This is a genomic window from Thioclava sp. NS-SX20 (genome assembly GCF_057380695.1).
This window is the reverse complement of sequence record NZ_CM170816.1, coordinates 2,274,560-2,384,990: the sequence shown is the minus strand read 5'-3', so window position 1 is coordinate 2,384,990 and position 110,431 is coordinate 2,274,560. Positions and strand designations below refer to the sequence as shown.

Genomic DNA, 110,431 nt, shown 5'->3' with positions numbered 1-110,431 from the left:
TCAGCTGCGGCGCATCGCGCCGCGCGATTGGCAGATAAGATTATGGGCAAGGGCCATGATGATTGCGGCAAGGCTGGCGGCCATCATGGTGCCGTCGCTCTGTGTAAGCGCGAATTCCGCCCATAGAAGCTTGAGGGTCAGCGCCGCGCAGATCACGGTGGTGCGCAGGCAGTCCGCGCGTAATGGGGGCTGGCAGCCTTCGCGCAGATTGGCGATGAAGCCGCGCAGCGCGCAGGCACCGGCGGCTGACAGGAGCAGAAGCTCGGGCGGGGCCAGGGTGCCCGCACCGCGTGCGGCCTGAAAAATGATCATCGCGAATATGGCCGTGAACAGGCCAAGCGCGAGTTCGCGGGCTTGAGGGATATACTGCATTTTGCTGCTCATTGGGCTGTGGAGCCCCTTTCCTAGCAGAAAGTGCTTTCCAAATAAACAACATCAGATGGGGCGGCTCTTCACAAAGTCCAGATATTTCTTTCCGCGAAGATGGTCCCATAATCTGGTATGATAGCGGGGTAAGTGGTGCGGCGGGTAAATGAAAGACGATTCGGCATTGAGAACTCAGAGCGTCGATGACCATGTGCCAGAGCAGCTTTTGGCCTTTGCTCTGGAGGCTCTGCTGACCCGCGAGACAGGGTGGGTCGATCTTGTTCCAGCGCTGGCGCGGCGTTTTCCCCATGCCGAGGCGGTGGATATCGCGATTGCACTGACCTCTGCTGCGGCGGAAATCGAACATAGTTTTGTGCCCAGCAGTCCGTCGATGGATGCGGCGCGGCACGGCTACAAGCTTGCCGCCGTCCTGATGCTGGAGATGCATGCCCAGCGGTTGCAGGGCAGGCCGGTGCGTATGGCGGGCGATCTGCTGGAAATGTGGCACGAAAGGCCGTTTCTCGATCTGGGATGACCGATACGGGGCAATCGGGCCGGGGCAATCGGGCAGGCGTGCGGGCGTGAAAAAACCCCGCCTGAGGCGGGGCTTTTGTCGGGCAGGACGGGATCTCAGGCGTTGGCCGCGCGGATCTGCTCTGCCGCTTCCTTGTTGAACTCGATCCCTTTGTCGCTGAACAGCTGGTCAAGCTCGCCCGACAGGGTCATTTCGGTCACGATATCGCAGCCGCCGACAAATTCGCCTTTGACATAAAGCTGCGGGATGGTCGGCCAGTCGGAGAAATCCTTGATGCCCTGACGGATCTCGGCATCGGCAAGGACGTTGATATCCTTATAGGCGACCCCCATGAAATTGAGCACACCCGCCACACGGCTGGAGAAGCCGCATTGGGGCATTTCTTTGGTGCCTTTCATGAAAAGCACGACATCGTTTTCAGAGACGTCTTTCTGGATCTGGTCTTGCGCGCTCATGGCGAAGTTCCTTTGTTTGGCGCATGCGCAATGCATACAGGCCGTATGTGAGTGAGGGCCGATCCGCCCGACGGGGGTGTCGGTATGGCCAGCGGTCTTTGTCCGGACGCTGGTCGCCCGCGATGGACGACTCGGCGCGGCGGTAGGATTTTCGGTCGGGCATGACAGGAGGGCACGATGCCGCGCCTCCTGCCGGTCTGTTCTTGTTACTCGGGCGCCTTTGTCGTGAGCGCCAGCGCGTGGAGGGCGCCGCTCGGGCCGTCCATCGCGCCTTTGAGGGCAGCATAGACTGCGCGCTGCTGCTGGACGCGGTTCTGTCCGCGGAAGGATTCGTCGATGACCTCGGCGGCCCAGTGATTGCCATCTCCGGCGAGGTCGGTGATGGTGATTTTTGCCTCGGGGAACGAGTCTCGGATCAGGTTTTCGATATCCTGGGCTTCCATTGGCATGAAATAGGCACTCCTGCAGCTTCTTGTCTAAATTAGGGCCTGGACGCAGGCGCTGCAAGGGCTGTCCCCTGTCAGCTGGCGGCTTGCGTTCTTTCGCGGTCTCGTAAGGAGGCGATGAAATGCAGCGGTCCGGCCACCAGAAGCGTGCCGCATACCATGCCGCACGCCCCCAAGGCCGTCAGCTCGAAGGAATGACCGACCGCGCCTGCCTCGCCCGCCAGCAGGAAGCACATGTTGCAATCAAGGGCGGGGGCGGCGGTTTTCGGATGGGCGCGCAGCAGGGCCCCCGCAGCCACAAAAAGAATCGCAAGAATATAGATCTGCGGCTGGTTGAGGCCGAGGCTGTCGATGATGGAGCGGTAGACCACCGCCGCACAGACGCCCATGATTACGCCGGGCACCAGCCAGCGGATGATCGGGCGCGGATCGGTCATGGAGCCGATCACGGCGCTGAAAACGGTCATCGCAAGAGCGCCCGACATGATGGCGAAATTCATGGTCAGTCCGGTGGCCGCCGTGCCGATGGTGCAGGCGGTGGCGGCAAAGGCCATCCGCAGGATCAACTGCTGGGTTGAAGGGGGCATGGGGCGCGGCGGGATGGGGCCGTGCCGGCTGGGGGTGAATGACCACGAGACCAGCGTGATGCAGGCGACACCGATCAGGGTGCACCAGATCCGTTCAAGCGCCAGCGCAATGTCGTTTGCGCCAAGTCCCAGCGAGGGCATGACCACCACACCGCAACTGAAAGCCATCAGGGTAAAGCCATAGCTATAGGTCGTGCCGATCCTGTAGGCGAGGCCGGTGCCGATGGCCGCGGTCACCCCGACGGCCAGACCGATCGCGACGGGATTGCCGAGATAGATCAGCGCCAGCAGGCCGATACCGGCCCCCGCCAGCGTGCCGATGACGCGTAAGATACCACGGACCACCATATCCTCACGCATGGGTTGGGCGATGACGAAAACCGGCATGGCCGCCCAATAGGTATTATGAAAGCCCAACAGCTCGGCGATGCTCAGGGCGATGATCGCGGCGAGAAACAATCGCAGGGCTTTTGCAGGGACGCTATCGGCAGCGAAGCGGGTCATTGGATACCTGAAAGCGGTGGTAAAAGGGTGATGCCGATCATAGGCGCTGTGGCAACCTTCGGAAAGGCGCGGCAGTCGCTTTCTCTGTGCGGATATCGTGGGGAAGGCCTTGGCAGATGCGCAGGGCGCAACGTGCCGCGCATGAAAAAGGCCGCTTTGCAGCGGCCTTTCGGGAAGCAGGGGAAGCGGGTTAGCCGTTGATGGCTGCCGCAAAGGCTCCACGGTAGAGCTTGGCCAGATCCGCCAGAGGGGCGCTGTCGCCGCCGAAGCTGACCGACGCGCCGCCGAAGGTGCCGACGCGGGCGATGGTGACGCCTGCGCTTGCGGCGGCGGCTTCCAGCGCGCTTGCGCCCGCCTCGGTTGCGGTGACCAGATAGCGGGCCTGATCCTCACCGAAGAGCTGACCGATATCGGCGCTGTCCAGCGTCACGCCGACGGCTGCGCTTTCCGCCAGTTCGAAGGCTGCCAGAGCCACACCACCATCCGACAGGTCGGTGGCCGAGGTCACCGACTTGCGGTTCTCGCGCAGGAAGGTGCCGTTTTTCAGCTCTGCGTCCAGATCGACTTCGGGGGCCTGACCTGCCTCGATACCGAAGGCTTCAAACGCCAGCGCGGATTGATCCAGATGGCCCTTGGTCGCCCCGATCACCAGCGCGATGTCGCCTTCCGACGGCAGACCTGCGATCAGCTCGTCTTCAAGGTTTTCCAGAAGACCCACGGCGCAGATCGTCGGCGTCGGCAGGATGCCCTGACCATCGGTCTCGTTATAAAGCGAGACGTTGCCCGAAACGATCGGCATATCCAGCGCCTTCACAGCGGCATCGATCCCTTTGATCGCGCCCACGAATTGGCCCATGATTTCGGGCTTTTCGGGGTTGCCGAAGTTCAGGTTGTCGGTGGTGGCCAGCGGCTTTGCGCCAACGGCACAGAGGTTGCGGAAGTTCTCGGCAACCGCCTGTTTGCCACCCTCGAAGGGGTCGGCCTTGACATAGCGCGGCGTCACATCGGCGGTGAAGGCCACGGCTTTCGAGGTGCCGTGGATGCGCACAACGCCTGCACCCATGCCGGGGCGGCGGACGGTATCGCCCATGACTTGGGTGTCATATTGCTCGAAGACCCAATCCTTGGCCGCGTAGTTCGGCGAACCGATCAGCGCCTTCAGCGCCTCCATCGCGCCAATCGCGGGCAGGGCATCAGCCGGAGCGGGCTTCGGCGTTTCGACCCACGGACGATCATATTCGGGCGCGGTCGAGGAGAGCTTCGACAGCGGCAGATCGGCTTTGATCGCGCCATTATGCTCGATCAGGAAGCGGTCTTCCGCGATGGTTTCGCCCACGATGGCAAAGTCCAGATCCCATTTCTCGAAGATGGCGCGGGCCTCGGCCTCTTTCTCGGGTTTGAGAACCATGAGCATACGCTCCTGGCTTTCCGAGAGCATCATCTCATAGGCGGTCATATTGGTCTCGCGCTGGGGAACATTCTCCAGCTTGAGGTGGATACCAAGGCCGCCCTTATCGCCCATCTCCACAGCCGAGCAGGTCAGGCCAGCAGCACCCATATCCTGAATCGAGATCACAGACCCCGATGCCATCAGTTCAAGGCAGGCTTCCATCAGGCATTTCTCGGTGAAGGGGTCGCCGACTTGGACGGTCGGGCGCTTGTCCTCGATGGTGTCATCGAATTCGGCCGACGCCATCGTCGCGCCGCCCACACCGTCACGGCCGGTTTTCGCGCCAAGATAGACGACCGGCATGCCGATGCCGGATGCGGCCGAGTAGAAGATCTTATCGGCATCCGCGAGGCCCGCCGCGAAGGCGTTCACAAGGCAGTTGCCGTTATAGGAGGGGTGGAAACGGACTTCGCCGCCCACATTCGGCACGCCGAAGCAGTTGCCATAAGAACCCACGCCTTCGACCACGCCTTTGACGACATGGTTGGTTTTGGGATGCGAGGGCATGCCGAAGGACAGGCTGTCCATCGCGGCAATCGGGCGGGCGCCCATGGTGAAGACATCGCGCAGAATGCCGCCCACACCGGTCGCAGCCCCTTGGTGCGGCTCGATATAGGAGGGGTGGTTGTGGCTTTCCATCTTGAAGACGATCGCCTGACCGTCACCAATATCCACAACGCCTGCGTTCTCCCCCGGACCACAGATGACCTGCGGGCCTTTGGTGTGCAGCGTACGCAGCCATTTCTTGGATGATTTATACGAGCAGTGCTCGTTCCACATGGCCGAGAAAATGCCAAGTTCGGTGAAGCTCGGTTCACGCCCAATGATTTCCAGAATACGCTCGTATTCGTCGGGCTTGAGCCCGTGAGCGGCGATCAGGTCGGGGGTGAGTGCGGGTTCGGTCATAAATGTCCTCCGGCGGGCGCATCGGTTGCGCATGCCTTAGAACATTGAGCGCGTTGGGGGAAGGCCCCTTGTGCCGCAGGGCGGGATGGAATGGCGGATAGGTGCAAAAATAGGAAAGGACCAGCGCGTGGCTGGCCCTTTCTTGGGGGGAATCACATAAGGATTATGCGTCCTGCTGCTTCTTGAGCGTGTCCAGAAGGCCCGAAAGGGTCCACGGCAGCGACACGACGCCATCATCAAGGTCCGAGGCCGGGACGGTTACCTTGAACATCGACACCGGTGTATCGAGTTTTTCGGAAACGCGGATATACACGGTATCGGTGTCGCCATTCTTCTCGACGCGTTCGATATTGCCGATATCCTGACCATCCTTCGACTTGGCCGAGCCGAGATCCTGTGCTGCGGTCTTGCTTTCGGCAATCCCGAGGCCGCCCTTGTAATTGTATTCGGCAGGGACTGCGGCTTGGGTGTTGTTGCCGTCCATCTTGCCCATCGTGCCCGCATCAGCTTCGGTCACGCCAGCATTGGCTTCGGTTTTCATCTGCACCAGACCTTTCCGGCCATCGGGACCGCCGGTCACATTGGCGCTGGCGGTCGCGGCAGCGGCGGCGTCCTTGGAGCTTTCATCTTGCATCTGAACGATGCCCATCTTATAGTCGACAAGGCCCGCAGGATCGTCCTGATACAGAGAATCCGCGGCGTCAGTGCTCGGTTGCGCGAATGCCGTCATCGGCATGGCAAAGGTTGCGGTAAGCAGCGTGCCGGTCAGAAGTTTATGTGCGGTTTTCATATCTTGGCTCCTCTCGGATGTCATGTTTTAACCGTTGCGGTTCATGCTCCCTCAACCCTGAAATCCGCGCGCCAGTTCCGAAAAACTTTGCCCTTTTGGGCAATTTATGCCGCTTATCGAGGCTAATTCTCTGCGAAATATGCGATTTTTACCGGCGGTGTCCGGTGCTTGGCAAGGCGTGCCTGCGGGAAGCTTTCGTGAGGAGGAGCCAAAAAAAAGGCCGAGCAAAGCTCGGCCATAGTCCAACAGGGAGGTAGAAGCTGATGAGCGTTTCCGCATGCCATCTGCTTCTGCGCCTGAAATATGTGCAGTTTATGAATCGTTCAAGGGTTTTCTGGAAAGGTTTTTGCAGAGCCGCTATGCGTTGGCGGCATGTATGGCCCGCCGCGCCTCCTTGCGCGTTTGTTGCGGGCCGGATGCCGGAGCCTGTCAGCTTTGGTTTTCGCTTGCCTGAACACGGCGATAGGCCTGGATCTCTTCCTGAATGAAGTCGCGGAACGCGGTGACACGCCGCGATTGGCGCAGCTCTTCCGGATAGGCCAGAAACACCGGGACTTCATTTGAATCGATGTCGTGCAGGACCCGTTCGATCTTGTTGTCGACGGTGAGATAATCGGGGAGGATGCCGATGCCCACATGGTTCAGGACAGCCTGAAGGATGCCGAAATAATTGTTCACGGTCAGTGTGCTGGGCATTTCATAGGCCAGCGCGCGCTGTGCAAGCGCGGCGCCCGCCGCCACTTGCGGCACCGAGGGGCTTTGGCAGATCAGGCGGTGTTTCTTGAGATCTTCAAGCGTTTCCGGACGCCCGTGCTGTTCGAGATATTGCGGGGTCGCGTAGAAGCGCATCCGGATATTCAGAAGCCGTTTGCGCACCAGATCGGCCTGTGCGGGCTCTTTCATGCGGATCGCCACATCGGCTTCGCGCATCGGCAGGTCCAGCACGCGCTCTTCCAGCATTAGGTCGATCTTCAGCTCGGGATATTTCTCGTAAAGCTTGTTGAGACGCGGAGCCAGCCACATGGTCCCAAAGCCGGTGGTCGCGGTTACCCGCAGGTCGCCATAGACCTCTTCCTCCGAATCGCGGATGCGGGCCGAGGCGGCATCGAGCTTTTTGGCCATCGTCGAGGTGGCGTCAAACAGCAGTTCGCCCTGCTCGGTCAGGATCAGGCCGCGCGCATGACGGTGGAACAGGGTCGTGCCCAGCATTTCTTCGAGCGAGCGGATCTGACGGCTGACCGCCGATTGTGACAAGTGCAGCGCGTCGCCTGCATGGGTCAAAGACCCCGCATCGGCCACCGCGTGAAAGATTCGCAGCTTGTCCCAGTCCATCACGCCCTCTATTTCCTTAGCCAGTCTTACGATATCTGCATAACAGCTATGCTTTTATAGACGAAGCCCCTAGATCACAAAGAGAAACCGTGCCGCAGGTGCAAACAATCGCGGAACGTGTCCTTTCCGTCCTGATTTGAGGCGCTTGCTCACATTATTACGTCTTTCCATCCGGGATCATGCAGGCGTAAAACACTTGCAAAACGATGGGCGACAATCCGGAAGGAGTATCCAATGGCGGTCGGCATTTTCGATAGCGGTCTTGGCGGGCTGACGGTTTTGGATGCGGTGTCCCGGCGGTTGCCGGAGGTGCCTTTTGTCTATCTGGGCGATAACGCGAATGCGCCTTACGGGGTGCGCGATGCCGAGGATATCTACAACCTGACCACGCGGGCCGTCGAGCGCTTGTGGGAGGAGGGCTGCGATCTGGTCATTCTGGCCTGCAATACGGCCTCGGCTGCGGCGCTCAAGCGGATGCAGGAAACGTGGCTGCCCAAAGACAAGCGCGTCTTGGGGGTTTTTGTGCCGCTGATCGAGGCGCTGACCGAGCGCCAATGGGGCGATAACTCGCCGCCCCGCGAGGTCGAGGTCAAGCATGTGGCGCTTTTTGCGACCCCTGCCACTGTCGCGAGCCGTGCGTTCCAGCGTGAACTGGCGTTTCGTGCGATCGGTGTGGATGTCGAGGCGCAACCCTGTGGTGGCGTGGTTGATGCGATCGAGGAGGGCGATGACATTCTGGCGGAGGCGCTGGTGAAATCACATGTCGAGGCGCTGCGCCGTCGTATGCCCCGCCCCGATGCGGCGATCCTTGGCTGTACCCATTACCCGATCATGCAGCAGGCCTTCCAAGAAGGTCTTGGCCCTGATGTGAAGGTTTACAGTCAGGCCAATCTGGTTGCGGAAAGTCTGGCGGACTATCTGGAGCGTCGTCCCGAATTTATCGGCGCCGGAACGCAGACGAAGTTCCTGACGACGGGGGATCCCGGCCATGTTGCCAATCATGCAACCCGTTTCCTGCGTCGCAAGGTTGTCTTCGAGCAGGCTTGATCTGTCGCAAGGTCGGTAAAAATCCTGCGTGATAACTTGACGGGCGCGGGCACAACGCGGAAAACAGCGTCAAACTGGGTGGTCTGGCCAAAAGGGGCGGGCCAGTCCGGCTTTGTCGTGGCTTACAAACAGGTTTGGTCCGCGCCGGATCGCCTGCGAAAGGATCGCATATGACCCAGAAAATCGCCATTCTCGGGGCGTCCGGCTATACCGGTGCCGAGCTTGTCCGCTTGATTGCAACCCATCCCACGATGGACATCGTCGCTTTGTCCGGCGAGCGTAAGGCCGGTATGGCGATGGGGGATGTGTTCCCGCATTTGCGACATCTCAATCTTCCGAACCTTGTGAAAATTGAGGAAATCGATTTTTCCGGCGTGGATCTGGCTTTCTGTGCCCTGCCGCATGCGACCTCGCAGGAGGTTATTCGCGAACTTCCGAAAGATCTGAAGGTCGTTGATCTGTCGGCTGATTTCCGTCTGCGCGATCCGGCGGAATACGAGAAATGGTATGGCAAGCCGCATTGCGCCGTCGAGATGCAGAAAGAGGCGGTCTACGGGCTGACCGAATTCTACCGTGACGACATCCGTAATGCGCGGCTTTGCGCGGGCACCGGCTGTAACGCGGCGGCGGGGCAATATGCGATCCGCCCGCTGATCGAGGCGGGGGTGATCGATCTGGATGACATCCTGCTGGATCTCAAGAACGGGGTCTCGGGGGCAGGGCGCTCGCTGAAGGAAAACCTTCTGCATGCCGAGCTTTCGGGCGGCACCTATCCCTATTCGGCGGGCGGCAAACACCGCCATCTGGGCGAGTTCGATCAGGAATTCTCGAAGATTGCGGGGCGTCCGGTGCTGGTGCAGTTCACGCCGCATCTGGCCCCGATGAACCGTGGCATTCTGGCCTCGGCCTATGTGAAGGGCGATCCGGAGGCGGTCTATAAGGCCTTGGCGGACCGTTACGCGGCCGAGACCTTTATCGAGGTGCTACCTTTTGGCGGCTTGCCTTCAACGCGGTCTGTGGCAGGGTCCAATTTCGTGCATGTGGGCGTAAGTGCGGATCGTATTCCGGGCCGTGCGCTGGTTGTTGTGGCGCTTGATAACCTATGCAAGGGCTCTTCGGGTCAGGCGCTGCAAAACGCCAACCTGATGCTGGGCAATGAGGAAACCGCAGGGCTGATGCTGGCCCCCGTGTTCCCGTAAGATCTGATCATCAAGGCCAGACCGCCCATCCGGTGGTCTGGCATCATGGGGAAGCGATGAAAAGTCTCAAGAAGAAACGCCGTATTCAGGTTCTGGTGGCCGCGGCTGTTGCGCTTGTCGTGGCGGTTGCGATGATCGGCTATGCGTTCCGCGACGGGATCAACTATTTCCGCGCTCCCTCACAACTGGCCACAGAGCCGGTCCGGCCCAATGAAGTGTTCCGTCTGGGTGGGCTGGTCGCCCAAGGATCGATCAAACGTGACCCCGATGGCACGATCCATTTTGCTGTGACCGATGGCGGTGCCACTGTGCCTGCCCGTTTTAATGGTGTGCTGCCCGATTTGTTCAAGGAAGGGCAGGGCATGGTGGGCACGGGGAAGATGGAAGATGGCGTCTTTGTCGCCAGCGAAATTCTTGCCAAGCATGACGAAAATTATATGCCCAAAGAAGTTGTGGACGCGCTCAAGGAACAGGGTGTTTACGAGCCGCCTAAAAGCTGAGGCGGCAACGCGCGGACGTTGCGGCTTCCGCTGTTTAACCTTTGCCTGTGAGGATTTTTCCCGTGAGATCAATCGGGAGAACAGGCATGCCAAGCGTGAGAGAGATTGCCGAAGGGATCGTGGCCCGTGAGGGAGGGTTTGTAAATGACGCCTCCGATCCGGGAGGCGCGACCAATTATGGTGTGACCATCCATACGATGCGGAAGCTCGGATTGGACCTTGATCATGACGGAAAGATCACGGAAGCCGATGTGCGTCGGCTGACCCGTGCACAGGCGGTCGATATCTTTGTCCGGCATTATTTCGATGAGCCTGGGTTGGGGCAACTGCCCGAGATGTTGCAGGCCTCGGTTTTCGACATGTATGTCAATGCCGGCCGGAATGCCGTGAAAATCCTGCAGCGTCTTCTGAACGACATGGGGCAATCGGTTGGGGTCGACGGTCTTCTGGGGCCACAGACGGTTTCTGCGGCGCAGGCGGCGGCACGGGCCGCCCCCGCGCATATTGCCGATGCCTATGGGATTGCGCGCCGGAACTATTACTACGCGCTGGCCGATAGCCGTCCTGCCAGCCGCAAATACGCCACCACCCGCAAGGGGCGCAAGGGGGGCTGGATTACCCGCTCGGAAGAATTCATCTCGCCGCGCTTTCATCTGAGCGATGCCGAGCATCAGGCACGGGTGGCAGCATGGGGTTGATCGGCAGGCTCTTCGGGAGCGCGGGCGGGGCGGCGGCAATCGGCAGTGCCGCCAGTCAGGTTGCAGAGATATTCACGGTGAATGCGACGAAGAAGATGGAAACGTCGCATGATGCGTTCATGGCCACCCAGCGTGCCTATGGCGAGGAATTCTCCCAGCCGCGCGCATGCTGGTTTGACGGTTTCGTCAACGGCCTGAACCGCTTGCCACGACCGCTTCTTGCGTTGGGGACGCTGGCTTTGTTCATCTATGCGATGGTCAATCCGGCCTCTTTTGCACAGCGCATGGTTGGTCTTTCCTATGTGCCCGAGCCGCTTTGGTGGCTGCTGGCGGCGATTGTCGGGTTCTATTTCGGTGCGAGAGAGGCGCATTACTTTCGTACCCCGAAACCAACGACCCCCGCGTCCACCGCGCCCAGCACCACCCCGTCCAGCACCACCACGCCGCTCGCGACAAACCCCGCGCTGGAGGAATGGAAACAAAAGGGCGGTTGAAGAGTAATCGCTTCATACCGGATGAGATGGCGGGTTTCTTCGTGTAGCTGCCTATGGCGCACCGAATGTGGCGAATAGGGTTCTGTTACGTGTTTGCTTGCGAGGGCAAATGCTTCCGTTACTGCTCGGGCGCTGTGCATGGGGTGCAGCGGCATGGCAGATGGCGAAGACCTGATCGGGCGCGTCCGAGCCGTCTATCAGCGCGAAGACGCGGTAGGTGTCGAATGAGATTGGCCTTTGTCCGCTCTGATCGCCAGCTACTATCAGACGAGTGACTTCACGAGGCTTGCTTCCGCTCCTGTGCCCGCAGGAGATCATGCGCATCGAGATCCGTAATTGCCCAGCGGGTCGTGCCGGACCCAAACCGGTAGGGCTGCGGAAATTTATCGATTTTGAGCCAGCGCCAGATGGTCGGCACGGAAACCGAATAGCGCTGGGCAACTTCTCCCACAGAAATGAAGCGCGGGCTCGGCTCGGCCTCTAGGGGAGGAGGGTTGTTGTGCTGCTGGGCTTCTCGCGGCGCAGAAGGCGTGGCGCGGCGCGATTTCGTGCCCACTTCCGCGAGGGGCTTAGGCGTAGCGCGAGACGGCTCATTCGTACGAGCTTCAGAAGGGAAAAAACTAAATTGTTCGGTGTCATAAGACATGACGACGCCCCTATTAAGGTAGGCGCTCGGTCACTTCTTATGTCCAAGCTGGAGTTTCGATGTGGAAAACTCAGTCACATCTTGTGCCCAAGGGATTGGCCGATTCGGAGGGCATCGTGCCACATGAATTCGACTGATCCCCATTAAAACGATCTGAGACGATATGACCAGTGGAAATTTATCGCAAAGCTTGTGTGGGGCTGGCGGGAGGGGCTTCGTATTTAGTTTAAATAAATCAGGTTGTTGCGTCGATTTATTGGCGGATGGGGTGGGATTCGAACCCACGGTACGGTTCCCCGCACGCTAGTTTTCAAGACTAGAGCCTTAAACCACTCGGCCACCCATCCATGCGCCTCGGCGTCATACGCCTTGGCGTTTGACGGGTCTAATCGCTTGTGGGGCCGCTGGCAAGAGACCGGCCTTCTCGGAAGGGCGCAATTTACAGCAGTTTGTTGCCGGGAAGGCGCAAATTGGAATAACTCGCGCGCCGATACCTTCCATCTGCCGATGTGGCGGGCCTAATATCGCGAAAATCCGGAGCATAGTTACAGGAAGGTTCCGCCCATGGCCCGTTTCGCTTTGTTGTCTTCTGCCGCGCTTATGGCGCTGGCTTTGCCGGTTTCGGCCCAGACCAATCTGACTGTGGCCAACTGGCTTCCGCCCTCGCATCCGCTGGTCGCGGACCTGATCGTGCCGATGACCAAGGCCATTGAGGAGGCCACTCACGGCGAGGTCAAGGCAACCCTGCTTCCGGCTCCGCTTGGCCCGCCCGCCGCACATTTCGATTTTGCCGTCAATGGGGTGGCCGATATTACCTTCGGGGTGCAGGGCTATAATCCGGGCCGGTTCAAAACCACCAATATTGTCGAACTGCCGTTTCTGGGCAATTCGGCGGAGGCGGTCTCGGTGGCCTATTGGCGCACCTTCCAGACGATGCTGCAGGACGCGGGCGAATATAAAGACGTGCATGTTCTGGCCGTTTTCAGCCACGGTCCGGGGGAAGTTTTCCTGAAGGATGGCGATGTGTCGGATATCGACGTGCTCAAGGGGCGCAAGATCCGTGTCGGGGGCGGGATCGTGCATGAAATCGTCTCGAAGCTCGGGGCGGTGCCTGTGGAGGGGCCGTCGTCGAAATCCTACGAACTGCTGAGCCAAGGTGTGGCCGATGGCATTACCTTCCCCTATGAATCGGTGAATTTCTTCAAGCTGATCCCCCAGTTGAACAAGGCGATTGCCGTGGATGGCGGGCTGTATAACACGTCCTTCTTCATTGTGATGAACAAGGCGAAATGGGATAGCCTCTCGCCCGAGGTGCAGGAGGAGATCAACTCGGTCACGGGGGAGGTTCTTGCGCGCAAGGCGGGGCAGATGTGGGATCGGGCCGATGCCGCAGGCCGCGAGGCGATGAAGGGCAAGATCGAGATTACGCCTGCGACCGATGCGCAAATGGCGGCGTGGAAGACCGCGCTGCAGCCGCTTGTCGATGCCAAGATCGAAGAAGCCTCAAGCGCGGGGATCGACGGGCAGGAAGCCTATGATTTCCTCAAATCCGAAATCGCCAAAGCCTCTGCCGAGTAACCTGTGACACACGAGAACTTTCCGCGCGTGCCCGAGACGGATCCGTCTTCGGGCCGCGATAGGGCACCGGTGCCCCGAAACTGGCCGCGGCTTGCGCTGGGGGTCGTCTGTGGCGCAATGCTTCTGGCGATGATGGCGCTGACGGTGGTGGATGTCATCGGGCGCTATGTGTTTGTCGCGCCGCTGCAAGGGGCCACCGAGCTGACCGAAATGCTGCTATGCGCGGTGATCTTTCTGGGGCTGCCTGCCGTCTGCTTCGACCGTGACCATGTGACGGTCGATCTGGTGATCGACCGCTTGCCGGCCTGCGTGCAGCCGTGGCGGGAGCTGGCCACTTCGTTGCTGTCTGCTGTGGTTCTGGGGATCGTATCATGGCGGATCTGGGTCTATGCGGGGCAGAAGGCCAGCTATGGCGAGGCCACCAATTCCCTGCGTCTTCCCATCGCGCCACTGGGCTATCTCTGCGCGCTCTGTTGTGCGCTTGGCGTTGTGCTGACCGTGGTGGCGGCGCTGCGGCAGTTGACCTTTCAGCTTTGGAGGCGGTGATGGAGCATTGGCCTGTAGGTCTGGCGATCCTGATCGTCCTGTTGCTGGCAGGGGTGCCGATCGCTTTTGCTTTGGCCGGTGTCGGCCTTGTGGGCGTGGCGATGATCATCGGCTGGACGCCAGCCCTTTCTCTGATCGGGTCGGCATTTTTCGACAACGGGCGGGAATATTCGCTGTCGGTGCTGCCGCTTTTTCTGATGATGGGCAATTTTGTGGTGCAGTCGGGGATCGCCTCCGAGCTGTATAACTCGGCCTATGCATGGCTGCGCCATCGCAAGGGCGGGCTGGCGATGGCCACTGTGGTGGCCTGCGGGGCGTTTTCCTCGGTCTGTGGTTCGTCAATGGCAACTGCGGCCACGATGACGCGGATCTCGCTGCCCTCCATGCGGCGCTTCGGCTATCCCGACAGGCTGTCGACGGCCTCGATTGCGGCGGGGGGAACGCTGGGCATCCTGATCCCGCCCTCGGTCATTCTGGTGTTTTACGGCATCATGACGCAGCAGGATATCGGCAAGCTGTTTCTGGCGGGGATCATCCCCGGCCTGATCGGGATTGTCGGTTATGCGCTGGCGGTGAAGATTTCCATCGGGATGCGCGGGATTGACCTGCCCGTCGAAGCGAAACTGCCGCTGATCGAACGGTTTCGGGCGCTCAAGGGCACGGCGGGCGCTTTGGTGCTGTTTGTTTTCGTGATGGGCGGGATCTATCTGGGGGTTTTTACCCCCACCGAGAGCGCAGGCATGGGGGCAGCGGGCGCGCTGTTGCTGGTGGTCGTGTCGGGCAAGTTCACATGGGGCGGCTTGCTGAATGTGCTCTATGATACGATGAAGACCACCGCGATGATGTTTTTCATCCTTTTCGGCGCGCTGAGTTTCACCAATTACGTCAATATGTCCGGCATGACGGGCGATATCCAGAACTGGCTGTCGGTGTTCGGAGGCAGTCCCGTAGCGATGATACTGGCCATTCTGGTGATCTATCTGGTGCTGGGATGCATGCTGGAAGGTCTGTCGATGATCATGCTGACCGTGCCGGTCTTCTATCCCATCGTGGCGGCTCAGGGCTTCGATCTGATCTGGTTCGGCATTTTCGTCGTTGTGATCACCGAAATCAGCTATATCACCCCGCCGGTCGGGATGAATGCCTTTGTGTTGCGGTCGGTCGTGCCGGATGTACGGCTGGGCACCATCTTCCGCGGGCTGCTGCCTTTTGTGGCGATGGACATCGTCCGCATCGGCCTGATTATCGCCTTCCCGTCGCTGGTGCTCTTGCTGACCTGACCCATGCGCCGGAGCCGTTGGTTTGGTGGAGCGCTCAGGCGGCGAGGGTGCCGGTGACGGCCCAATAGCCGACGCCGCCCGCCAGTCCGATAAAGCATAGCCCGAACAATGCGATCAACCCGTCGCGCACCAGAAGTGACAGGGCCAGAAGGGTGACCGCCGCGCCAAGGATGGACGAGCTGAACGGCACCAGCTCCAGAAAGGGCATGGCGGCTCCGCATAAAAGGCAGGCGCCCTGTGTGACCCAGCGAAAGGGGCGATGCGTGAAAAGGCGCAGCCGTTCCTTGGTGTGCAGGTCCATCCACCGCGCAATACCCTGCAACTTGCCCGTCGCTTTGCGCAGCTTGTCGCCCGCGATATGGCGGCGCGTCAGCAGGCGCGGCAGCCAGAGATGGTCTCGCCCCAGCAGCATCTGTGCCGAGATCAGCGCGATCAGGATGCCGCAGGCACTCGAGAAGAGTGGGATGCCCGAGAGCGGGCTGACCACGAAAAGGGCAGGCACCAGTAGCACGGGCACGAAAGAGGCGCCGCCCAAAGAGCCAAGCACATCCTCGATGCGGATCTCGTCTTCGTCTCTCGCGCGCGCATCAATGGCGGCGACAATATCGCGGACGGCGCGTCTGGTCTGGGTCTGGTTTTGCATAAAAATACCTCTGCGGGGAAACCCCGCAGAGGTCATCTGGTTCCGGTGCGAAACGGCTTCAGGTCAGACCTTCATCGAGCCGGTTTCGATGAAGCGCTGGTGCCAGCTTAGCGATTCATTCAGCAGATGCGGGCTCTGCTGGGCATAGCTGCCCTTTTTCGCACGTTCGAAATAATCGCGCAGCATCGGACGATAATAGGGATGGGCGCAGTTTTCGATGATCTTCTCGGCGCGCTGTTTGGGCGAGAGCCCGCGCAGATCGGCCAGACCCTGTTCGGTCACGATCACTTGCACGTCCTGATTGATGTGATCGACATGGCTTGCCATCGGCACGATGGCCGAAATGGCGCCGCCTTTGGCGGTCGAGGGGGTCATGAAGATCGAGACATAGGAGTTGCGCGCGAAATCACCCGAGCCGCCAATGCCGTTTTGCATTTTCGAGCCCATGATCTGGGTCGAGTTGACGTTGCCGTAGATATCCGCCTCGATCAGGCCGTTCATGGCGATACAGCCCAAGCGGCGCACCAGTTCGGGATTGTTCGAGATATCTTGCGGACGCAGCAGCAGCTTGTCGCGGAAGAAGGCCGCATTCTGGTTGAAATACTCGGCTTTTTCCGGCGAGAGCGAGAAGGCCGTGGCCGAAGCCATGCGCAGGGTGCCCGCTTCAAGCATATCCAGCATGCCGTCCTGAATCACCTCGGTGAAGGCGGTCATGTCCTCGAACGGCGTATCGATCAGCCCCGCCATCACGGCATTGGGCACGTTGCCGACACCCGATTGCAGCGGCAGAAGCGAATTGGGCAGGCCGGCGCGCTTGGCTTCCCATTTCAGGAAGTCCAGAATATGGCCTGCAATCGCATTGGCCGTATCATCGGGCGGCGAGAAGGGGGCGTTCCGGTCGGGGCTGTCGGTGACGACCACGGCCACGACCTTCGACGGGTCCACGTTGAAATAGGGCTGACCGATGCGGTCATCCGATTTCAGGATCGGGATCGGTTTGCGATGCGGCGGCAGCGCGGTGCCGTAATAGATGTCATGCATCCCGTCCAGCAACTCGGTCTGCCAGCTATTCACCTCAAGGATGATCTTATCCGCCAGATCCAGCCATGTCTTGTTATTGCCAACCGAGGAGGACGGGATCAGTTGACCGTCTTCGGTAATGCCCGAGATCTCGACCACGGCGGTGTCAAGCTTGCCCAGAAACCCTTCCCACGCCATCGGTGCAACCTGGCTGAGATGGATGTCGAAATAGGACATTTCGCCATTGTTGATCTGCTGGCGCGCGATCGGGTCCGAGTTGAAGGGCAGGCGGAAATCGATGCCATTGGCTTTGGCCAATGCGCCATCCAGTTCGGGGCCGGTAGAGGCGCCGGTCCAGATCGAGACCTTGAATTTCTCACCGCGGGCATGGGCCTCTTCGATTCGCTTGGCCAGCGCCTGCGGAACGGCTTTGGGATAGCCCGAGCCGGTAAACCCCGACATGCCGATAATGGCGCCGGGGTTGATCAGGGCGGCAGCATCCTCTGCCGACATGATTTTACGTTTAAAAACATCACTACGAATGCGTGAACTACTCACTTTGACATCAAAGCTCATGGGGTCCTCCTCAGGTGCTACCTCGGGGCCAAATAGCAGCGGGGCTCCTCAAGCACCCGCTATGACCAATGCTCAGTGGTAGCGTATTGTCGCCAGACTTCCTTTACGCATCGTGATTGTCCATAGTCTGGCAGCTATGCACTGTATGCATATGTATACGATAAGCAGGGTAAGGCTTGAAAACTTCTGTGTTTTCCATGTTTCCGCAGGATCGTTATATTTTTAGAAAATCAAAATTGCCGGAGTGTTGCCGGTCCTTGCCATCCGGTGACCGCCAATTTGCCCAGATCATGGCCTCCTTTGCCCGAGCTGAAGGTTCGAAATTTATCTAATCTATTTTTCGCGTTTAAGGCGAATCGGATTACATTGAGCTTGCTTATAGTGTCGGGAGGATATTATGCACCCAGTCTTCACCCTGTCCGGCGTCCTGTCGTTTCTGTCAGTGCGCCGTGATCCGAAAATCGATGCGCGGCTGACCGATCTGGGGCTGCGCAAGGCGCGCAGACATAGCTGCCCCATCTCGCCTTTCAGGCCGGTTTCGCCGTTCAGAGTGGTCCACCATGCCCTGTGACGCGGGGCAAAGGCGGCCTGATGCGGCGTTCAGAAATCGACCTCGACCCCCGGCAGGTTCAACTCTTTCATCAGATCGCGCAATTCCTGCCGGGCGGCGATATTTGACATGTTCAGGTTCTCGACGCCCAGATCCTTCAGATCCAGCAATGTGATGCCGCGCGGAAAGAGTTCGCGGAAGATGACCCGCTCGGAGAAGCCCGGCGCAACACGGAACCCGATTCGCTTCGATAGCTGTTCAAGCGCGGCTCCGACCTTGCGTTTGTTATGCATCTGTTGGGCACCCAGACGGTTGCGCAGCACGATCCAGTCAATGGGCTTCATCCCCGCACGGGCGCGCAACTGACGTGCCGACCAGACCATCTCCGAATAGATCGATGGCCCTGTGACCTTTGATGTATTCGGGTCAATCCGTGCCAGAAGGTCGAAATCGATAAAGCTGTCATTGAGCGGCGTGATCAGCGTGTCGGCCAGAGAATGCGCGACCTGACTGAGCCGCGTATGCGAACCGGGACAGTCGATCATGATGAAGTCGCAGCTTGTCTCCAGCTCGGTCACCGCTGCGGACAGGCGGTAGTCATAGGGGTTCTCGCCCGGAGGCAGGCTGGCGGCGTCGATCTCGGGCAATGTGCGATAATCGGGGCAGGGCAGGGTAACGTCCTCGCGCTCCATAAAGGCGCGACGGTTTTCGACATAGCGCCCCATTGAGCGTTGGCGCAGGTCAAGATCCAGCGCGCCCACGCGCCACCCCATGCGCACCAGCGCCGTTGCTACATGCATGGAGGTGGTCGATTTGCCCGACCCGCCCTTTTCATTGCCAGTCACGATGATATGCGCCAACTCTGCCGTCCTCACGTCATCTTGCGGGTGATCTTTATGACGTGACTATAGGGGGGAAGGCACAGCGGGGAAAGCGGAGTTGCACAAGAGTTTCCGCTTTGTCACATGTGGGTAAGATATTGATGTCGTGTTACATCATCTGACGGGCCAGAATGGCTTCGGGGCCTTTCAGGCTGGCGCGCGCGGCGGGATAGGCCTGCTCGGGGGTGCCGTCTTCCAGAGCCCCTTCCAAGGCCGGAAACAGCGTCAGGATTTCGGTGCGCTGCGCCGTCTCCATCGCGCCCATCACCTGGCAGCCGGGCTGGAAGCTCTCGCTCCAGACGCCATTGGCCAGAACCACCTCGTGGTGGTCGAACATCATGTGGATATAGGTCACGCTGTCGGGTCGGATCGCATGGATGCCGCGCGCCCCACAAAGATGGGTCGCCGCAATCAGCATTTCGTCTTCCGAAAAAGCCAGTTGCAGTTCCGGCCCGCGCAGAAGCATCCGGTGCTGCGGGCTGACCAGCAGATCAATGGCGGGCAGACCATCGCCCAGACTGCCTGCCGGAATGCGGATGGGGCGCAAGGCGGGGGCGTCCAGCGCCTCTGCCCCCAGGCTCCTGGCCCCCAGCCAGCGGATCGCCTGTAGCCCGTTGTCGCGGGTCACGACCTGATCGCCCAACCGGAGTTCCTCGATCCTGCGCGGCCCCTGCGCCGTCATGATCTGCGCACCGGGGGTGAAGCAGGGCACCCCGTTATGGTTGTCATCGGACCCGTTGCAGTCATCCTCGTGGTGGTTGCCCCCATTTCCATCGGGAGGAAACGTGCCAGAGCCGGAATTGCCCTGACCACCGGTGTTGCAGGTGTCGTCATGCCCTTGGGGAGAGGATGGCTGGCTATTGCACGCGTCCTGATGGTCGTTGGACTGGCTGTTGCAATTATCCTGCTGCCCCGAAGCGCCCTGCGCATTTCCCTGCGTGGTGCCGTTTGAAGCGTTGTTATTGCTCTGGGTCATGCCGGTCTCCTGTCTGGGGGCAGCCACATGCGCGAGGCGAGAACCCATCTGTTCAACGTGTCAGGGACGGTGATCCGGCGTATATTTGTTCTTATGGAGATTGGCGGTTAGCCAAGGAAACCCTTCCTGCGCGATCGAACGGGCGCAATGAAAAATGGGGCGCAACGAAAAAGGGCGCGCCAGTGGCACGCCCTTCATCATAACGGCAGGTCGGATCAGAAGCCCAGACCGGCATATTTGTTTTTGAACTTCGACACGCGGCCACCGGTGTCCATCAGGCGCGAGCTTGCACCGGTCCATGCCGGGTGCGAGGTCGGGTCGATGTCGAGGGTCATGGTGTCGCCATCTTTGCCCCAGGTCGAGCGCGTTTCGTAGGAGGAACCATCGGTCATCTTGATGGTGATGGTGTGGTAATCGGGATGAATTTCCGCTTTCATCGATCCGCTCCTCAAGCTTCGGTTTTGGGTTTGTAGGTGGTGTCTTCGGCGATACGTGCCGATTTACCGCGACGCGAACGCAGGTAGTAGAGTTTCGCACGGCGCACACGGCCACGACGCACGACTTCGATCGAGTCGATGTTGGTCGAGTACAGCGGGAACACACGCTCCACGCCTTCGCCGAAGGAGATCTTGCGAACGGTGAACGAGGCAGCAAGGGTCGAACCGCCTTTGCGCGAGATGCAGACGCCTTCATACATCTGAACGCGCGAGCGGGTGCCTTCGGTCACTTTATAGCCAACGCGAACGGTGTCGCCGGCTTTGAAATCCGGAATGGTTTTGCCGAGGCTGGCGATTTGTTCCGCCTCGAGTTGTGCGATCAGGTTCATCGCATGTCCTTTCATCTACTCACGGTATTGCCGTGAAGGTGGTTTCACGCCTCAGAGCTCCGGGTCTTCGCGGGTCCGCCATACTGCGCCCACCGGAGGATTCAGGTCATCCTTTAGCTGCTTTTTTCAGGCCGCAATGTGGCGGTGAAGGCGCCGCCGCGTGGTTACAGAAAAAAGGTCCGGTCACCGATTCCGGTACGGACCTGCGCGCTATACGGCCAAATGCGGTTTCGATCAAGCATAGAAGCACCGCGCCGTCCGAATTTCGGCCCGGTCGCCTGGATCGGACTATCAGTCTTTTAACCCCGATCTGCCACCCTGCGCCGGTACGAGTGTCAGTCGGGGTGCCATGAATGTCCAAGCCGGAAACCAAACGCTTGCCCGCTTTGCAGATTTTGCGGGCAATCGCGGCATTGGCCGTGGTGGGGCACCATATTCTTGACCAGCTTTGGGGAAATCTCGGAGTGGCCAGTCTGGCACAATCGCTGGATCTGGGCGCGCGCGGCGTGGGGCTGTTTTTTGTGCTGAGCGGTTTTATCCTCTGGCAGGTCCATCACCACGAGGCAGGCCAGCGCGCAGCCTTGGGGCGCTTTGCCTATAAACGTGTCAGCCGCATCCTGCCCTTCACGCTGATCGCGGCGACGGCGTGGGTGGGCATCGTGGCAGTGGCGGGCCGTTTCGGTGCGGACGCCAGTGGCGGCGGTTTTACCTCATGGCTGTCCTCCGCCTTCCTTCTGCCGCTGGAAAAACCCTATCCCGGCGTGCTCTGGTCCTTGCGCCACGAGGCGCTGTTCTATCTGGTCTTCCTTGTCCTTTTCCTCTCGCCGCGCGGTTTTGCATGGCTGTTCGGCGGGTGGATGCTGGCATCGGCGCTTGTGCCTGCGGGGGTGCCATCCCCGATGCGGCACGCGCCCGATATTCTGTGGGTGACCGCGTTCTCCAGCGCCAATCTTCTTTTCCTGCTGGGAATCCTTGCCGCGATCGCCCATCAGAAGCTGCCCGCATTCCGGATCGGGGGGCGCGGCACGGTGCTTGCCTTTGCGGGCGTCGTGGTGATGGCGCTTTGGGCGGGGCAGGGGAAATATGACCTTGGAACGGTGGCGGGTTTCGGCACGGCCTGCGCCGTGCTTACGCTGGTGGCCGCCCGCAGCACGTTCCGCCTGCGCTGGCTGGAATATTGCGGCGATGCCAGTTTTTCGATCTATCTCGCCCATCACCTGGCCCTGCCGCTGGTCTATGTCGGGCTGACGCGCTGGACCACGGATGCGGGGCTGATTTTTGTGGCCGAAGCCGTGCTGCTGGTCGGGGTCGGTCTGCTTGGCTATCGCTGGATCGAGACGCCGGTCCTGTCTTGGCTCAATGCCCGCGCTCCCGTGCGGGCGCGCCTGCGGCCTAGCGCTTGGACTGATGCGCGTCCCACATATCAGGGCGACGCTCGGCGGTGATCTTTTCGCTCATCTCGCGGCGCCATTTCTCGATCTTGCCGTGATGGCCGGACATCAGCACCTCGGGGATGGCGCGGCCCTCCCATTCGGCGGGGCGGGTATATTGCGGATGTTCCAGAAGCCCGTTGGAATGGCTTTCCTCCACCGCCGAGTCGGCATTGCCCAGCACACCGGGCAAAAGGCGCACGGTGGCGTCGATCATCGCCTGCGCGGGCAACTCGCCCCCTGTCAGGACGAAATCCCCCATCGAGACTTCCTCGATGCCGAAATGCTCCAGCACGCGCTCGTCCACGCCTTCAAAGCGCCCACACAGGATGGTCATCCCGTCGGCCGCCGCGAAACGCCGCGCCATCGCCTGATCAAACCGCTTGCCGCGCGGGGACATATAGACCACCGGCCAGTCGGCCTGCGGGTCCACGCCGCGCGCCGCCTCTTTTAGCGCCGCGCCCACCACATCGGGGCGCAGCACCATGCCCGCGCCACCGCCTGCGGGGGTATCATCCACATTGCGATGCTTGCCCACGCCAAAGCTGCGCAGGTTGATGGTCTCCAGTGCCCAAAGCCCCTGATCGCGGGCCTTGCCGGTCAGCGACAGCCCCAGAACCCCCGGAAAAGCCTCGGGAAACAGCGTGACAATCTTGGCCTTCCACGCGCGGGAAAGCTGCACGGGCTCGTCCATCAAGGACCGGACCTGATGGCTGGCGCTGATCGACACCCGCCCATGCGAACGGCTTGCCTTCGGCGGGACCGCTTCGGCCTGCGCCGCATTGCCCATCAGATTGCCAAGGCGCATCGCGCCCTTTTTCGGGGGGTCTTCGGGAGTGTCGGTCATGTCTTATACGTCTTCGGGCGGATCCGCCACGATCCGGCCTGCGGTCAGATCGACGGTCGGCACAACGGCCATAGTGAAGGGCAAGAGCAGGGGCTGGCTCTCGCCTGCTGTGGTGATTTCCAGAAAATCGCCCGCGCCATAATTCTGCACGGCGCGCACCGACCCGAGCACCGCGCCGCCGGTATCCACAACCGTCAGTCCGATCAGATCGGCGTGATAGAATTCGTCATCGGGGAGATGGGGCAGCATATCGCGATCCACCCAGAGCGAGACGCCCTTCAGCGCATCGGCCTCTTCCTTGGTCTCGACGCCGCTCAGATAGGCGCCGATGCCGCCCTTGATCGCGCGCAGATCGGTCAGATCAAAGGCGCGCTTGCCGTCTTCGGTGTAAAGCGGCGCGTAATCGGCAATGGCCAGCGGGTCGGCGCAGAAGCTCTTCAGCCGCACCTCGCCCTTGACCCCGAAAGCGCCCGCAATGGCTCCGACACAGGTCCGTTCTGTCATGGCTTATCTCCGCTCTAGTTTGGGCAGCCCGTCGCGGGTTTCCCAGCCAAGCTGCTCCAGCTCGGGGGTCGGCTGCGACCGTTCCGGCCAGCCGATACACAAATAGCCGATCAATTTCCAGCTCTCAGGCACATCCAGTGATTTTGCCAGTGCCTCGGGGTCCAGAATAGACACCCAGCCCATCCCCACCCCCTCGGCGCGAAGGGCAAGCCACATCATCGTCATGGCGGCCACGACCGAATAGGCACGCATTTCGGGCATGGATCTGGCCCCCAGACCGGCCCCTTTGACCGTGCCGGTATCGCAAAACACCGCCAGCTGGACAGGGGCTTTCTGCATGCCCGAAAGTTTCAGCCCCGCATAGAGCGTCGCGCGATCAATGTCGCCACCGGCCTGATAGGCGGCCAGCGCTTCGGCATTGGCGGTCTGGAAATTGGAAAGCGCCGCAGCACGGGCCGCGGCGCTTTCGACATTGATCACGCGCCACGGTTCGGACAGGCCGACCGATGGTGCGCGGGAAAATGCGTCCAGCCCCCGTGCAAGGATCTCTTCGGGCACAGGATCGGTGCGGAAGCGGCGCACATCACGCCGCCACAGCATCAACCGGTGCAGATCCTCGCGGAACTCGGGGGAGAACGCGTCCAAGATCAGGCCTCGGAGGCCTCAGCAGCCGCAGCGGCTTTCTCGGCTTTTTCTTTTGCGCGCTCTTGGGCTTTCTTGCCCGGCTCTGCTTTCTTCATGTTCTTACGCTCGGTTTTCGGCAGAGCACCGGCGTTTTCAAGGAAGCGTGCCACACGGTCGGTCGGCTGTGCGCCTTTGCTCAGCCAGTACTGAACGCGCTCCATGTTCATTTTCACGCGCTCTTCGCTGTCTTTTGCGAGAAGCGGGTTATAGGTGCCCAGCTTCTCGAGGAAGCGGCCGTCACGCGGCATGCGCGAGTCGGAAGCAACGATTGCGTAGAAGGGGCGCTTTTTGGAACCACCGCGTGCGAGACGGATTTTCATAGCCATGGGTTGATCTCCTTTGAATGGCTGGTGTCGGACCTGTTTCGGGGTCCGTTACTTTTGGAACTGTTCGTGATGCCGGATAACTTCCGAGATCACGAAATTCAGGAATTTCTTTGCAAATTCCGGGTCGAGACCGCTGTCGTCGGCCAGTTTTTCCAGACGTGCGATCTGGGTCTTCTCCCGGTCGGGATCCGAGGGAGGAAGGTCGTGCTCTGCTTTCAGCTTGCCCACCGCTTGGGTCTGGGCAAAGCGCTCGGCGAGCGTATAGATCATCACCGCATCCAGACGGTCGATACTGTCGCGGTGCTCCTTGAGAAGCTCTGCGGCGCGGCTGGTTGCATCACTCATGCAAGGTCCTCCGGCTTGGGATGGCGGTAAACAAGGCAGGGCTTGCCAAGCGGCGTGGCGGCCTGCGGATCAAGGCGGCAGCCCAGACGCTCGGCCAGCGCGGCAGAGCGGCTATTGGCGGCATCGACATAGCTGACAACGCTGTCCCAGCCCAGATCGGTGTAAAGATGGGCGCGCGCCATTGCGGCAGCTTCGGCCATGAGGCCACGGCCCTCATTGGCGCCATCCCACAGATTCCACAGGATTTCCGCCTCGGGCCAGCCATGCGGTTGCCACGGGCCGACAAGGCCCAGACCACGGTCGCTGTCTTGGGTGGTCACCACGAAAGGCCCCCAACCATGCATGACCCAATGGCCGATCACCGCAGACCAGCCACGCCAGACAAGCCCTTCGTCAAACTCGGGGGCAGGGCGGATAAAGACAGACCGATCAGAGGCCTGAAAGTCGCGCCAATGCGGATAGTCATGGGCGGCAGGCGCTCGCAGAACCAGCGCCTTGCTATGCAGAACAGGGGTAGGGGACAGCGCGATCATGGCTGACCTCCCATCGGGTGGCGATAGACCAGCTGGCCCTTCACCGCAGGCAGCGCATCACGGTCCAGCTTGGCCCCGATGCGTTCGGCCAGCGCGACCGAACGCGCATTGCCCGGCATGATATAGCTGACCAGCGGGCGCTTCCAGTTCAGGTCGGTGGCCGCGAAATCGCGCATCTTGCGTGCCGCTTCGGTCATATAGCCCTGACCTTCGAAGCCGGTGAAAGCGATCCAACCCAACTCGCGTTCAGGAAAATGCGGCAGATCGTTCAGCGTCACCTGACCCACCAGCTGGCGGTCGGATTTGCGCACCACGGCCAGCGCACCGCAGCCCTTCAGCGCCCATTGCGCCACGTCGGACGCAAAATGGAACCACGCCGCCTTCACATCATGCGGCCCGCCCAGATAGCGCGCCCGCGCAGACTTCATCACCTCCGCAAAAGCGGGGAAATCCGACATGTCATGCGGACGCAGCGTCAGGCGCTCGGTATGAAGGACGGGCGCGACCATTACTTCTTCTTGCCAAAGCCCCCAAGGCCACCCAAGCCCCCAAGACCGCCCATGCCACCCAGTCCGGGCATGTTCTTCGGCAGGGTCTGGCCCAGCATCTTGGTGGCTTCTTCCATTTTGGCGGGGTCCATCTCGCCCGCATTGGGCAGACCGCCGAATTTGCCAGTCATCGCGGCCATCGCGCGTTTCAGGGCGCCGCCCTTCATCTTGCCCAGCTTCTTCATGGTGTCGCCCATCTGGCGCTGCATCTTCAGAAGCTTGTTCAGCTCGGCCACATCCATGCCCGCACCTTTGGCGATACGCTCCTTGCGCGAGGCTTTCAGCATCTCGGGCTTGGCGCGCTCTTCTTTGGTCATCGACTGGATCAGCGCGATCTGGCGGCGGATCATCTTGTCGTCGAAACCGGCGGACTCGGCCTGTTTGGCCATTTTGCCCATGCCCGGCATCATCGACATCACGCCCTGCATGCCGCCCATCTTCTGCATCTGCTCAAGCTGGGACTTCAGGTCGTTCATGTTGAAGAGGCCCTTCTGGAACCGCTTCATCATACGCTCGGCGGCCTCTTTCTCGAAGACCTCCTGCGCCTTTTCCACGAGAGCGACGATATCGCCCATGCCAAGAATACGGCCCGCGATACGCTCGGCCTCGAAGGTTTCAAGCGCCTCCATCTTCTCGCCCAGACCCACAAAGCGGATCGGCTTGCCGGTGGTCGCGCGCATCGACAGCGCCGCACCGCCACGGCCATCGCCGTCCATACGGGTCAGGACAACGCCGGAGATGCCGACTTTTTCCTCGAATTCCTGTGCAACCTCAACGGCGACCTGACCGGTCAGCCCGTCAACCACTAGCAGCGTCTCGCGCGGGTTGGCAACATCGCGGACCTGCTGGACCTCGGACATCAGCACCTGATCGATATGCAGGCGGCCCGCGGTATCGAGGATATAGACGTCATAGCCGCCCAGAGTGGCCTGCTGCTTTGCACGTTTGGCAATCTGCACGGCGGATTCGCCCTGCACGATGGGCAGGGTGTCGACGCCGATCTGGTTGCCCAGAATGGCCAGCTGCTCCATTGCCGCCGGACGGTAGATATCCAAAGACGCCATCAGCACGCGCTTCTTCTCGCGCTCTTTCAGGCGGCGGGCAAGCTTTGCGGTGGTGGTGGTTTTACCCGAGCCTTGCAGACCGACCATCAGGATCGGCGCGGGCGGGTTGTCGATCTTCAGCGCTCCGGCGTCATCATCGCCCGCAAGCATGGCGATCAGCTCGTCATGGACGATCTTCACGACCTGCTGGCCGGGGGTGATGGATTTGGTCACGGCAGCGCCGGTCGCCTTGGCCTCGACGGCCTTCACGAAGGACCGCACCACCGGCAGCGAGACATCGGCCTCAAGGAGCGCGGTGCGCACCTCGCGCAGCGCGGTCTTTACGTCATCAGCGGACAATGCCCCCTGCTTGGTCAGCCGGTCGAACACACCGCCAAGGCGATCTGAAAGGCTCTCGAACATGGCTCCCTCCTTGCATAAGGGCATCAGACAAACGACAAGCGCACCAGTGGGCGCAACGCGCTGACTGGTGGCGATCCCCGCCTCATGCGGGGACCGGAGGGCTCGTCCTCCGGGGAATCTCGGGACACTTAGTCAAAAAGGGCTGCGGAGTCAACCGCGCAAGGCGATTGCGGGGCGTTACCGTCCGTCGGGGCCCTCATACTGGCGTTCGATGCAGGCCACGCGCAGGGTATAATGATCATACCAGCGGGTCTTGCCCAGTTTCTGCGCCATCAGGTGGGTCGAGACCTGCTTCCAGCCGCGCACCGCTTCGGCATCGCGCCAATAGCTGATCGTAATGCCATAGCCGTGGCTGTCGCGCAGCGACTCGGCCCCGATATAGCCCGGCTGCTTGGCGGCCAGATCGGCCAGAAGATCCGCCATTTCGCCATAGCCCGCCTGGTCCGGCCCAAGCTGCGACGAAAAGATGACCGCGTGATAGGGCGGGTCCGGCAGGGGCGCGAAACGGGACATTGGTGGCGCTCCATGAAAAAGGCCCGCAACGCCATGTCGCGGGCCATACTCGTACACTACAACCGGCAGAACTCAGGCGGCAAGGCCCTTGATCTGCTCTTGTGCTTTGGCGATGGCTTCCGCCTCGCCCATAGCCACGCCCTCGGCAGAGACGAAGGTCACATCGGTCAGGCCGATAAAGGCCAGAACCTGCTTGATGTAGCTCGACGCGATGTCATAGCCCGACCCTTGCGGCACGCCGCCCGAGGCATAGGCCACGAAGACGCGCTTGGGCGATACCAGACCTTCGGGGCCGGATTCGGTGTAACGGAAGGTCTCGCCGACGCGGCAGATCATGTCGATCCATGCTTTCAGCGGGCCGGTCACGCCAAAATTGTAAAGCGGCATGCCGATGACGATCTCGTCGGCGGCTTTGAGCTCGGCAATCAGCGCGTCGGATTGTTTCAGCAGCTCTTTTTGCTCGGCGGTGCGGTTCTCGGCGGGGGTGTAGGCCGCGCCCAGCCATACGCCATCAATCAGCGGCAGGCCGGTGGTGTCGCGGGTGACGACGTCGCCGCCGAGTTTCTCGCAGATCATGCCCGTCAGTTTGCGGGTCACGGAAGCATCGCCCTTGATCGAGCTATCGATGCGCAGAATGGTCATTGGAATCTCCAATAGCGAAGAATGGGGAGGATTTTTTAGTCTGGCGCAAGATTGCCTCTTGCTACCTTGAACTCAACTGGCATGATCGCACGGAATTTGTTCGCGGGTGCACAGCATGAGTTTCGATAATTGGGATGAAATCAGAACGGCCTATCAAGTGGCGCGGGTCGGCACGGTTTCGGGGGCAGCCGAGGTGCTTGGTGTCCACCATGCGACCGTGATCCGCCATGTCGACGCGCTGGAGGCGCGGTTGGGGACGAAGCTGTTCCAGCGGCATCCGCGCGGCTATACGCCGACCGAAGCGGGGCATCAGCTTCTGGCCGTAGGGCAGGCGACCGAAGACCAGTTCAGCCAGCTGGCGGCCCGGATTGCCGGGGCAGGAGAGGAAGTGTCGGGCGAGCTGATCGTGACGTCCCTGCCGACAATCTCGACCCTGATCCTGCCGGCGCTGGAACAGATGCTGGTAGACCATCCCAAGCTGCAACTGCGCTATCTGACCGATCAGCGCGTGTTCCGGCTGGAATATGGCGAGGCGCATGTGGCCATTCGTGCCGGTAACCGCCCGACCGAACCCGATAACGTGGTGCAGCAGCTTTGCGCCAACCGCACCGGCCTTTATGCGGGCAAGAGCTATGTCGAGCGTTATGGCATGCCGACCGAAGAGACGCTGGACCAGCACCGTTTCATCGGGCCGGAGCAACGGGACAGCCGCGCGCCTTTCTGGCGCTGGATGAGCAATGCCGTGCCCGATGAATGCGTTGTTTTCCGTGCCAATGACCATGAGAGCCAGCTGGCGGCTGTGCGGCAGGGGCTTGGTCTGGGCTTCGTACCTTATAACGAAGGCCGCTCCGACAGCCGGATGGTCGAGGTTCTGCCGCCGCGACCGGAATGGGAATCCTCGCTCTGGCTGGTGACCCATGTCGATCTGCATCGCACGGCAAAGGTGCAGGCGGTGCTGAAAGTGCTGAAGGATCTGATCGGCAGCCCGCGCCCGAACTGAGGCCCGAACTGGGGTCTGAACTGGGGTCTGAATTGGGTCCCGAACCCGAAGATTATGCGCTTTGGGCCGCGGGCTCCGGATAGCCCCTCGAAATGGATAAAGGCCACGGAGCGTTCCGTGGCCTTTTTTTTAATGTTCGGCGCGGCGTGGCACTTCGGGCTGGACGACCGGAATCGACGAGGGCAGCGACAGCCGCGGCAGCGCAAGGGCGGGCGCACCGGGCCGCAGGAGGTCGCCGGGCATGTCCTCGCGCGGCATGGTACGGGCCGCAGGCACGTCCCGCGCGACGGGTTTGGCACGCATCCATTCCGAGATACGGGCAATCGCGTAAAGGATGGCCAGCCCGCCCCAGACAAGAACCGTATCTTGCAGCAGCCCGCCCGGATGCACCACTTTCACCGCTTGGGCGAAGATGGCCAGAACGGTGCCGAAGGCAAAGACTTTCAGGCCGTGGCGGCCCAGCATACGCAGGGGCGCTGCCGCTTTGGAGGCGGCAATCTGCGGCACGAGATAGGGCATCGACAGAATATAGACCAGCGCCAGCACATGCAGGAAGCGCGGCAGCGACAGGAATGTTTTGTCGAAGGTCACAAGGAAGAAGGGCACGCCATGATCTTTGAGGCTGCCAAGCGCCGGACCCCAAGTGCGCAGCATCCATGCGTTATTGACCCAGATCGCCGCCATGACCAGCCATAGCCCCGCAAGGATCACCAAGGGCTTGTGCACCCCCAGAAACCGCTTGCCGCCACGCATTGCCGTGCCGGTCAGGATACCGATGCAGAAGATCAGCTGCCACGAGAGCGGGTTGAAGAACCAGCCGCCCTCATAGGGGAAATTCGGGAAGTTCAGCCGGAAGGTGCCCGCCAGCGCCCATAGGCTCAGCGAGACCGCCAGCAGCTTCATCGGGGCCACCTGCGAGAAGCGGATCATGAAGGGCGCGGCGATCATCAGCGCGGCATACATCGGCAGGATATTCACATATCCCAGTTGATGGCTCAGCGTGGCAAGGCCGATCAACCATTCCAGCGGCTGCTTTGCCAGCGGGCCGAAAGCGTTCATCGTCAACAGCTTGTCGCCGCCGAAAAAGAGCGCACCACCGGCGAAGATCGCGATGACCCAGAAGGTGATCACAAGATGCGTCATATAGAGCGTCCAGGACCGGCCCCAGATCTTGCCGAAGCTCTGCCGGTTGAAACCCTCTGCCAGTTTCGGACCATAGGCCAGAGCGGCGGCCAGACCGGACATGAACACGAACCCCTCGGCGGCATCGGAATGCCCGAAATTGCGCGAGGTGAAGTTTTCATAGATCTGATGCGGGATATGATTGACGAATATCATCGCCAAGGCGATGCCGCGGAAGAAATCCAGCCGCGGATCGCGCGCGGACCGAGCTTCAGGCATGGTGTTTTTCCTCTATGGTCGAAGCCTCCGGTTCAGCCGACCAATTGTTGAGAATCCGGTCATGCAGCACCATGATCGGGGCTGCGTGATATTCCGTGGGGGTTCCGAACAGGTTTCCTTTGGCTGTGCGCGAGGTCATCGAAATGATGAAAGGCGCCAGAATCATCGGAATGCCGACGGGTGAAAGCCACCAGAACAGACCCGGTGCATACACCCAAGTGGCCCATAAGCCAAGCGCGCCGATAAACACAATCCACCACGAGGCCTTGAACCCATCACGAAAACCAAGAGTGCCGTCCCCGCGGTTATTGGTGGGCCAGCCACCATCGGCGCCGAACAGGACCTGAAGCACGGAGCGGGTCGAGAACATCAGCAGGATCGGTGCGTTGACCGAGCTGATCAGCAGTTCGCAGACCGTGCCTGCAAGGGCATTCGCCCCACCGCCGAAGCCGCGGGCGGTGCCATCCAGCCATGCCCGCGCGGCAATCAGCATCTTCGGCAGAAGCAGCAGGCCGATGATCCCGATGAACAGACCGATGGCCTTGGAGGCTTCGGAGGGCGGGAAATAGGGGAAGGGCCAGTTGGGCTCGGGGAAGTAGTTGGGCGGCGCGACAAAGGCCATCGCGCCGATCGAGGCCAGAATGAATGCCAGCCAGAACAGGGGGGCGATATAGGCCATGATGCCCTGCGCGAAAACAAAGCGCGACCACATGCGCAGGCCGGGGGCGTTGATGACGCGGCTATGTTGCAGGTTCCCCTGACACCAGCGGCGGTCGCGTTTGGCGTGATCGACGATATTCTCGGGGCCTTCCTCGAAGGAGCCTTCCAGATCGTCATCCAGCCGCACGATCCAGCCACCACGCGCCAGAAGTGCGGCTTCGACATAGTCATGGCTCATCACATGGCCGCCAAAGGGCGGGTTGCCCCGCAGCGTGGGCAGGCCGCAGCACTCGGCAAAGGCGCGGGTGCGTACCATCGCGTTATGACCCCAGAACGGGCCGGTGCGGCCCTGCATCATGGCCAGACCCCGCGCGAAAACGGGGGAGAAGAACGCGGCCGAAAACTGCATGGCCCGTCCGAAATGCGACCGCGCCCGAATGACTTTCGGCAGCGTCTGCAACAGGCCCAGACGCGGCTCGGCTTCCATGCGGCGGGCCATCTGCAAGATGGTCTCGCCTTCCATCAGGCTATCGGCATCAAGGATCAGCGCAAAATCATAGGCACCACCGGAGCGGGTGATGAAATCCTCGATATTACCGGCCTTTTTGCCGGTATTGTTCTCGCGGCGGCGGTAGTAGTACCGGCCCATCCCGTTGCGCTCCGCCACCAGCTTGGCAAAAAGCTGCTCTTCGCGGCGCGCGGTCAGATCGTTGCGCGTGTCGGAGAGAATGGCGAAATGCACCTCGGCAGAGGTGCCGGCCCTGGCCTGCGCGTCTTGAAGCGAAGCGTCCATCGCCGCCAGACGGGTGAAGGTGTAAAGCGGGTCTTCATTATAGACCGGCATCAGGATGACGGTCCGCCCCTCGATCGGGGCGTTCGCGTCATATTTCGGGGGCTTGGCGCGGGTTGTCAGCCCGATGAGGGCCTGAACGGCCCCCCATGCCAGCCAGAGTGTTGAGATAAGGATAAGAACGGCGCGCACGACGTCGAACACATCCAGCCCATCTGCAGAGCCGAATTGCAGAAACAATACGAATGCACCGCCGCCTGCCACCAGGCTCAGTGCAATCGCAAAACTACGCAAAGCCCAGAGGAACAGGCGTCCGACGGTCATGATATTTCGCTCCTATTCGGTGCGATCAGCTGCGCCCATGTGCACGCATCGGCTGCGGAAGAACCGCAAGCAGCGCATGCCAGAATCCGGCGCCTTCACGTTCGAGAACCTGCACAGGCATCGCCATCGGCGCGTCCGGCAGGGCGCAGGGACCCGAGATCAGGTCCTGCGGTTCAAGTTTGACGGTGTCCACCGCCGCGGGGGAGGTAATTACGGTCATGCTTTGATCCATTGGTAAGCCCAAGTTTCAGATTGCTTAGCACCATAACCCTGAAGGTAGGCTGTGAGTTCCACAGTCGAACCGTCTTCGGCGTCTACATCCATCACAAGTCGCCATATGTCGTGATCTGGGATTTTTGAGAAGCTCTGGTTGGTGATAGTGCCCCCGCTGATCGTGTTGACGACTTTCAGATCGGCAACCGCGTCAGAGGGAAGGTTTGCGATACGCCCGCCTGCGAAGTCCACAACGAACTTCCGGGTCTTATCATTGCTGCCCGCAACTCCGCCGGCGCCGGCGAAGGTCTCTTTTACATGGGCGATACCCTCGTTCGGATCAAGGGGAAGATCCCCCCAACTGAGCCGATAGGAGAATTCTCGCTCTTGTCCCGCCTTGGCCCCGTCTTTGGGGACCCAGAACGCGACGATATTATCATTGGCCTCGGCCTCGGAGGGGATCTCGACAAGGCGCACCATGCCATCGCCCCAATCACTGGTCGGCTCGACTTTCAGCGACGGGCGGCGCTCGTAGCGGGCCCATGCATCCTGATATTGCTCGAACTCGCGATCACGCTGGTAAAGGCCGAAGCTTTTCGGAGTCGATTCGCTGAAATAGCTGGAGGCCAGACGCTCGGGATTGGCCAGCGGGCGCCAGACGCGCTCGCCACTGGCTTTCTCGATCATGAGGCCGTCGCTGTCATGCACCTGCGGGCGGAAATCGTCGAAACGGTCGCGCGAGCGGTCGGCATAGAGGAACATCGAGGTAAGCGGTGCCACGCCAAGTTGCTGCACATCGGCGCGCAGGAACAGGCGGGCGGTCACGTCCATCACCGTCGCTTCACCGGGCGTGATCACAAACCGGTAGGCTCCTGTCAGCGAGGCGCTGTCCATCGCGGCATAGACGGTCACCGTCTTGGCATTTTCTGCCGGACGCTCGACCCAGAAACGGCGGAAGCGCGGGAATTCCTCGGCAACCGACAGGCCGGTATTCACGGCCAGACCGCGGGCCGAAAGCCCGTATTGCGAATTGCGGCCAAGCGCGCGGAAATAGGATGCGCCCTGAAAGGCCACAAGCTCGTCCAGCACATCGGGGCGGTTGAGCGGATGATGCAGACGGAAGCCCGCCACGCCGGGCAGGGGGGCATGTTCGGGGACGATCTCGCGGGCTTTACGCTCGTAGACGAAGTCATCGGTCGAGAAGCTCATCGCCTGCGCCTGACCGTCCTTGACCTCGTAAATCAGCACCGGTTCGCGGAACAGCCAGCCCATATGGAAGGCCTGCAGGGTGAATTGCGGGTGGTCGCCATCGGCAAAGCGCGCATGCTCTGGATTGAAACGGATCATGCGATAGGCGTCATAATCGAGCTTCGACAGGAAGCCGTCGACCTTTTGCGGTGCGGTTGCGGGCTGCTTTGCCGCCTCGCGCATCTCGATGGTCAGGCTGTCAAAACTGAAGGGCTGGGTTTCGGCTGCGGGGGGCAGGGCCGGTTGCGCGGCATCTGCGGCGGGTGTGTCCTCTGCCGCGTCCTGCGCCCAAAGCGGAGCCCCTGCCAAGACGCCACCCAGCATCGTGCCTGCGGCAAGATGGGCCATCACTTGACGGCGGGTCGGGACGGTGCGGGCATTCTTGGCAGTTTTAATCATGTATTATCCAGTAATCTCAGGAAGTTCCCTATCACGTGAACCTCTGCCGCTGAGGCATACTCTTGAAGCGTCACGATGTGCAATAGAGGTTGATATTCAATGTGCAGAACAGCAACCTACTGTGGTTTGTTCCGCATAATTGCGCTTGTTTGGGGAGAGAGCAGGCAAAAACCCGCCCAAATCTCGGGCGAAATTTGGGTCTTTTGTTGTTAACCACGCGCTTTGGGGGCATTTCTGTCGGTTTTCGATTTGACGGTTCCGTGAATATGCCGTGTTCGATTCGCCCCAGTTTCCCTTGACACGGGGGAGGGGAATTCGCAGTTAAAGGTGGATTGATCAGCCACTTTGCGACATCTCGCGCGGTCCAGCGCGGGTGGGCGTGAAACAGCTATGCCCTTGAACGGACCGGAGAGCAATGTCACCTGCCATAATTGCCGTCTTGCCATTTCTGGGGGCGCTGCTCCCTGGTGTTCTGATCCGCACCGGCCGGAATACAACAGCGATTTCGGTGGCGATCTGTTCCGGCCTCGCGCTTCTGGGGCTGCTTCTGCATCTGCCCGACGTCATGGCGGGCGAAGTGATCCGCACCAGAATCGACTGGATGCCTTGGCTGGGGCTGAATGTCGAATTCATGATCGACGGGCTCGGCATGCTGTTTGCGACGCTGATTCTCGGGATCGGCCTTCTGGTGATCCTTTATGCGCGCTATTACCTGTCATCGAAAGATCCGGTGGGGCAGTTCTACACCTATCTAATGCTGTTCCAAGGCGCGATGGTGGGGATTGTCCTTTCCAATAACATCCTGCTTTTGTTGATCTTCTGGGAGTTGACCTCGCTGTCGTCCTTCCTGCTGATCGGCTATTGGAAACACCTCCCCGAAGGACGTCAGGGCGCGCGCATGGCGCTGACCGTGACGGGGGCAGGGGGCTTGGCGATGATTGCGGGGATGATGATCCTTGGCCATATCGCGGGCAGCTATACGATCTCCGATATTCTTGCGGCGAGGGAGGCGATCCAGTCGTCGGACCTCTATCTTCCGGCGCTGATCCTGATCCTGCTGGGGGCCTTCACGAAATCGGCGCAGTTTCCGTTCCACTTCTGGCTGCCGCATGCAATGGCAGCCCCCACGCCGGTCTCGAGCTACCTGCATTCGGCCACGATGGTGAAGGCGGGTCTGTTCCTGATGGCGCGGCTCTGGCCTGCGCTGTCGGGCACGCCGGAATGGTTCTATATCGTGGTCAGTGTCGGGTTGTTCACCATGCTGATCGCGGCCAAGATCGCGATCTTCAAGGATGACATGAAGGGGCTGCTGGCCTTCTCGACCGTTTCGCATCTGGGGCTGATCACCTTCTGTTTTGGGCTTGGCACGCAAGCGGGCGTTGTGGCCGGGGTCTTCCACATCATTAACCATGCAACCTTCAAGGCCGCGCTTTTCATGACCGCGGGTATCGTGGACCATGAAGCCCATACCCGCGATCTGAAACGTCTGGGCGGGTTGCGCAAACTGATGCCGGTGACCTTCACGATCGCCACGATCGCGACCCTGTCGATGGCGGGGATTCCCTTCTTCAACGGGTTCCTGTCGAAAGAGCTGATGCTGGAGGAGGCCTCGCATACCGTTTGGGCCGGTACGCCGTGGCTCATTCCGGTTTTGGCGACCATTGCGGCGCTTCTGTCGGCGGCCTATTCCTTCCGCTTTATCTGGCACGGTTTCATGGGGCCGGTGCGCGACGACTATCCGCATAAACCGCATGATCCGGGCTTTGGCATGTGGGCCAGCCCTGCCTTTCTTGCCGCCCTTGTGCTGCTGATCGGCTGTTTCCCCTTCCTGATGGATCCTTTCGTCACCACCGTGGCGCAGGCCGTGATCGGTGCGCCGCTGGGCGCGCATCTGCACCTGGCCATCTGGCACGGCATCACGCCTGCCCTGATGATGTCGGGCCTCGCGGTTGCAGGCGGTCTTCTGGTGCTGGCGGCCTTCAACCCGCTGCGCGCGATCTGGGATGCCATGCCGCGTCCCGAGGCCAAGTCGATCTTCGACTGGGTGGTGGAGCGCTGCGCCTGCGCGGCGCGGTTGTTCACCTCGGGGCTGCATAACGGGTCGATGGCGCGCTATCTGATGATTTTCGCCTTTACCGCGCTGGCCATCGGGTTCTGGGCATGGACCACGGGCGATCAGGGGCCGCAAACCCGCCAGATGCTGCCGATCAGCCCCGTGGCACTGGTGGGCTGGATCATGCTGGTCACCGCGACCTTCTGTGTGGCCGCCTATCACCGCAACCGTTTCCTTGCGCTGGTGCTGGTGGGGATTGTCGGGCTGATCGTGTCGATCTGCTTCATCTATCTCTCGGCCCCCGACCTTGCGCTGACGCAAATCTCGGTCGAGGTGGTGACGGCGGTGCTGATGCTTCTGGCGCTGAACTTCCTGCCCAAGGTCACCGCCCCCGAGACCAGCAACCTCAAACGCCATTTCGACAAGATCTTCTCGGCGGTGGTGGGGCTGGGCACCGGCTCGTTGATCTACGCGCTGATGATGCGCGATTTCGCCTTCCCGTCGATGTCGGAATACCATCTGGCCAATAGCTATAACCTTGCGGGCGGCGATAACGTGGTGAACGTGATCCTCGTCGATTTCCGTGGCTATGATACCTATGGCGAGGTCACCGTTCTGGGGATCGCGGCGCTGGTGATCTTTGCGCTGACCGAGGCGCTGCTGAACGGCACCGGCTCGCGCAAGCTGATCGCATGGCGTCCTGATATGATCCGTGCGGGCGACAAGCACCCGCTGATGATGCTGATCGTGACCCGTGTCATGATGCCCATCGCGCTGGTCTTCGGGGTGTTCATCTTCCTGCGCGGCCACAACCTGCCGGGCGGGGGCTTTATCGCCGGTCTGATCGTCGCGATCGCGCTGGTCATGCAGTATATCTCGTCGGGCTTCGCGTGGACGCAGGCGCGGCAGAAGATCTATTACCACCAGCTGATCGGGCTGGGGGTGCTGGCCGCGGGGATCACGGGCGTTGGTGCGTGGTTCAACGGCAAGCCCTTCCTGACCTCGGATTTCGGCTATTTCAAGCTGCCCTTCCTCGATAAATTCGAGCTGGCCACCGCGATGGGGTTCGATCTCGGCGTGTTCCTCGGGGTGGTGGGCTCGGTCCTGCTGGCGCTGGGGGGGCTGTCGCGTCTGGCACGGCGGGCCGCCATGCCCACCGAAGAGCGCGCGGCCCATATTCTGGCAGAGCGCCCCGAGGCCCGCACTGTGGCCGAGGTCGGTATCCAGAACTTCCCCGAAGGCACCGTGGTGCCGCGGCGCTGGCTGGCGCAGCGCGAGGATGGCGGTTTCGAGGAGCGTTATCTGATGGAACGCTACGAGGACCAAGCCAGAAAAGACGATAGCAAAGACGGCGACAAGAACGGGGGAGCCCACTGATGGAAGCCTTGGTTGCAAGCGCAATCGGCGTGATGACAGCGGCGGGGATCTATCTGATCCTGCGGCTGAGGGTCTTTCCGGTGGTTCTGGGCATGACGATGCTGTCCTATGCGGTGAACCTGTTCCTCTTTGCGACGGGGCGTCTGGCGGTGAATATGCCGCCGATCCTGCAGGACGGTGTGACAAACTACACCGACCCCATCCCGCAGGCTCTGGTGCTGACCGCCATCGTGATCAGCTTCGGGATGACCTCGGTGACTGTGATGCTGGCGCTTGGCGCCTTCATCGAGGCGGGCGATGACTATATCGACCTCGATGACGAGAAGGAAAAATAAGACAGATGTTGGGCTTCTTTGATCATCTCGTTATCGCGCCCGTGGTGTTGCCGGCCTTTCTGGCGCCGCTGATCGTTCTGTGGATGCGCTTCGACCGCACGGCGCAGCGCGTCTTCTCGGTGGTGGGAATGCTGCTGCTGGTGGCCATTTCGGTGACACTGGCGGTGCGGGCCTCCAGCGGGGTGCCGGAAGTCTACCGGCTGGGCGACTGGGAAGCGCCTTTCGGCATCGTCCTGGTGCTGGACCAGCTTTCGGCGCTGATGCTGGTGCTGACCTCGGTGCTGGGTCTGGCGATCGCGCTTTATGCGATCGGCTCGGGCTGGGACAAGCGTGGCTGGCACTTCCATTCGCTGCTGCAATTCCAGATGATGGGGCTTAACGGGGCCTTCCTGACGGGCGATGCGTTCAACCTCTTCGTCTTCTTCGAGGTGCTGCTGATTGCCTCCTATGGCCTGATGATCCATGCGGGCGGGCGCAACCGTCTGAAGGCGGGCGTGCAATATGTGGTCTATAACCTTGCCGGTTCGACCCTGTTCCTGTTTGCGCTTGGCACGATCTATGCCACGACCGGCACGCTGAACATGGCCGATCTGGCACAGAAAGTGGCCGAGATGCCCGAAAGCGACGCGGCCCTTCTGCGGGTCGGTGCGGCGCTGATGATCCTTGTCTTCGCTGTGAAAGGCGCGATCGTGCCTTTCCAGTTCTGGCTGCCGGGCACCTATAGCAACGCGCCGGGGCCGGTGGCGGCACTGTTTGCCATCATGACCAAGGTGGGGGTCTATTCCATCATCCGTATCTATACGCTGGTGTTCACGCCGCAAAGCGCGGTGGGGTCACTGGCGCATGATGTGCTTCTGCCCGCCGCGGCGCTGACACTGATTGTCGGGATGGTCGGTATTCTGGGCGCGCGTGATCTGGGGCGGGTCGTGGCCTTTTCGGTGATCGGCTCGGTCGGGACCATGTTGATGGCCTTCTCGCAATTCCATCAGGATGCGACGGCGGCAGGCCTTTACTATATGGTGCATTCGACGATGGTGGCCGCCGCGCTGTTCCTTGTGGCCGATCTTGTCAAAGAGCGCCGTCGCATCGGCTTGGCTCTGACAGCCCAGCCACTGATTGCGCAGAACGGGCTTCTGGCGGGGATGTTCTTCATGGCGGCCATCGGCATGGCCGGTATGCCGCCGCTTTCGGGCTTTCTTGGCAAGCTGATGATCTTGCACGCAACCTATGGCCAGTGGTGGATCTGGGCCGTTATCCTTGGCACATCACTGATTGCCATCGTGGGCTTTTCGCGGGCGGGGACAACGGTCTTCTGGAAGGCCTATGCCGTGACAGAGGACGAACAAGACGAGACCCCGCCGCCGCTTGGTGTGACAGATAGCAGCTCGCCCGCTTTGGCCATTACTGCCGCAGGCGGCCTGCTGGCGGGGCTTGTGGCATGGACCGTCTTCGCAGGGCCTGCCAGCACCTATGTGCAGGGGATCTCGGCACAGCTTTATGACAGTCAGGGCTATATCTCGGCGGTGATGGAGGGCTCTGCCGCCCGCGCGCAGGCCGCCGCCGAAGCCGGAGCCCATCCGCACGGAGAGGACCATGACGTGCAAGACAGCGCCCATGAAGAAGATCACACCGTGATCGACGGGCATTGAGGGAGGGCAGGATATGATTAGACGCATCCTTCCGCATCCGCATCTGACCGTGCTTCTGACGGTGGTGTGGCTGCTGCTGGCCAATGCCTATACGCTCAACTCGCTGGTCTTCGGGCTGATCCTCGGGATCGTGATCCCGTGGATCACCGCCCCCTACTGGCCGGACCGGCCGATGGTGCGCAATATTCCCAAGATGGTCGAATATGCGCTGATCGTGCTGTGGGATATTCTGGTGTCGAATGTCGTGGTGGCGAAGATCGTGCTGTTCACGCCGAATGCGAAATTGCAGCCCGTATGGATTTCCATTCCGCTCGATCTGCATACCCCCGAGGCGATCACCGTCTTTGCCGGCACGATCACCATGACGCCCGGAACGGTGGCGGCAGAACTCTCGGCGGACGGGCATTCGCTTCTGGTCCACTGCCTGCACGAGACCGACCCCGAGGGCGCGCGCGACGGCATGAAATCCCGCTATGAGGCCCGTCTGAAGGAGATCTTCGAATGATCACCTATGCTTTGATGTTTGCCATCGGCTGCTATGCGCTGGCGCTTCTGTTCAACCTCTACAGGGTGGTGAAATCGCCGGGCGTCACCGACCGGATTCTGGCGCTGGACACGATGGCGGTGAATGCCATCGGGCTGTTCGTGTGTTTCGGTATCTGGGAAGGCACGGCGATCTTTTTCGAGGCCTCGATCCTTTATGCGATGGTGGGCTTCGTCTCGACGGTGGCCTATGCCAAATTCCTTCTGCGTGGCGATCTGATCGAGTGAGGTAAGAGATGGAACTGTTCTGGGAAATTCTCATTTCGGCGCTTCTGGTGATCGGTGGCTTCTTCGGGCTGGTGGGGTCGTTCGGGTTGGTCAAGCTGCCCGATTCCATGACCCGCCTGCATGCGCCGACCAAGACCACGACGCTGGGGGTTGGGGCCTGTCTGATCGCCTCGATGATCTGGTTCGCGGTCAAGAAGGGGGATCTGTCGCTGCACGAGCTGATGATCACGCTGTTCCTGTTCATGACGGCGCCGATCACCGCGCATTTCCTGTCCAAGACGATCCTTCTGCGCAATATCCCGCGCGAGACCCTGCCGCCGCCCGCCGATGGTGACTGGGCCGTTTACACGCCCCTTTCCGATACGGCGGCACATCAGTTGGAAGAGGCGGTGGAGATCCAGAAAGCCCGCGAGGAAAAAGCCCGCCGCAAAGCGGCAGACGAGGATGATTACGAAGGCGAGGTTGACGGTCATGGCACGGTGGAAGCCGCCGATGCCGATCAGCGGTCGTGATTCATATTAAATAAAGATCGGTATGGTCTATGGGAGGTACAACCCTGAGGGGGTGTGCCACTCGTTGGATACTGAAATGGACATAACCGATCTCGATCATGATGAGGATGTCTCCCTTGCACTTGCGGTTCTTGATGGCGATCATCGTGCCGCATTGAAGCGAATAGAGACACTCTGGTCACAGAATGGACCGAGTTCACACCTGATGATGCAGGCGATCCGCAGTTCTTGGGCGCTTGGTCAGGACGGCGAAGCCCGTAAACTTTCGGAAGAAGCGGTGACTCTGTGGCCCGAGGTTTCGGTGCTATGGGGGATGCATGCCGCGATCCTGACCGCCTTTGGCGATGTCGAGGGGGCGGTAGCCGCCTATGATCGTGCGCTGTCGTTCCGTCCGGATGACGTGCAACTTCTTTCGGGGCGCAACCGCTTGCGGCGGTTTTCCGCGACGGGGCCGGAATGGCGCAGGCTGGCGCAGGCCAGTCGGGATGAGGCCACAAGCCTTGGCCAGAAGGTGATGTCCGAATTCGCCTTGGGCGCGATCGAGGATGCCGCCGGAGAGTACGCGGCGGCCTTCGCCCATTTCCAGCGTGGCAATGACCTGAAGGCGCGCGGCTATGATCCGCACCTGATCGAGCGACGCCTGCACGATCAGCTCGCGCAGTGTCCCGATTTGCGCAGCCTGCCGGAACGGGTCGGTATGGCGGGGGAGCCGCGGATGGTGTTTATCGGTGGTTTGCCGCGGTCGGGCACCACCCTGACCGAACAGATCCTGATCCGTCATGACAAGGTGTCGACCCTTGGCGAGGCCTGTGATTTCCGCCTGTCGATGATCGAGCTGATGCATGCCGAAATCGGCGCGGGCACGGCACCGCTGGATTATTGGCGCTGGTTCAGCCAGCCCGGTCGGCCACTGATCCACAAGCTGGGCCAGATCTATCGCCGCCGGATTGCCGCGCGGGGCCAGACGACGCCCTATATTCTCTCGAAAATGCCGCTGGATCTCAGCCATGCTGCCGTGCTGCGCGCGATGCTGCCGGAGGCGCGCTTCATTTGTGTGAACCGGCACCCGCTGGATGTGGGGCTGTCGCTGTTCATGACGGATTTTGCGGACGGGCACGGGTTTAGCGAAAAGCTGGAATGGATCGCGCATATGGTCAGGGCCACCGACCGGTCGATGCGTGATTATGCGCAAAAGCTGGGGCCGGCGTTCCGGATGCAGTCCCTGCGGGCGCTGGTCGAGCAGCCTGCGCAGGAAATTCCGCGCTTGCTGGATCATCTGGGCTTGGCCATGCAGCCGGCCTGTCTGGAGCCGAAAGCGGCGCAGGGGGCGGTCCGCACGGCCTCGGATGTGCGGGTCCGGCGCAAGATCAACCGTGAGGGGGTCGGCTATTGGCGGCGCTACGAGGCACAGCTTCAGCCTTTGATCGAGGCTTTGGGGCGTGACTGGATCGCCGCATGGGAAGAACGCGATGCCGATCGTCCCCGGCAGTGGGAGAAAGCGTCCTGATCCTGCGTCATAGGCAACCAAAAAGGCGCCCGAGCGGGCGCCTTTCGTCTTTTGCACTTCCGGCGTGGCCGCAGCACAGGCGCGCGGGCATTGCGTCATCCCCTGACAGGCCCCCCGATCTGGCTATCCTTGAGGGGGGCTGTCCTTGGGCGGCTTGCCCCGTGAAAGGTCGGGCCACTCAGGGGAGGCCCGCAGGGGCTCTGGGCCTAGATCAGCCCTGCAAATTCCAGCGCGGCATCAATGCGCGCCTTCACGTTATCGCTTAGCCCGACCAGCGGCAGGCGCACCTCGTCCGAGCACAGGCCAAGGCGCGACATCGCATATTTCGCACCGCAGACGCCGGGTTCGAGGAAGATGGCCACATGCAGCGGCATCAGCTTGTCCGAGATGTCCAGCGCGCGGGCCCAGTCGCCTGCCAGTGTGGCGTTCTGGAATTCGGCGCAGAGCTTCGGCGCGACATTGGCCGTGACCGAGATACAGCCGACGCCGCCCATCGCGTTGAAGCCCAATGCGGTGGCATCCTCGCCCGAAAGCTGGATGAAGTCCTTGCCGCAGCTCATACGCTGTTTGGCCACGCGGGCCAGATCGCCGGTGGCGTCTTTCACACCGACGATGCGCGGCAGCTTGGCCAGTTCGCCCATCGTTTCGGGCGTCATATCCACAACCGAACGGCCCGGAATGTTATAGATGATGATCGGCAGATCCGAGGCATCATGCATCGCGGTGAAATGCGCGATCATACCGGCCTGCGTGGGCTTGTTGTAATAGGGCGTCACCACAAGCGCGCCATCGGCACCGGCGGCCTGCGCGTGCTGGATCAGCTCGATCCCCTCGCGGGTGTAGTTCGAGCCTGCACCGGCGATGATTTTCATCCGTCCGGCGGCGGCTTTGACCACTTCGGCCACAACGGTGTTATGCTCGCTATGGCTCAGCGTGGGGGATTCGCCGGTGGTGCCCACAGGGACCAGACCGTGGCTGCCCTGATCGGCATGCCAGTCGACGATCTTCTTGAGCGCGTCCAGATCCAGCTCGCCGTCCTTGAACGGCGTGATGAGGGCGGGGTAGGACCCTTTGAACATGACACGCTCCTTTGCAGTGTTGGGTATCCGACATGGATTCGTCGGGTTAAAATCGGGCGGACATTATGCGAGCTTGGCGCTCTTGCCAACTTGTGAATTGCACTCCGGCGTCACTATGGCACACAGGGGCCAATCAAAGAGGATCTCATGCATCGAAAGACCCTTTTCGCCGGGCTGACTGTCGTGGTTTTGGGCTGTGGCGCCGGTTTGCGGGCCGAAGAGGCCACGCAAGTGGTCAGGCCAAGCCCCGATCAGGCTCTGGCGCAGGCCTTGGCACTGGCCGATCAGCAGGACTGGCCGGGGGCCGAAGAGGCCGCCCGTTCCGCTGGCGCTGTTGCATTCGATATCATCGAATGGGAGCGTCTGCGCGCTGGCGAGGGCAGCTTTCGCGATTACGCCGATTTCTCGGCACGGCGGCATAACTGGCCGGGACTGCCCCTGCTGCGCCGCAAGGGGGAGGACAAGCTGGACGCGGCCAGCCCCGAACAGGTGATCGCCTATTTCGCCAAGGATAAACCCCTGACCGGCAAAGGGGCCCTGGCCCTGATCGCCGCCTATCAGGCCAAGGGGCAATCCCATGCCGCCGCGACCGAGGCGGATCGGGCATGGCGGCATCTGGATCTCAGCCCCGAGGAGCAGCAGGCCTTTCAGGACCGCTACGGTGTTCTGATCAGCCCCGCCAATGGCGGGCGTATGCAGTCCATGCTGGATCGTGGCGATCTGGCGCAGGCCAGAAGGATGCTGGATCTGGTCACGCCGGGCACCCGCGCGGTGGCGGCGGCGCGGATCGCCTTGCAGGGGCGCAAGGCCGGTGTCGATGCGCTGGTCGAGGCGGTGCCGGAATATATGCGCGGTTCCTACGGTCTGGCCCGTGACCGTGCGGTCTGGCGCTGGCGCGAAAGCTACGAGGACGGCGCGGCGGATCTGATCCTCGACTGGTCGGGCTCGGCCAAGAAGCTGGGCGATCCCGCGCTTTGGGCGGATGTGCGCCGCCGCATGGCGCGTTGGGACATGCGGCGCGGCGATTACCGGCGCGCCTATCGCGAGGCGGCCAACCATCACCTGCCGCCCGGCGGGTCCGATTATGCCGAGCTGGAATGGCTGGCGGGCTATGCGGCGCTCAAGCTTGGGGATGCGCCCACCGCGCTGCGTCATTTCGAGGCGCTTTCGGTCAATGTCGGCAGCCCGATCTCGCAATCGCGGGCCGATTACTGGCGTGGGCGGGCGCTTGAGGCGATGGGCCGCAAGGAGGCGGCAGATCAGGCCTATCAGGCGGGCGCGCGCTACCAGACCGCCTATTACGGGCTGCTTTCGGCGGAAAAGGTGGGCAAGGCGCTTGACTCCTCGCTGATCCAGCCCGAGGCGCTGCCCGACTGGCGGGCAGGCGGCTATACGGACAGTTCGGTGTTTCAGGCGGCGCTGTTGCTGCATGCGGCAGGCGATGCGGCGCTCGCCGAACGTTTCGTGCTGCATTACGAGGAAAGCCTGCCCGACAGCCGCATCGCGGGGCTGGTCGATCTGGCGCTGGAATGGCGCGATCCGCATCTGGCCTTGCAGCTTTCCAAGCGGGCGGCGCTGAATGGCGAGATTCTCGTGGCGGGCTATTTCCCCTTCCCCGAGCTTAAAACCCATGATCTGGCGGTGCCGGAGGAATTGGCGCTCTCGATTGCCCGACGCGAAAGCGAGTTCGACCATACGGTCATCTCCTATGTCGGGGCGCGCGGGCTGATGCAGTTGATGCCGGGCACGGCCAAGATGATGGCCGCCAGACTGGGCGTCGAGTATACGCCTGCGGCACTGACCACCGATCCCACCTATAACATCCGGCTCGGTTCGGAATATCTCAAGCAGTTGCGCGACGAATTCGGCAATTCGCCGCTTCTGGTGGCGGCGGGGTATAATGCGGGGCCGGGGCGGTCGCGCCAGTGGATCAAGGATATGGGCGACCCGCGTGCTCCCGGGGCCGATGTGTTGGACTGGGTCGAGATGATCCCCTTTGACGAGACGCGCAATTATGTCATGCGCGTCGCCGAAAGCCTGCCGATCTATCGCGCAAGACTTGGCGAGCCGGCTGTGCCCTTCAGCGAGGAACTGCGCGGGAACGGGCCCTGATCAGGGCTTGACCGCCGGTCCGGGCGGCACGGGGTCGATGTTGTTCTGCGCCTGACGCCAAAGGGTGAACAGCCCCGCCAGCACCACGAAACAGGCTCCGATGGCGACATTGGTACGCAGCACATCGCCAAAGACCGTCATGCCGATCATCGCCCCCCAGACAAGCTGCAGATAGCTGAAGGGCTGGATGGCGGAGGCCTCCGCGATTTCATAGGCGCGGATCATCAGCCCGTGGCCGACCACGGCGGTGACGCAGAGGATCGACATCCAGATCCAGTCTGTCCCGCTCATCGGTTCCCAGAACCAGACGCCGACCACGGTCGACACGATCGCGCCGCCAATTCCCGTCCAGAAAATCGAGGTGTTGGAGCTGTCCTTATCCGCGACCTTGCGTGTCAGCAGCCCGTAGACGGCAAACATGACGGCGCAGAGGAAGGGAATGGCCGCAAGAGGCGAGAACACCCCGCCCGAGGGCTTGAGGATGATCAGCACTCCGATGAAGCCGATCCCGATCGCGACCCAGCGTCGCCAGCCGACCTTCTCGCCCAGAACAGGGCCGGACAGCGCGGCCACAAGCAGCGGATAGCAGATGAAGACGGCATGTGTCTCGATCAGACCCAGCAGTACGAAAGCGGCGATCATCACATAGATCTCGAGCACCAGGAGAATGGCGCGGGTCGCCTGCATCCACGGGTGATGGGCGCGCACGGCCCGTGCCAGCCCGCCTTTCTGCCGCCCGACCAGCCAGAAGGAAAAGGCCGCAAAGAACCAGAACCGGATCATGACGACCATATAGGTGTTATAGGTTTCTGCCAGATGGCGCGAAATCGCGTCCTGTGCGGCAAACACGATGGTGACGATGATGATCAGGATCGCCCCGAGTTTATTATTCGTCTGAAGGGCCATTATGGTGGGTCCTGCTGGGGGCGAACCGCCCGCGACTCATATGACGTTTATGTCCGAAGCCCGAAACACGCTCGACCTCGAAGCCCGCATCCTGTAGCGCGCGGCGCACGAAGCCTGCGGCGGTATAGGTGGCAAAGCTGCCCTGCGGCGCCGTGTGGCGGCCCACCTCGGCCATCAGCTCCGGCCCCCAAAGCTCGGGGTTCTTGGCGGGCGAGAAGCCGTCAAGATACCACGCATCGGCCCGACCTTTCCATTGTGGCAGGGCCAGACGAGCATCTTCCATGATCACCTGCACCTCGATACGCCCGAGCGTGAAACGGTCCAGACCCTGCCCCCATGCCACGATCAGCGGGTCGGCAATGGCACGCGCTTCGGGAAAGCCCTCCAGCGCGCGGGCCATTTCCTGAGCCGACATCGGAAAGGCTTCGAAGCTGGTATAGTGCAGGGCAACATCCGGACAAGCCAGTGCGGTGGCCAGCAGGTTCAGCCCCGTGCCGAAGCCCAGCTCGGCAATCACAAAGCCGTCCCGCGCCCGCGCGGGCAGATCATTGCCGCGCAGAAACACATGGCGGGTCTCCTCCAGCCCGTTCCCGAGCGAGAAATAGGGGTCGTCGAAGCGCGAGGACACGGGAATTGCCTCATCGCGCCAGGTTAGGGCAGCTTCACTCTGGTCAGTGCGGGTCATGCGGGGTAGGGCCTTGGATAACACCTTGCGGAACAGGGCGCGTGGCGCCCGAGGGCGACAATGCAGAAAGGCGAAGGCAATGACAAGCGGGCTTAGGATCAATCGGGTCGGGGCTCTGGGCGATCAGGTCACCGTGCGCGGCGCGGGCGTCTTCGGCCTTGCCTGTGCCTTCGAGATGGCGCGACGCGGTGCCTCTGTGCGGGTCATCGACATCAAGGGGATCGGGGCAGGGGCCTCGGGCGGTACGGTCGGGGCTTTGGCCCCCCATGTGCCCGAGAACTGGAACCCCAAAAAGCAGTTCCAGCTGGAAAGCCTGCTGATGGCCGCAGATTTCTGGGCCGATGTGGCGCGGATCGGCGGCGGGGATGCAGGCTATGGCCGGATCGGTCGGGTGCAGCCGCTGCAGGATGCGGCACAGATCGCCCGCGCCCAAACGCGCGGCGAGAACGCGAAAACCCTTTGGCAGGGCCAAGCCGTCTGGGAGGTGGTCCCCGCGCGCAGGTTCGGGCCGCTCGGGTTCCACAGTCCCAGCGGCTATGTCGTGCAAGACACGCTCAGCGCCCGCGCCTGCCCGCGGGCTGCAGGCGATGCCCTGGCCCGCGCGATCCGTGCCTTGGGCGGCGAGATCCTTATCGGTGCGGCAGACGAAACGGGTCCGGTGCTGCATGCCACCGGCACGGCGGGCCTGTCGGAACTGGGAGCGGCCTTGGGCAAAAGCCTTGGCGCGGGGATAAAGGGACAGGCGGCGGTCTTTGCCTTCGACGCCGGAGATATGCCGCAGATCTATGCCGAGAGCCTGCATATCATTCCGCATTCCAATGGCACTGTGGCCATCGGCTCGACCTCCGAACGAGACTATTCCGACCCCGAAAGCACGGATGCGCAACTTGAGACGCTGATCGAGAAAACACGCCGCATCTGTCCGGAACTTGCCGCTGCTCCGGTCATCGACCGCTGGGCCGGATTGCGTCCTCGCGCCAAAAGCCGTGCGCCGATGCTTGGCCCATGGCCGGATAGGGCTGGGCATTTCATTGCAAATGGCGGTTTCAAGATTGGTTTCGGTATGGCCCCCAAGGTCGCGCAGGTCATGGCGGATATGATTTTGGAAGGTCGGGCGGATATTCCGCAGGGCTTTCACGTGGAAGACAGTTTCTAGCGCAAGGCAAAGGGGCTTTGCCCCTCTTCGACTGCGTCGAATTCACCCCAGGATATTTAGGGCAGCTGGAATGAGTGTCGCTTTCCAGCTGCAAAAAATATCCCGGGGGAGGCGGGCCTTGGCCCGACGGGGGCGGAGCCCCCTGCGATTGTGGAAAAAGGTAGTCGCTATGGAAGAGGCTTTGCGGGTGAGGTCACAGTGCCTTACCAGCGGGATAACGCGTCTTCGTCATTTTGCTTGGCGGAAACCCATTTGCTATGGTCGGAAAAATGCTCTTTTTTCCAGAAGGGAGCGCGGGATTTGAGAAAATCCATCAAATACTCCGCTGCCTCGAAAGCCGCCTTGCGGTGGGGGCTGGCGGTTGCGACCATCATGATGGGCTCGCCGGGCGCAAGACGCCCTACGCGGTGGATGATTGTGAGATCGGTCAGGTGCCAACGGCGCTGTGCCGTTTCGGCGATCTGGGCCAAGGCGCGTTCGGTCATGCCCGGATAATGTTCCAGTTCAAGCGCCTCGAGCGTGCCGGTGTCATCGCGCACGCGGCCTGTAAAGCTGACCACGGCCCCCGTCAGGCTATCCTGTCCGAAGGTTTCAAGTTCGGCGGCCAGATCGAAAGGGGTGTCCTGCACGATCAGCCGCATATCAGCCGCCCGTCATCGGTGGAAAAAACGCCACTTCGCGGCTATGGCCCAGAGGCGTGTCGAAATCCGCCAGTTCCTGATCGATGGCGACCCTTAGGGCGGCAAGATCAGCAAAGGCCGCCGCGTAATGATCATTGCGGTTGCGCAGTTCCGCCACCAGTTCGGCAGGCGTCTGGGCGTCGCTCTCGATGATATCGCGAGGATGACCTATCCGCTCGCGCACCCAAGCGAAATAGACCAGCTCGCGTTTCATTTCGGGCCTCGCAGGTAGGGCAGCGCCTTGCGGAAGTAATCCCAGCCGGTGATCGCGGTGAGAACCGCCGCGATCCAGATCAGTGCGATCCCCGCATGGGTGGCCAGATCGGCAGGCGTCAGGCCGGTGGGCAGGTCGCCTTCGCCCACGCGCGGCGGGCGTCCGGTTTCGACATAGGTCAGTCCCGTACCAAGGAAGAGGATGGCAATCGCCACCATCTGTGCCGTGGTCTTCCATTTGGCCAGTTTCGTCACCTTCAGCTTGCCCGAATCCGTGCCGAGAAATTCGCGCAGGCCCGCCACAAAGGTTTCGCGGAACAGGATCACCGTCACCGGCAGGATGAGCCACGGGTTCATCCCCGAATAGCCGGTCAGGATCACCAATGCGATCACCACCATCGCCTTATCGGCAATCGGGTCCAGCATTGCGCCGAATTTGCTTTCCTGTTTCCATGCGCGGGCAAGGTAGCCGTCGAACCAATCGGTGACAGCGGCGATGATAAACAGCGCGAGTGCGAAGAAATCAGCCATAGGGCGGCTGAAATACAGAAACATTACCGCCACGCCGGGGGCAGCAACGAGCCTCAATACAGTGAGGATATTGGGTAGGGTCCACGTCATGGGGGCAAGTTAACCGCGTCAATCTGAAAGGGGAAGGGGCTTCACCTTTTGGGGTCAAGATAGTCGTGAATTCTGCCTTGCCAATCGGTGACTTTCCAATGGCCTGTCGATTGTTGCGCAAAATACTCGGCAGAGATAGGCACCTTGCCGTGACCACCGGGGATATCCAGCACATAGGTCGGCAGGCAATGCCCCGAAATCCGCCCGCGCAGCGCGCGCATCAGGGCGCGGCCTTCGTCGATTGTCGTGCGGAAATGCGAGGTGCCGCGGGCCAGATCGCAGTGATGCAGGTAATAGGGTTTCACCCGCAGGGCCGAAAGCGTGGTGAAAAGCTCTGCCAGCGCCTCTGCGCTATCATTCACCCCGCGTAGGAGAACCGATTGCGAGATCACGGGGATGCCCGCATCCACCAGCCGCGCAAGGGCCGTGCGGGCGTTTGGGGTCAGCTCGGCTGCGTGGTTGGTATGGAGCACCATCCAGGGCGCCAAGCGCAGATCTGCGATCAGCCGGGTCAGCTCGGGGGTGATGCGTTCGGGCGCCACCACAGGCACGCGGGTATGAAAGCGCACCATGGCCAGATGCGGGAGGACATCGAGGCGGGTCAGCACGTCACGCAAGCGGCGCGGCGATAGGGTCAGCGGGTCGCCCCCTGTTAGCACCACTTCGCGGATGGCTTGGGTGGCGGCGATATACTCCAGCGCCGCGTCCAGATCTGGCGCGGGCAGAGGGCCGGTTTCGCCCACGGTCTCGCGGCGGAAACAGAAGCGGCAGTAGACATCGCAGGTCTTGGTAATGTGCAGGATCACGCGGTCGGGGTAGCGATGGGTCAGCCCTTTTACCGGCGAATGGGCGTCATCGCCAATCGGATCGGCCAGCTCCTCGGGGAGGGTGGTGAGTTCGGCCGCGCTGGGGACAAATTGCGCGGTGATGGGCCCCGCGCCAATCTGCATCTCGGGGGTGATGCGGATGCGGAACTCCTGCGCCACCCGCGTCAGCAGGGCGGGGTCTTCGGTGCTTAGTCCGGCGGTTACCAGATCATCGGGGGTGGTCAGCGCATGGGTCATGGGCTGCGCGCTACGCCGCGGCGGCCAATCGGTCAACCCTTCTCGTTGAAGAAGTTATAGACGGTTTCGGCGGTGGCCTCGGAAATGCCCGGCACCTCCATCAGATCGGTGAGCCCCGCGCGGCTGACCGCCTTGGCCGAGCCGAAATGCGTCAGCAGAGCGCGCTTGCGGGTCGCCCCGATGCCGGGGATCTCGTCGAGCGGATTGGCAAGCGTCGCCTTGGCGCGTTTGGCGCGGTGGGTGCCGATGGCCCAGCGGTGGGCCTCGTCGCGCAGGCGCTGGATGTAATAAAGCACCGGATCCTGCCGCGGCAGCGCCATCACGGGGCGGCCCGTGCGGTAGAATTCTTCCTTGCCCTGATCGCGGTCGATGCCCTTGGCGACGCCCACCATCGGCACATCGGCCACGCCCAGATCATCCATGATCTCCTGCACCGCCGAGACCTGCCCCGCGCCGCCGTCGATCAGAAGAAGGTCGGGCCAAGCATCGGTCTTGCGCTCGGGGTCTTCTTTCAGCAGGCGCTGGAAGCGGCGGGTCAGCACCTCTTTCATCATGCCGAAGTCATCGCCCGGCGTGACCTCATTATCCTTGATGTTATATTTGCGGTACTGGCTTTTCAGAAAGCCCTCGGGCCCCGCAACAATCATCCCGCCTACCGCATGGGCGCCCTGGATATGGGAGTTGTCATAGACCTCGATCCGTTCTGGCGCTTTCGGCAGACCGAAGGCCTCGGCCACGCCTTTCAGGAGCTTCGCCTGAGCCTGACTTTCCGACATCTTCCGCCCCAAGCTCTCGCGGGCATTGCGATGGGCGTTTTCCACCAGCTCGGCTTTCTCGCCGCGCTTGGGGATAAGGATCTCGACCTTACGCTCGGCCTTTTGGCTAAGCGCCTCGACCATCAGGTCCTCATCCTCGATCGGATGCGAGAGCAGGATCAGACGGGGCGGCAGGCGGTTGTCGTAGAATTGCGCCAGAAAGGCCTCCAGCACTTCGGCCTCATCGGCGCCGGAGCCGGTCTTGGGGTAGAAATCGTGGTTGCCCCAGCTTTGATTGGCGCGGATGAAGAAGACCTGCACGCAGGCCTGACCGCCCTCCATATGCAGCGCGACCACATCCGCCTCGGCCACGCCGCGCGGGTTGATACCCTGAGACTGCTGCACATTGGTCAGCGCCTTGATCCGGTCGCGCAGGGCTGCGGCGCGTTCGAATTCCATCGCCTCGGAGGCGGCCTGCATCTGCTCGGCCAACTCGCGCTGGATCGAGGTCGTCTTGCCCTCAAGGAAGCGCTTCGCATCCTCGACAAGCTGGGCGTAATCGGCCTCGGAGATCTTGCCGACACAGGGCGCGGCACAGCGCTTGATCTGATATTGCAGGCAGGGCCGCGTGCGCCCCGAGAACTGGCTGTCGGAACAGTTGCGCAGCAAAAACACCCGTTCCAGATGGTTCAGCGTGCGGTTCACCGCCCCTGCCGAGGCGAAGGGGCCGAAGTAATAGCCCTTCTGTTTTCGCGCGCCGCGATGTTTGGTGATCATCGGAAACGGGTGGTCCGTGGGGATCAGGATGTTGGGAAAGCTTTTATCGTCGCGCAAAAGTACGTTGTAGCGCGGCTTGAGCTGTTTGATGAGGTTCTGTTCCAGCAAAAGCGCCTCGGTCTCGGTGCGCGTGGTCAAAAACATCATATAGCGCGTTTCCGAGATCATCCGCGCGATCCGCGCCGAATGGCCGGAAGGACGCGCGTAATTCGACACCCGCGCCTTCAGGTTGCGCGCCTTGCCGACATAAAGCACCTCGTTCTGGGCGTTCAGCATCCGATACACGCCGGGGGAGGAATCCAGACGTTTCACATAGTCAGCGATCAGATCATGACCGCGCAACGGGGTAGGCTGTGCATTGTCGTCCAAGATGACCTCGTTCCGGTTGCCGGAGGTGGAGTTAATCATTCCCCCCAGTTTTGTTAACCATCCGATTCTGTTGATCTCTTTCTCTCCCTTTCGGGAAAAGCAAGATGGAAGAGTTTCCACGACTCTTGGGGATAACTATGTGAGTAAGCGCGGGGAAAGGGCATTTTAGCCTTGTAACACTGGCATGTCATCACTTTGCCCATTTTTTGTGCAAAAAACCAGAGCTTTGATTCCAAAGACTAATTTATTTTTCCTTTGTAACATTTTGAAAACGTTAGCTCTTTGGTAACCTCTGTTCCACAGGGTTGAGGCATGTCTTAACGGCACATCTCCGGCGCTTATTCTGTTCCCAATATGTCCGGCGTCTGCCAGCCCAGATGCTGGCCACCATCGGTGCAGATCAACTGCCCTGTCACCGATTTCGCCTCCATCAGATAGGTCAATGCGGCGCAGATATCCTCCGGGTCCGAGCCGCGTTCGAGAATGGTGGACTGGCGCTGAGTGGTGAAATGCTCGAGCGTCTGCCGCCCGCCCTGCAGCGTTGGCCCCGGTCCGATGGCATTCACGCGGATATCGGGCGCAAGCCCCATTGCCGCCGTCCGCGTCAGCGCCCAAAGCCCCATCTTGGCCAGCGTATAGGTGGAGAATTCCGGCGTCAGCTTGCGCACGCGCTGGTCGATCATATTGACCACCATCGCCTGTGCGCGCGGCTCGCCTGCGCTGCGATCGGCTTTAGGGGCCTGTTCGGCAAAGGCCTGCGTCAGCACATAGGGCGCGCGCAGGTTCGATTCCATATGGCGGTCCCAACTGCGGCGGGTGGCAGTATGGATATTGTCATATTCGAACACGGAGGCATTGTTGATTAGCAGATCGATCGGCGCGCCCAATGCCTCGGCTGCGGCGGGCAGAAGCGGGGTCACCTGCGCTTCCTCCAGCAGATCGGCCTGCAAGATCACAGCGCGCGCACCATAGGCACGGCAGGCCGCCGCCGTGTCTTCGGCTTCGGCCTGTGACCCGTGGTAATGGATGGCGATATTGCAGCCGCGCTGGGCCAGGGTCAGCGCCATGGCGCGCCCCAGCCGTTTCGCGCCGCCGGTGATCAGGGCATTCTGCATCATAGTCTCCTCCTCGCGGGCCGTTCGGGATGCGCCGGCTCAGGCCGCCACAATCGCCCAGATATAGGCGATATAGGCCAGCGTGAAGGCAAGGCCCGTGACGCGTCCCATCGGTTGCCTGAGCAGAATAAATGGCCCCAGAACCAGCGCCGCTGCAAGCATAACCCAGAGGTCGATCCGCAACATTTCCGGTGGCACGGGCATTTGGCCGAAGAGCCCCGCGATGCCCAGAATGAAGAGCAGGTTGAAAATATTCGAGCCGATCACATTGCCCAGGGCCACATCGGCCCGTCCGCGCAGCGCCGCCGAGACCGAGGTGGCCAGCTCGGGCAGGGAGGTGCCCACCGCCACCAGTGTCAGGCCGATCACCGCATCCGAAATACCGATGGCGCTGGCGATATCCGACGCGCCGGTGACCAGAAGATTGGCCCCGACGGGCAGACCGACGAGCCCCAGCAGCAGATAAAGGGCAATCGCGCGGGCATGGAGACCGTCTTCGGCCCCTTCCACGTCCTCGCGGCTGTCATGGCTGTCATGGCGGGCATGGCGGTGCTGCAAGGCCTGACGGATCTGCCGCGTCAGGATCGCGGCCATCGCCAGCAGCAGCACGATGGCCTTTGCCCATGTGATCGGTCCGCTCAGGGCCAGCACGATGAACAGCACGGTGCCTGCGAGCATCATCAGATAGCTCTCGCGGGTGTCATGGGTGTTGGTGCGGATCACCGAGATCAGCGCGGGAAGGCCCAGCACCAGCAGGATATTGGCGGTGTTCGAGCCGATGACATTGCCAAGCGCGATGGCGGGGGAGTGGTCCAGAACCGCTGTCACCGAGACCAGAAGCTCGGGGGCCGATGTGCCGAAGGCCACAACGGTCAGGCTGACGACAAGGGCCGGAATGCCCAGCCGGAGCGACAGGTTGACCGCCCCCTTGACCAGCCAGTCGCCAGCGACCACCAGCAGGACCAGCCCCGCAACAACCATCGCGATATCAATCAGCACAAGGGCACCTCAGCCTTTCCGTTTTCCATGACCACAGGGGCAGGACCCCGATCCGATTTGCGGGCGACCGCAGCGCGGGCAGCGTTTGGCCCCCGACCGCTTTTGTCCCGGCCGCTTTGTTCCGGAAAGCCCCTTGGGCAGGCGGAGCTTGCCGAACATGGCCAGCACCGCCATACCTGCCAGAAACAGGGCCATCAGCTTCAGCAGCATGTCACAGCCCGTATCGCGCACGCAGGCTGCGCTCTTCGGCCTCGGCCAGCGCCACCTGCATGGCTTCCTGCGCGATCTCGCCGCCAAAGGCCGCACCGAAACGCCGGAACAGCGGCTTTTTCTGCGCGAAGGGCATCAGGCGCACTTTCTCGCCATACAGCTCTTTGAGTTTGGGCACGACATGGGCAATCCCGTCAATCAGGCCGGTTTCTTCGCTCAGGGCCTGACGTCCGGTCCAGATATCGCCCGTGAACAGGTCGCGCGTGGTGGTCAGGCGCGTGCCGCGGCGGTGGCGGACGTAGTCTTTGAAGCTGTCATGCATATCGTCCAGCAGGCGTTTGAGCCGCGCGATATCCTCGGGTTTCTCGGCGCGGAACGGGTCCATGAAGCTTTTCGACCCCCCTGCCGTGTGTACGCGGCGTTCTACCCCGTGTTTGTGGATGAACTGGTCGAAGCCGAAGCCCGAGGAAATGACCCCGATAGACCCCACCACAGAGGTCGGGTCGGTCCAGATGTCATCGGCGGCGCAGGCCAGCCAGTATCCGCCCGAGGCGGCGACATCCTCGACAAAAGCATGGACGGGGGTGCCGGTCTCGTCGGCCAGCCGCCGGATCCGCGCGGCGATCAGGGCGCTTTGCACCGGAGAACCGCCGGGGGAATTGATGACCAGCGCCACGGCGGTGGGTTTGGCCTTGCGGAACGCGCGTTCGATCAGAGGCCCTAATGCGGCATCCGAAAGACCGGCAGAACCGGGGCGGGAGATGCCGATCGCTCCTTGCAGGCGGATCAGCGCGACGCGCGGCTCTTTGCGCCGCAGGGGGAGAAGGGCTTTGAAATCCATGTCCGGCATGTAAGTCCTTGGTCATGCCCCTACAAGCAAGGCGGGGTGCTTTTCGTGAAGTTTTCACGGAAATGATGCGCCTATCCAAGGCCTGAGGGTTTTGGCATAAGGGGCGGGTGCGGTGCGGGAGGCCAATGATGATGCAAGCGGTCCGGCGGGTCGGTCTGATGCAGGGCGTAAGCGAGCCCCTGATCGAAGAGGTGCCGGTGGCGCTTGTCTATGACGGGGTCACGCAGGCGGTCATGATGGCCACCCCCGTGGATCTGGAGGATTTCCTGCGCGGCTTTGCCCTGACCGAGGGCATCGTGCCGGCCACGGAGGCGCTGTCCGATATCGAAATCCTGTCGCGCCCGCGCGGTCTCGAGGTGCGGGCATGGCTGCCTGCCGCCGCCAGCGGCGCGTTTCGTGACCGCCGGCGCGCGATGGCCGGGCCTGTGGGCTGCGGGCTTTGCGGCATCGACAGCCTGTCGCAGGCGCTGCGCGAGGTGCCAAACCGTCCGCTCCGGCCCGTGATGACGCTGCAGGCTGCGGCCAAGGCGCTGGATGTGCTGCGCGAGGGGCAGGTCTTGCAGGATGAAACCCGCGCCTGTCATGCGGCGGGGCTGTGGAAGGCGGGCGCGCTTGTCCTGCTGCGCGAGGATGTCGGGCGGCATAACGCCGTTGATAAGCTGGTCGGGGCGGCACTGGCTGCGGGTCATGCGCCCGAGGGCTGCGCCATTGTCATGACCTCACGGATTTCGGTCGATCTGGTGCAGAAAGCGGCGATGTTCGGGGCGGCGGCGCTGGTCTCGCCCTCGGCGCCTACGGGGCTGGCGGTCGAGGAGGCCCGTCGGGCGGGGGTGCAGCTTATCGCGCGGGCGCGCCATGCGCCGGAAGGTCGCGCCGATTATACCGCCCTCTGATCGCTTGGAAACACACGCCCGCCAGATCTGGCCGTGCCTGGTCTCGGGGTCGCGATGGTGCCCGCCTTCTGCGTCCCGTCTGCCGTAGCGTGAGGCTTCGTAAGGGAGCATAGGGGGCGCAAGGCGGGCAGCAGAGTGCCCGCCGGTCGGTTCTAGCTGTCCAGCTTGGCGCGCAGTTCCTCGGCCTCGCGGCGGGCGTCGCGCAGCCCCTCCATTGCCGCGCGCAGCTCGGCTTCGGACTGATGTAGCTGGTTTGTCAGTTCGGCCTCGCGATGTTCGATGTAGGCCAGCGCACGGTCGCGCGTGTCCTCGGCCTCATGCAGCGCATGGGCCATCTGTTCCAGCTCGCCCATATCCGCTTTGCTTACACGGGTCAGGCGGTGCAGAAGCCAGCAGGCAAACCACCCCAGGCAGAAAGCCAGAAACAGGATGATGGCGGTCGCAAAGACGAATTCGGTTCTGTTCATGTGATATGTTCCCGCAGGCTCTTGCCCAGTCAGTTCTTTGAAGTCTTGAGGTCGGCCGGACGCAATTTGGGTTTGCCCGGGGATTTCGCCGCCGGAGCGACAGGGATCGTGATCTGCGGATCCTGAGCCGCATCGCTGGAGGTGTCGGCGGTGCCGCCCACCTGATCGGCCTGTGCCTCACCCTTGCTGGCCTCCTCGACAATCGGCGTGGTGGCGCTGGCCGTGGCTTCGGGCAGCGGCTCGCCGGTTTCCAGAGGCTGCTCATCCAGCAGGACGAACTCGATGCGGCGGTTGGCTTCGCGTCCGGCTTCGGTGCCGTTATCGGCAATCGGCTGGGTCTCGCCATAGCCTTTCGCCGTGAGATTGCGCACCGGGACCCCGCGCGCGGCCAAGGCTTCCAGCACGGCATTCGCACGGTCGCGCGACAGGGCCATGTTCATTTCGTCGCGGCCCTGACTGTCGGTATGGCCGTCGATTTCCAGCTTGTAATCCTCGCAGTTATGATAGGCCTTGGCGAGCGCTTCCACAGGGGTTTCGCCTGCCGCATCGATTTTGGCCGAACCCGGCTCGAAGGTGATCTTCTGCGCCGACAGCACATTGTTGAGCCGCGTCACGCATTCCTGCCCCGAGGGCAGGCCCAGCACCGGATCAAGACGCCGGTCATAGCGCACCGACAGATCGATCCGTGCCGCTTCCCCCAGCCGCTTGGACAGCAGCCGCGAAATCTCGTCGCTGGCCTGTGCATTGCCCGAAATCCCCGACACCCGCAGGATATCAGGCCGCACGGTGATCTGCCCGCTATTGAGCTGGTCCAGCGCGGCAAGCCCCGCCATCATCCGCACGCCCCAATCTGCGGGCAGGCTGTCATCGACGCGGGTCGCCCCCGACACATCCTTCGAGCCGAATTGCGCACGGGCATAGTTCTCGACCATGTCGCGCTGCATCGCATTGGTCACCCGTCCGCGCAGCACCACCTTGCCCGAGGCATCGCGTGCGGCCGAAAACTGGGCAATCTGGGCCTGCACCTGTTTGGGCTGTTCATGGATCGAATGCAGCGAGAACACGTCGGGCAGGTTGGTTTCCAGATCGGCCACCGCCTGATCGAAGGCATCGTTGCCGACGCTTGCAGGGACATCCAGCGCGATATCGGTATCGGAATAGGTAATGGTGCCCGCGCCCATCTGACCAATGGCGGCAATCCCCATCGCGGCGGCATCGGCCCATTCGGTCGAGGGCACGCCCATGCCCACGGTGCAGCCCAGATCGCCTTCGGCCCCCGCTTTGCGCGCGGCGGCAAGGATTGTGGTTTTGGCGCGGTCGGTATCGGCCGAGCAGGCATCGAAACGGGCCCCCTCGTCATCCTTGATGAAGCGCAGTGTGAACGGGGTGATCACCGGACGCGGGGCCGAGATGTTATAGCTTAGATCCAGCCCGTCGGGTTTGCGACGGTTCAGCGCGGTTTCGATGTCGGATTTCTCGCGCTTGGAGGCGGTGATGGCGGTCACCGAGACCTTGCCGGCCTCGACCGAGATCTTCGAATGCGGCAGGGTGCGCAGCGTCTCGACGGCGAAGTTATAGGCGGTGTTCCAGCCCTTCGGCACGGGGTAATCGGCCACATCCAGCATATCGACCACCTCGCCGCCCTGCGTGAACGAGGCCACGGTGGACATCAGGGCCTTGCGGTCGGTGGTGCTGGGCACCAGCCCGATCAGCGAGACGCCATCATCATTGCGCAGGATTTCAAGCGAGAAATCCGGCGCGGTCAGGTCTTCGGTCTGCACCACATCGGTATTGTCGCGGATGCGCGAGGCTTCCACGACGGAGCTGATCACGGTCATGGTGCGCAGGCGCTCGGCTTCCGAAGGGGCGGTGCCGCTGACCAGAACCTGCAACCCGTCGGTGTCGATTTTCGCCCAGCCATGCCCCGAGGTCTCGAGGGCGATACGGATATCGGACTTGGTGCGTTTCTCGATCACTGTGGCCGAGCCGCCCGCAACAAGGGCCGAACAGAGGAGTGCGGCGCCAAAGGCGGTGGCGGTCAGGATCTTGCTTCGCATGCGGTCAGCTCTCCGAGGTCAGAAAAGGGATGCCGGTTCCTTACGGTGTGGGCGGGGTTCTCGCAATCCGTAGGGACGCGCGCAAGCTTACACAATCGCGCCAACGGCGAAAAACAGCGCAGCAAACAGCCCCGCCTTCTGGGCACGGCGGAAAAGTTTCAGGCACAGGTCGGGGTTGTCGATATCAAGCTGCCACAGCTGCCATCCCATATGCGCGGCAAAGACCAGCGGTCCGCACAGGCAAAGCAGAAGCTGTCGGCCCGAGGCCCCATTGGGCAGAAGGGCTGCCAGAACCGCCAGCACCATCAGCGTGGTGGCAATCACAAGAAAGCCCAGCAGATATTGCGGCGTCTTCTCGGCAAAGAGGCGGGCGGTGGATTTTACCCCGATCAGAACGTCGTCTTCCTTGTCCTGATGGGCGTAGATCGTATCGTAGAACAGTGTCCAGCTGATCCCGCCGACATAAAGAAGCACGGCAGGCAGCCCGAGGCTGCCGGTATGCGCGGTCCATGCCAGCAGCGCGCCCCAGTTGAAGGCCAGCCCCAGAAAGACCTGCGGCCACCATGTGAAGCGTTTGGCAAAAGGGTAGACCGCCACGGGCGCCAGCGACAGCACGCCCAGCCAGATGGCGGCGGCGTTGAAGGTCAGCAGGATCAGGAGCGAGATCAGGCATTGCACCACGGCCCAGACCAGCGCGCCCTTGGCCGAGATCTGCCCCGAGGGGATCGGGCGCGAGCGGGTGCGCGCCACGGCTGCGTCGAATTTGCGGTCGGTGATGTCGTTCCACGTGCAGCCCGCGCCGCGCATCAGGAACGACCCGATGGTGCAGCCGATGACCAGCCAGAGGTCCCACCAGACAAAGCCTCCCGTCGCATTGGCGGCCAGAGCGATGCCCCAGAAGCAGGGCATCAGCAAAAGCCATGTGCCGATCGGGCGGTCGGCGCGGCTTAGCCGCAACAGAGGGCGCAGGCGGGCAGGGGCGCGGTGATCGACCCAGTTGCCATCATAGGCGTCATAGACGATACCGTCTGCCTCTGGAGTTTTCCGCCCACCGATCATAGATTTGCCTCATGCAACGCGCCAAGATACGTCTTCATGTAGATCATCCGCTGGGTCAGGGGCAAGTCATCGCCCTGACCGATAAACAATCACACTATCTCTTCGGGGTCATGCGCGAAGGGGAGGGCAGTGCTGTGGCGCTGTTCAACGGCCGCGATGGCGAATGGACGGCCACCGTCACCCGCGCCCATAAAAAGGCCGGAGAGCTGACCTGCGTTGAACAGGCCGCGCCCCAGCTGGATCCGCCCGACCTGTGGCTGCTTTTTGCGCCAATCAAGAAAGAGCGCACCGATTTCATCGTGGAAAAGGCGACGGAACTGGGCTGTGCCCGCATCCTTCCCGTGCAGACCGAATTCACCAATGCGGGCCGGATCAAACAGGACCGCGCGCAGGCCCATGCGATGGAAGCCGCCGAGCAATGCCTTGGTACCTATGTGCCCGAAGTCACCGAGATGCAGAGCCTGATGCAGCTTCTGCGGGGCTGGGACGATACGCGGCGTATCCTGTTTTGCGATGAAAGCCTTGTCGGCCCCGCCCAGACATTGGCCCAACTGACCCCCGGCCCCTGGGCGATCCTGATCGGGCCGGAGGGCGGCTTTTCTCCGGTCGAGCGAGATATGCTGCGCAGCCTCGATTATGTCACGCCGGTCAGCCTCGGGCCGCGCATCCTGCGTGCCGATACCGCCGTTTGCGCGGCGATCACGCTATGGCAATCCGCGCTGGGGGATTGGGGCTGATTACCCACCGTTCGAGCGGGCCGCGAAGTCTTTCCGTGCCCGCTCGATCGTGTCGTAATTCGCCTCTGCCCAAAGCCAGACGCCGCAGAAGGCCTTCGACAACCCCAGCCCCAGCTCGGTCAGCCGGTATTCCACCTTGGGCGGCACCACCGGATAGACTTTGCGATTGACCAGCCCGTCGCGTTCCATCGCGCGCAGGGTCTGGGTCAGCATCTTCTGGCTGATGCCGGTGCAGGCGCGCGACAGCTCGCCAAAACGGGCGCAGTCACGCTCGGTCAGGATCTCGATCAGGAGCATCGTCCATTTGTCCGCCACCCGCCCGATGATCTCTTCCACCAGCCGGTCCACCGCCGGATCGCAGGGCAGGGCGTTGAGGTCTTTGCGCAGATCATCGGCGGACATGGGCCATACTCTCTTTCGGGTAAGTATAAATCTTTCCGGTGCCTTCTTTCCCGAAGATAGCAGAGGCCGCATCTTGTTGCCAGCAAGGGAAAGGACAGACCATGAGCTTCATCAATCGCACCATCCTTATCACCGGTGGCAATTCCGGCATCGGTCAGGCGCTGGCCGAGGCATTGCAGGCGGCTGGCAACCGGATCATCATCACGGGGCGCAAAGCGGACAGCCTGCAGGCCACTCTGGCGCGCAATCCCGATATGGCGGGCTATCACCTCGATATCACCGACGTGCAGGCGGTCGCGGCATTCGCGCCCCGACTGCTGGCCGAGCATCCCGATCTGGACACGGTGATCGTGAATGCGGGCATCATGGAACCCGAGGACTATACCGCCGATCCGGTCCGCCTTGATGTGGCCCATCGCACCATCGCCACCAATCTGACCGCGCCGATCCAGCTTGCGGCCCTGCTGCTGCCGCATCTGCGCACGCAGCCGCATTCCGCGCTGGTCACCGTGTCATCGGGGCTGGCCTTTGTGCCAAAGGCGGCGACGCCGGTCTATTCGGCCAGCAAAGCCGCGATCCATTCGTGGTCGCAATCGCTGCGTCACCAGTTGCGCGATAGCCCGGTGCGCGTGCACGAGATCGCGCCGCCTCTGGTGGCCACCGAACTGACGCCGGGCCAGTCGCAGGTTGCCGCAGCGCTGCCGCTTGCACAGTTCATTCAGGAGGTGGTTGCCCAGATGACCGCAGCAGAGGTGCCAGACGAGATCTTGGTCGAGCGGGTGCATTTCCAGCGATTTGCAGAGGCCGAAGGCCGCTATGAGGCGGCTTTTGCCACGATCAACGGCTGATCACCCCTCAAGGTAGCGGCGGAAATTCTCCAAGATCGCCTGCCAGCTCATCTGCTGCATGGCGACGGGGTTTTGCGTCTCGGGGTCAAAGCAGGTGGTCACGGTGGTGCGGCCTTGCATCGCTTCGAAGCGGGTGACCGCCTCGCGCCCGTCATCCATGCGGATGGCCAGCCGATGGGGCGGGGTGACCTCGGTATAGGTTGCGCCGAACGCGAAGGACAGGCTGCCGTCCTTTGCGGCCATCTGCGACACGACGCGCCCGCCGACGCGCAGATCGACCTCGGCCTCGGGGCAGTGCCAGTCGGGTGTGGCGAAGTTCCAGTGTGGAATCCGGGTGGCGTCGGTATAGGCGGCCCAGACGGTCCCGACAGGGGCGTTGATTGTGGTGGTGACGGTGATCTTGTCCATTCATGCCTCCGCGAACAGGGGGCTGCGCGCCATCGGGCGGGCAGGAGCCTGCGCAAATGGTTGCATTCCGGCAGGACCCAAGCAAGAGTTCCGTGACTATCTCTCAGCAGGCCCCTGCCATGATCCGTCCCGAACTCCGTCACGCGCTGGCGCGCCATTCCGAAGTGCTGCTGGCGCTTGTGCCTCTGGGCTTGGGGCTATGGCTGTGCCGGCTGGGCGGCTGGGTGTTGCTGCCTGCGGGGCTGGCGCTGGTGGCGGCGGCCCTGGCCTGGGCGGTGGTGGCCTGGCGCAGGCTGCGCTTTGCCCGCGATGTGGGCGCGCCGGGCGTGGTGGAGATCGACGAGGGCCAAATCGGCTATTTCGGCGCGGGGCGTCTGCTGGGCGGGCAGGTGGCGCTGCGGGATCTGGCCGAGATCCGGCTGTTGCATCTGAACGGTCGCCATCTGTGGCGGCTGAAGACCGCGGACGGGCAGGCGCTTCTGATTCCCGTCGATGCCGCGGGCGCGGCGCAATTATACGACGCCTATGCCAGCTTGCCCGGAACCGACATGCGGGCGATTTCCGCGGCCTTGGATCAGCGCGTGACCGCACAGGTTTTATGGAAACGTGCATCAGGATAGACTGTCATTGCGCTTGACTTGATCGCGTAATCGTCACACCTCTTGCCCTTCCAAGGGCCACAATGAATTAGGAGCGTCCATGTCCATTCCGCAGCAGGGCGGTGGCCCGATCGAAGATTTCGCGCAGCTTGCCGCCTATATGGCCGAGGGTGAAAAGCCCAAGGATGCATGGCGTATCGGCACCGAGCACGAGAAATTCGGCTATTGCGAAAAGGCCCAGAAGCCGCTGCCCTATGAGGGCCCCTGTTCGATCAGGGCGATGCTGGAAGGGCTGCGCGATACCTATGGCTGGACGCCTGTCGAAGAGCAGGGCAATATCATCGGCCTGACTCATAATGGTGCCAATGTCAGCCTTGAGCCGGGTGGCCAGCTGGAACTGTCGGGCGCACCTTTGGAGACCATCCACCAGACCTGCGACGAGGTGAACCAGCACCTGCGCGAAGTGCAGAGCATCGCCGATAAGATCGGCGCGCGGTTCATCGGGCTGGGTGCTGCGCCGCAATGGTCCGAGGCCGAGATGCCGATGATGCCCAAGGGCCGCTACCGGCTGATGACCGACTATATGGACAGCGTCGGCACCATGGGCAAAACCATGATGTACCGGACCTGCACGGTTCAGGTGAACCTCGATTTCGCCTCCGAGGCCGATATGGTGCAGAAGATGCGCGTGGCGCTGTCGCTGCAGCCGGTGGCCACGGCGCTGTTTGCCAATTCGCCCTTCCTTGATGGCAAGCCCAACGGGTTCAAATCATGGCGCGCCAATGTCTGGCAGAACCTCGATGAGGCGCGCACCGGCATGCTGCCCTTCGTGTTTGAAGAGGGCTTCGGCTATCAGGCTTGGGTGGATTACGTCCTCGATGTGCCGATGTATTTCGTCTATCGCGACGGCAAATATATCAACGCGCTTGGCCAGTCCTTCCGCGACTTCCTGAAGGGCGAGCTGCCCGCGCTGCCGGGCGAGAAGCCGACGCTTTCGGATTGGGCGGACCATATGACCACCGTCTTCCCCGAGGCGCGGGTGAAGAAATTCATCGAGATGCGCGGGGCCGATGGTGGCCCGTGGCGCCGTCTTTGCGCTTTGCCTGCCTTCTGGGTGGGGCTGACCTATGACCAGTCGGCGCTGGATGCGGCATGGGATCTGGTGAAGGGCTGGGATCACGAGACCCGCGAAGGGCTGCGCCGTGCGGCGGCGAAAGATGCGCTTCAGGGCGAATATAACGGTATCAAGCTGCATGATCTGGCGCGTGAAGCGGTTGCGATCTCGCGCTCGGGGCTGAAATCCCGTGCCAAGCCCGGCTCGGGCGGGTTGGTGCCCGACGAGACCCACTTCCTGAACGCGCTGGAAGAAAGCGTGGATTCGGGCCGCGTACCTGCCGATGAGCTGCTGGAGAAATACCACGGCGAATGGCAGGGCGATCTGTCCAAGATCTACAGCGAGTATAGCTACTGATTTTCGGTTGAACTCTCTGTGATAATCCGATCAAAGGGCGCGGGGTATTTTCCCCGCGTTTTTTTGTCGGAGTTTGACATGCAGAATTTCATGATTTCCTCTTACCGGAAACTGGTTGCGCTTATTATCGTTCTGGGAATGATCGGCGTTGTCATCTCGGCGGTCGCGCAGGCCTATCTGCTGTCGGCAAACCCTTATGGCGGTGGCGGTGGCGCTGGCATGGCGATTCTGGCCTTTATCGGCATCCTGATTGGCGGCGCGCTCTATGTCATCCTGATTGGCGGTGCGCTTTATGTGGGTCTCGGGATCTATGACAACACCAAGAAAATGGCCGAGCTTCTGGAAAAGCAGCTCGAGAAAACCTCGGCCTGAGAGACAGGCTCGGGAACAGGGCGCAGGCTTTCAGGCCTGCGTTTCCATTTGAACTGTCGAGGTCCGGAAGGAAAACCCATGCAGAACCTTGTCATGCGCGCCTATGCGGTGGCGCTCCTCCTGCTGGCGGTGCTCGGCTTTGCGATGATCGTCTTCTCGGCGGTGGATCTGTTGATGCGCGGATACCTGCCGCTGGTCTTTGTCGAAAGCCGGTTGATCGTTTCGACGATGACCGCCACCATCATTACGACGGTGCTGTATCTTGTGCTGTGGGTGATGGTCTGCGGCGCGCTCTATCTGGGGCTGGGGATATATGCCAACCTGCGTCGCTGTGCCAAGCTGTTAGAGGCTCTGGAGGCCCGCACGCCCTCCTGAGTGTCACGGCCCCAGGCGTTACTGTTGCGGTTCGGGGCCGAAACGGTTTGGCCCCGGACGGGTGCGGCCCAGCATGAACACGAACAGGATGATCTGTCCGACCGGCGGCAGGACATGCAGCAGAAGCCACCACCCGCTGCGGTCGATATCATGCAGGCGGCGCACCGAGACCGCCAGAAGCGGGATCACCACGCAGAGCGAGAAGAGGAACTCCAGCGGGCCACCGTTCGAGATGAACCATGCGCGCCCATTGCCCGCGCCCATCGACAGCCCGCCGAAGATCAGGCCGTCAAGAAGGCTCAGGACAATGTTGGCCAAGAGGAAGAACAGGATGAACAGCCAGAATTCGCTGCGCGTGGCGCGCCCCGAGAAATTGGCATAGTCCCGTGTCAGGCAGGTTCGGATGATGGTCTGGAAGCGCATGGGGAGCCTTCGGTGTTTTCCGCATAACGGCGGGACGAGGGGGCGGGTTCCCTGTTCCCTAGCCCTTCTTGCCGATCTTGGGTTCTGCGCCTTGGGCAAGGCGCGAGATATTCGCGCGGTGACGCCAGAAGATCAGCACCGCCAGCAGAGCCAGCAGCAGCATCAGTTGACGTTCGCCCATCACAAGGGCCAAAGGCACACTGAGCGCCGCCGAGACCAGCGCCGAAAGCGACGAGATACGGGTGACGATGGCTGTCAGCAGCCATATGCCGCAGGCGGCAAGGCCCAGCGGCCAGCACAGCGCCAGAACCGTGCCAAGGAAGGTCGCAACCCCTTTACCGCCACGGAATTTCAGCCAGACAGGGTAAAGGTGGCCAAGGAAGGCAAAGCCCCCCGCAAGCTGCTCGGCCAGCGGGTCGTTCAGGAAATAGCGCGCCAGCAGCACGGCAATCGCCCCCTTGCCCGAATCCAGCAGCAGGGTCGCCAGCGCGGCGGGCTTGTTGCCGGTGCGCAGCACATTGGTCGCGCCGATATTGCCCGACCCGATCTGGCGCAGATCTCCCAGACCGAAGGCGCGTGTGATCACGATACCGAAGGGGATCGACCCCAGAAGGTAGCCCAGCAAGGACACGAGGGCCAGAACGGCCGGAAGATGTTCGGTCACCGGAGGGCTCCTTCTTCGGAAAAGATGTGGCGTCAGGGGCGGCCTGACAGGGGGGGGAGGCCTGACAGGGGGTCAGGCGCTTTGGGCTGTGCGGTCGAAAACTTTGCGGCCCGCCACGAAGGTTGCAAGCACTTTGCCCTCCATGCGCTGACCGTCAAAGGGGGTATTCTTCGATTTCGACTGCAATGTCCACCGGTCCAGTACGAAAGGTGCGTTGGGATCGAAAAGAACGAGGTCGGCAGGCGCGCCTTCCTGCATCCGCCCCTGTGCCAGCCCCAACCGTTTGGCGGGGTTGAGCGACATCGCGCGGAACAGTTGGGGCAGCGACACCGCCCCCGCGTGATAAAGCCGCATTGCGGCGGGAATGAAGGTCTCGAGCGCGACAGCACCAGAGGCGGCCTCTTCATAGGGCAGGCGTTTGGATTCCTCATCCGCCGGCGTGTGCATCGAGCAGATGATGTCGATCACCCCGTCTGCAACAGCCTGCGCCATTGCCAGACGGTCTTCCTCCGAGCGCAGCGGCGGGGTGAGTTTGAAGAAGGTGCGGTAATCGCCCACATCCAGCTCGTTCAGCGTGAGGTGGTGGATCGAGATGCCCGCCGTAACATCAAGGCCCGCCGCCTTGGCGCGGGCAAGGGAGGGCAGGGAACGGGCGGTGGTGATCTGGTCGGCGTGGTAGCGCACGCCGGTCATCTCGACCAGGGCCAGATCGCGTTCCAGCCCCATCCGCTCGGCCATCGGGGAGACGCCGGGCAGCCCGCGCAGCGAGGCGAATTTGCCCGAGGTCACCGACGCGCCTCTGGACAGGCCCGGATCTTGCGGATGGCACACCACCAATGCGCCCAGCGAGCGGGCATAGGTGAAGGCGCGCGACAGAACCTTGGTGTCGGTGGTGACATGGGTCACATCGCCAAAGGCCAGCGCGCCCGCATCCATGAGAAAGCCCAGCTCGGTCATCTCGCGGCCTTCGCGGCCCTTGGTCAGCGCCGCCATATGGTGGATGCGCACAGGGGCCTGCGCGGCGCGGCGGGTCACGAATTCCAGCGTCTCGGGGGTGTCGATGGCGGGGGTCGTGTCGGGGCGGGCGATGATCGTGGTCACGCCGCCTGCCGCCGCCGCAAGCCCTGCGGTGCGGAAACTCTCGCGGTGGCGCTCGCCCGGCTCGCCGATCTTCACGCCCAGATCCACGATGCCCGGCGCCAGATATTTACCGCCGCAGTCGATCACTTCGGCATCTTTGGGTGCCGACATCTGGCCGATCGCCGCGATCTTGCCATCGTCAATGATGACATTGCCGGTGGTTTCGGTCAGCGCCTCGGGATCGATCAGGCGGGCATTTTCAAGAAACAGGGTCATGGGGTCACCTCACTGGCTGTGGCCTGCCCGGATCTGGCGGATCAGGTCGGAGACTTTTTCAGCGTCTGTAATATCGTGGAAATAGGCGGGAACGGCATCATGGACGGGCGTGTCATCCAGACGCAGGGTTTGCGGGCGGCGCTGGCGCGTGCCGATCTGCACCGAACTGGGATCGGCCTCGTCCAGACGTCCGGCGGCGTCATCGACAAAAAGCGAGAAGCGCGAGAGCTTGGCATTGGTGGCGGGGCCGGTGGCGATATAGGCGGCACGGTCGGTCAGCAGATAACGCTCGGCATGCGGGTTGCGGCGGATCGCGATGATCTGCCCCACCAGCCAGACCAGCGCGAGCAGGCCGAACACCACGGGCACTTCCAGATCCCGCCGGGCGGTGGCGAAAAAGGCGGTCCAGAGCACGGCGATGGCCAGCAAAAGGGCAGGCCCCCGTGCCTTGTTATGCAGCACCGACCCCATCCGCATACCCTGCCAGAGCACGGTTTCCTCGGCGGGGATGCGACCGCTCCACGGGGCGCCAAGGTGGCGATGCGGCAAGGAAGGGGTCAGGCGCGCCATCGTGGTCATGGCTGCGTGCTGGCCCGGCTTGCGCGGGCGGCCTCGATACGGGCGATGGTTTCCTGCGCATCGGCCATATGCTCGATGCGGAAGCGCCGCCCCTCGGTATTGATGATCTGCACATCGCCCAGAAACGGCACCATTTTCTGGATGTCGAGCAGCAGGATCGAACGTCCGCGCGGCCCGATCAGCCGCCGGTCGGTGAGACACCAGATGGTCGAGAAGACCCGACGATAGGCCATCATCATCCCGAAAAGCTGCGCCATCACGATCATGCCCAAGAGGGCCATCAGGTTCTGCCCCGAGGTGATCAGATTGCCGACAAACAGCGCCACGGCGAAGCTGGCCGTGATCCAGAATGCCTGAACCGAGAAGAACCGCCGCCGGTCCGCACGGAACACGGCCAGCCGTTGCTCCTGTGGGGCAAGATCGATGGCAGGGTCAGGCAGGGGGGCGGTCTCAGGCATAGGTGCCTTCATGACCTTCGCTGAGCGCACGGCCACGCTCGGCGCGCAGGTTGCGGGCCAGAAGGTCCATGCAGGCCTGACGCACGGCCACGCCCATCTCGACCTGCTCCTGAATGACCGAACGGTTGATATCGTCGGCGATGGTGCCGTCAATCTCCACGCCGCGGTTCATCGGCCCCGGATGCATGACGATGGCATCGGGCTTGGCGTAAGACAGTTTTTCGGCATCCAGCCCGTAACGGTGGAAATATTCGCGTTCCGACGGGATGAACCCGCCATCCATCCGCTCTTTCTGCAACCGCAGCATCATCACCACATCGGCATCCTGCAGGCCTTGGCGCATGTCCTCGCAGACCTCCACGCCCAGATCGGCCACGCCCGAGGGCATCAGCGTCGGCGGCCCGACCAGACGCACACGGTTTTCCATCTTGCCCAGCAGGATCATGTTGGAGCGCGCCACGCGGCTATGGGTGACATCGCCACAGATCGCCACTGTCAGGCGCGAGATCCGGCCCTTCTCGCGGCGGATGGTCAGCGCATCCAGAAGCGCCTGAGTCGGGTGCTCGTGCTTGCCGTCACCGGCATTGAGCACCGCGCATTCCACTTTCTGCGCCAGCAGATCCACCGCGCCCGAATTCTGGTGGCGCACCACCAGCAGGTCGGGATGCATCGCATTGAGCGTCAGCGCCGTGTCGATCAGCGTCTCGCCCTTTTTCACCGAGGAGGTCTGCATCGACATGTTCATCACATCCGCGCCCAAGCGCTTTCCGGCCAGCTCGAAGCTCGACTGCGTGCGGGTGGAATTTTCGAAGAACATGTTGATCTGGGTCATGCCCGCCAGCGCATCGGTTTTCTTGACCGTGCGGCGGTTCAGGTCGACATATTGCTCGGCCAGATCGAGAACGGCGAGAATATCTTCCTGAGAGAGATGCTCTATCCCCAGAAGGTGCCTTTGCCGAAACGCCATTGCAGCCACTCCTTATCCCGCGATGTTGGCGGGCTTATCGCAAATCAGAAGGGCTGCGTCCAGAGCGGATGGGTTATTCGGCGGCATCGATTTGTTGGTCTTTCCATGCGCCATAGGTTAGCGAGCTGCCTTCCAGGAGCCAATCGGTTCGACCATTCCGGCTTGTACCGAAAAGAAAAACAGCCGCCGCACTCGGGCTGGTAAAAGCGATATCGGCGTCGAGACGGAAGGTCTCCGCGTTCACTCGAATGGCCTGACCGCTCTCGAAGGCTTTCTCGCGCAGGGCCTGATAGCGTTCGGTGAAGGATACACTTTCGTTCAGGCTGCCCGTGCTGCCAGACAGGACAACGAATTCGCCCTCGGTTTCAACCGCGCGGGCTCTGATACCTTTCTTGCCATTCGACGTGACGAAATGGGGGAGCGGGGCTTCGGCCCGAAGAGATGGGGCCGTTTCGGTTTTGGGACGGCGGAAGAAATCGACGCCGATGACCGGAAGGACCAGCTGTAGTTCTTCGAGAAACGTGTCCATGTCGGAAATATCGGCACGGGGCAGGCGGGTGAAATCAGGCTCTGTCCTGTTGTGGCTGACGGCTTTCTTGGCCTCGCGCAAAAGCGTGATCAGGCGGCCCTCAAGGTATTTCACATGGGCCTTGGTGAGGTTCATGTCCTTGCTGGTCACGGCAACGAACCTTTCCCAGAATTCCTTTTCTGGATCTTTGGCATGCTGGCGCAGGCGTAACGAGATGTCGTCTCCTTCGCCAATGTAAACGCGGGGCAGGTCGCTTTCCCCATCATCGCCAAAAATAATATAGACGCCGGTGCGTTTGAGCTCTTCTTCCTTGAGCGCCGCTTCAAGCCGTGTGCGCGGCCCTGCCAGAACATGGCCTGTCCAGTTCATGATTTCGGCGGTCATCAGGCCGGTGGGCGTGCCCTCGAGCAGGAACAGGCGGATAGAACGGCCCTTGGACATATGAAAACCTCCGCAAATCAATGCGGAGGTTTGTGGCATGGTTCGTAAAACCCGTAAAGCTCAGCGGGTGAACTTCTTGTATTTCACGCGCTTGGGCTCCACGGCATCGGGGCCGAGGCGGCGGATCTTGTCCTGCTCGTAATCCTCGAAATTGCCCTCGAAGAATTCGACATGGCCCTCGCCCTCGAAGGCAAGGATATGCGTGCACAGGCGGTCAAGGAAGAAGCGGTCGTGCGAGATGATCACGGCAGACCCCGCGAAATCCTCGATGGCCGCTTCCAGAGCTTGCAGCGTTTCCACGTCAAGGTCGTTGGTCGGTTCGTCGAGCAGCAGCACGTTGCCGCCCGATTTCAAGAGCTTGGCCATGTGGACGCGGTTACGTTCCCCACCCGACAACAGGCCCACTTTCTTCTGCTGGTCGGCGCCCTTGAAGTTGAAGGCCCCGCAATAGGCGCGGGATGCGATCTGAGCGTCACCCAGCACGATCATCTCTGCGCCTTCCGAGATCTCTTCCCAGACGTTCTTGTTGGGGTCGAGCGCGTCTCGCGACTGGTCGACATAGGACAGTTTCACCGTCTCACCGACCTTGATCGTGCCCGCATCGGGGGTCTCGTTGCCGGTCAGCATCTTGATCAGCGTGGATTTCCCCGCGCCGTTCGGACCGATGACGCCCATGATGCCGCCCGGCGGCAGCGAGAAGGACAGGTTCTCGATCAGAAGCTTGTCGCCCATGGCTTTGTTCAGGCCCTCGACCTCGAAGACCTTGCCGCCCAGACGCGGGCCGTTCGGGATGACGATCTGCGCCTTGCCCACACGGTCCTTGACGCCCTCATCGGCCATCTTCTCATAGGCGGCGATACGCGCCTTGGATTTGGCCTGACGGGCCTTGGCACCGGCACGGATCCATTCGAGTTCTTTCTCAAGGACCTTCTGCTTGGCCTTGTCCTCGCGGGCTTCCTGTTCCATGCGCTTGGCTTTCTGTTCCAGCCAGCTGGAATAGTTGCCTTCCCACGGAATACCGCGACCGCGCTCCAGTTCGAGGATCCACGAGGTGATATCGTCAAGGAAGTAACGGTCGTGGGTCACACAAAGGATGGTGCCTTTGTATTCGATCAGGTGCTTTTGCAGCCAAGCGATGGTTTCGGCATCAAGGTGGTTGGTCGGTTCGTCCAGAAGCAGCATGTCGGGCGCTTCAAGCAGCAGCTTGCACAGCGCGACACGGCGACGCTCGCCGCCCGAGAGGGTGGCCACATTGGCATCATCGGGCGGGCAGCGCAGGGCTTCCAGCGCGATATCCACCTGACTGTCGATATCCCACAGGTTCTCGGCGTCGATCTCGTCTTGCAGGCGCGCCATTTCATCGGCGGTCTCGTCGGAATAGTTCATCGCCAGCTCGTTATAGCGCTCGAGCTTGGCGGTTTTGGCGGCGACGCCTTCCATCACGTTCTCGCGCACGGTCTTGGTGTCGTCGAGTTCGGGCTCCTGCGCGAGATAGCCGACCTTGGCGCCTTTGGCGGCCCAGGCCTCGCCCTGGAAGTCCTTATCCATGCCCGCCATGATCTTCAAAAGCGTGGATTTACCGGCGCCGTTCACGCCGACAACCCCGATTTTCACGCCGGGCAGGAAGTTGAGACGGATGTTTTCAAAGCATTTCTTGCCACCGGGATAGGTCTTCGAGACACCATCCATATGGTAGACGAATTGGTAGGACGCCATGCGAATTCCCTTTGTTTCGAGGCAGGATTGGCGCCCCTTCTAGTCGGAATCGGCTCTTTATAAAAGAGGGCAAGCGCATTGAGTTAGTAAGCTTGCTTATATCTGTCAATGTGCATTCATACACATTAGCATGCTAACTAACTGCCTTTTATTCGGATCATAAACCTACATATTTGTTTCATACAACGAACGAGACCCCGGCTGGCTCAGCTACCGACCGAGATCTCTAGGAAAACTGGAGAAATGAAATGAAACTTACGAAATTTGCCGCCGCCGCAATCCTTGGTCTGACCGCTTCTGCAACTGTTGCCGCCGCTGCGCCGCTGAACTACCCGATGCTGGCACGCAATGGTGTCGACGTGACGCAATATAGCGATGCGGAAGCCCGCCAGATCAACACCGCCCTGCGCGACGGGGATGTCTCGACGGCGCGGTACTATATCAACCATGAGGATCGGGCGGTGGAACATACGGCCGACGTCAATCCGGGTACGGCACAACTGGCCGCACAGCTTGGCCTGAATCCGGGCAACTATACCACGGCCGAGCTCGAGAAAGTCAGCACCTCGCTGCGCAATGACAACATGGAAGCTGTGGCTTTCGTCGTGAAACATGAAGATCGTGCGGTGCCCGGTGCCAAAGGTGTCGTCACCCCTGGCAAAGCCCAGATTGCGGCCCAGCTTGGCGTGAACCCCGCCGACTATACCGATGCCCAGCTTGATAAAATGCTGATGGATCACGTTGGTAGCGGCAATGACGGGATGATCACCGCTAAATATATCAACAAATAATCTCTGCGATCTCCGTTGATCACAGGCTGGCCCGCCGCAAGCGGGCCAGTTTTTTGCAAGGTGAAGAAATACGCGGTTTTCACACGCCCTTGCCAGTTAAATGGCCCAAATATGGAGGCGCGCAGAAAGTCTGTGCTGCGCCGCACATATCTTCCAAGCAAGCTTTTGTTTCTTTTCGCTGCTGCGCAGAATATATCAATTTCATGACGGATCGAACCGATTGGTTCACCTTGGATCCATGTTTAAAAAGATTACGCTATGAAACGAATAGTCCTCTCCCTCTGTTTGGCCCTTTCGGGCGTGACTTTTGGCGCGTCCATGTCTGTGGCACAGGATGCGGCGCGCAATGCAAAAATCGCCGAGATTTTGCGCGCGAATGGGATGGAATTCGTGACAACCGATTTGAAGACGCTGAAGTTTGCCGAGGACACCCCTGTGGCACAGCAAGACCAGCCAGCGCCCGCTGCGGCGCAAGACTCCGACGGAAATTCGTGACCTTCCGGCCCGCCTTGACAGAAGGCTTGGGGCCAAAGGCAAAAATGCTTTAAATTCCCGTGGCCTGTGGCATATCAAAGGATATGTCCCAACCGATAGGCCATTGACCATGATCGAGTTCCTGCGCGCCCTTTACGAGGGCGAGACCGACCGCGCGCATCGTTTTCGCTACGGGCTTCTGGCATTTGATATCGTGACGGTCGTGTTTGTCGTGGTCACGTCGTTTGTTCCGCATGATGTGGTGATTACGGTGATTGATGCGGTGATCGGTCTGGCGATCGTGGCCGATTTTCTGGCGCGTCTGCTGATCGTGTCGCGCCGGTTCCGGTTCTGGTTCCAGCCCGCCACCTTGGCCGACCTTATCGCGATGGTTTCGTTTCTCCTGCCGCTGGCAGGCGAGGGGCTGGGCTTTCTGCGGGTCTTGCGGACGCTGCGCTTGCTGCATGCCTATCAGACGCTATCCCGCCTGCGTCAGGACTGGCCGTTTTTCCGCAAGCATCAGGATGTGCTTCTGGCGGCGATCAATCTGGCGGTGTTCCTGTTCGTAATGACGGGGCTGATCTATGTCACGCAGGAAGGCGTGAACGACCAGATCAACAATTACGCCGACGCGCTCTATTTTACCGTCACCACGCTGACGACGACCGGATTTGGCGATATCACCCCCAAGGGCGAATGGGGGCGGATGATTTCCGTGGCGATCATGATCTTTGGCGTCACGCTGTTCTTGCGGCTGGCACAGGTGCTGTTCCGGCCCACCAAGGTGCGCTACGAATGCAAGACCTGCGGGCTAAGCCTGCATGACGCCGATGCCGTGCATTGCAAACATTGCGGAGCAACGGTGCATATCGACACCGAAGGGCAGCTTTAAACCAGCCGCCCCCAGAGGTCGTAATCCGAGGCCTCATCCACCTCGACAGTGACCATATCGCCCACGCTGAGGGTTTCGAAACCCTCGTCGATGAACAGGTTGCCGTCGATTTCCGGTGCATCGGCGCGGGTGCGGCAAGTGGCGCCTTCCTCGTCGATCTCGTCCACGATGACCTGTTGCAGCGAACCAACCTTGGCCTGAAGCTTGGCCTCGGAGATCTCCTGCGCCTTTTCCATGAAGCGGTTCCAGCGGTCCTGTTTGACCTCGGGGTCCACGTGGTCGGGCAGGTCGTTCGAGCGCGCCCCATCCACATTTTCATACTGGAAGCAGCCGACACGGTCGAGTTGCGCCTCATCCATCCAGTCCAGCAGATATTGGAACTCTTCTTCCGTCTCACCGGGATAGCCCACGATGAAGGTGGATCGCAGGACGATCTCGGGGCAATCCGCCCGCCATGCGGCGATCTCATCCAGCGTCTTGGCCGAAGCCGCAGGCCGCGCCATGCGTTTGAGCACATCGGGATGCGCATGCTGGAAGGGGATATCCAGATAGGGCAGGGCCAGACCTTCCGCCATCAGCGGGATCAGGTCGCGCACATGCGGATAGGGGTAGACATAATGCAGCCGCAGCCAAGCCTCGGCATCCTTCACCATCTTGCCCATCTCGCGGGTCAGATCGGTGATATGGGCGCGCACCTCGCCGCCCTTCCAAGGGCTCAGGTCATGCTTGCGGTCCAGACCATAGGCCGAGGTGTCCTGAGAGATCATCAGGATCTCGCGCACACCGGCCTCCAAGAGCTTCTCGGTCTCGCGCAGAATCGCATGCGCGGGGCGCGAGGCCAGTTTGCCCCGCATATCGGGGATGATGCAGAATTTGCACTTGTGGTTACAGCCTTCCGAGATTTTCAGATAGCTGTAATGGCGCGGCGTCAGTTTCACGCCCTGTGCCGGCAGCAGGTCCACAAAGGGGTCGGGCGCGGGCGGCACAGCGCCATGCACGGCATCCAGAACCTGCTCGAATTGCTGCGGGCCGGTCACCGCCAGCACCTTGGGATGCACGCCCGTAATGTATTCGGGCTCGGCCCCCAGACAGCCGGTCACGATGACCTTGCCGTTTTCCTTCAGCGCCTCGCCAATCGCCTCAAGGCTTTCCGCCTTGGCCGAATCCAGAAAGCCGCAGGTATTCACGATGACCGCTTCCGCGCCGGTATAGTCGGGGCTGATCGCATAGCCCTCGGCGCGCAGGCGGGTCAGGATGCGCTCGCTATCCACCAGAGCCTTGGGGCAGCCAAGGCTGACCATGCCGATCTTCGGCTGACCCTCGCGGACGGGTTCGTCCACACGGATGCGGGGCGCAAGGTCGGGGCGCAGGTTCGGAGGGTTCTGGCTCATGTCGCTTCCCATGCATAAGGTGGCTAAGGCGAAGGGCGAGCCAAGGCCCGCCCTTTTCAGGTGCAGATACTCCCTCAAGGGGGCATGCTGCAAGTCATTTGCCCGAATGCTGGTTTATTTGCCCAAGCAGTAGCGCATCACGGCCTTCTGCGCATGCAGGCGGTTCTCGGCCTCGTCAAAGATCACCGAATGCGGGCCATCCATGATCTCGCTGGTGGCTTCGTCATTACGATGCGCGGGCAGGCAATGCATGAACAGCGCATCGGGATTGGCGTGTTTCATCAGCTCGGCGTTGACCTGATAGGGGCGCAGCTGGTTATGGCGACGCTCCTTGGCCGATTCGGGGTCATGCATCGACACCCAAGTGTCGGTGACAATCAGATCGGCCCCTTCGACGGCCTTCACCGGATCGCGCTCGATCTCGCATTTCACGCCCATATTGCGCGCGAAATCGATCCATTCGCGCTCGGGGTCGAGGGGCTGCGGGCCGGTAAAGGTGAAATCGAAGCCGAACTGCCCTGCTGCATGCATGAAAGAGGCGCAGACATTGTTGCCATCGCCCGACCAGACCACTTTCTTGCCCTTGATCGGGCCGCGATGTTCCTCGAAGGTCATGATATCGGCCATGATCTGGCAGGGGTGGGTGCGGTTGGTCAGGCCGTTGATCACCGGAACGCTGGCATATTCCGCCATCTCCAGAAGGGTCTCTTCCTCGAAGGTGCGGATCATGATCAGGTCGACATAGCGCGACAGCACACGGGCGGTATCGGCAATCGTCTCGCCGTGACCAAGCTGCATATCGGACCCCGACAGCACCATCGTCTGCCCGCCCATCTGGCGCACGCCCACATCAAAGCTGACGCGGGTACGGGTCGAGGGCTTCTCGAAGATCAGCGCAACCATATGACCGTCCAGCGGTTTTTCCGCATCGGGGGTGCCTTTGGGCTGGCCCTTGCGCGCATCCTTCATGGCGCGCGCCTGATCGATCATGGCCCGTAGGTCGGCCTGCGAGGTGGTATGGATATCAAGGAAATGGTTCATCGGTCTTGCTTTCTGTCTCCCGAAAGGTTCGGGCTTTCGGGTCAGTTTGCCTTGGCCTCAAGGCTCTGGGCTTCAAGGCTCTGGGCGGCTTTATCAAGGCGGGTCACGGCCTCGGCCAGATCGTCCTCGGAAATATTCAGCGCGGGCAGCAGGCGCAGCACATTATCGCCTGCGGGCACGGTCAGCAGGTGCTGCGCATAGGCCGCCTGCACCACATCACCGCAGGGCACCTTGCATTTCAGGCCCAGCATCAGCCCCATGCCGCGCACCTCCTCGAAGACGTCGGGATGGGTGGCCACAAGGCCTTCCAGCTTCTGCCGCATAAAGCCCGCCTTGGCGTTCACGGCCTCAAGGAAGGCCGGATCATTGACGATCTCGATGACTTTCGCGCCGATCGCACAGCCCAGCGGGTTGCCGCCATAGGTGGAGCCATGCGTGCCCGCGACCATGCCCGATGCCGCCTCTTCGGTGGCCAGCACGCCGCCCAGCGGGAAGCCGCCGCCAATGCCCTTGGCCATCATCATGATGTCCGGCGTCACCCCTGACCATTCATGCGCGAAGAGCTTGCCGGTACGGGCGACACCGCATTGCACCTCGTCAAAGATCAACAGGATGCCGGTCTCGTCACACAAAGCGCGCAGAGCCTTCATCTCGGCTTCGGGCAGCGGGCGGATGCCACCTTCACCCTGCACGGGCTCGATCCAGATGGCGGCGGTCTTGTCGGTGATGGTGGATTTCAGAAGATCCATATCGCCCCAGGCGATCTGGTGGAAACCGGGCAGCAGAGGGCCAAAGCCCTTCACCATCTTCTCGGCATGGGGCACAGCCGAAATCGCACCGGTCGAGCGGCCGTGGAAGGCGCCATCGAAGGTGATGATCTCGGTCCGGTCCACGCCTTTCGAATACCAGTATTTCCGCGCCATCTTGATGGCGAGCTCGGCGGCCTCGGTGCCCGAATTGGTGAAGAAAACCGTATCGGCAAAGGTGTTCTCGACCAGCATATCCGCCAGCTTCTGCTGCAGCGGGATCTGGTAGAGGTTCGACACATGCCACAGCTTCTGCGCCTGATCGGTCAGCGCCTCGACCAGTTCGGGGGCGGCATGGCCCAGCACATTCACCGCGATACCGGCTCCCATATCCAGATATCGGCTGCCATCCTCCGTCTCGAGCCAGCTTCCCGACCCGCGGGTAAAGGCCAGCGGTGCGCGGTTATAGGTGGGCAGGACGGACGGTATCATGGCATGAACTCCATAAGGGAAGGCCCATTTGGTGCGACGAACCCCGCAGGGTGTCAATGTCTCGGGCCGGACTGATGCTGTTTTAGGAAGGGATGTGGCAATTGGCCACGTCTGATCACCCGCCGCAGGGCGGATCGGCGCGCATTAGCGACGTCGGATAGGCGAAATATGGTCAAAGCCCGTAATCATGCTGCATTCCTTAGCCGCCGGCCCGTATGTTGTAAATCGGATTCGCACGCTTTCTGCCGCGCTGGCCCGAAGGCGCGCGCCCCTCAGGCTTTCAGACGGAAACCGATGCGGAACCAGTACCATGCCAAGCCCAGAACGATCACGAGCCACAGCGCGATCACTCCCAGCCCTTGCACCGGCGAGGCATCCGACGTGCCGATAAAGCCGTAGCGGGCCCCGTCGATCAGGAAAAAGACCGGATTCCAATGCGAGAGCGCCTGAAAGAACGGGGGCAGGGCCTCGACCGAGTAGAAGGTGCCCGACAGGAAGGACAGCGGTGTGATCACGAAATTGGTGAAGGCCGCCATCTGGTCGAATTTATTGGCCATGATGGCAGCCAGCATCCCCAGACCGCCCATCAGCATCGCGCCCAGGATCACGAAGGCCAGCGCCCAGAGCGGATGGGCGATGCCCTGTCCGATGGTCACAAACAGCCCCGCCGCAATCACGACCGCCACCAGAAGCGAGCGCCCGATGGCTCCGGCCAGATAGCCCATCAACAGCTCCCACGGGGCCAGTGGGGGCATCAGCGTATCGATGATATTGCCCTGCACCTTGGCGACCACGATGGAAGACGAGGTATTGGCAAAGGCGTTCTGGATTACGGTCATCATAAGAATGCCGGGGGCGAGGAATTCCAGAAACGGCACGCCCATCATATCGGCACGCCCTTTGCCGAAGGCCAGCGCGAAGACCACCAGAAACAGCCCTGCGGTGATCAGCGGCGCCAGCACGGTCTGTTGCCATACGGCCAGAAAACGGCGGTTCTCGCGCCAGCCGAGGCTATAGAGGCCCAGCCAGTTCACCCGGCCAAAGCGCCGTATTCCCATTTCGCGATTTGCGTGTCTGTCCATCAGTCGTCTCGTTTCCCGCTTGGTCCGGTTCCGGCGGAGCTCGGGGCCGCCAGAGCGCGTGGTCTGTGCCTCTCTACCTAGTGGGCGCAACGCAATCGGGCAACTAAGGCACAGTGCGTCCGAACTCTGCACAAGAACACAGCTTCTCGTGCTCAGACATCTTGAAAAGCAGGGCATGGCGGGGTAAATCCATAGCTCTTGATATTCCGGAGCCGGAAATCCCGTGGGAAGCTATGGGCCCGTCCGGACCGGAACAGTGAAAGGAAACCCATGTCCTGGACCGATGAACGCGTCGAAATTCTGAAAAAGATGTGGTCCGAGGGCCAGTCTGCCAGCCAGATCGCAAAGGAACTGGGTGGGGTGACCCGTAATGCCGTCATCGGCAAAGTGCACCGTCTGGGTCTGTCCAACCGGACCGCAACCACCGCCGAGGCCGCAGCGCCCGCCTCTGCGCCCAAGCCTGCGGCCGAGGCCAAGCCCGTGGTCGAGCCCAAACCCGCGCCCGCTGCGCCGCGTGCAGAGCCGAAAGCCGCGCCCGCCAGTGCGGCCGTGCGTCCGGCTCCTGCGCCGAAACCCGCCGCTGCCAAGCCCGAGCCGGTCGAGACGACGGAAGTGGCCGAGGCCGCACCGGCGCCCATGCGCCGTCAGATCATTCCCGCAGGCCAGCCGCTGCCGCCGCAGCCTTCGGCCAACGAGATCAGCCCCGAGGCACTGGCCCGTGTGGGCGAGATCGAGAAACACGCCAAGAAGCTCACCCTGATGGAGCTGACCGAGCGCACCTGCAAATGGCCGATCGGGGATCCTGCTACGGATGATTTCTGGTTCTGCGGCCTGCCGACCCAATCGGGCAAACCCTATTGCGAGGCGCATGTCGGCGTTGCCTTCCAGCCGATGAGCTCGCGCCGCGACCGTCGCCGGTAACGCCCGCGCCGTTCTCCGGCACACCGTTGGAATAGCCAAAAACCCGCAGCCGGATGGTTGCGGGTTTTTCGGTTTCGGGCATCCGGCTCGGGCATTTGTCGCGGGCGTCCGGCTTTGGCCCCCGTTGGGACGCTCGGCCTTCGGGCCGGATCGGCGGATGGGTGATCAGTGAGCGGTTGCCGCACCGACCGTGCCGCCAACCACAGCCCCTGCAGGCCCTGCCACAAGCGCGCCGCCAAGGCCGCCGGTTGCGGCCCGCTCGGTCGCGTTATGGCCGCAGGCCGCCAGCAGGGCGAGAACAGCAAGAGCGGGGGTCAGTTTCACGAGTTTCATCGAAATCTCCTGTTTCCTAATTCAGGAGTATGACGCCCGAAGCCCCGAAAGGTTCCCCCGCCTCTGTTACATATTGCGCACCGTCTCGATCATCAGTGCCACATTGTCGGGATCGGCATCTGGGGTGATCCCGTGACCGAGGTTGAAGATATGCGGCCCCTTGCGGAAGGCCTCGACCACGCGGCGGGTCTCTTCGACCAGTGCCTGCCCGCCTGTGACCATATGTCGCGAGGCCAGATTGCCCTGCACACAGCCCGACACCTGCACATGCTCGGCGGCCCATTCGGGGGTCACCGAATTGTCGATGGCCACACAATCCGCGCCGGTTTTCTGGTGGAAGCCGATATAGCCATCGCCCGCCTCGCGCGGGAAGGCGATCACCGGCAGACCGGGGAAGCGGGCCTTCATTTCCTTGGTGATACGGGCGGCCGGCTTGACGGCGAAATCCTCGAAATCCTGCCCTTTCAGCGAGCCGGCCCAGCTATCGAAGAGTTTCACGACCTCGGCACCGGCTTCCACCTGTTTCGAAAGATATTCGATGGTCGCATCGCTCAGCAGGTCGATCAAGGCGCTGAATGTCGCGCGATCTTCGTCTTTCAGCTTATGCGCGGGGCCTTGGTCGGGCGTGCCACGACCGGCCACCATATAGGTCGCCACCGTCCAGGGCGCACCGGCAAAGCCGATCAGCGTGGTCTCTTCCGGCAGGCTTTCGGACAGAATCCGCACCGTCTCGTAGACCGGAGAAAGCACCTCGTGGATGTCGTCACGGGTCTTCAGCCCGCGCAGCCCCTCTGCCGAGGTGATGGTGGACAGCCGCGGGCCTTCGCCCGTGACAAACCACAGATCCGCCCCAAGGGCTTGCGGCAGAAGAAGAATATCGGCGAACAGGATCGCTGCATCAAAGCCGTAGCGGCGGATCGGCTGCAGCGTGACCTCGGCGGCCAGTTCGGGGTTGTAGCACAGCGACAGGAAGTCGCCCGCCTTGGCCCGCGTGGCGCGATATTCCGGCAGGTAACGTCCGGCTTGCCGCATCATCCAGATCGGGGGCGTGGGCAGGCGTTCGCCGCGTAGGGCGCGCAGGATCGTTTTGTCGGCCATCTGGGTACTCTCCTTGGGTTGGTCTCTCTAGAACAAGGCGGGGCCCGTGCTGTCAAGCTTTCCCGCACCACAATGGCCGACAGGGCTTCTTGCATGGGGCCGCGCGCAAGGCTAAGGCTATGGCTATGACACAGATGCCCACACCCGATCAGCCCCTGAAGCTTGGCACCCGCGGCAGCCCTCTGGCGCTTGCGCAGGCCCATGAAACCCGTGCCCGCCTGATGGCGGCGCATGATCTGCCCGAAGCCGCCTTCGAGGTGGTCGTTATCAAGACCACCGGCGATGACCGTGCGATGATCGCCTCGGACAAGCCGCTCAAGGAAATCGGCAATAAGGGACTGTTCACCAAAGAGATCGAAGAGGCGATGCTGGACGGGCGGATCGATATCGCGATCCACTCGATGAAGGACATGCCGACGGTCCAGCCCGAGGGGCTGGTCCTTGATACCTATCTGCCGCGCGAGGATGTGCGCGACGCCTTTGTATCGCTGAAGGCGACGACGATCCATGATCTGCCCGAAGGGGCCGTGGTGGGCACCTCCAGCCTGCGCCGCCGTGCGCAGCTTCTGTCTCGCCGTCCCGACCTGAAACTGGTGGAATTCCGTGGCAATGTGCAGACGCGGCGCCAGAAGCTGGCCGATGGTGTGGCCGAGGCCACTTTCCTTGCGATGGCGGGGCTCAACCGCCTTGGCATGACGGAACTGGCCGCAGGGGCGATTGCCCCCGAGGATATGCTGCCTGCTGTGGCGCAAGGTGCCATCGGGATCGAACGTCGTGTGGATGACGCGCGCGCGGCGCAGTTGTTGTCGCCCATCCATGACATTCCGACCGAGCAGCGGCTGACTGTTGAACGCGCGTTTCTGGCCACGCTGGACGGTTCTTGCGAGACCCCGATTGCAGGGCTTGCGCTGATCGAGGGCGGCGAAATCTGGATGCGCGGCGAGATCCTGCGTCCCGACGGGTCCGAATGTCTGCGCGCCGAGGGGCGTGCCAGCCTGTCCGATGCGGGCGAGTTGGGGATTGACGTGGCCCGTGCTCTGCTGGATCAGGCGCCAAAAGGGTTTTTTGACTGGAAGCGCGGGTAAGTTTTGCCGCAAGGCGACGGTAACGGCGCCGTTCTGTATACAATAGGGATATGACCTGTGTCGGGTGCCGTTCGGGCCCCCGCTTGTTGGATGGGGACTGACATGCTGCTTGATCGCCTGCGGGATTTGCTGGGGCATGACCATGTGCTGACCGGCGCGGATATGGCAGGTTTCGGTGAGGAATTTACGGGCCATTACCACTGGCAGCCGCTGGCCGTGCTACGTCCTGCCACAACCGAAGAGGTCTCGGGCATTCTGCGGCTGGCCTCGGAAAGCGGCACGCCGGTCGTGCCGGTCTCTGGCGGGACGGGGCTGAATGGCGGGCACGAGGCCGAGGGGCGGCTGATGATCTCGTTGGCGCGGATGAACCGCATCCGTGATTTCAACCCTGCGGCCCGTACCATAGCGGTGGAGGCGGGGGTCATCTTGCAGACGATCCATGACCATGTGGCCGAGGCCGGTCTGATGTTTCCGCTCAGCTTCGGGGCCAAGGGGTCGGCGATGGTCGGGGGCTTCCTGTCGACCAATGCGGGCGGCTCGAATGTGGTGCGCTATGGCAATGCGCGGGCGCTGTGTCTGGGGCTTGAGGTGGTGATGGCCGATGGCGCGGTGATGAACCTGATGACCGCGCTGCATAAGGACAATACCGGCTATGACCTGCGCGATCTGATGATCGGGGCGGAAGGCACGCTGGGGGTGATTACCGCCGCCATGCTGCATCTGGTGCCGGCCCCCACCGCGCGGGCCACGGCGCTGTTGGCATTGCCGGGCTTTGCGCAGGCGCTCTCGCTTCTCAACCGTGTGCAGGCGGGTACGGGCGGGGCGGTCGAGGCCTATGAATATCTGCCCGATCTCTTTTTCGACCGGATGGCGAAATACAAACCCGACTGGACCTGCCCGATCACCCCTGCGCCGGTGAATATCCTGCTGGAAATCGCCACGACGGTGCCCGGAGACACCCCGCAATCGCGGCTGGAAGACTTGCTGGAGGCCCCGCTGGAGGCGGGGGATATTCTGGATGCGGTCGTGGCCTCCTCTGATGCACAGCGTAACTATCTGTGGCATATGCGCGAATCCGCAGCCGAAGTGTCCCTGAACGAGGATCCGCTGGTCGATACCGATGTGTCGCTGCCGCTGGATCTGATCGAGCCGTGGCTCAACCGGATGAATGCCGAAGTGGCGCGACTGGACCCGCAGGCGCGGATGATGGCGATCGGGCATCTGGGCGATGGCAACCTGCATTATACCGTCTACCCGTCGGATAAGGGCTTTGTGGCCCCGATCCGTGATGCGATTTCGCGCGAGGCGGTGGTGATGGGGGGCAGCTTCTCGGCGGAACATGGCGTCGGGCTGTCCAAGCTGGGGTCGATGGCGAAATACAAAGACCCCGTTGCGCTGCGCACGATGCGCGCGATCAAGGCGGCGCTGGACCCCAAGAATATCCTCAATCCGGGCAAGACGGTCCCCGAGGCCTGACGGCCCCTTCGGGTCTCGGTCCGGCATCAGGGGGCGGTGCTGCCTGTGCCGAAGCCGCGCAGAGCGGCCTGTGCGGCCCCGAAGCCGTGATAGGGATTGCAGCGCCCTGCGCGAAAGGGCATGTGGGGATCTTGCGAAAGGAAGGTCCCGATGTCTGCCTTGGCCGCGTATAAGCCGCTGGTGAAAGATCCCGCATTGCTGCTGACCTCGGCGCTGATGGTGCTGTTTGGCGCGCATGTGGCCTCGCTTCTGCCGCAGGCTTCCACCATCGCTGTGACCATTTTCGGGCTCAGCGACGGGGCTTATTCCCGCATCCTTATCGCGGCCTCGGTGATTGCGGTCACCACCTCGGTGGGCTTTGGCATTATTGCAGACCAGCGGGCCAACCGGCGCACCATCGCCTTGCTCTCTTCGATGTTTCTGACAATCGGTTCGGGGCTGGTGACGCTCCATCCCAGCCCTGTCACCTTTGTGCTGGCCCATGCGGTTTTCGTGCCGCTGGCCTCGACGCTGTTCGGGCAGCTTTTTGCGTTGGGCCGGTTGGCGGCCTCGGTCCATCCCAAGCGTGAACGCGAGGCGATCCAGTCCAGCCTGCGGGCGCTTTTTGCCGTGCCGTGGCTTGCGGTGCTGCCGATCTGGTCACTGGCCTTCGGCGCGGGGGTCGACCTGATGGCGATCTATCCGGTCTGTTTCTGCCTTGCGGCCTCGGTTCTGGTGCTGACGCTTCTGTTCTGGCCCCGCGACGGCGCGACGCGCTGGCCCGACCCGAAATCGGGGCTGAGCTTCCGCCAGTCGCTGACGGAAATGGCGGATTGGCGTATTCTGGTGCGGGTGCTGGCTTTGGGCGCGATCAATGGCGGCGTTGTGCTCTATCTTGTGCTGATCGGTCTGGTCTTTGCGCAGGTGCCCGGACGGGGGGCGGGGGATGTGGCGATTTATGCGGCGATCACCGCAGGGCTGGAAGTGCCCCTGATGCTGATGGTGCCGGCGGTCTCCATGCGGATGTCGCGGGTCACGCTCATCCTGATCGGAACGTTGCTCTATTCCGTGCATCTGGCCTGCATTCCGGTGCTGGCATCCAGTCCGGCCTTGTGGGTCCTGCCGGTGTTCGGGGCGCTGGGGGGCGCGTTCATCCTGACCCAGCCGATGGCCTATCTACAGGAACTTCTGTCTGCGCGGCCCGGTGCGGGGGCCTCGCTTCTGGCGCTGCAAAAGCTCATAGGCGACGTCACCAGCGCCACGGTCTTTGCCCTTGGTGCGGCGCTGGCAGGTTATGGGGTGGTGGCGCTGCTGGGGGCGGCTCTGGCCATTCTGGCGGCGGCGGCGCTCTATCTTATGGACCGCCGCAAACAGGGCGGCCCACGCTACTCGGCCTGATCGCGCTACTCGACCTGATCGAGAAGATCCAGAACCTGCGGCCCCAGCGCCTCGACCACCAGTGCCACACCCTTGGCAGAGGGGTGGAGGCCGTCGGGCTGGAGATAGTCGGCGCGCTTGGTGTCATCCTGCTGGGCTGCCGCCAGAGGTGCCAGCAGGTCGGGCACCAGCACCGCATCGTATTCTGCCGCCAGATCGGGATAGATCGCGCGGAACTCGGTCTGGTAGCTGGTCCCGTAATTGCCCGGCACGGGGACACCGGCCAGAAGCACTGGCAGATCCTTGTCGGTCACGGCCTTGAGGATGGCATCCAGATTAGCCTTTGCCTGAGCAGGCGCCAGCCCGCGCAGGATGTCATTGCCGCCAAGCGCCACCATCACCGCATCCACATCGGGCGTCAGCGACCAGTCGATACGCGCCCGCCCGCCTGCCGTGGTATCGCCCGATACCCCGCCATTGATGATCGTGACATCCGCACCATGCGCGTTCAGCCATGCCTGCAACTGCGGCACAAGGCCCTGGCCATCGGGCAGCCCGTAGCCTTGGGTCAGGCTGTCCCCGAAGGCCAGCAGCGTCTTTTCGGCGGCATGGCCCTGTAGCGGGGCCAGTGCCAGCAGCAGGGCAAAACCCGCCCGGATGCCGCGTTTGTGAAGTGCAAAGCTCTGTAGACCCCGTGTCTTATGGGGCGGTAGGAAGAGGAATTTCGACAGGATGGACATGGCGGATACAGTGCTTTCCATGAAAGAAGTGGAGCTGAAGCTGGAGGGAAATGCAGGCCTTGTCCCGATCCTGAACGGAATTACGCTGGACGTCCAGCGCGGGCAGAGCCTTGGTCTGACGGGGCCTTCGGGGTCTGGCAAATCCTCGCTTTTGATGGTGATGGGCGGGCTCGAGCGCGCCACATCGGGGCAGGTGCAGGCGCTGGGGCAGGATCTGGGCGCGATGCAGGAAGACGCGCTGGCGCGGTTTCGTCGCCATCACATGGGGGTGGTGTTCCAGAATTTCCACCTGCTGCCCACGATGACCGCGCTGGAAAACGTGGCTCTGCCGCTGGAGATTGCGGGCGCGCGCGATGCTTTTGCCCGCGCCAAGGCCGAGCTGGAGGCGGTGGGGCTTGCCCACCGGATGCACCATCACCCGACAGAGCTGTCTGGCGGTGAGCAGCAGCGTGTGGCGCTGGCCCGTGCGCTGGCCCCGCGCCCCGAGATCCTGTTGGCCGACGAACCCACCGGCAACCTTGATGCCAGGACCGGCGTGCAGATCATGGATCTACTGTTCGGGCTGCGCGACCATTATGGCGCGACGCTTGTTCTGGTGACCCATGCCGCCGATCTTGCCGCCCGCTGCGACCGTGTGGTGGGGCTGCGCGATGGGGCCATTCTTTCGGACAGCCTCGCATGAGCGTGTCATGGTCTATCGCGCGGCGCGAATTGCGCAGCGGGTTGCGCGGCTTTCGGGTGTTCTTCCTGTGCCTGTTGCTGGGGGTGGCGGCGATTGCCTCGGTGGGGCTGGTGCGCCATGCCATCCAGCAGGCTTTACAGGAACAGGGCGCGGTGCTTCTGGGCGGCGATGCCCAGCTGGAATTTACCTATCGCCGCGCCACGGCGGACGAACGCGCATGGATTGACGCGCGGGCGGCGCGGGTCTCCGAGGTCATCGATTTCCGCTCCATGCTGCGTCATGGCGAAGGCGAGACCCTGCAGACCGCGCTTGTTCAGGTGAAGGGCGTCGATACTGCCTATCCGCTTTATGGTGCGGTAGAGACCGCCCCACAGATGCCGCTGGCAGATCTGATGACCCCTGTCGATGGCGTCTATGGTGCGCTGGTCGACCCCGTTCTGGCGGATCGCATGGGGCTGAAAGCGGGCGATCCCGTCGAGATTGGCGGTGTTACGTTCCGCATGCTGGCGCGGCTTGCCCGTGCGCCCGACGAAACAGGGGCGGGCATCACGCTTGGCCCGCCGGTGATCGTGGCCACCAAGGCGCTGGAGGGCTCGCGCCTGCTGGACCCCGGCGCGTTATATGAAAGCGAATACCGTCTGGCCCTGCCTGCGGGCACCGACCTCGAGACCCTCAAAACCGAGGCGCAGACCCGTTTCAAAGAGGCCGGTCTGCGCTGGAGCGACCGCAGGCGGGCCTCTCCGGCGGCGGACCGTTTTGTGACGCGGCTGGGGAGTTTCCTCGTGCTGGTGGGGCTTGCGGGGCTGACGGTGGGCGGCGTGGGAATTTCGTCCTCGGTGGCAAGCTGGCTGGACCGAAAGGCCGCGACCGTGGCGACCCTGCGGGCCATCGGGGCTTCGGGGCGCACCATCCGCTGGGTGTTTTACTGGCAACTGATCGTGCTCGGCGTGGCAGGGATTGCGGCGGGGCTGGGGCTGGCCTGCCTTCTGGTGCTGGGCTCTGGCGGGTTGATCGGGCGGGTCATGCCGATCCCCGTGGATCTGCGACTGAGCGCAGGCCCGATGGCCGAGGCCGCGATGTATGGCGCGCTGGTCACGGCGATCTTCTCGCTCTGGCCGCTTGCGCGCCTGTCACAGACGCGGGTGGCGCGGCTTTACCGCGCACGGGCGCGGGGGCTGCCGCCCTTGGGGATGCTGGCGCTGATTGTGCTTCTGGCGGCGGTGCTGGTGGGGGCGTCGATGGCGCTGTCGGGCCTGCCGTGGCTGACGCTCGGGGCCTTGGGCGGGGTGGCAGGGGCGCTGGCTTTGCTGGCGCTGACGGGCTGGCTGACGAAACGTCTGGCGGCCCGCGTGCAGCGGATCGTGCGGGGTGCGCCTGCGCTGCGGGTGGCGCTGGCGGGGATTTCCGGCCCGAACTCCGAGGCGCTGCCGGTGGTGCTGTCGCTGGGTCTGGGGCTTTCGGTCCTGTCGGCCATCGGGCAGGTGGATGCGGGGCTGCGCAATGCGATTGCGACCGACCTGCCAAAACAGGCACCGGCCTTTTTCCTGCTGGACATCCAACCCGACCAGCTTGCGCCGTTCACCGCGCAGATGCAGGCCGATCCGCAGGTGGAGCGCGTCGAGACCACGCCCATGCTGCGCGGTGTGATCACCCGGATCAACGGCAAACCCGCGCGGGAAGGCCGCCCCGACCACTGGGTCTTGCGCGGTGACCGTGGCGTGACCTATGCCGCCACCCCGCGCGAGAAAATCGTGGCGGGCCAGTTCTGGGCGCCCGATGATCAAGGCCCGCCGCAGATCAGCTTTGCCGCAAAGGAGGCGCAGGAGCTTGGGCTGAAGCTGGGCGACAGGCTGACCGTCAATATCCTTGGCCGCGACATCACCGCGCCGATCACCTCGCTGCGCGATGTCGATTTCTCGACGGCGGGGATCGGCTTTGTGATCACCTTCAACCCTGCGGCTCTGGCGGGCGCGCCGCATACCCATTTGGCCACACTCTACGCCCCCGAAACCGCCGAACCCGAGATCCTGCGGCATCTGGCGCAGGCCTTCCCCAATGTCACCGCCGTGCCCGTGCGCGAAGCCATTGGCCGCCTGACCGAGGCGTTGCAGGCGATTGCCCGCGCCACCTCGCTTGCGGCCAGCGTGACGCTGGTGACGGGGGTGATCGTGCTGATCGGGGCCTCTGCGGCAGGCGAGGCCCGCCGCGCATGGGAGGCGGCGCTGTTGAAAACGCTAGGCGCCAGCCGTGGCCGTATTCTGCTGGCGTTCCTGCTGCGCGCACTGATCCTTGGCGGTGTGGCGGGGCTGGTGGCTGTCGGGGCGGGGGCGCTGGCGGGCTGGGCGGTGCTTACGCAGGTGATGGAGCTGGGCTATCACATGGCGTGGACACCGGCGCTTGTCATCCTGTTTACCGGCATGGCGGCGGCGCTGCTGGCGGATCTGATGTTTGTGATCCGGCCCCTGCGGGTGCGGCCTGCGCGGATCTTGCGGCAGGCCGATTGAAAGACCTCTTGTATCGCTGCGCCGCGAGGTCTAGCTTGGCGCAAATCCGTTGGGGTGCCCCTATGAGGGGCTGAGAGGCGTCACGCCAACCCATCGAACCTGATCCGGCTTGTATCGGCGTAGGGAACGGAACCAAAGCGATGGGTGCAGCCTTTCTGCATCCCCTTTTTCCGCCCGTGCCGAGATGCCGGGAAATTGGAGGAAGGGATATGGTCGCGAAACTTCTCAGTATCGCAGGATCGGATTCGGGCGGCGGCGCGGGGCTTCAGGCCGATCTCAAGGCGGCTTCGGCGCTGGGGGTCTATGCCATGAGCGCCGTCACCGCCGTGACCGCGCAGAACACGCGCGGGGTGACGGATGTGGTGCTGATGTCGCCCTCTATGCTGCGCGCCCAGATCCGCGCCTGCCTGGACGATATCGGGGCCGATGCGATCAAGATTGGCATGCTGGGCTCGGCCGAGCTGGTGCGGGTGGTGGCCGAAGAGATCGCGGGATTTGCAGGGCCTGTGGTGCTGGACCCCGTGATGATTGCCAAATCCGGTGATGCGCTGCTGGCCAAAGAGGCCGTGGCGGCGCTGACATCCGACCTGCTGCCGCTGGCAAGCCTGCTGACCCCGAACCTGCCCGAGGCCGCCTGTCTTCTGGGCCTGCCCGAGGCGCAGGAGGCCGATGAGGCGCAGGCCCGCGCGCTGCGGGCGCTTGGCCCGAAGGCGGTGCTTCTGAAGGGCGGGCATGCGACGGGGCCTGTCTGCACCGATCTTCTTCTGGCCGAGCAGGTCTCTTATTTCACCGCGCCCCGCTGTGCAACGCGTCATACGCATGGCACGGGCTGCTCGCTGGCCTCGGCCGTGGCGGCGGGGCTGGCACTGGGGCAGCCGCTGCCGCAGGCGGTGGCGCGCGCGCATGGCTGGCTGCAGGGCGCGATCCGTGCCGCTCAGGGGTTGCAGATCGGGCAGGGCCACGGGCCGGTGCATCATTTCCACGAAATCTGGCCGATGGAGGCTCTGGCATGAGCATCGATTTCACCATTCTGGGCGCGGGCGTGGCCGGGCTGACCACCGCGCAGGAACTGACCGCGCGCGGGGCACGGGTGCAGATCATCGACCCGCATGGCGCCCCCGGACCGCATGGCTGTAGCTGGTGGGCAGGGGGGATGCTGGCACCCCATTGCGAAAGCGAGATCAGCGACGAGATCGTGGTGCGCCACGGCCTGCGCGCGGCCGACTGGTGGGCCAAGGCAGGGGTGCCGGTGACCCATCGGGGCACTCTGGTGGTGACGCTGGCGCGCGACCGGCGCGAGCTGGACCGTTTTGCGCGCCGCACCGATGGCCATTGCTGGCTGGATGCGGCGGGCATTGCCGCGCTGGAACCCGATCTGGCCGACCGCCACGAACGGGGCCTGTTCTTCGGGACCGAGGCCCATATCGAACCGCGCGTGGCGCTGGCCATCCTGCGCGAGGGGCTTGCGGACAAGGGTGTCGAGATCATGCCCGACGCGCCGCATCAGGGACGGCTTGTCGATTGTCGCGGGCTGGAGGCGCGCGACCACCTGCCCGCCCTGCGCGGGGTGCGCGGGGAAATGGTGGTGCTGCGCTGCCCGCAGATCGGGCTGTCGCGCCCCGTGCGGCTGCTGCATCCGCGCTATCCGCTGTATATCGTGCCACGGGGCAACGGGATCTTCATGCTGGGGGCGTCACAGCTGGAAGGCGACAGCCGCGGACCATCGACCCTGCGCTCGACGGTCGAGTTGCTCAATGCCGCCTTCGCGCTGCATCCGGCCTTTGCCGAGGCCGAGGTGCTGGAGCTTGGGGCCAATGCCCGCCCCGGATTTGCCGATAACATTCCGCGCGTGGTGGTCGGCGCGGACCGCGTTTTTGTCAACGGGCTGTTCCGTCATGGCTATCTGATGTCACCCGCGCTGGCGATGACCGCCGCCGATTATCTGCTGGACGGGCAAAACTCGGAACTTTTGCTGTCTGAACCCCTGCTACAGGAGGCCCCATGCGCCTGATCGTCAACGGAATCCCCGCCGAGGCCGAGGCCACGACACTGGCCGAGGCGCTGGTTGTTCTGGGCTATGGCGAGGCCCGCGTGGCCACCGCCGTCAACGAGGTCTTCGTGGCCTCTGCCGCCCGCACGGGCCATGCCCTGCGCGACGGCGACCGTCTGGAAATTCTTGCACCCCGTCAGGGAGGGTAACATGCCGGTTTTCTATGGAACCGAGGTGGCATCGCGGTTGATGCTGGGCACCTCGCACTATCCCAGCCCCCGCGATCTGGCGCAGGCTTTTGCGGCCTCGGGCGCGGGGATTGCCACCGTGTCGCTGCGCCGCGAGACCGCCGGATCGGGCACGGGCGCGGGCTTCTGGGAGCTGATCCGCGGGCTGGATGTGCCCGTGCTGCCCAATACCGCCGGATGCCATTCGGTCAAAGAGGCGGTGACCACCGCCCATATGGCGCGCGAGGTGTTCGATACGGACTGGATCAAGCTGGAGGTGATCGGCCATCCCGACACGCTGCAACCCGATCCGTTCGGCCTGTTGGAGGCCACCCGCATTCTGGCCCAAGACGGGTTCAAGGTGTTTCCCTATACCACCGAGGATGGCGTCTTGGGCGGCAGGCTCTTGGAGGCAGGGGCCGAGGTGCTGATGCCGTGGGGCGCGCCGATCGGCACGGGGCTGGGGTTGAACAATCCCTACGGGCTGCGGAGCCTGCGGGCGCAATTCCCCGAGGTGCCGATGGTGATCGATGCGGGTCTGGGCCTGCCCAGCCATGCCGCCGCCGCGATGGAGATGGGCTTTGACGCGGTGCTTCTGAACACGGCGGTGGCCAAAGCCGGAGACCCCGTGAAAATGGCCGAAGGGTTTGCGCGCGCCTTGGAGGCAGGGCGTCTGGCCTATGAGGCGGACCCGATGGAGCCACGCGATATGGCCCAGCCCTCGACGCCGGTGATCGGCATGGCGGTGCTGGCATGATCCCGCGTTTCTATCCCATCTTCGACCACCCCGACTGGCTGCGTCGCGCGCTGCCCTTGGGGGTGGAATTCGTCCAGTTGCGGATCAAGGACCAGCCGCAGGACCGTTTGCGCGCTCTGCTGGCCGAGGGGCGTGACCTGTGCCGCGCGCATGGGGCGCAGATGGTGGTGAATGACCATTGGGAGCTGGCCATCGAGCTGGGCTGCGACTGGCTGCATCTGGGGCAGGAAGACCTTGAGACCGCCGATCTGGCGGCGATCCGCGCGGCGGGGCTGAAGCTGGGCCTTTCCACCCATGACGAGGACGAGCTGGCGCGCGCTCTGGCGGCGCGTCCCGATTATGTCGCGTTGGGGCCGGTCTGGCCGACGATCCTGAAAAAGATGAAATGGCATCAGCAGGGGGTCGAGACACTGACCCGATGGAAGCAGCTGTGCCAAGGGGTGCCCTTGGTGGCCATTGGCGGGCTGTCGGTGGAACGCGCGCCTCTGGCCTTTGCGGCAGGGGCGGATTGCGTGTCGGTGGTGACCGATATCACCCTCAATGCCGACCCGGAGGCACGGCTGCGGCAGTGGCTGGAGGTCACCCGATGACCCGCTATGCCCGCCAGATCGCCGTGCCGGGCTTCGGAGAGGCGGCACAGGCGCGGCTGCAGGAGGCGCGGGTGCTGGTGGTGGGGGCTGGCGGGCTGGGGGCGCCGGTGCTGCACTATCTGGTGGGCGCGGGGGTGGGCTATATCCGCCTGCTGGATGCCGATCATGTCAGCCGCTCCAACCTGCACCGGCAGACGCTGTTTCGCGAAAGCGATATCGGCCGGTCCAAGGTGCTGGCCGCGGCGGCCCATATGGCGGATCTCAACCCCGACGTGGTGCTGGACCCTGTGCCGCAGGCGTTGAGCCCTGCCAATGTCGCGCATCATATGGCAGGCTGCGATCTGGTGCTGGATTGTGCCGATAGTTTCGCGGCCAGCTATATCCTGTCGGACCAGTGTCTTGAAAACCGTGTGCCGCTGATCTCGGCGTCGGTCGTGGGGACCGAGGGCTATGTCGGCGGGTTCTGTGCCAATGCGCCCTCGCTGCGTGCGGTCTTTCCCGATCTGCCACAGCGGTTGGGCAGCTGTGCTGCGGATGGGGTGCTGGGGCCGATTGTGGGGGTGATCGGCGCGTTACAGGCCCAGATGGCGCTGGCGGTGCTGACCGGTTTCGGTGAAAGCCCTCTGGGGCGGGTCAGCAGCTTTGATGCGGTTTCGTGGCGCTTTGGCGGTTTTGTGTTCCACACCGCGCCCGAACCCGAATACGCGCCGCGTTTCATTGCTCCCGAAGCGATGTCGGCGGAGGATCTGATCATCGATCTGCGCGCCGAGGAGGAAGGTCCGCTGGCGCATCCGCAGGCGCATCGGCTGGGCGTGGAAGACCTTCGGACGATGGCGCTGTTCGGGCCGCGCAAGCGGTTGGTTCTGGCCTGCCGGTCGGGGCAGCGGTCCTGGGCTGCGGCAGACGCGATCCGTGGCGAATGGCAGGGCGAGATCGTGCTGGTGGCGATGGGCGCGCACCCTGTTGAACGGGCCTGAGTTGCAAAGCGGATGACTTCGTGCCGGATGACGCTATCTGGATGAGCTGCAAAGAACAGACGGAGCCCTTTATGTCGCGTGGACCCTCAGGCAAGACCTCGTCAAACGCTCTTGTTTCCGGCTCTATTCCCTGGGCGCTGGCCATGTTTGCCCTGCCGACGCTGGGCTCTTCGGTGCTGCAATCGGCAGGCGGGTCGATCGACTCGGCTTGGGTGGGCAACCTGCTGGGCGAGACAGCGCTGGCGGCCACCACCAATGGCAACCTGATCATGTTCCTGCTGGTCAGCTTTGTCTTCGGGTTCGGCATGGCGGCCACCATTCTGATCGGTCAGGCCATCGGGCGTGACAGCCTGTGCGAGGCCCGCCGGATCGTCGGCACGGCGGTGGGCTGCTTTTTTCCGCTGGCGGTCGTGGTGGCCGTGGCGGGGTATTTCGCCGCGCCGCATCTGCTGGCGCTGCTGGGGACCGATCCGCAGATCGGGGATCTGGCCCGTAGCTATCTGCAACTGACCTTTGTCGCCATGCCAGGCATCCTGATGCAGACCATGCTGATGATGACCCTGCGCGGGTCGGGGGATTCGGTGACGCCGCTCTATTTCATGATTCTGGCGGTGCTGCTGGCGGCGGTGATCAACCCGCTGCTGATCCTTGGGGTCGGGCCGCTGCCGAAGCTGGGCATCGGCGGATCGGCGATCAGTCTGGGGCTGGCCAATTACACCTCGCTGGTGGCGATGCTGGTCTATATCTATCTGCGGGACTTGCCGCTGCGCTTGCGCGGGGGCGAGCTGCGCTTTCTGCGGCCCGATCCGCAGATCCTGCGCCAGATCCTTGCCAAGGGCCTGCCCATCGGCCTGCAGATGGTGGTGGTGACCACCGCCGCGCTGACGGTGCTGCGCCTGATCAATCGCGAGGGCGTGGAGACCACGGCGGCTTACGGTGCGGTGCAGCAGATCTGGACCTATGTGCAGATGCCCGCGATGGCGCTGGGGGCGGCGGTGTCGGCGATGGCGGCGCAGAATATCGGGGCGGGCCGGTTTGATCGTGTCTCGCGGATCACCCGTATCGGGATCGTCTTCAATATGGTGCTGACCGGCGGGCTGGTGGCTCTGCTGTTGCTGGTGGACCGCTATGCGCTGGCGATCTTTCTCGACGGGCAGGGGGCGGCGATGGAGATCGGCCAGCATGCGCTTCTGGTGGCGACATGGGGCTTTGTCGCCTTCGGGGTCAGTCAGGTGCTGTTCGGCACGGTGCGGGCCAACGGGCGTGTGGTCTGGCCGCTGGTCATTCTGGCGGTGTCGCTTTATCCGGTGCGGCTGGGCTTTGTCGAACTGATGCATCCGGTGCTTGGCACCGATGCGATCTGGTGGAGCTTCCCGACCGCCTTCTGCGCCACGATGCTGATGGCGGTGTTGTATTATCGCTTCGGTCGCTGGCAGGACGGGCCCGCAGGTGGATTGCACACCCCGCCAAAGCCTCCTATTGCCAACCCCAGCGATACCCAGCCCGATCCTGCTTCGGCCACGCTGTCCCACGAAAGGACGCAATGATCCGAAGCCAGATCGACAGCCAGATCTTGCGCATCACCGCCGAAGGCCGTTCAATGCGCGCATAACAAAGCGATGAGGACCATATGCCGTCGAGCATTCCGAAGACCAACCTCGAACATTGGGCCATTTTGCGGCGCGTTGTGGAATGCGGCAGCTTTGCCGAGGCGGCGATCAGCCTGGAGCGGAGCCAGTCCGCGATCAGCTATTCGGTGTCCAAGCTACAGGAATCTCTGGGCTTCCCGATTATGGAGATGCAGGGCCGCCGCGCGGTTCTGACCGAGCATGGCAAGCTGTTGCTGGCCGAGGTCTCGCCGCTGATCGACGAGCTGGTTTCGGTCGAGACGGCCGCACGGGCGGAATCCGGCACCGGACCGCTTCAGGTCCGCCTGCTGGTCGATGCGCTTTTCCCGCGCGAATGGCTGGGCGAGGCGCTGCAGCAGCTTCAGGTGAAATTTCCCGATGTTCTGGTGGATATCCACGAGACGGTGCGTCTGGAAATGTCGGAATTCATGAGCCTGCCCTTTGATTTGGCCGTGGTTCTGCCCGAGCTTTGCCCTGTTGTCGGCCAGCGGATCTGCGAGATGGATTTCGCGCTGGTGGCGCGCAAGGATCACCCTCTGGCCAATGCCCATCACAGCCTGACACAGGCCGAGATGGCGCGGCATCTACGCGTTTTCATCCGCGAGAACCGGCTGGACGGCACCGAGGTGGACCGCCCGCATGGCCGTATCTGGACGGTCTCCTCGCTGGAAAGCGCCGTGGCGGCGGTCGAGCGGGGCATGTGTTTCGGCTGGTTGCCGACCGAGCTGATCTCCGGTCAGCTGGAACGCGGTGATCTGGTGATGCTGAATGCAGGCGGGGTCAGCCGCCGCAAGGTCTCGCTTGATCTGGTCTATCGCGATGTGGACCGCGCCAGCACGCCGGTGAAATTCATGGCGCAATGTCTGGCCTCGATCCATCAGGCCAATGGCTGATCGGGCCTCGGCCTGACCTCGGGCCGGAATGCAAAACGGCGGGCGCATCGGCCCGCCGTTTTTTCATGTCCGGAGCACTGGCTCAGGTGCGGATGCCCGCAAAGCGGCTTTGCCAATCCTCGCGCTCTTCGTCCGAGATCTTGCCAAACAGCACGTCCGGCGTGGTGAAGGCATGGCCTTCGGGCAGGGCGCGTACGGCGGCGGCCACATCCTCGGGCCAGGTTTGGTCGGTTGCATGCATGCCTTCCAGCATGGACGCTGCCGCATCGGGGATGAAGGGCGCCGAGAGCACCGCGTAAAGCGGCACGAGGTTCAGTGCCAGACGTGCAATCGCGCCCGCCTGCACCGGATCGGTCTTGAACACCGACCAAGGCGCCGAGGATTGCAGGTATTCGTTGCCCGCCACCCAGATCGCGCGCAGCTCGGCTGCGGCCTTGCGGACCTCTTTGGCCTCCATGAAGCGCTCGTAGTCGCGGATGCGGGTGGTCAGCTCGGCAATCAATGCCTCGCCTGCCTCGCCCCAATCGCCGCCCTCGGGGATCGCCTCACCGAATTTGGAACGGGTGAATTTGGTGATCCGCGAGACAAAATTGCCCAGCACATCGGCCAGATCCTTATTCACCGATACCTGGAAATTCTCCCAGGTGAATTCGGCATCCGCCGACTCGGGCGCGTGCGACAGAAGCCACCAGCGCCAGTAATCCGACGGCAGGATTTCAAGCGCCTGATCCATGAAGACGCCGCGCCCGCGCGAGGTCGAGAACTGGCCACCATCATAATTGAGGTAGTTGAAGGATTTGATGTAATCCACCAGCTTCCACGGCTCGTCCGAACCAAGGATCGTCGCGGGGAAGGAGAGCGTGTGGAAGGGCACGTTATCCTTGCCCATGAACTGGGTATAGGTCACATCCTCGGCGCCTTTATCGGTGCGCCACCAGCGTTCCCAATCGCCGCCCGAGGCTTCGGCCCATTCCTGCGTGCCCGCGATATATTCGATCGGCGCGTCGAACCAGACGTAGAAGACCTTGCCCTCCATGCCCTCCCAAGGCGCGCCCTCGAATTGCGCAGGCACACCCCAAGAGAGGTCGCGGGTGATGCCGCGGTCCTGCAACCCGTCGCCGTCATGCAGCCACTTCTTGGCAATCGAGGTGGTCAGCACCGGCCAGTCGGTCTTGCTGTCGATCCATGCGTCCAGCTTGTCCTTCATGGCCGACTGGCGCAGGAAGAGGTGCTTGGTCTCGCGCATTTCCAGATCGGTCGAGCCCGAAATCACCGAGCGCGGGTTGATCAGATCCACCGGATCGAGCTGCTTGGTGCAATTATCGCATTGGTCGCCGCGCGCGCTGTCATAGCCGCAATTGGGGCAGGTGCCCTCGATATAGCGGTCCGGCAGGAAGCGGCCATCGGCGTTGGAATACATCTGCTTTTCCGAGACTTCGCGGATCAGCCCCATATCGAACAGGCGCTTGGCGAAGGCTTGGGTCAGCGCACGGTTCTGAGTGCTGGAAGACCGCCCGAAGTGGTCAAAGCTCAGGCGGAAACCTTCCGCGATACGGGCCTGCACCGCGTGCATTTCCGCGCAATACTCGGCCACGGGTTTGCCGGCCTTCTGGGCGGCCAGTTCGGCGGGGGTGCCATGTTCGTCGGTGGCGCAGATGAACATGACCTCATTGCCGCGCGCACGCTGGTAGCGGGCGAAAAGATCCGCCGGAAGCTGCGAGCCGACGAGATTCCCGAGGTGTTTGATGCCGTTGATATAGGGAATCGCCGAGGTGACGAGGTGACGTGCCATATATCCGCCTTTCAGATGAGTTTGCGCAGGGTTTAACGCGGGGCGGGGCGTATGGCCAGAGGGATCGCGGTGCAAGCCCCGCGCTTCACGCCGGATTTTTCTGGAAATAGACGCGGTGGAAGCCGTTTTCCACCCGTTCCCCGATCTTGGCATAGCCCAGACGCGGATAAAGCGCGAGGTTCTCGGTCATTTTGGCATTGGTATAAAGCTGTACCGGCTTGCCTGCCTGACGGGCGGCCTCTTCGCAAAAGGCGATCAGCTTGCGGCCCGTGCCACGGCCCCGCGCGGCACGCGATACCGCGACATTTTCCAACAGGATATGGGGGCCTTCGTCATAGAAGGTGATGAAGCCCAGAAACGCCCCGTCACAGGCCATATGGACCAATCCTTGCGCGATCTGGGCGGCGTAATCGGCGCTCATGGGGGCCGGGTCGCGGCCCATGCGGGCGATATAGGGGCTGTAGGCCTCGATCGCGCAGGCGCGGATGGCGGCCTCGTCTTGCGGCGTGGCAAGGCGGATCATGGCTTACTGCTCATAGCTTATGGGGCAATCCGGCTTTGCGCCAGTTTCACCCCGAAGCCGATAAAGACCACGCCCGTCACGGCCTTCAGGGCGCGCTGGAAGGCGGGGCGGCGGGTGACGGCCCTGAGGCCACCAAGCGCCATCACCATAGCCGAGAACCATAGCGCATTGATCGTGGCATGCAGGGTGACCAGCGCGAAGGGCTGGGCGATGCCATGATCCGCAGGCAGGAATTGCGGAAAGGCCGCAAGATAGAAAAGCGAGACCTTCGGGTTGAGCGCATTGGTCAGGAAGCCTTCGATGAAGGCACGGCGCTTGCGGGTCTGGCGCAGTTCGGGGGCATGGGGCGAGGGCGTCACGCCACGGGCCGCAGCGATCAGCGATTTGACCCCGAGCCAGACCAGATAGCCCGCGCCCAGCATTTTGAAGACATTATAGGCCCATGCCGATTGCGTCAGTATCGCCGAGATTCCCAGCACCGACAGCGTCCCATGCAGGTAGAAGGCCGCCACAAAGCCGCAGACCGCCGCAAACCCCGCCCGTCGCCCCGAAAGCGGCACGATGCGCGCGATCAGCAGGCCGTTCGGTCCGGGCGAGATCACCAGCAGCGTGGTGACAAGGGCGAAGGTCAGCAGAGTGGCAAGGGTCATATGGGCTCTCCTGTAGGGGCAGACCTGCGCGGGTCATGAAAAAGGCAGGAGCGGGCCCCTGCCTTGTTCCGGATAGCTTAAGCCTGGTTCAGGCCAGTTTGGCAAGGCCGCGATCAACGGCCTCGATGATCCGGTCGATCTTGGGCTGGTCCACGATCAGCGCGGGGCTGAAGCAGAGCGTGTTGTTGAAGCCCTTGAACGACCGCGCCGTGGCGCCGATCAGCACGCCATCCGCATCCGCCGAGGCCACAACCGATTGCACCAGCTTCTCGGCCAGCGGCTCCTTGGTGGCGCGGTCGGCCACCAGTTCGGCGCCGCAGAACAGGCCCTTGCCGCGCACATCGCCGATGACTTTGTGCCTTTCCTTCAGCTCTTGCAGGCGGCTTATCATATAGTCGCCCATCGCCTTGGTATTGGCCAGAAGGCCCTCATCCTCGATGATGCGCATGTTCTCCAGCGCCGCAGCAGGGCCCGCCGTGCAGCCGCCGAATGTCGAGATATCGCGGAAATAGCTCATCTCGTCATCGGGGTCTGTGCGGAATTTCTCGAAGACCTCATCGGTGGTCAGCATACAGGCGATGGCGGCATAGCCCGAGGCCACGCCTTTGGCGCAGGTCACGAAATCGGGTTTGATGCCGTAGTTCTGATAGCCGAACCACTCGCCGGTGCGGCCCATGCCACAGACGACCTCGTCGATATGCAGCAGGATGTCGTATTTCTTGCAGATCTCCTGCACGCGCTCCCAATAGCCCTTGGGCGGCACGATGACACCACCGCCCGCGGTGACGGGTTCTAGGCAGAGCGCGCCCACGGTATCGGGGCCTTCGCGCAGGATGACCTCTTCGATGGCATCCGCCGCGCGTTCACCGTAGTTTTCCACGTCCCATTGTGCGCGGTATTCAAGGCAATGCGGCACGGGGATGAAGCCCTCGGGGAAGGGGCCATATTGGTCGGCGCGCTGGTGCTGGCCACAGGCGGCCAATGCCGCCAGCGACGAGCCATGATAGTCGCGTTCGCGGTAGAGGATCTTCCACTTCTTGCCGCCGTGATGCTTATGCGCGATCTGGCGGACCATCTTCCATGCTTTCTCATTGGCCTCGGTGCCCGAGTTCACATAGTACAGACGGGTCAGGCCCGGGGTCTTTTCCGTCAGACGTTCCGCGAATTGCGCGCCGGGGATGGACCCGACCGAACCCGCGAAATAGTTGATCTTGATAAGCTGGTCGCGCACCGCATTGGCGATGCTTTCGCGGCCATAACCCACATTCACCGTCCAGACGCCGCCCGAAACCGAATCCAGATACTCGCGCCCGTTCTGGTCCCAGACCGACATGCCTTTGCCCTCGACGATGATGCGCGGGTCATGGGTGCGCAGCTTCGCGTGTTGGAACAGGTGGTGGAAGACATGGGCCTTATCGGCATCGACAGTGGCCTGAATGTCATTAAGTGCGTGACCGTCCATCGGGGCCATCCTTTTCTTGAAACTCCGCTTTACCCAATCTTTTTCAGGCTGGCGCTGATAGGGCCAGATTGGCGCAAGCGATGGTGCCAGATTGGCGGGCATGTTATAGCAGGGCCAAGGCATTCTGCATTTGGCAGGGCGGTTGCGAGAATTTTAGGCGGAAACCTATGGCAGAGCAGGCGAAACCATCCCTAGGTCTGACGCTGGACAGATCCAGCCCCGATCCGTTGCAGCGCCAGTTGCGGCAGGGGATCATCACCGCCATCGAGCAGGGGCGGCTGCGTCCGGCTCAGAAGATGCCCGGCTCGCGCAGTCTGGCGCAATCGCTGGGGGTGGCGCGTAATACGGTGACGCTGGCCTATGACGAACTGGTCGCGCGCGGCTATCTGGAGGCCCAGCCCAAGCGCGGGGTCTATGTGGCGGTGCGCGCGCAGCCCATGCCCGAGACGGCGGCGGAGGGGGCGATCCATTGGGCCAGCAGGCTGCGGGCGCGGCCCTCGGCGTTCGAGCAAATCCGCAAGATGACCAATTGGGCCGATTACCCCTATCCCTTCATCTACGGGCAGGTGGACCCGACGCTCTTTCCCATTCAGGCGTGGCGGGCCTGTTCGCGCGATATGATGGGGCGGTCGGCGCTGGACTGGTGGTCGGCGGATCGCGCGGTGGAAGATGACCCGATGCTGATCGAACAGATCCGCACCCGCATTCTGCCTGCGCGGGGGATCTTTGCCCGCCCCGAAGAGATCCTGATTACCTTGGGCGCGCAGGAGGGGCTGTATCTGGCGGCGCGTCTTCTGGCGGGCGAGGGCGCGCGTGTCGGGTTGGAGCGTCCGGGCTATCCCGATGCGCGCTTCATCTTTGGCCTGACAGGGGCCGAGCCGGTGGATCTGGGCGTGGATGCGGAAGGGGCGGCGCCTGTCTCTGGGCTTGATCTGGCGGTGCTGACACCCGCCTCGCATTGTCCGACGATGACGGTGATGTCACCCACCCGCCGCGCCGACTGGCTGGACCGTGCGAGCGACGAGGATTTCCTGATCCTCGAGGATGATTACGAGGGAGAACTGGCCTTGGCCCGAGGCCCCGCGTTGAAGTCTCAGGATCGGGCGGGGCGGGTGATTTACCTTGGCACCATGTCGAAGATCCTCGCGCCGGGGGTGCGGCTTGGGTTTATGGTGGCACCCGAGGGCTTTGTGCATGAGGCGCGCTGGATGCGCAGGCTTCTGCACCGCTCGGCGCCGCTGAACAATCAGCGCACGGCGGCGATCTTTCTGGCCGAGGGGCATTATCTGGCGTTGATGCGGCGGCTGCGCGAGGCTCATGCCGAACGCTGGTATCAGGTGATCGACCGCCTTCCTCAAGACCTCGCGGGGTTTCGCGCGCCCGATCCCTGTCATGGCGGGTCGAGCCTCTGGCTAAAGCTGCCCGAAGGCATGGATAATGCCGCGCTGTTGCAGGGCGCGCTGGCCCGTGGCGTGGCTTTCGAGCTGGGCGATCCTTTCACCGGAGCCGAAGGCGCGGGGCGTTACATCCGGCTGGGGCTCAGCTGCATCCGGACCGAGGCGGTGCGCCCCGGTCTGAAGCTTTTGGGGCAGGTGGCCGAGGCGCTTTAGTCGCAATCGGCGCGCGTGCCACGGGCCTCTTCCAGCGCGACGGCCGCCGCAATCAGCCCCGCATGGGAAAAGGCCTGCGGGAAATTGCCCAAGTGGTCGCCGCTTGCGGGGGCGATCTCTTCGGGCATCAGCCCCAGATCATTCGCCGTGGCCAGAAGGCCGGAAATCTGCGCCTCGGCCTCAGTGATGCGGCCCGCGCGGGTGAGGTAATCTGCCGCCCAGAAACCACAGGCCATGAAGTGCCCTTCATTGCCCGCAATGCCATCCACCCCTTCCTGATAGCGGCGGAAATGCGGCCCCTGAGACAGCTCGCGCTTCAGGGTCTGATAGGTGGCCACCATCTTCGGGTCGTCCGGCGCGACAATCCCGATGCGGGGCAGCAGCAGAACCGAGGCATCCAGCCAGTCGCGCCCGATCGCGCCGGTAAAGGCACCGACCTCCTCGCTCCATGCCCGCGACAGAACATAGTCGCGGATGCGGGCATGTTCGCTGCGGTAGGCCTCGGGGTCATCCTTCACGGCGCCCAATTCGATCAGATCAAGCCAGGCATCCAGCGCCTGCCAGCACATCGCCTTGGAATAGGTGTGATGCTGGCGCGACCCCGGAATTTCCCACAGGCCGTTATCGGGCAGGGTCCAATCCAGCATGGCCGCCTGCGCATAGCCCTGCAGGCGGGTCTGTTCCTCCTCGGAGAGGGTGCCGCCATGACGCACATACATGCGCGCGCAATCCAGTACGGCCCCATAGCCGTCCAGTTGGAGCTGACCCTGTGCGTCATTGCCGATGATCAGCGGCGCCGAGCCGCGATAGCCCTCAAGCGCCGTCAGTGTGCGCGTGCCCGGATCATGTTCCTTGCCGATGGAATAGAACACCCCCAGACGCGGAGCGGACTGGCGCGCGGCCTGCATCAGCCAGCGGAAGAAATTCTGGGCACAGTCAGGCAGGTTCAGCGCGAAAAACGCATGCAGCACAAAAGTGGCATCCCTGATCCAGCAGAAGCGGTAGTCGTAATTGCGCACCCCGCCGATGGTCTCGGGCAGGCCCGCCGTGGGGGCGGCCAGCAGCGCGCCCGAGTTGTTGTAGTGCAAAAGATGCAGGGTCACCGCGCTGCGCATGATCGCCTTGCGGAAAGGGCCTTCGGGTTTGCAGCCCGTGTTGATCTTTTTCCAATAGGCCAAGGTGCGGTCGAGTTCACGCCGAGGCGTGCCAGCATCCACAGGGCGGGCATCGGGGCTGGCGCTGGTCAGCAGGGCAAAACGGGTCTCGCCCGCCTGAAGCGTGCAGGATCCGCCCAAAGCGCCGGGGGCGACAGGGGACAGATCCACATCGGACACAAAGCGCAGCCCGTCATGGCCGAATTCCATCCGCCAGCTACCATCCTCATCCTGCCGGAGGTCGGGCAGGGTCGCGCCCCAGTCCAGCATCGGGTTGATCAGCACGGCCAGTTCCGGCGCACCTTCCAACGCTTCGACAATGCGCAGCACCTGCCTGTCGCCGCCGATCGAGCCATCTGCGCGTTCGCCCATCGGCATCAGGTCGGTGACCTGCAAGACCCCCTGCGGCGTGTGATGGGTGGTACGTAAAACGGCGCTATCCCCGATATAGTCGCGGGTGATTTCCCCCTGCACAGTGGGGCCCACAAAGAACCGCCCGCCGCGTCGCGCATCCAGCATGCCGGTGAAGACCGCATCGCCATCGAAATCCGGCAGGCAGAGGAATTCGATCGCCCCGTCGCGTGCGACAATCGCGGCGGTCAGCGTGTCTCCGATCAGGGCGAAATCGCGGATCGGCGGATAGGCGTTTTTGCGCTGGGGCAGGTCGGCCAGAGCGGTGTCGGCAGGGGTGTGCAACAGCGGACGGGTGATGCGGCCCTCCATCTTATGCCCCCTGACCAAGGTTGATCGACAGCCCGCCATCAATGGCAAAGCTCTGGCCCGTCACATATTCCGCATCCGTCGAAGCCAGATAGACCGCCATTTTCGCCACCTCCCACGGCTGGCCCGCGCGGCCCCACGGGATATGGCTCTCCATCTCCTTGCGCAGTTCGGGATCGTCGATGGCCTCCTGGTTGATCGGCGTCAGGATCATGCCGGGAAGGATGTTATTGGCGGTGATCCTATGCGGCGCGAGTTCCAGCGCCAGCGTGCGGGTCAGCATGCGTAGCCCGCCCTTGGACGCATCATAGGCCGAGGTGCCCCCGCGCGGGACGTTCTCATGCACCGAAGACACGGTGACAATGCGCCCACCGCCGCCCGCTGCCTTGCGCATACGGGTGAAGGCCGCCGAAGCCATGGCGGGGCCGGTCAGATTGACGGCGATCACCTTGGACCAGTCTTCGGGGTCCATCTGGTCCAGCTCGGCGGGGGCGGGGTCCATCCCGCCGTTATTCACCAGAATATCCGCCGCTCCGAACCGGTCCTGCGTCTTGGCAAAAAGCGCCTCGATGTCGTCAAGCTTGGACAGATCGCATTTCACGATCTCCACCAGACTGCCGTGGGCGGCCACATGATCGGCGGTCTTCTTGGCGCCCGCTTCATCCGAGCGGTAGGTGATCACCAGATCCGCCCCCTCCTGCGCGTAGGTCTCGGCAATGGCCGCCCCGATCCCCGACGAGCCGCCGGTGACAATGGCGATTTTGCCTTTCAGGCGGTTGGCGGCTTTGGTCGGTTGCGGCGTTACAGGAGACATCGGATATCCTTTCCTCAGGGGGTGTCTCCCTAACGGGCAGACCCTTTGGAAGTTTCCTTCACTTCGTCGTTTTTGCCGGATGCAGGGCCGCGCGCGCTGGGCTATCATCGCCTCATGCTGAAGCTTGACGACCGTGACCTTGCCATTCTGACAACGCTTGCCCGCGAAGGCCGCATCACCAAAGCGGCGCTGGCCGAGCGTATCAATCTTTCGCCCACGCCCGCTTGGGACCGGCTGCGCAAGCTTGAGGCTGCGGGGCTGGTCGAGGGCTATGGCGCGCGGATCGCGCTGAAAAAACTGGGCCCGCATGTGACGGTCTTTGTGGCCGCCGAGCTGGCCGACCATAAGGCCGCGACCTTCCGGATTTTCGAGGATGCCGTGCAGCCGATCCCCGAGATCGTGAATGTCTGGGCTTTGGGCGGCGGGTTCGATTACCTCATGCAGATCGTTACCCGCGATATCGACAGCTACCAGCGGCTGATCGACACGCTGCTGGAGGGGCGCATCGGGATTGCGCGCTATTTCACCTATATCGTGACCAAGCCGGTAAAACAGGGCCTGCCGCCCTTTGATCTGCTGGCAGGCCATCTGGACTGAGATCGCCCGCGCGGCAGTCCGCTTGGGCTGCGGATGGGTGATCTTCGGTCTCGCAGGCGGGTTGGATCGGGCAGACTGGACGGGAAAGGAGACCCGCCCATGCTGGATGCTGCTATTTCCGACCGAGCCGCCCTGAAAGACCGCCGCCTGCTGCGAAGTTTCGCCTATGTGGATGGCAAATGGCAGGCAGGGGACGCGCGCGCCTTTGCCGTTGTCGACCCGAGCGACGGGGCGGAATTGGGCCATGTCGCCAGCCTCTCGGGCGCGCAGGCCGTGGGGGCCGTTGAGGCAGCCGATCGTGCCTTTGGCGCGTGGTCTGTAACCCTGCCACAAGAGCGCGCGGCGATCCTGCGCCGCTGGTTCGACCTGATTACCGAGGCAAAAGAAGACCTTGCCCGCATTATGGTGGCCGAACAGGGCAAGCCGATATCGGAGGCGCGTGGCGAGATTGACTATGCCGCGAGTTTCGTCGAATTCTACGCCGAGGAAGCCAAGCGCCCCAATGTGGAAAGCGTGACCTCGCATCTGCCCGATGCCGAGATGGAACTCTGGCTGGAGCCCGTTGGTGTGGCGGCGCTGGTTACCCCGTGGAATTTCCCTTCGGCCATGCTGACGCGCAAGGCGGCAGCGGCCTTGGCGGCGGGCTGTACCGTGGTGGCGCACCCTTCGGCCGAGACGCCCTATTCCGCGCTGGCCTTGGCGGAACTGGCCGAACGGGCGGGCTTTCCGGCGGGCGTCTTCAATGTGGTCACGGGCCATGCGCCCGATATCGTCACCCCTTGGTGCGAAGACCCTCGCGTGCGGGCGCTGTCGTTCACCGGCTCCACCGCCATCGGCAAGCTACTGTATGCGCAATCGGCCCAGACGGTGAAACGGCTGGTGCTGGAACTGGGCGGCCATGCGCCGGTGATCATCTTCAAGGGTGCCGATCTGGACCGCGCCGTGGCCGAGACGCTCAAGGCCAAATTCGCCACCTCGGGGCAGGATTGTCTGGCCGCCAACCGCATCTATGTCGAGCGCCCGATCTATGATGCCTTCTGCGCGAAATTCACCGAGGCCGTTCAGGCGCTGACCGTCGGGCGCGGGATTGACGACCCCGATATCGGCCCCTTGATGAATGAAGGCGCCATCGGCAAACAGGTCGAGCATCTGGACGACGCTTTGGCCAAAGGCGCGAAGCTGGCCACGGGCGGCACGCATCAGGGGCTGTTCTTCCAGCCGACCGTGCTGACCGATGTGCCCGATGACGCCAAGATCATGCGCGAGGAAACCTTCGGCCCCATCGCGCCGATCACGCCCTTTGATAGTGAAGCCGAGGTGATTGCCCGTGCGAATACAGGCGATTACGGGCTGATGGCCTATATCCACAGCCGCGACCCCAAGCGCATCTACCGCATGAGCCGCGCGCTACAGTTCGGCATGGTGGCGGTGAACCGCACCAAGGTCACCGGCGCGCCCATCCCCTTTGGCGGCATGAAGCAATCCGGCCTTGGCCGCGAGGGCGCACGCATGGGCATGCAGGAATTTATGGAGATCAAATACCTCTGCCGCGACTGGGGTATCTAAGTGATGATGAAAGGAGGCATTATGCTGACCAATGACCAACTCGCCCGCTGGGACCGCGAGAACTTCTTCCACCCCTCGACCCATCTGGCACAGCATGCCCGTGGCGAGACCCCGACCCGCGTGATCCGTACCGCCAAGGGGGTCTATATCGAGGACCGCGATGGCCGCCAGATGCTGGACGCTTTTGCGGGGCTTTACTGCGTGAATGTGGGCTATGGCCGCCCCGAGATTGCCGATGCGATTGCCGATCAGGCGCGCGAGCTGGCCTATTATCACGCCTATGTGGGCCATGGGACCGAGGCCTCGATCACGCTGGCGCAGATGGTCATGGAGCGCGCCCCCAAGGGCATGTCCAAGGTCTATTTCGGGCTGTCGGGCTCGGATGCGAATGAAACCAACATCAAGCTGATCTGGTATTACAACAACATCCTGAACCGCCCCGAGAAGAAAAAGATCATCTCGCGCTGGCGGGGCTATCATGGCTCGGGGGTGATGACGGGGTCTCTGACAGGGCTATCGGGTTTCCACAATAAATTCGACCTGCCGCGCGCGCCGATCCTGCACACCGAGGCCCCCTATTACTTCCGTCGCCCCGAGGGGATCGAGACCGAGGAAGCCTTCACCGCCCATTGTGTGGCCGAGCTGGAGGCGCTGATCGAACGCGAGGGCGCAGATACTATCGCCGCCTTCATCGGCGAGCCGGTTCTGGGCACAGGAGGCATCGTGCCGCCGCCCGCAGGTTACTGGGAAGGGGTCCAGAAGGTGCTGGCCAAGCATGACATCCTTCTGGTGGCCGATGAGGTCGTCACGGGCTTCGGGCGGCTGGGCACGATGTTCGGCTCGGATCATTACGGGATGAAGCCCGATCTGATCACCATCGCCAAAGGGCTGACCTCGGCCTATGCGCCGCTGTCGGGGTCGATTGTGGGGGAGAAGATGTGGAAGGTGCTGGAACAGGGCACCGATGAAAACGGCCCGATCGGTCATGGCTGGACCTATTCTGCCCACCCCATTGGCGCGGCAGCAGGGGTGGCAAACCTCAAGCTGATCGATAGCCTAGGTCTGGTGGAAAACGCAGGCACTACAGGGGCCTATCTGAACAAGGCGATGAAAGAGGCCTTGGGCGATCATCCGAATGTCGGTGATATCCGGGGCGAGGGCATGCTCTGCGCGGTCGAATTCGTCGAAGACCGCGACAGCCGCCGCTTCTTTGACGCGAGTGCCAAGATCGGCCCGCAGATCGCCACGGCACTGGCCGCAGAAGGGGTGATCGGGCGCGCCATGCCACAGGGCGACATTCTAGGCTTCGCGCCGCCCCTATGCCTCAGCGAGGCCGAGGCCGATATCATTGTGGCGGCGATGAAAAAGGCGGTCACACAGGTGCTGGGCTAAGCCCGAAGGGGCCGTAGGTCCCTTCGGGCCGAGCGGGGCGGGGTCTCGATGGCCCCGCCCCGCTCGGGGCCGCGCGTTTGTCCTAAAATCGCCGTATTGACCCGCTTTGACGATCTGCGGGCACGGTTTGCGGGGAAATGGCGATGATCCGGCATATGATATCACTCTGTTTTCTGGCCATGCTTCTCCCTGTCGCGCTATCGGCCCAGACCACTCTGCGGGCCCAGACCCCCTTGCGGGTCCTGACCACGGGGGATGCCGGTCGGGGCTGGGAGGCGGTCGGGCGGCTCGATTTTGCGGATGGCGGGTTCTGCACCGCCAGTCTTGTGGCGCCCGATCTGGTTCTGACGGCGGCGCATTGTCTCTTTGATCCCCGTAGCGGGGGCAGGGTCGAGATCACCACGGCCCGCTTCCGGATGGGATTGCGCGAAGACCGTGCCTTGGTCGAACGCCAGATCAGGGCGGGGTTTCCCCATCCGCAATATCGCTATCAGGGACCACAGGCCTTTGACCGCGTGACCTATGATATGGCTCTGCTGCAACTGGATAGGCCCGTGCGGATCTCGCCGGTCATGCCGTTCGATCTGGGGGAGGTGCCTCGCAAGGGCGATCCGCTGTGGGTGGTCTCCTATGCCGAGGGGCGCGAGGCGCTGCCCTCCCTGCAG

The 110,431-nt window shown here is 62.5% G+C and carries 115 protein-coding genes, 1 tRNA gene, 1 pseudogene and 1 riboswitch (1 of these 118 only partly in view); of the genes and pseudogenes, 50 read left to right on the top strand and 67 right to left on the bottom strand.

Translation table 11 applies throughout. From position 1 onward, the window contains the following. Positions 1-372, bottom strand: coding sequence for a hypothetical protein (locus tag AC2ISB_RS11740; RefSeq protein WP_339108392.1), 372 nt, complete (start codon positions 370-372; stop codon positions 1-3). A 160-nt stretch (positions 373-532) separates the two neighbouring features. On the opposite strand from AC2ISB_RS11740, the gene AC2ISB_RS11735 reads away from it, so the two are divergent. Further along, positions 533-901: a hypothetical protein gene (locus tag AC2ISB_RS11735; RefSeq protein WP_406721394.1), complete on the top strand. Its 369-nt coding sequence runs from the start codon at positions 533-535 to the stop codon at positions 899-901. Positions 902-996: 95 nt separating this feature from the next. Here the strand turns inward: AC2ISB_RS11735 and grxD are convergent, their stop codons facing one another. From grxD to AC2ISB_RS11705, 6 genes are all read right to left on the bottom strand, one after another. Next, the gene (gene grxD, locus AC2ISB_RS11730) at positions 997-1,356 is read right to left on the bottom strand and encodes a Grx4 family monothiol glutaredoxin (RefSeq protein ID WP_339108390.1); all 360 of its coding nucleotides are present in this window, start codon (positions 1,354-1,356) and stop codon (positions 997-999) included. Positions 1,357-1,562: 206 nt separating this feature from the next. Next, on the bottom strand, positions 1,563-1,805 hold the full coding sequence (locus tag AC2ISB_RS11725) for a BolA/IbaG family iron-sulfur metabolism protein (RefSeq protein ID WP_339108389.1): 243 nt from the start codon (positions 1,803-1,805) through the stop codon (positions 1,563-1,565). Between the two features lie 71 nt (positions 1,806-1,876). Then, entirely contained in the window at positions 1,877-2,893 is a 1,017-nt protein-coding gene (locus AC2ISB_RS11720; protein WP_486575135.1) for an FUSC family protein, read from the bottom strand. 190 nt (positions 2,894-3,083) lie between these two features. After that, positions 3,084-5,249, bottom strand: a complete 2,166-nt coding sequence (purL, locus tag AC2ISB_RS11715) for a phosphoribosylformylglycinamidine synthase subunit PurL (protein WP_486575134.1) — start codon at positions 5,247-5,249, stop codon at positions 3,084-3,086. Positions 5,250-5,412: 163 nt separating this feature from the next. After that, entirely contained in the window at positions 5,413-6,039 is a 627-nt protein-coding gene (locus AC2ISB_RS11710) for a hypothetical protein (protein WP_339108386.1), read from the bottom strand. A 429-nt stretch (positions 6,040-6,468) separates the two neighbouring features. Further along, positions 6,469-7,371: a LysR family transcriptional regulator gene (locus tag AC2ISB_RS11705; protein ID WP_486575133.1), complete on the bottom strand. Its 903-nt coding sequence runs from the start codon at positions 7,369-7,371 to the stop codon at positions 6,469-6,471. A gap of 234 nt (positions 7,372-7,605) precedes the next feature. Here AC2ISB_RS11705 and murI point away from each other — a divergent pair, with 234 nt between their 5' ends. The 5 genes from murI (at position 7,606) to AC2ISB_RS11680 (ending at position 11,309) form a co-directional block, all read left to right on the top strand. Beyond that, positions 7,606-8,418, top strand: a complete 813-nt coding sequence (murI, locus tag AC2ISB_RS11700) for a glutamate racemase (RefSeq protein ID WP_339108385.1) — start codon at positions 7,606-7,608, stop codon at positions 8,416-8,418. Positions 8,419-8,588: 170 nt separating this feature from the next. Further along, entirely contained in the window at positions 8,589-9,617 is a 1,029-nt protein-coding gene (gene argC / locus AC2ISB_RS11695; protein ID WP_339108384.1) for an N-acetyl-gamma-glutamyl-phosphate reductase, read from the top strand. 56 nt (positions 9,618-9,673) lie between these two features. Beyond that, entirely contained in the window at positions 9,674-10,117 is a 444-nt protein-coding gene (gene ccmE / locus AC2ISB_RS11690; RefSeq protein WP_339108383.1) for a cytochrome c maturation protein CcmE, read from the top strand. A gap of 86 nt (positions 10,118-10,203) precedes the next feature. Beyond that, positions 10,204-10,815 (top strand): holin-associated N-acetylmuramidase, encoded by a 612-nt coding sequence (locus AC2ISB_RS11685; RefSeq protein WP_486575131.1) that lies wholly within the window; start codon positions 10,204-10,206, stop codon positions 10,813-10,815. Next, entirely contained in the window at positions 10,806-11,309 is a 504-nt protein-coding gene (locus AC2ISB_RS11680; RefSeq protein WP_406721388.1) for a holin family protein, read from the top strand. The genes AC2ISB_RS11685 and AC2ISB_RS11680 overlap by 10 nt, the downstream gene beginning before the upstream one ends. Before the next feature lie 277 nt (positions 11,310-11,586). On the opposite strand, the gene AC2ISB_RS11675 is transcribed toward AC2ISB_RS11680, so the two are convergent. Then, the gene (locus AC2ISB_RS11675; protein WP_486575129.1) at positions 11,587-11,955 is read right to left on the bottom strand and encodes a helix-turn-helix transcriptional regulator; all 369 of its coding nucleotides are present in this window, start codon (positions 11,953-11,955) and stop codon (positions 11,587-11,589) included. Between the two features lie 257 nt (positions 11,956-12,212). After that, positions 12,213-12,302 (bottom strand) — tRNA-Ser (locus AC2ISB_RS11670). A 217-nt stretch (positions 12,303-12,519) separates the two neighbouring features. Between AC2ISB_RS11670 and AC2ISB_RS11665 the strand changes: the two genes are divergently transcribed. From AC2ISB_RS11665 to AC2ISB_RS11655, 3 genes are read left to right on the top strand one after another with little or no spacing between them, the layout of a single operon-like run. Next, positions 12,520-13,533 (top strand): TRAP transporter substrate-binding protein, encoded by a 1,014-nt coding sequence (locus AC2ISB_RS11665; RefSeq protein ID WP_406721378.1) that lies wholly within the window; start codon positions 12,520-12,522, stop codon positions 13,531-13,533. Positions 13,534-13,536: 3 nt separating this feature from the next. Beyond that, a complete protein-coding gene (locus AC2ISB_RS11660; protein WP_486575127.1) occupies positions 13,537-14,079 on the top strand; it encodes a TRAP transporter small permease in 543 nt (180 codons plus the stop codon). Continuing rightward, positions 14,079-15,359, top strand: coding sequence for a TRAP transporter large permease (locus AC2ISB_RS11655; RefSeq protein WP_406721377.1), 1,281 nt, complete (start codon positions 14,079-14,081; stop codon positions 15,357-15,359). The genes AC2ISB_RS11660 and AC2ISB_RS11655 overlap by 1 nt, the downstream gene beginning before the upstream one ends. 34 nt (positions 15,360-15,393) lie before the next feature. On the opposite strand, the gene AC2ISB_RS11650 is transcribed toward AC2ISB_RS11655, so the two are convergent. Continuing rightward, positions 15,394-16,002, bottom strand: coding sequence for an exopolysaccharide biosynthesis protein (locus AC2ISB_RS11650; protein ID WP_486575125.1), 609 nt, complete (start codon positions 16,000-16,002; stop codon positions 15,394-15,396). A gap of 63 nt (positions 16,003-16,065) precedes the next feature. Continuing rightward, positions 16,066-17,598 carry a succinyl-CoA:acetate CoA-transferase ScpC gene (gene scpC, locus AC2ISB_RS11645; protein ID WP_486575124.1) on the bottom strand — a complete coding sequence of 511 codons (1,533 nt, stop codon included), beginning with the start codon at positions 17,596-17,598 and terminating at the stop codon, positions 16,066-16,068. Positions 17,599-17,995: 397 nt separating this feature from the next. On the opposite strand from scpC, the gene AC2ISB_RS11640 reads away from it, so the two are divergent. Further along, on the top strand, positions 17,996-18,169 hold the full coding sequence (locus AC2ISB_RS11640; RefSeq protein ID WP_339108369.1) for a hypothetical protein: 174 nt from the start codon (positions 17,996-17,998) through the stop codon (positions 18,167-18,169). Positions 18,170-18,198: 29 nt separating this feature from the next. Here the strand turns inward: AC2ISB_RS11640 and AC2ISB_RS11635 are convergent, their stop codons facing one another. The 4 genes from AC2ISB_RS11635 to rplS form a co-directional block, all read right to left on the bottom strand. Further along, positions 18,199-19,008 carry a division plane positioning ATPase MipZ gene (locus tag AC2ISB_RS11635; RefSeq protein WP_486575122.1) on the bottom strand — a complete coding sequence of 270 codons (810 nt, stop codon included), beginning with the start codon at positions 19,006-19,008 and terminating at the stop codon, positions 18,199-18,201. 130 nt (positions 19,009-19,138) lie between these two features. Continuing rightward, positions 19,139-20,005, bottom strand: coding sequence for a Hint domain-containing protein (locus tag AC2ISB_RS11630; protein WP_486575120.1), 867 nt, complete (start codon positions 20,003-20,005; stop codon positions 19,139-19,141). 215 nt (positions 20,006-20,220) lie between these two features. Then, on the bottom strand, positions 20,221-20,442 hold the full coding sequence (gene rpmE, locus AC2ISB_RS11625) for a 50S ribosomal protein L31 (RefSeq protein WP_339108366.1): 222 nt from the start codon (positions 20,440-20,442) through the stop codon (positions 20,221-20,223). 11 nt (positions 20,443-20,453) lie between these two features. Continuing rightward, positions 20,454-20,831, bottom strand: coding sequence for a 50S ribosomal protein L19 (rplS, locus tag AC2ISB_RS11620; RefSeq protein ID WP_339108365.1), 378 nt, complete (start codon positions 20,829-20,831; stop codon positions 20,454-20,456). A 353-nt stretch (positions 20,832-21,184) separates the two neighbouring features. Between rplS and AC2ISB_RS11615 the strand changes: the two genes are divergently transcribed. After that, positions 21,185-22,276 (top strand): acyltransferase family protein, encoded by a 1,092-nt coding sequence (locus AC2ISB_RS11615; RefSeq protein ID WP_486575117.1) that lies wholly within the window; start codon positions 21,185-21,187, stop codon positions 22,274-22,276. Here AC2ISB_RS11615 and trmD read toward each other — a convergent pair. The 10 genes from trmD to AC2ISB_RS11565 form a co-directional block, all read right to left on the bottom strand. After that, positions 22,224-23,051, bottom strand: a complete 828-nt coding sequence (trmD, locus tag AC2ISB_RS11610) for a tRNA (guanosine(37)-N1)-methyltransferase TrmD (protein ID WP_486576798.1) — start codon at positions 23,049-23,051, stop codon at positions 22,224-22,226. The genes AC2ISB_RS11615 and trmD overlap by 53 nt on opposite strands. 60 nt (positions 23,052-23,111) lie before the next feature. Further along, positions 23,112-23,612, bottom strand: coding sequence for a ribosome maturation factor RimM (rimM, locus tag AC2ISB_RS11605; protein WP_339108363.1), 501 nt, complete (start codon positions 23,610-23,612; stop codon positions 23,112-23,114). Between the two features lie 3 nt (positions 23,613-23,615). Then, the gene (bluB, locus tag AC2ISB_RS11600; protein ID WP_339108362.1) at positions 23,616-24,257 is read right to left on the bottom strand and encodes a 5,6-dimethylbenzimidazole synthase; all 642 of its coding nucleotides are present in this window, start codon (positions 24,255-24,257) and stop codon (positions 23,616-23,618) included. Between the two features lie 2 nt (positions 24,258-24,259). Next, positions 24,260-24,622, bottom strand: coding sequence for a 30S ribosomal protein S16 (gene rpsP, locus AC2ISB_RS11595; RefSeq protein WP_339108361.1), 363 nt, complete (start codon positions 24,620-24,622; stop codon positions 24,260-24,262). Positions 24,623-24,670: 48 nt separating this feature from the next. Further along, positions 24,671-24,967, bottom strand: a complete 297-nt coding sequence (locus AC2ISB_RS11590; RefSeq protein WP_339108360.1) for a chorismate mutase — start codon at positions 24,965-24,967, stop codon at positions 24,671-24,673. Continuing rightward, positions 24,964-25,500 carry a GNAT family N-acetyltransferase gene (locus tag AC2ISB_RS11585; RefSeq protein ID WP_486575116.1) on the bottom strand — a complete coding sequence of 179 codons (537 nt, stop codon included), beginning with the start codon at positions 25,498-25,500 and terminating at the stop codon, positions 24,964-24,966. The genes AC2ISB_RS11590 and AC2ISB_RS11585 overlap by 4 nt, the downstream gene beginning before the upstream one ends. Next, positions 25,497-26,009 carry a GNAT family N-acetyltransferase gene (locus AC2ISB_RS11580; protein ID WP_339108358.1) on the bottom strand — a complete coding sequence of 171 codons (513 nt, stop codon included), beginning with the start codon at positions 26,007-26,009 and terminating at the stop codon, positions 25,497-25,499. Before AC2ISB_RS11580 ends, AC2ISB_RS11585 begins: the two co-directional genes overlap by 4 nt. Beyond that, on the bottom strand, positions 26,009-27,514 hold the full coding sequence (gene ffh, locus AC2ISB_RS11575; RefSeq protein WP_339108357.1) for a signal recognition particle protein: 1,506 nt from the start codon (positions 27,512-27,514) through the stop codon (positions 26,009-26,011). Before ffh ends, AC2ISB_RS11580 begins: the two co-directional genes overlap by 1 nt. 177 nt (positions 27,515-27,691) lie before the next feature. Continuing rightward, positions 27,692-28,027 carry an antibiotic biosynthesis monooxygenase family protein gene (locus tag AC2ISB_RS11570; protein WP_406721366.1) on the bottom strand — a complete coding sequence of 112 codons (336 nt, stop codon included), beginning with the start codon at positions 28,025-28,027 and terminating at the stop codon, positions 27,692-27,694. A 72-nt stretch (positions 28,028-28,099) separates the two neighbouring features. Next, entirely contained in the window at positions 28,100-28,669 is a 570-nt protein-coding gene (locus AC2ISB_RS11565) for an FMN-dependent NADH-azoreductase (RefSeq protein WP_339108355.1), read from the bottom strand. 115 nt (positions 28,670-28,784) lie between these two features. On the opposite strand from AC2ISB_RS11565, the gene AC2ISB_RS11560 reads away from it, so the two are divergent. Next, the gene (locus tag AC2ISB_RS11560; protein WP_339108354.1) at positions 28,785-29,669 is read left to right on the top strand and encodes a LysR family transcriptional regulator; all 885 of its coding nucleotides are present in this window, start codon (positions 28,785-28,787) and stop codon (positions 29,667-29,669) included. Positions 29,670-29,798: 129 nt separating this feature from the next. Here the strand turns inward: AC2ISB_RS11560 and AC2ISB_RS11555 are convergent, their stop codons facing one another. The 4 genes from AC2ISB_RS11555 to AC2ISB_RS11540 are packed head-to-tail and all read right to left on the bottom strand — an operon-like array spanning position 29,799 to position 34,704. Further along, positions 29,799-31,070 carry an OpgC family protein gene (locus AC2ISB_RS11555; RefSeq protein WP_339108353.1) on the bottom strand — a complete coding sequence of 424 codons (1,272 nt, stop codon included), beginning with the start codon at positions 31,068-31,070 and terminating at the stop codon, positions 29,799-29,801. Continuing rightward, positions 31,063-32,844, bottom strand: coding sequence for a glucans biosynthesis glucosyltransferase MdoH (mdoH, locus tag AC2ISB_RS11550; protein WP_486575113.1), 1,782 nt, complete (start codon positions 32,842-32,844; stop codon positions 31,063-31,065). The genes AC2ISB_RS11555 and mdoH overlap by 8 nt, the downstream gene beginning before the upstream one ends. Before the next feature lie 25 nt (positions 32,845-32,869). Further along, positions 32,870-33,064 (bottom strand): hypothetical protein, encoded by a 195-nt coding sequence (locus AC2ISB_RS11545; protein ID WP_339108351.1) that lies wholly within the window; start codon positions 33,062-33,064, stop codon positions 32,870-32,872. Beyond that, complete coding sequence (locus tag AC2ISB_RS11540) at positions 33,061-34,704, bottom strand: OpgD/OpgG family glucan biosynthesis protein (RefSeq protein WP_339108350.1); 1,644 nt, start codon at positions 34,702-34,704, stop codon at positions 33,061-33,063. The genes AC2ISB_RS11545 and AC2ISB_RS11540 overlap by 4 nt, the downstream gene beginning before the upstream one ends. Positions 34,705-35,119: 415 nt before the next feature. Between AC2ISB_RS11540 and AC2ISB_RS11535 the strand changes: the two genes are divergently transcribed. From AC2ISB_RS11535 to AC2ISB_RS11505, 7 genes are all read left to right on the top strand, one after another. Continuing rightward, a complete protein-coding gene (locus AC2ISB_RS11535) occupies positions 35,120-38,134 on the top strand; it encodes a monovalent cation/H+ antiporter subunit A (protein WP_339108349.1) in 3,015 nt (1,004 codons plus the stop codon). After that, a complete protein-coding gene (locus AC2ISB_RS11530; protein ID WP_339108348.1) occupies positions 38,134-38,469 on the top strand; it encodes a Na+/H+ antiporter subunit C in 336 nt (111 codons plus the stop codon). Before AC2ISB_RS11535 ends, AC2ISB_RS11530 begins: the two co-directional genes overlap by 1 nt. A 5-nt stretch (positions 38,470-38,474) precedes the next feature. Beyond that, positions 38,475-40,118: a monovalent cation/H+ antiporter subunit D gene (locus AC2ISB_RS11525; RefSeq protein ID WP_486575111.1), complete on the top strand. Its 1,644-nt coding sequence runs from the start codon at positions 38,475-38,477 to the stop codon at positions 40,116-40,118. Positions 40,119-40,131: 13 nt separating this feature from the next. Continuing rightward, a complete protein-coding gene (locus tag AC2ISB_RS11520; protein ID WP_339108346.1) occupies positions 40,132-40,623 on the top strand; it encodes a Na+/H+ antiporter subunit E in 492 nt (163 codons plus the stop codon). After that, entirely contained in the window at positions 40,620-40,889 is a 270-nt protein-coding gene (locus tag AC2ISB_RS11515; RefSeq protein WP_339108345.1) for a K+/H+ antiporter subunit F, read from the top strand. Before AC2ISB_RS11520 ends, AC2ISB_RS11515 begins: the two co-directional genes overlap by 4 nt. Before the next feature lie 8 nt (positions 40,890-40,897). Next, positions 40,898-41,401 carry a Na+/H+ antiporter subunit G gene (locus AC2ISB_RS11510; RefSeq protein ID WP_339108344.1) on the top strand — a complete coding sequence of 168 codons (504 nt, stop codon included), beginning with the start codon at positions 40,898-40,900 and terminating at the stop codon, positions 41,399-41,401. 76 nt (positions 41,402-41,477) lie between these two features. Then, positions 41,478-42,908: a tetratricopeptide repeat-containing sulfotransferase family protein gene (locus tag AC2ISB_RS11505; protein ID WP_339108343.1), complete on the top strand. Its 1,431-nt coding sequence runs from the start codon at positions 41,478-41,480 to the stop codon at positions 42,906-42,908. A 206-nt stretch (positions 42,909-43,114) separates the two neighbouring features. Here AC2ISB_RS11505 and dapA read toward each other — a convergent pair whose 3' ends face one another. Next, positions 43,115-43,987, bottom strand: coding sequence for a 4-hydroxy-tetrahydrodipicolinate synthase (dapA, locus tag AC2ISB_RS11500; protein WP_486575108.1), 873 nt, complete (start codon positions 43,985-43,987; stop codon positions 43,115-43,117). Positions 43,988-44,134: 147 nt separating this feature from the next. Here dapA and AC2ISB_RS11495 point away from each other — a divergent pair, with 147 nt between their 5' ends. Then, complete coding sequence (locus AC2ISB_RS11495; RefSeq protein ID WP_486575106.1) at positions 44,135-46,099, top strand: lytic transglycosylase domain-containing protein; 1,965 nt, start codon at positions 44,135-44,137, stop codon at positions 46,097-46,099. On the opposite strand, the gene AC2ISB_RS11490 is transcribed toward AC2ISB_RS11495, so the two are convergent. Then, positions 46,100-47,005: a DMT family transporter gene (locus AC2ISB_RS11490; protein WP_339108340.1), complete on the bottom strand. Its 906-nt coding sequence runs from the start codon at positions 47,003-47,005 to the stop codon at positions 46,100-46,102. Then, positions 46,986-47,690: a tRNA (5-methylaminomethyl-2-thiouridine)(34)-methyltransferase MnmC2 gene (mnmC2, locus tag AC2ISB_RS11485; RefSeq protein ID WP_486575105.1), complete on the bottom strand. Its 705-nt coding sequence runs from the start codon at positions 47,688-47,690 to the stop codon at positions 46,986-46,988. The genes AC2ISB_RS11490 and mnmC2 overlap by 20 nt, the downstream gene beginning before the upstream one ends. A 79-nt stretch (positions 47,691-47,769) precedes the next feature. Between mnmC2 and AC2ISB_RS11480 the strand changes: the two genes are divergently transcribed. Then, positions 47,770-48,846: an NAD(P)/FAD-dependent oxidoreductase gene (locus AC2ISB_RS11480; RefSeq protein WP_486575103.1), complete on the top strand. Its 1,077-nt coding sequence runs from the start codon at positions 47,770-47,772 to the stop codon at positions 48,844-48,846. 203 nt (positions 48,847-49,049) lie between these two features. On the opposite strand, the gene AC2ISB_RS11475 is transcribed toward AC2ISB_RS11480, so the two are convergent. The 9 genes and pseudogenes from AC2ISB_RS11475 to AC2ISB_RS11435 form a co-directional block, all read right to left on the bottom strand. Continuing rightward, entirely contained in the window at positions 49,050-49,487 is a 438-nt protein-coding gene (locus tag AC2ISB_RS11475) for a molybdenum cofactor biosynthesis protein MoaE (protein WP_339108337.1), read from the bottom strand. 1 nt (position 49,488) lies between these two features. After that, the gene (moaD, locus tag AC2ISB_RS11470) at positions 49,489-49,740 is read right to left on the bottom strand and encodes a molybdopterin converting factor subunit 1 (RefSeq protein ID WP_406735980.1); all 252 of its coding nucleotides are present in this window, start codon (positions 49,738-49,740) and stop codon (positions 49,489-49,491) included. Further along, on the bottom strand, positions 49,737-50,360 hold the full coding sequence (pgsA, locus tag AC2ISB_RS11465) for a CDP-diacylglycerol--glycerol-3-phosphate 3-phosphatidyltransferase (RefSeq protein ID WP_339108335.1): 624 nt from the start codon (positions 50,358-50,360) through the stop codon (positions 49,737-49,739). The genes moaD and pgsA overlap by 4 nt, the downstream gene beginning before the upstream one ends. Before the next feature lie 41 nt (positions 50,361-50,401). Further along, a complete protein-coding gene (locus tag AC2ISB_RS11460; protein ID WP_486576797.1) occupies positions 50,402-51,424 on the bottom strand; it encodes a lysine-2,3-aminomutase-like protein in 1,023 nt (340 codons plus the stop codon). 32 nt (positions 51,425-51,456) lie between these two features. Continuing rightward, positions 51,457-53,364: an excinuclease ABC subunit UvrC gene (gene uvrC / locus AC2ISB_RS11455; RefSeq protein ID WP_486575100.1), complete on the bottom strand. Its 1,908-nt coding sequence runs from the start codon at positions 53,362-53,364 to the stop codon at positions 51,457-51,459. A 299-nt stretch (positions 53,365-53,663) separates the two neighbouring features. After that, positions 53,664-54,449, bottom strand: a pseudogene (locus tag AC2ISB_RS11450) (SDR family oxidoreductase); the annotation flags it as partial. Between the two features lie 30 nt (positions 54,450-54,479). Further along, positions 54,480-55,439 carry a calcium/sodium antiporter gene (locus AC2ISB_RS11445; RefSeq protein WP_406721354.1) on the bottom strand — a complete coding sequence of 320 codons (960 nt, stop codon included), beginning with the start codon at positions 55,437-55,439 and terminating at the stop codon, positions 54,480-54,482. 9 nt (positions 55,440-55,448) lie between these two features. Beyond that, positions 55,449-55,649: a hypothetical protein gene (locus AC2ISB_RS11440; protein ID WP_486575098.1), complete on the bottom strand. Its 201-nt coding sequence runs from the start codon at positions 55,647-55,649 to the stop codon at positions 55,449-55,451. A gap of 1 nt (position 55,650) precedes the next feature. Next, positions 55,651-56,490, bottom strand: coding sequence for a S49 family peptidase (locus AC2ISB_RS11435; RefSeq protein WP_486575096.1), 840 nt, complete (start codon positions 56,488-56,490; stop codon positions 55,651-55,653). A 137-nt stretch (positions 56,491-56,627) separates the two neighbouring features. Between AC2ISB_RS11435 and fdhD the strand changes: the two genes are divergently transcribed. Next, on the top strand, positions 56,628-57,392 hold the full coding sequence (fdhD, locus tag AC2ISB_RS11430; protein ID WP_486575094.1) for a formate dehydrogenase accessory sulfurtransferase FdhD: 765 nt from the start codon (positions 56,628-56,630) through the stop codon (positions 57,390-57,392). A 152-nt stretch (positions 57,393-57,544) separates the two neighbouring features. Here fdhD and AC2ISB_RS11425 read toward each other — a convergent pair whose 3' ends face one another. The 3 genes from AC2ISB_RS11425 to ubiA all read right to left on the bottom strand — a co-directional run bounded on the left by AC2ISB_RS11425 (position 57,545) and on the right by ubiA (position 60,975). Further along, complete coding sequence (locus AC2ISB_RS11425) at positions 57,545-57,859, bottom strand: hypothetical protein (protein ID WP_339108329.1); 315 nt, start codon at positions 57,857-57,859, stop codon at positions 57,545-57,547. 29 nt (positions 57,860-57,888) lie between these two features. Next, on the bottom strand, positions 57,889-59,916 hold the full coding sequence (locus AC2ISB_RS11420; RefSeq protein WP_339108328.1) for an OmpA family protein: 2,028 nt from the start codon (positions 59,914-59,916) through the stop codon (positions 57,889-57,891). 87 nt (positions 59,917-60,003) lie between these two features. Further along, positions 60,004-60,975 (bottom strand): 4-hydroxybenzoate octaprenyltransferase, encoded by a 972-nt coding sequence (ubiA, locus tag AC2ISB_RS11415; RefSeq protein ID WP_406721351.1) that lies wholly within the window; start codon positions 60,973-60,975, stop codon positions 60,004-60,006. Between the two features lie 11 nt (positions 60,976-60,986). Between ubiA and AC2ISB_RS11410 the strand changes: the two genes are divergently transcribed. Continuing rightward, entirely contained in the window at positions 60,987-61,712 is a 726-nt protein-coding gene (locus AC2ISB_RS11410; protein ID WP_406721350.1) for a 16S rRNA (uracil(1498)-N(3))-methyltransferase, read from the top strand. On the opposite strand, the gene AC2ISB_RS11405 is transcribed toward AC2ISB_RS11410, so the two are convergent. Next, positions 61,713-62,114: a winged helix-turn-helix transcriptional regulator gene (locus AC2ISB_RS11405; RefSeq protein ID WP_406721349.1), complete on the bottom strand. Its 402-nt coding sequence runs from the start codon at positions 62,112-62,114 to the stop codon at positions 61,713-61,715. A 101-nt stretch (positions 62,115-62,215) separates the two neighbouring features. On the opposite strand from AC2ISB_RS11405, the gene AC2ISB_RS11400 reads away from it, so the two are divergent. Then, a complete protein-coding gene (locus AC2ISB_RS11400) occupies positions 62,216-62,962 on the top strand; it encodes an SDR family oxidoreductase (protein WP_486575090.1) in 747 nt (248 codons plus the stop codon). Here AC2ISB_RS11400 and AC2ISB_RS11395 read toward each other — a convergent pair whose 3' ends face one another. After that, positions 62,963-63,370: an SRPBCC domain-containing protein gene (locus tag AC2ISB_RS11395; RefSeq protein ID WP_486575088.1), complete on the bottom strand. Its 408-nt coding sequence runs from the start codon at positions 63,368-63,370 to the stop codon at positions 62,963-62,965. Between the two features lie 92 nt (positions 63,371-63,462). Here AC2ISB_RS11395 and AC2ISB_RS11390 point away from each other — a divergent pair, with 92 nt between their 5' ends. The 4 genes from AC2ISB_RS11390 (at position 63,463) to AC2ISB_RS11375 (ending at position 66,187) form a co-directional block, all read left to right on the top strand. Beyond that, complete coding sequence (locus tag AC2ISB_RS11390) at positions 63,463-63,990, top strand: hypothetical protein (RefSeq protein WP_406735988.1); 528 nt, start codon at positions 63,463-63,465, stop codon at positions 63,988-63,990. 79 nt (positions 63,991-64,069) lie between these two features. Next, positions 64,070-65,440 carry a glutamate--cysteine ligase gene (locus AC2ISB_RS11385; RefSeq protein WP_339108321.1) on the top strand — a complete coding sequence of 457 codons (1,371 nt, stop codon included), beginning with the start codon at positions 64,070-64,072 and terminating at the stop codon, positions 65,438-65,440. Positions 65,441-65,518: 78 nt separating this feature from the next. After that, entirely contained in the window at positions 65,519-65,812 is a 294-nt protein-coding gene (locus tag AC2ISB_RS11380) for a hypothetical protein (RefSeq protein WP_406721345.1), read from the top strand. Between the two features lie 78 nt (positions 65,813-65,890). Then, a complete protein-coding gene (locus tag AC2ISB_RS11375; protein WP_406721344.1) occupies positions 65,891-66,187 on the top strand; it encodes a hypothetical protein in 297 nt (98 codons plus the stop codon). 18 nt (positions 66,188-66,205) lie between these two features. On the opposite strand, the gene AC2ISB_RS11370 is transcribed toward AC2ISB_RS11375, so the two are convergent. The 8 genes from AC2ISB_RS11370 to ettA all read right to left on the bottom strand — a co-directional run bounded on the left by AC2ISB_RS11370 (position 66,206) and on the right by ettA (position 73,320). After that, positions 66,206-66,610, bottom strand: a complete 405-nt coding sequence (locus AC2ISB_RS11370) for a DUF805 domain-containing protein (protein ID WP_406735990.1) — start codon at positions 66,608-66,610, stop codon at positions 66,206-66,208. A gap of 58 nt (positions 66,611-66,668) precedes the next feature. Further along, complete coding sequence (gene plsY / locus AC2ISB_RS11365) at positions 66,669-67,274, bottom strand: glycerol-3-phosphate 1-O-acyltransferase PlsY (RefSeq protein ID WP_339108317.1); 606 nt, start codon at positions 67,272-67,274, stop codon at positions 66,669-66,671. Positions 67,275-67,346: 72 nt separating this feature from the next. Continuing rightward, positions 67,347-68,630 carry a dihydroorotase gene (gene pyrC / locus AC2ISB_RS11360; protein ID WP_339108316.1) on the bottom strand — a complete coding sequence of 428 codons (1,284 nt, stop codon included), beginning with the start codon at positions 68,628-68,630 and terminating at the stop codon, positions 67,347-67,349. Between the two features lie 9 nt (positions 68,631-68,639). Continuing rightward, a complete protein-coding gene (locus AC2ISB_RS11355; protein WP_339108315.1) occupies positions 68,640-69,209 on the bottom strand; it encodes a hypothetical protein in 570 nt (189 codons plus the stop codon). Then, positions 69,206-69,667 carry a hypothetical protein gene (locus AC2ISB_RS11350; protein ID WP_339108314.1) on the bottom strand — a complete coding sequence of 154 codons (462 nt, stop codon included), beginning with the start codon at positions 69,665-69,667 and terminating at the stop codon, positions 69,206-69,208. The genes AC2ISB_RS11355 and AC2ISB_RS11350 overlap by 4 nt, the downstream gene beginning before the upstream one ends. Beyond that, a complete protein-coding gene (locus AC2ISB_RS11345; protein WP_339108313.1) occupies positions 69,660-70,634 on the bottom strand; it encodes an aspartate carbamoyltransferase catalytic subunit in 975 nt (324 codons plus the stop codon). The genes AC2ISB_RS11350 and AC2ISB_RS11345 overlap by 8 nt, the downstream gene beginning before the upstream one ends. Positions 70,635-70,707: 73 nt before the next feature. Beyond that, positions 70,708-71,604 carry a GIY-YIG nuclease family protein gene (locus AC2ISB_RS11340; protein WP_406735991.1) on the bottom strand — a complete coding sequence of 299 codons (897 nt, stop codon included), beginning with the start codon at positions 71,602-71,604 and terminating at the stop codon, positions 70,708-70,710. Between the two features lie 60 nt (positions 71,605-71,664). Beyond that, positions 71,665-73,320: an energy-dependent translational throttle protein EttA gene (gene ettA / locus AC2ISB_RS11335; RefSeq protein ID WP_339108311.1), complete on the bottom strand. Its 1,656-nt coding sequence runs from the start codon at positions 73,318-73,320 to the stop codon at positions 71,665-71,667. A gap of 248 nt (positions 73,321-73,568) precedes the next feature. On the opposite strand from ettA, the gene AC2ISB_RS11330 reads away from it, so the two are divergent. The 3 genes from AC2ISB_RS11330 (at position 73,569) to AC2ISB_RS11320 (ending at position 75,477) form a co-directional block, all read left to right on the top strand. After that, complete coding sequence (locus AC2ISB_RS11330; RefSeq protein ID WP_406721340.1) at positions 73,569-74,111, top strand: hypothetical protein; 543 nt, start codon at positions 73,569-73,571, stop codon at positions 74,109-74,111. Between the two features lie 258 nt (positions 74,112-74,369). After that, positions 74,370-74,606 carry a hypothetical protein gene (locus AC2ISB_RS11325; protein WP_486575083.1) on the top strand — a complete coding sequence of 79 codons (237 nt, stop codon included), beginning with the start codon at positions 74,370-74,372 and terminating at the stop codon, positions 74,604-74,606. A 109-nt stretch (positions 74,607-74,715) separates the two neighbouring features. Further along, positions 74,716-75,477 (top strand): potassium channel family protein, encoded by a 762-nt coding sequence (locus tag AC2ISB_RS11320; RefSeq protein ID WP_339109444.1) that lies wholly within the window; start codon positions 74,716-74,718, stop codon positions 75,475-75,477. Here the strand turns inward: AC2ISB_RS11320 and rimO are convergent. The 4 genes from rimO to AC2ISB_RS11300 form a co-directional block, all read right to left on the bottom strand. Then, a complete protein-coding gene (gene rimO, locus AC2ISB_RS11315; RefSeq protein WP_486575081.1) occupies positions 75,474-76,868 on the bottom strand; it encodes a 30S ribosomal protein S12 methylthiotransferase RimO in 1,395 nt (464 codons plus the stop codon). The two genes, AC2ISB_RS11320 and rimO, sit on opposite strands and share 4 nt — an antisense overlap. 114 nt (positions 76,869-76,982) lie before the next feature. Next, positions 76,983-77,909: an ornithine carbamoyltransferase gene (argF, locus tag AC2ISB_RS11310; protein ID WP_406721337.1), complete on the bottom strand. Its 927-nt coding sequence runs from the start codon at positions 77,907-77,909 to the stop codon at positions 76,983-76,985. A 41-nt stretch (positions 77,910-77,950) separates the two neighbouring features. After that, complete coding sequence (locus tag AC2ISB_RS11305; RefSeq protein ID WP_486575079.1) at positions 77,951-79,147, bottom strand: acetylornithine transaminase; 1,197 nt, start codon at positions 79,145-79,147, stop codon at positions 77,951-77,953. Positions 79,148-79,419: 272 nt separating this feature from the next. Beyond that, positions 79,420-80,229: an ABC transporter permease gene (locus AC2ISB_RS11300; RefSeq protein ID WP_339108305.1), complete on the bottom strand. Its 810-nt coding sequence runs from the start codon at positions 80,227-80,229 to the stop codon at positions 79,420-79,422. Positions 80,230-80,499: 270 nt separating this feature from the next. Between AC2ISB_RS11300 and AC2ISB_RS11295 the strand changes: the two genes are divergently transcribed. Continuing rightward, a complete protein-coding gene (locus tag AC2ISB_RS11295; protein ID WP_406735997.1) occupies positions 80,500-81,150 on the top strand; it encodes a GcrA family cell cycle regulator in 651 nt (216 codons plus the stop codon). A 165-nt stretch (positions 81,151-81,315) separates the two neighbouring features. Here AC2ISB_RS11295 and AC2ISB_RS11290 read toward each other — a convergent pair whose 3' ends face one another. Both AC2ISB_RS11290 and hemE read right to left on the bottom strand, forming a co-directional pair. Beyond that, entirely contained in the window at positions 81,316-81,483 is a 168-nt protein-coding gene (locus AC2ISB_RS11290) for a hypothetical protein (protein ID WP_339108303.1), read from the bottom strand. A gap of 66 nt (positions 81,484-81,549) precedes the next feature. Continuing rightward, a complete protein-coding gene (gene hemE / locus AC2ISB_RS11285) occupies positions 81,550-82,581 on the bottom strand; it encodes a uroporphyrinogen decarboxylase (RefSeq protein ID WP_486575076.1) in 1,032 nt (343 codons plus the stop codon). Positions 82,582-82,700: 119 nt separating this feature from the next. Here hemE and hemC point away from each other — a divergent pair, with 119 nt between their 5' ends. From hemC to AC2ISB_RS11270, 3 genes are all read left to right on the top strand, one after another. Next, positions 82,701-83,666 carry a hydroxymethylbilane synthase gene (hemC, locus tag AC2ISB_RS11280; protein ID WP_406721334.1) on the top strand — a complete coding sequence of 322 codons (966 nt, stop codon included), beginning with the start codon at positions 82,701-82,703 and terminating at the stop codon, positions 83,664-83,666. A 102-nt stretch (positions 83,667-83,768) separates the two neighbouring features. Continuing rightward, on the top strand, positions 83,769-85,142 hold the full coding sequence (locus AC2ISB_RS11275) for an FAD-binding oxidoreductase (RefSeq protein WP_486575074.1): 1,374 nt from the start codon (positions 83,769-83,771) through the stop codon (positions 85,140-85,142). Positions 85,143-85,292: 150 nt separating this feature from the next. Further along, positions 85,293-86,519, top strand: a complete 1,227-nt coding sequence (locus AC2ISB_RS11270; protein WP_486575072.1) for an MFS transporter — start codon at positions 85,293-85,295, stop codon at positions 86,517-86,519. A 5-nt stretch (positions 86,520-86,524) separates the two neighbouring features. Here the strand turns inward: AC2ISB_RS11270 and AC2ISB_RS11265 are convergent, their stop codons facing one another. Further along, positions 86,525-87,238: an arylesterase gene (locus AC2ISB_RS11265; RefSeq protein WP_406721332.1), complete on the bottom strand. Its 714-nt coding sequence runs from the start codon at positions 87,236-87,238 to the stop codon at positions 86,525-86,527. On the opposite strand from AC2ISB_RS11265, the gene AC2ISB_RS11260 reads away from it, so the two are divergent. From AC2ISB_RS11260 to AC2ISB_RS11215, 10 genes are all read left to right on the top strand, one after another. Continuing rightward, positions 87,237-87,920, top strand: coding sequence for an ABC transporter ATP-binding protein (locus AC2ISB_RS11260; protein ID WP_339108297.1), 684 nt, complete (start codon positions 87,237-87,239; stop codon positions 87,918-87,920). The genes AC2ISB_RS11265 and AC2ISB_RS11260 overlap by 2 nt on opposite strands. Further along, positions 87,917-90,424: an ABC transporter permease gene (locus tag AC2ISB_RS11255; protein ID WP_486575069.1), complete on the top strand. Its 2,508-nt coding sequence runs from the start codon at positions 87,917-87,919 to the stop codon at positions 90,422-90,424. Before AC2ISB_RS11260 ends, AC2ISB_RS11255 begins: the two co-directional genes overlap by 4 nt. Before the next feature lie 40 nt (positions 90,425-90,464). After that, positions 90,465-90,567: riboswitch (TPP riboswitch) on the top strand. A gap of 66 nt (positions 90,568-90,633) precedes the next feature. After that, a complete protein-coding gene (gene thiD, locus AC2ISB_RS11250) occupies positions 90,634-91,437 on the top strand; it encodes a bifunctional hydroxymethylpyrimidine kinase/phosphomethylpyrimidine kinase (RefSeq protein ID WP_486575067.1) in 804 nt (267 codons plus the stop codon). Further along, positions 91,434-92,435 carry an FAD-dependent oxidoreductase gene (locus tag AC2ISB_RS11245; protein WP_486575065.1) on the top strand — a complete coding sequence of 334 codons (1,002 nt, stop codon included), beginning with the start codon at positions 91,434-91,436 and terminating at the stop codon, positions 92,433-92,435. The genes thiD and AC2ISB_RS11245 overlap by 4 nt, the downstream gene beginning before the upstream one ends. After that, positions 92,426-92,623 carry a sulfur carrier protein ThiS gene (gene thiS / locus AC2ISB_RS11240; protein WP_339108293.1) on the top strand — a complete coding sequence of 66 codons (198 nt, stop codon included), beginning with the start codon at positions 92,426-92,428 and terminating at the stop codon, positions 92,621-92,623. The genes AC2ISB_RS11245 and thiS overlap by 10 nt, the downstream gene beginning before the upstream one ends. Position 92,624: 1 nt before the next feature. After that, positions 92,625-93,398, top strand: coding sequence for a thiazole synthase (locus AC2ISB_RS11235; protein WP_339108292.1), 774 nt, complete (start codon positions 92,625-92,627; stop codon positions 93,396-93,398). Beyond that, positions 93,395-93,988, top strand: a complete 594-nt coding sequence (locus AC2ISB_RS11230) for a thiamine phosphate synthase (protein ID WP_486575063.1) — start codon at positions 93,395-93,397, stop codon at positions 93,986-93,988. The genes AC2ISB_RS11235 and AC2ISB_RS11230 overlap by 4 nt, the downstream gene beginning before the upstream one ends. Beyond that, positions 93,985-94,965 carry a ThiF family adenylyltransferase gene (locus AC2ISB_RS11225; protein WP_339108290.1) on the top strand — a complete coding sequence of 327 codons (981 nt, stop codon included), beginning with the start codon at positions 93,985-93,987 and terminating at the stop codon, positions 94,963-94,965. Before AC2ISB_RS11230 ends, AC2ISB_RS11225 begins: the two co-directional genes overlap by 4 nt. Positions 94,966-95,036: 71 nt before the next feature. Continuing rightward, complete coding sequence (locus AC2ISB_RS11220; protein ID WP_406721327.1) at positions 95,037-96,512, top strand: MATE family efflux transporter; 1,476 nt, start codon at positions 95,037-95,039, stop codon at positions 96,510-96,512. A gap of 83 nt (positions 96,513-96,595) precedes the next feature. After that, positions 96,596-97,486, top strand: coding sequence for a LysR family transcriptional regulator (locus tag AC2ISB_RS11215; RefSeq protein ID WP_339108288.1), 891 nt, complete (start codon positions 96,596-96,598; stop codon positions 97,484-97,486). Positions 97,487-97,568: 82 nt separating this feature from the next. Here AC2ISB_RS11215 and metG read toward each other — a convergent pair whose 3' ends face one another. The 4 genes from metG to AC2ISB_RS11195 form a co-directional block, all read right to left on the bottom strand. Beyond that, the gene (gene metG, locus AC2ISB_RS11210) at positions 97,569-99,278 is read right to left on the bottom strand and encodes a methionine--tRNA ligase (protein WP_406736004.1); all 1,710 of its coding nucleotides are present in this window, start codon (positions 99,276-99,278) and stop codon (positions 97,569-97,571) included. 85 nt (positions 99,279-99,363) lie between these two features. Beyond that, positions 99,364-99,801 carry a GNAT family N-acetyltransferase gene (locus tag AC2ISB_RS11205; RefSeq protein WP_486575059.1) on the bottom strand — a complete coding sequence of 146 codons (438 nt, stop codon included), beginning with the start codon at positions 99,799-99,801 and terminating at the stop codon, positions 99,364-99,366. Positions 99,802-99,818: 17 nt separating this feature from the next. Then, the gene (locus tag AC2ISB_RS11200; protein WP_339108285.1) at positions 99,819-100,451 is read right to left on the bottom strand and encodes a LysE family translocator; all 633 of its coding nucleotides are present in this window, start codon (positions 100,449-100,451) and stop codon (positions 99,819-99,821) included. Between the two features lie 88 nt (positions 100,452-100,539). Next, entirely contained in the window at positions 100,540-101,913 is a 1,374-nt protein-coding gene (locus tag AC2ISB_RS11195) for an aminotransferase family protein (RefSeq protein WP_486575057.1), read from the bottom strand. A 167-nt stretch (positions 101,914-102,080) separates the two neighbouring features. Between AC2ISB_RS11195 and AC2ISB_RS11190 the strand changes: the two genes are divergently transcribed. Beyond that, positions 102,081-103,523, top strand: coding sequence for an aminotransferase-like domain-containing protein (locus AC2ISB_RS11190; protein ID WP_486575055.1), 1,443 nt, complete (start codon positions 102,081-102,083; stop codon positions 103,521-103,523). Here the strand turns inward: AC2ISB_RS11190 and AC2ISB_RS11185 are convergent. Both AC2ISB_RS11185 and AC2ISB_RS11180 read right to left on the bottom strand, forming a co-directional pair. Next, entirely contained in the window at positions 103,520-105,400 is a 1,881-nt protein-coding gene (locus tag AC2ISB_RS11185; protein WP_486575053.1) for a glycoside hydrolase family 15 protein, read from the bottom strand. The two genes, AC2ISB_RS11190 and AC2ISB_RS11185, sit on opposite strands and share 4 nt — an antisense overlap. Position 105,401: 1 nt before the next feature. Next, the gene (locus AC2ISB_RS11180; protein WP_486575051.1) at positions 105,402-106,211 is read right to left on the bottom strand and encodes an SDR family NAD(P)-dependent oxidoreductase; all 810 of its coding nucleotides are present in this window, start codon (positions 106,209-106,211) and stop codon (positions 105,402-105,404) included. 114 nt (positions 106,212-106,325) lie between these two features. Between AC2ISB_RS11180 and AC2ISB_RS11175 the strand changes: the two genes are divergently transcribed. From AC2ISB_RS11175 to AC2ISB_RS11160, 4 genes are all read left to right on the top strand, one after another. Next, positions 106,326-106,808 carry an Lrp/AsnC family transcriptional regulator gene (locus AC2ISB_RS11175; protein ID WP_486576796.1) on the top strand — a complete coding sequence of 161 codons (483 nt, stop codon included), beginning with the start codon at positions 106,326-106,328 and terminating at the stop codon, positions 106,806-106,808. Positions 106,809-106,907: 99 nt separating this feature from the next. Then, positions 106,908-108,374, top strand: a complete 1,467-nt coding sequence (locus AC2ISB_RS11170; protein WP_486575049.1) for an NAD-dependent succinate-semialdehyde dehydrogenase — start codon at positions 106,908-106,910, stop codon at positions 108,372-108,374. 21 nt (positions 108,375-108,395) lie between these two features. Then, a complete protein-coding gene (locus tag AC2ISB_RS11165; protein ID WP_486575047.1) occupies positions 108,396-109,766 on the top strand; it encodes an aminotransferase in 1,371 nt (456 codons plus the stop codon). A 143-nt stretch (positions 109,767-109,909) separates the two neighbouring features. Further along, positions 109,910-110,431 carry the 5' portion of a trypsin-like serine peptidase gene (locus AC2ISB_RS11160; protein ID WP_486575045.1) on the top strand. The gene runs 285 nt beyond the window's last position, so 522 of the gene's 807 nt are visible here — the first part of the coding sequence; the start codon lies at positions 109,910-109,912; the stop codon falls past the right edge of the window.

Coding starts and splice junctions, on each gene's coding strand:
- AC2ISB_RS11535 (WP_339108349.1), top strand. CDS start 35,120: ATGTCACCTGCCATAATTGCCGTCTTGCCATTTCTGGGGGCGCTGCTC.
- AC2ISB_RS11185 (WP_486575053.1), bottom strand. CDS start 105,400: ATGGAGGGCCGCATCACCCGTCCGCTGTTGCACACCCCTGCCGACACC.
- AC2ISB_RS11420 (WP_339108328.1), bottom strand. CDS start 59,916: ATGCGAAGCAAGATCCTGACCGCCACCGCCTTTGGCGCCGCACTCCTC.
- fdhD (WP_486575094.1), top strand. CDS start 56,628: ATGATGCAAGCGGTCCGGCGGGTCGGTCTGATGCAGGGCGTAAGCGAG.
- murI (WP_339108385.1), top strand. CDS start 7,606: ATGGCGGTCGGCATTTTCGATAGCGGTCTTGGCGGGCTGACGGTTTTG.
- scpC (WP_486575124.1), bottom strand. CDS start 17,598: ATGAGCTTTGATGTCAAAGTGAGTAGTTCACGCATTCGTAGTGATGTT.
- AC2ISB_RS11480 (WP_486575103.1), top strand. CDS start 47,770: ATGACAAGCGGGCTTAGGATCAATCGGGTCGGGGCTCTGGGCGATCAG.
- AC2ISB_RS11495 (WP_486575106.1), top strand. CDS start 44,135: ATGCATCGAAAGACCCTTTTCGCCGGGCTGACTGTCGTGGTTTTGGGC.
- AC2ISB_RS11585 (WP_486575116.1), bottom strand. CDS start 25,500: ATGATCGCGCTGTCCCCTACCCCTGTTCTGCATAGCAAGGCGCTGGTT.
- AC2ISB_RS11525 (WP_486575111.1), top strand. CDS start 38,475: ATGTTGGGCTTCTTTGATCATCTCGTTATCGCGCCCGTGGTGTTGCCG.
- AC2ISB_RS11175 (WP_486576796.1), top strand. CDS start 106,326: ATGCTGAAGCTTGACGACCGTGACCTTGCCATTCTGACAACGCTTGCC.
- rimM (WP_339108363.1), bottom strand. CDS start 23,612: ATGACAGAACGGACCTGTGTCGGAGCCATTGCGGGCGCTTTCGGGGTC.
- AC2ISB_RS11300 (WP_339108305.1), bottom strand. CDS start 80,229: ATGGACAGACACGCAAATCGCGAAATGGGAATACGGCGCTTTGGCCGG.
- AC2ISB_RS11545 (WP_339108351.1), bottom strand. CDS start 33,064: ATGACCGTAATTACCTCCCCCGCGGCGGTGGACACCGTCAAACTTGAA.
- AC2ISB_RS11320 (WP_339109444.1), top strand. CDS start 74,716: ATGATCGAGTTCCTGCGCGCCCTTTACGAGGGCGAGACCGACCGCGCG.
- purL (WP_486575134.1), bottom strand. CDS start 5,249: ATGACCGAACCCGCACTCACCCCCGACCTGATCGCCGCTCACGGGCTC.
- thiS (WP_339108293.1), top strand. CDS start 92,426: ATGCGCCTGATCGTCAACGGAATCCCCGCCGAGGCCGAGGCCACGACA.
- hemC (WP_406721334.1), top strand. CDS start 82,701: ATGGCTATGACACAGATGCCCACACCCGATCAGCCCCTGAAGCTTGGC.
- AC2ISB_RS11735 (WP_406721394.1), top strand. CDS start 533: ATGAAAGACGATTCGGCATTGAGAACTCAGAGCGTCGATGACCATGTG.
- hemE (WP_486575076.1), bottom strand. CDS start 82,581: ATGGCCGACAAAACGATCCTGCGCGCCCTACGCGGCGAACGCCTGCCC.
- AC2ISB_RS11515 (WP_339108345.1), top strand. CDS start 40,620: ATGATCACCTATGCTTTGATGTTTGCCATCGGCTGCTATGCGCTGGCG.
- AC2ISB_RS11685 (WP_486575131.1), top strand. CDS start 10,204: ATGCCAAGCGTGAGAGAGATTGCCGAAGGGATCGTGGCCCGTGAGGGA.
- AC2ISB_RS11510 (WP_339108344.1), top strand. CDS start 40,898: ATGGAACTGTTCTGGGAAATTCTCATTTCGGCGCTTCTGGTGATCGGT.
- AC2ISB_RS11590 (WP_339108360.1), bottom strand. CDS start 24,967: ATGAGTGATGCAACCAGCCGCGCCGCAGAGCTTCTCAAGGAGCACCGC.
- ccmE (WP_339108383.1), top strand. CDS start 9,674: ATGAAAAGTCTCAAGAAGAAACGCCGTATTCAGGTTCTGGTGGCCGCG.
- AC2ISB_RS11530 (WP_339108348.1), top strand. CDS start 38,134: ATGGAAGCCTTGGTTGCAAGCGCAATCGGCGTGATGACAGCGGCGGGG.
- AC2ISB_RS11340 (WP_406735991.1), bottom strand. CDS start 71,604: ATGTCCAAGGGCCGTTCTATCCGCCTGTTCCTGCTCGAGGGCACGCCC.
- rplS (WP_339108365.1), bottom strand. CDS start 20,831: ATGAACCTGATCGCACAACTCGAGGCGGAACAAATCGCCAGCCTCGGC.
- rpmE (WP_339108366.1), bottom strand. CDS start 20,442: ATGAAAGCGGAAATTCATCCCGATTACCACACCATCACCATCAAGATG.
- AC2ISB_RS11275 (WP_486575074.1), top strand. CDS start 83,769: ATGCTGCTTGATCGCCTGCGGGATTTGCTGGGGCATGACCATGTGCTG.
- AC2ISB_RS11190 (WP_486575055.1), top strand. CDS start 102,081: ATGGCAGAGCAGGCGAAACCATCCCTAGGTCTGACGCTGGACAGATCC.
- AC2ISB_RS11520 (WP_339108346.1), top strand. CDS start 40,132: ATGATTAGACGCATCCTTCCGCATCCGCATCTGACCGTGCTTCTGACG.
- AC2ISB_RS11410 (WP_406721350.1), top strand. CDS start 60,987: ATGCAACGCGCCAAGATACGTCTTCATGTAGATCATCCGCTGGGTCAG.
- mnmC2 (WP_486575105.1), bottom strand. CDS start 47,690: ATGACCCGCACTGACCAGAGTGAAGCTGCCCTAACCTGGCGCGATGAG.
- ubiA (WP_406721351.1), bottom strand. CDS start 60,975: ATGATCGGTGGGCGGAAAACTCCAGAGGCAGACGGTATCGTCTATGAC.
- AC2ISB_RS11680 (WP_406721388.1), top strand. CDS start 10,806: ATGGGGTTGATCGGCAGGCTCTTCGGGAGCGCGGGCGGGGCGGCGGCA.
- AC2ISB_RS11675 (WP_486575129.1), bottom strand. CDS start 11,955: ATGTCTTATGACACCGAACAATTTAGTTTTTTCCCTTCTGAAGCTCGT.
- AC2ISB_RS11405 (WP_406721349.1), bottom strand. CDS start 62,114: ATGTCCGCCGATGATCTGCGCAAAGACCTCAACGCCCTGCCCTGCGAT.
- AC2ISB_RS11435 (WP_486575096.1), bottom strand. CDS start 56,490: ATGGATTTCAAAGCCCTTCTCCCCCTGCGGCGCAAAGAGCCGCGCGTC.
- moaD (WP_406735980.1), bottom strand. CDS start 49,740: ATGAAACGCGAGCTGGTCTATTTCGCTTGGGTGCGCGAGCGGATAGGT.
- AC2ISB_RS11710 (WP_339108386.1), bottom strand. CDS start 6,039: ATGAAAACCGCACATAAACTTCTGACCGGCACGCTGCTTACCGCAACC.
- AC2ISB_RS11225 (WP_339108290.1), top strand. CDS start 93,985: ATGACCCGCTATGCCCGCCAGATCGCCGTGCCGGGCTTCGGAGAGGCG.
- AC2ISB_RS11220 (WP_406721327.1), top strand. CDS start 95,037: ATGTCGCGTGGACCCTCAGGCAAGACCTCGTCAAACGCTCTTGTTTCC.
- AC2ISB_RS11475 (WP_339108337.1), bottom strand. CDS start 49,487: ATGCGGCTGATCGTGCAGGACACCCCTTTCGATCTGGCCGCCGAACTT.
- rpsP (WP_339108361.1), bottom strand. CDS start 24,622: ATGGCTATGAAAATCCGTCTCGCACGCGGTGGTTCCAAAAAGCGCCCC.
- AC2ISB_RS11565 (WP_339108355.1), bottom strand. CDS start 28,669: ATGACCATTCTGCGCATCGATAGCTCGATCAAGGGCGATGCTTCCGTG.
- AC2ISB_RS11255 (WP_486575069.1), top strand. CDS start 87,917: ATGAGCGTGTCATGGTCTATCGCGCGGCGCGAATTGCGCAGCGGGTTG.
- AC2ISB_RS11230 (WP_486575063.1), top strand. CDS start 93,395: ATGATCCCGCGTTTCTATCCCATCTTCGACCACCCCGACTGGCTGCGT.
- AC2ISB_RS11490 (WP_339108340.1), bottom strand. CDS start 47,005: ATGGCCCTTCAGACGAATAATAAACTCGGGGCGATCCTGATCATCATC.
- AC2ISB_RS11655 (WP_406721377.1), top strand. CDS start 14,079: ATGGAGCATTGGCCTGTAGGTCTGGCGATCCTGATCGTCCTGTTGCTG.
- AC2ISB_RS11460 (WP_486576797.1), bottom strand. CDS start 51,424: ATGACCCATGCGCTGACCACCCCCGATGATCTGGTAACCGCCGGACTA.
- AC2ISB_RS11200 (WP_339108285.1), bottom strand. CDS start 100,451: ATGACCCTTGCCACTCTGCTGACCTTCGCCCTTGTCACCACGCTGCTG.
- AC2ISB_RS11560 (WP_339108354.1), top strand. CDS start 28,785: ATGAGTTTCGATAATTGGGATGAAATCAGAACGGCCTATCAAGTGGCG.
- AC2ISB_RS11705 (WP_486575133.1), bottom strand. CDS start 7,371: ATGGACTGGGACAAGCTGCGAATCTTTCACGCGGTGGCCGATGCGGGG.
- AC2ISB_RS11580 (WP_339108358.1), bottom strand. CDS start 26,009: ATGGTCGCGCCCGTCCTTCATACCGAGCGCCTGACGCTGCGTCCGCAT.
- AC2ISB_RS11375 (WP_406721344.1), top strand. CDS start 65,891: ATGCAGAACCTTGTCATGCGCGCCTATGCGGTGGCGCTCCTCCTGCTG.
- AC2ISB_RS11260 (WP_339108297.1), top strand. CDS start 87,237: ATGGCGGATACAGTGCTTTCCATGAAAGAAGTGGAGCTGAAGCTGGAG.
- AC2ISB_RS11540 (WP_339108350.1), bottom strand. CDS start 34,704: ATGATTAAAACTGCCAAGAATGCCCGCACCGTCCCGACCCGCCGTCAA.
- AC2ISB_RS11555 (WP_339108353.1), bottom strand. CDS start 31,070: ATGCCTGAAGCTCGGTCCGCGCGCGATCCGCGGCTGGATTTCTTCCGC.
- pyrC (WP_339108316.1), bottom strand. CDS start 68,630: ATGACCCTGTTTCTTGAAAATGCCCGCCTGATCGATCCCGAGGCGCTG.
- AC2ISB_RS11725 (WP_339108389.1), bottom strand. CDS start 1,805: ATGCCAATGGAAGCCCAGGATATCGAAAACCTGATCCGAGACTCGTTC.
- AC2ISB_RS11570 (WP_406721366.1), bottom strand. CDS start 28,027: ATGTCCCGTTTCGCGCCCCTGCCGGACCCGCCCTATCACGCGGTCATC.
- mdoH (WP_486575113.1), bottom strand. CDS start 32,844: ATGACCGTCGGACGCCTGTTCCTCTGGGCTTTGCGTAGTTTTGCGATT.
- AC2ISB_RS11170 (WP_486575049.1), top strand. CDS start 106,908: ATGCTGGATGCTGCTATTTCCGACCGAGCCGCCCTGAAAGACCGCCGC.
- AC2ISB_RS11215 (WP_339108288.1), top strand. CDS start 96,596: ATGCCGTCGAGCATTCCGAAGACCAACCTCGAACATTGGGCCATTTTG.
- AC2ISB_RS11270 (WP_486575072.1), top strand. CDS start 85,293: ATGTCTGCCTTGGCCGCGTATAAGCCGCTGGTGAAAGATCCCGCATTG.
- AC2ISB_RS11180 (WP_486575051.1), bottom strand. CDS start 106,211: ATGTCTCCTGTAACGCCGCAACCGACCAAAGCCGCCAACCGCCTGAAA.
- grxD (WP_339108390.1), bottom strand. CDS start 1,356: ATGAGCGCGCAAGACCAGATCCAGAAAGACGTCTCTGAAAACGATGTC.
- AC2ISB_RS11205 (WP_486575059.1), bottom strand. CDS start 99,801: ATGATCCGCCTTGCCACGCCGCAAGACGAGGCCGCCATCCGCGCCTGC.
- AC2ISB_RS11640 (WP_339108369.1), top strand. CDS start 17,996: ATGCACCCAGTCTTCACCCTGTCCGGCGTCCTGTCGTTTCTGTCAGTG.
- AC2ISB_RS11295 (WP_406735997.1), top strand. CDS start 80,500: ATGTCCTGGACCGATGAACGCGTCGAAATTCTGAAAAAGATGTGGTCC.
- ffh (WP_339108357.1), bottom strand. CDS start 27,514: ATGTTCGAGAGCCTTTCAGATCGCCTTGGCGGTGTGTTCGACCGGCTG.
- metG (WP_406736004.1), bottom strand. CDS start 99,278: ATGGCACGTCACCTCGTCACCTCGGCGATTCCCTATATCAACGGCATC.
- AC2ISB_RS11740 (WP_339108392.1), bottom strand. CDS start 372: ATGCAGTATATCCCTCAAGCCCGCGAACTCGCGCTTGGCCTGTTCACG.
- AC2ISB_RS11350 (WP_339108314.1), bottom strand. CDS start 69,667: ATGCCTGAGACCGCCCCCCTGCCTGACCCTGCCATCGATCTTGCCCCA.
- AC2ISB_RS11370 (WP_406735990.1), bottom strand. CDS start 66,610: ATGCGCTTCCAGACCATCATCCGAACCTGCCTGACACGGGACTATGCC.
- AC2ISB_RS11380 (WP_406721345.1), top strand. CDS start 65,519: ATGCAGAATTTCATGATTTCCTCTTACCGGAAACTGGTTGCGCTTATT.
- AC2ISB_RS11395 (WP_486575088.1), bottom strand. CDS start 63,370: ATGGACAAGATCACCGTCACCACCACAATCAACGCCCCTGTCGGGACC.
- pgsA (WP_339108335.1), bottom strand. CDS start 50,360: ATGACGTGGACCCTACCCAATATCCTCACTGTATTGAGGCTCGTTGCT.
- AC2ISB_RS11650 (WP_486575125.1), bottom strand. CDS start 16,002: ATGCAAAACCAGACCCAGACCAGACGCGCCGTCCGCGATATTGTCGCC.
- AC2ISB_RS11505 (WP_339108343.1), top strand. CDS start 41,478: ATGGACATAACCGATCTCGATCATGATGAGGATGTCTCCCTTGCACTT.
- AC2ISB_RS11425 (WP_339108329.1), bottom strand. CDS start 57,859: ATGAACAGAACCGAATTCGTCTTTGCGACCGCCATCATCCTGTTTCTG.
- AC2ISB_RS11345 (WP_339108313.1), bottom strand. CDS start 70,634: ATGGCGTTTCGGCAAAGGCACCTTCTGGGGATAGAGCATCTCTCTCAG.
- AC2ISB_RS11265 (WP_406721332.1), bottom strand. CDS start 87,238: ATGTCCATCCTGTCGAAATTCCTCTTCCTACCGCCCCATAAGACACGG.
- AC2ISB_RS11245 (WP_486575065.1), top strand. CDS start 91,434: ATGAGCATCGATTTCACCATTCTGGGCGCGGGCGTGGCCGGGCTGACC.
- AC2ISB_RS11325 (WP_486575083.1), top strand. CDS start 74,370: ATGAAACGAATAGTCCTCTCCCTCTGTTTGGCCCTTTCGGGCGTGACT.
- AC2ISB_RS11630 (WP_486575120.1), bottom strand. CDS start 20,005: ATGACCCAGAGCAATAACAACGCTTCAAACGGCACCACGCAGGGAAAT.
- ettA (WP_339108311.1), bottom strand. CDS start 73,320: ATGGCGTCCTACCAATTCGTCTACCATATGGATGGTGTCTCGAAGACC.
- thiD (WP_486575067.1), top strand. CDS start 90,634: ATGGTCGCGAAACTTCTCAGTATCGCAGGATCGGATTCGGGCGGCGGC.
- AC2ISB_RS11400 (WP_486575090.1), top strand. CDS start 62,216: ATGAGCTTCATCAATCGCACCATCCTTATCACCGGTGGCAATTCCGGC.
- AC2ISB_RS11385 (WP_339108321.1), top strand. CDS start 64,070: ATGTCCATTCCGCAGCAGGGCGGTGGCCCGATCGAAGATTTCGCGCAG.
- AC2ISB_RS11665 (WP_406721378.1), top strand. CDS start 12,520: ATGGCCCGTTTCGCTTTGTTGTCTTCTGCCGCGCTTATGGCGCTGGCT.
- AC2ISB_RS11330 (WP_406721340.1), top strand. CDS start 73,569: ATGAAACTTACGAAATTTGCCGCCGCCGCAATCCTTGGTCTGACCGCT.
- argF (WP_406721337.1), bottom strand. CDS start 77,909: ATGAACCATTTCCTTGATATCCATACCACCTCGCAGGCCGACCTACGG.
- rimO (WP_486575081.1), bottom strand. CDS start 76,868: ATGAGCCAGAACCCTCCGAACCTGCGCCCCGACCTTGCGCCCCGCATC.
- AC2ISB_RS11290 (WP_339108303.1), bottom strand. CDS start 81,483: ATGAAACTCGTGAAACTGACCCCCGCTCTTGCTGTTCTCGCCCTGCTG.
- AC2ISB_RS11615 (WP_486575117.1), top strand. CDS start 21,185: ATGTCCAAGCCGGAAACCAAACGCTTGCCCGCTTTGCAGATTTTGCGG.
- uvrC (WP_486575100.1), bottom strand. CDS start 53,364: ATGATTAACTCCACCTCCGGCAACCGGAACGAGGTCATCTTGGACGAC.
- AC2ISB_RS11440 (WP_486575098.1), bottom strand. CDS start 55,649: ATGCTGCTGAAGCTGATGGCCCTGTTTCTGGCAGGTATGGCGGTGCTG.
- AC2ISB_RS11305 (WP_486575079.1), bottom strand. CDS start 79,147: ATGATACCGTCCGTCCTGCCCACCTATAACCGCGCACCGCTGGCCTTT.
- AC2ISB_RS11165 (WP_486575047.1), top strand. CDS start 108,396: ATGCTGACCAATGACCAACTCGCCCGCTGGGACCGCGAGAACTTCTTC.
- trmD (WP_486576798.1), bottom strand. CDS start 23,051: ATGGGCAATGCGGCGCAGGCCGAAGCGGTCCCGCCGAAGGCAAGCCGT.
- argC (WP_339108384.1), top strand. CDS start 8,589: ATGACCCAGAAAATCGCCATTCTCGGGGCGTCCGGCTATACCGGTGCC.
- AC2ISB_RS11195 (WP_486575057.1), bottom strand. CDS start 101,913: ATGGACGGTCACGCACTTAATGACATTCAGGCCACTGTCGATGCCGAT.
- AC2ISB_RS11355 (WP_339108315.1), bottom strand. CDS start 69,209: ATGACCACGATGGCGCGCCTGACCCCTTCCTTGCCGCATCGCCACCTT.
- AC2ISB_RS11235 (WP_339108292.1), top strand. CDS start 92,625: ATGCCGGTTTTCTATGGAACCGAGGTGGCATCGCGGTTGATGCTGGGC.
- AC2ISB_RS11720 (WP_486575135.1), bottom strand. CDS start 2,893: ATGACCCGCTTCGCTGCCGATAGCGTCCCTGCAAAAGCCCTGCGATTG.
- dapA (WP_486575108.1), bottom strand. CDS start 43,987: ATGTTCAAAGGGTCCTACCCCGCCCTCATCACGCCGTTCAAGGACGGC.